The organism is Streptomyces sp. NPDC042002 (genome assembly GCF_055588305.1).
Window position 1 is genome coordinate 1 of record NZ_JBVJCT010000017.1, and the last position, 88,844, is coordinate 88,844.

Below are 88,844 nucleotides of genomic sequence, written 5' to 3' on the forward strand. Positions count from 1 at the left end.
GGCTTCGACAGCGAGCGGTACAAGAAGCGCAACACAGTCGAACGAGCCATCAACCGCCTGAAAGGCTTCCGCTCAGTCGCCACACGCTACGAGAAACGCGCCTACATCTACCTAGGCACCGTCACCCTCGCAGCCCTCCTCATCTGGCTCCGCACATGATCCGAGAAACAGTGCCTAGGAAATGGGCGGAGACGGCGTGGAGAGGCACCACGAAATGGACCGAGGCGGAGCGGGGGACACCGGGCCCGCACGCGTGTCAGCGCACCGCCGCCATCAACGCCTCGCGCTCAAGGCCCAGTTCACGGGCGAGGGCCTCGTCCGCCCACTCCTGGGTCCGCGCCCGTGACACGGCTCCCGAGTACGCCGTCATCTGGACGGCCAGTCCGTCCAGCAGCGCCGTGAGCCTGAGGGCGGCACTCGTGGGGTCCGGGCACTGGAACTCACCCGCCGCCACGCCCTCCGCGATCACCTCGGTCATCGCGGCCTTCCACTGGCGGTCGAGATCGCGGGTGACCTCGCGCAGCGCGGGCTCGCGCAGGGCGACCGCCCAGCCCTCGATCCACAGGCGCCAGCCCTTGGCCTGCCCCGTCGGGGCGTACCAGCGCACGGCGGTCCGCAGGCGTCGCAGTGCCGTCGTACGGCGGCCGAGCAGCTTGCGCAGATGGGCGAGGTCGTCCTCGGCCGCGTAGGTGAACGCGGCGGCGACCAGCTTCTCCTTCGTCGAGAAGTGGTACAGCACCAGCGCGTTGCTCACGCCGAGGGACGAGGCCACGTCGGCGATCCGTACCGCCGCCACGCCCCGCGCCTCGATCTGTTCGACGGCGGCCCGCAGCAACTCCTCACGCCGCTCCGCCACGCTCAACCGCACTCTCGCCACGCGGCAACCCTACACACAGGCACTTCGGCGGAGCCCCGGCAGGAGTTGACGCCTCCGGCCGGGCCCTTCTCGCAGCCTTGCCCGGAGCCCGGCTGTTCGATCGGCTCAGGCCGGCCCGATCACCACCGGCCGGCTCCCGTGGACCGCGGCCCCGGGGCCCGGTCAGCGCGTTGCCGGCGCGGGCGTTCGGGTGTGCGCGGGGCGGCGGGACCGCCGCCGGCCCGACGAGTTCGCGGTGGACGGCGGTCAGCGGCTCCGCGTCCTCACCGGTACCACCCGTACCGCTCCGCGATCACCGGCAGCCGGTCGGTGACGATGGCGTGGGCGGCGGCCCGCGGCGTGGTGCCGTCGGCCTCCGCGCGCGCGAGGGTGCGGTCGATCAGGGCGCGCATGGAGCGCCGGGTGTGGGCGAACGCCTCGTCCGCGTCGGCGCCGATGTCGCCGAACAGCGTCCACCACCACCAGGCGTTCGTACCGGAGTTGACCACGACGTCCGGCAGGACGGTGACCCCGCGCGCGGCGAGCAGCAGCTCCGCGTCCGCGAGGACGGGCATGTTGGCCGCCTCGACGATCCAACGGGCCCTGATCCCTCGCTGGTTCGCGGTGTCGATCGCGTACGAGACAGCGGCGGGCACCAGCACCTCGACGTCGGCGGACAGCCAGGCGTCACCGGGCAGTTCACGGTCGGTGTGGCGCAGCACCGCGCGGTCGACCGTCCCGTACGTGTCCCGTGCCGCGAGCAGTGCCTCCACGTCGAGGCCGTCCGGGTTCGCGATGGTTCCCTTGACATCGGCGACGGCCACGATCCTGAGCCCCGCGCGCGCGAGGAAGCGCGCCGTGGCCCCGCCCATGGTGCCGAGTCCCTGTAGCGCGACGCGCGTTCCCGCGTACCGCACCCCGGCCCGGTCCAGGGCGGCGAGCACGGACTCGGCGACGCCGCAGCCGCCGACCAGTTCGTCGAGGCCGATGCCGTCCACCTCGACCGCGAAGGCGTCCGCGAGCCGCTTCCGGGCCGCCGTCTCGTCGTCGAGCAGCGGGTACACGGCCTGGATGGACGAGACGAGCCCGGCCTCCTCGGCGGCCCGGTCGACCAGGTCCTGGCTGAGCCCGAGGTCCTCGCCGGTGGTCCAGAAGGCCTCGATGTACGGGCGCATGGCGCGCAGGTAGCGCACGAGCAGGCCGTACGCGGCCGGGTCCTGGGGATCGCAGTCGATACCGCCCTTGGCGCCGCCCAGCGGAATGTAGCGGCCCTCGGGGTTGTAGTGCAGGGCCTCCTTCATGGTCATGCCACGGGCCAGCCCGGCGACCTCCTCCAGCGTGCAGCCGGGCCGCATCCGCAGTCCGCCGCTGGAGACACCGCGCACGAGCCGGTCGACGACGAGGTATCCCGGGCGGCCGGTGACATGGTCCGTCCAGGTGAGCGTCATCAGGGGGGCGGTCATGGGGTCTCCTCGGGGATGGCGATCAGGGTGGGGCCGGGGGTGCGCAGTGCCACGGTGAGCGCGGCGGTCAGCTCGTCCGGGCCGTACGCGCGCGTGCCCTGTCCTCCGTAGGCGCGGGCCAGGGCGGGCAGGTCCACCGGTGCGAGGTCGACGGCCGTGGGGGTGTCGCCCCGGGCGGCCATCTCGTCGCGGATCTCCCCGTAGCCGCCGTTGTCGAACACCACGACGGGCAGCGGGAGGCCGAGCTGTGCCGCGGTCGCCAGCTCCTGCACGGTGAACTGGAGGCCGCCGTCCCCGCTGAGCGCCACCACCTGGCGGTCGGGGAACGCCGTCCTGGCGCCGATCGCCGCGGGCAGCGCGTAGCCGAGCGTGCCGAAGCCGGTCGGGTGAAGATAGCGGCCCTCGGGTCCGAGCGGGAGGTGGGGGAGTGCTCCGTAGTAGCAGCACTGGGCGCTGTCCGAGGTGATCACGGCGTCGTCGGCGAGGACGGAACGGACGGCCCGCAGGTACGGGATCCAGCGGGCGTCCCGCCCGGCGGTCTCGGCGTCCCGCGCGGCCCGCAGGGCTCCGGCCCGCCGGACGGGGTCCTCGTCAGGCACGCGCGCGTGACGGCGTACACCGCCGGATGTCCCGACCGCGGCGAGCAGGGCCGTCAGGGAGAGCCGCGCGTCGCCGACGACGGCGATGTCCGCGGGGAGGCCCGCGTACATCTGGTCCGGGTCCAGGTCCACGCGGATCAGCGTGCCGTTCAGGGCGGGCCGCGCGGACCACAGGTCGGACTCGGCGAGTTCGGTGCCGACGGCGAGTACGGCGTCGCGTTCCGTGAGCCAGTTCTGGACCGAGGGGCTGTGGAGCGACACGCCGAGGGACAGCGGATGGGTCTCGGGGACGATCCCCTTGCCGTTGGCCGTGGTGAGGACGGGAGCGCCCAGCTTCTCGGCGAGCGCGAGGGCGATGCCAGGGACGGCCGCGCCGCGCGCTCCGCCGCCGAGCACGAGCGCCGGACGGCGCGCCCCGCGCAGGGCCTCGGCGGCCCGCTCCACGGCTGCCGCGGCGGGGGCGAGGGGGAGGGCAGGAGGGGTGAGGCGGACGGGACCGGTCTCCTCGGCGGCCTCCAGCAGATCGAGGGGTATCTCGATGTGCGCGGGGCGCGGCCGACGGGTGCGGAACAGGGTGAAGGCGCGCGCCACCGCCGCGTCGATCTCCGCGACCGAGGAGACGCGATGGCTGAACGCGGCCACGCCCCGCAGGGCCTCCGTCTGGCTGAGCGTCTCGTGCAGCAGACCGGTGGCGAGGCGTGGATGGCGCAGCGGCATGCCGGGGGAGACGACGAGCAGCGGCACGCTGTCCGAGTACGCCTGGCCGACGGCGGCCGCCGCGTTGAGCAGGGCGGGGCCGGTCGTCGTGATCACGACACCCGGGCGCTGGGTCACGCGCGCGTAGCCGTCGGCGGCGTATCCGGCGCCCTGTTCGTGGCGCGTCAGGACGTGCCGGACGCCGTACGCGGACAGGTGGCGGTAGATCTCCAGGTTGTGCGTGCCGGGGATACCGAAGACCTGGGTCACGGCGTGGCCGCACAGGGCGCGGACGAGGGCCTCGCCGCCGGTGAGTGTCTCGCCCATCACAGGCTCCGCGCGACGACGCGCCGCATGAGGCACGGGGCGCCCTCGGTCGTCGCCGGTTCGGCGGCCAGGTCGGACACGGTGTCTCCAGGGAGGTGGACGGGCCGGCGCGGCCCTGGGGCCACCGGGACGATGACCGGTCTACTGAATACTGAGTCAGTATCGGAATGAGCGCCGGGTCGTGTCAACGCACTGGACGGATCGTCGGGGAAGGCGTCGCGGGCACCAGAGTGGGACGGTCCGGGGCGGTGTCGGGTCCGCTCGGTGAACCCGTGCCGTACTTGGACGGAGTCCTGCGGTGACGGGCCACCGGCGGCCCACTGGCGGTCATCCGACGGTCGTCCGGGGGCGCGGTGGCGCCCAGAACGTCTCCCTCGGGCGGAAGAAGCGCGGGCGCGCCGGGGTTGAGCACATACAGACCCAGGGTCACGGACATCGCTTTGTGACCGGGGCGACCCGGCGCTGTCAGAGGCGACGACCATAATGAAAGCCTGACCGACTCCATCTGGAGGTATCCGTGACCGGTTTCCGTACCTTGAGCTCCGGGCTCCGCGCGCTGCGGCCCGCCGCCTTCGGCGCGGATCCGGCTGGTGCGCGCATGCGGCGCATCCGCAACTCACCGAACTTCGCGGACGGTGTCTTCCAGAACCCGGAGACCGCCCGCACCCGCCCCGACGGCTCGATGCTGGAGTTCGCGAAGGTCTACTTCCGCAGCGAGGAGCGCGCCCACCGCTCCCCGACCGGGACGGTGCCGGTGCACGCGACGACGCTCGCCGACCTGGCCAGGCCCGCCGCGACCGGCCTGCGGCTCACCTGGATGGGGCACTCCAGCGTCCTCGCCGAGATCGACGGCCACCGTGTGCTGTTCGACCCGGTCTGGGGCGAGCGCTGCTCCCCCTTCGCCTTCGCCGGTCCCAAGCGGCTGCACCCGGTGCCCCTGCCGCTGGCCGCGCTGGGCCCGGTCGACGTCGTGGTGATCTCGCACGACCACTACGACCACCTCGACATGCCCACGATCAAGGCGCTGGCCGGCACGGACACGGTGTTCGCGGTGCCGCTCGGCGTCGGAGCGCATCTGGAGCACTGGGGCGTCTCGGCGGACCGGATCCGCGAGCTGGACTGGCAGGAGTCGACCAAGGTCGGCGGGATCACCCTGACGGCGACACCGGCGCGCCATTTCTGCGGCCGGGGCCTGCGCAACACCCAGCACACCCTCTGGGCCTCCTGGGTCGCCGAGGGCGATGCGCACCGGATCTACCACAGCGGCGACACCGGCTACTTCCAGGGCTTCAAGGACATCGGCGCGGCCCACGGTCCCTTCGACGCCACGATGATCCAGATCGGCGCGTACAGCGACTTCTGGCCCGACATCCACATGACGCCCCAGGAGGGCATGCGCTCCCACCTCGACCTCCAGGGCGGGGAGCCCTCCGGAGTGATGCTGCCGATCCACTGGGGGACGTTCAATCTCTCCACCCACGCCTGGTCCGACCCGGGCGAGGGCGCGCTGGCCGCCGCCCGCGCGGTCGGAGCGCGCGTGGCGCTGCCCCGCCCCGGCGAGCCCTTCGAGCCCACGGCCGACACCGTCCCCTCCGAGCCGTGGTGGCGTGGCGTGGCCCGTACGCCGAAGGAGGGCTGGCCGGCCATCGAGGAGAGCGTCGCCGCCGACACGCCGGGTGACACCACCGGCCGCTCGACGGAGGGCACCGGAGAGCCCGAAACGGTGTCCGCGGGCTGATCGACCGATCCAGGGCGAGGGCCGGGGAGCGCAATGCTCCCCGGCCCTCGCCTTTTGCTTGCGACCGCTTCTGACCAGCTCTGATCGGGTCCGGGGTTCGATGCGAACGTGCGTCCGACAGGGTTATCGGTCAGCCGTACGACGCCTCATACCAGGGCGGGACGCTACCTGGGGGAGTTTGTCAACAGCCCACCGCACATGATGCGTTGGCGACTACTGTCAGTTGCCGACGGGCGACGCAGGGCCGTTTTTTTCGGCTCTCTCGACCGGCACCGCGATGGCACACGCCCGAGTCGCGCAGACCCGCGGGAGCTCCGTGCCCCCGACGCATCCAGTACGAGGACGCCGATGTCTCACCTTCGCGCACCGGCCGCACGCGCAGACCGCCGTGAGGGCGGGCGGCACGGACGACCGGCCGCCCGTGCCACCCCTCCGCCGCCCGAGACGCACCTGCGGCCCCAGCTGCTGCGCCTCGCGGTCCTGCCGCCGACCGCCGTGGCCCTCAGCGCGTGCGCCGCCGTACTGTTCACCGTCCGCTCCACCGGCGCCCGCCCCGGCCCGATCCTGTGGGCCGTCCTCGCCGGAGCGGTGGGCGTGGCCCTGGCCGGCATCGTGATCGCCGCCGTGGCCGCCGATCGCGCCGCCACGTCCGTACGGGAACGCATAGGAGCCCTGCGCCGCACCAGCGCCCGCACCGAGACCGATCTGCGCGCCGTCGTCGAGGGTCTGCGCCGCGGCGAGGAGCCGCCCGCGCGCAGGACGCGCCGCCGTCCTCCCGCGGACGCCGACGACTTCGAACTGCTCGCCGCCGACATCTCCCGTGCCCACGACGGCGCCGTCGTGGCCGTCGTGCAGGCCTCGCAGCTCTCCAGCCACGCGGGCAGCGAGCAGAAGGTCGAGGTCTTCGTCAATCTGGCCCGGCGCCTGCAGTCCCTCGTGCACCGCGAGATCTCGATCCTCGACGAGCTGGAGAACGAGATCGAGGACCCGGACCTCCTCAAGGGGCTCTTCCACGTCGACCACCTGGCCACCCGCATCAGACGGCACGCCGAGAACCTGGCGGTGCTCGGCGGCGCCGTCTCGCGCCGGCAGTGGAGCAACCCCGTCTCCACGACCGAGGTGCTGCGCTCCGCGATCGCCGAGGTCGAGCAGTACTCGCGGGTCAAACTCGTGCCCCCGATCGAGGGCAACCTGCGCGGCCACGCGGTCGCCGACGTCATCCACCTGCTCGCCGAACTCGTCGAGAACGCCACGGTGTTCTCCGCCCCGCACACCCAGGTGCTGCTGCGCGTCAACCTCGTCACCTCCGGACTGGCCATCGAGGTCGAGGACCGCGGGCTCGGCATGCAGGCGGCCGAACAGGACAAGATGAACGCCCTGCTCGCCGACCCCGACCAGGTCAATGTCGCCGGCCTCCTCCAGGACGGGCGCATCGGTCTGTTCGTGGTCTCGCAGCTCGCCCGCCGGCACGGCATCCACGTACGGCTCCAGAGCAACATCTACGGCGGCGTCCAGGCCGTACTCGTGGTCCCGCAGGGCCTGTTGGGCTCAAAGCCGGGCGCCGTCGAGGACGCGGGCGTGACGCAGGCGCCGCCGCACGAGACGAACGGTGGGCACCACCGGCCCGCCATCGGAGCCGGGCCCACGCACTCGGCACCGGCGCAGGTTCCGGTCCTTCCCGGGGGCCGCCTGGTCGCCCCCGTGCCCCGGCAGTCGCCCCGGCAGCCCGCCCGGGAACCGGTACGAGCGGAGCAGGCACTTCCGCGTGTCCCGCCGGTCGCGGGTCGCGGCGGTTCCGCACCGCTCCCCGTACGCGGCGCCCGCGCGGAGCGGCCCAATCCGGCCGAGGCCGTACCCGGCATCCGCCCCGAGGACCGGCTCGCCGCCGCCGAGAGCGCGGCCATGCCGCCCACACCGCGCGCCGGCGTCGTGCGCGGCACCATGGGCAAGCCCCACCTGCCCAAGCGGCGCGCTCAGGAGCACATCGTTCCGCAACTGCGCGAAGGGCCCGCCCCCCGTCAGGACAACGAGTACCTCGTCGGGCACGACCCGGGGCTCATGGCGGCGTTCCAGCGCGGGATCGGGCTCGCGGAGGCAGCCGACGCGGATCGGGCGGGCGGGGAGCAGCCGGAGTTTTCCCAGGGAGTGTCGCCGACGGCCGAGCCGGCCGCCCCGGCGTCGTTCCCGGACCGGGCGCGCCTGGAGGCACCGCGCGGGGACGGTGCGGTCCAGGCCCAAGGGGAGCTGCCCACGGGCACCCTCGCCGGCGGCGGCGACCCCCTGGACGCAGCCCTGGAGGACGGCCCACCGGCGGCCCACCCGAGTCAGGCGCACACGCCGCACGCACCGGCGCCGCACGGGACCCGCGACACCCCGTCCGGACACGACCGCCCCACCCGGCACGACGGGAGCGCACCGGCCGGATGACCACCCTCACACCCACCCCCACCGCTCCCGCGGACCTTCGTACCTCAAGGAGTCGATCCCCCATGGCGAGCGATGCGCCGACCGGCCACGTATCCGACCTCGACTGGCTGATGAGCGGCCTCGTCCAGCGTGTACCGCACACCACGAGCGCGGTGCTGCTCTCCTGCGACGGGCTCGTGAAGTCGGTCCACGGCCTCGACCCGGACAGCGCCGACCACATGGCGGCGCTGGCCTCCGGCCTCTACTCCCTCGGACGCAGCGCGGGCGTGCGCTTCGGGGACGGCGGTGAGGTGCGCCAGGTCGTGGTCGAGCTCGACTCGACCCTGCTGTTCGTCTCCACGGCCGGCTCCGGCACCTGCCTCGCCGTGCTCGCGGGCCGCGAGGCCGACGCGGCCGTGCTCGGCTACGAGATGGCGATGCTGGTCAAGAGCGTCCGGCCCTATCTGGTCACCGCACCCCGGCAGCACGCCGTCGCACCCACGGCGATGAGGTCTTGAACGCGGCCGCGGCCGGCGACGGGCCCTGGCTCGATGACGCGGCGGGACGCCTGGTGCGCCCCTACACCGTCAGCAACGGCCGGACCAGGCCGACGACCGCGCTCGACCTCCTCTCCCAGGTCATGGCCACCGGAGCCACCCCCCTCGGCTACCTCGGCCCCGAGCACAGCCAGGCGCTCGAACGCTGCCGGGTACCCGTCTCGGTCGCGGAGGTCGCCGCCCATCTGAAGCTGCCGGCTGCGGTCACCAAGGTGCTGCTGTCCGACCTCGTCGACTGCGGGGCGCTCACCACGAAGCCCCCGGAGTTCCACCACAACCCCACTGACCGGTCACTTCTGGAGGCAGTGCTCGATGGATTACGACGACAGCTCTGACCCCTTCCCCACCGCACTGAAGATCTTGGTGGCGGGCGGGTTCGGGGTCGGCAAGACGACGTTCGTCGGCGCGGTGAGCGAGATCGCGCCGCTCAGTACGGAGGAGTTGCTCACCACGGTCAGCGCCTCGACCGACAGGCTCGACGGGATCGAGAACAAGGTCGAGACGACGGTCGCGATGGACTTCGGCCGCATAACCCTGGACCCGGAACATGTGCTCTATCTCTTCGGCACACCCGGGCAGGAGCGGTTCTGGTTCATGTGGGACGAGCTCTCCGAGGGCGCGCTCGGCGCGGTGATCCTCGCCGACACCCGACGCCTGGAGGACTGCTTCGCGGCCGTCGACTTCTTCGAGCAACGCGGTCTCGCGTTCATCGTCGCGGTCAACGAGTTCGACGGCTCGTACCGCTACGACCCGGCCGAGGTGCGCGCGGCCATCGACCTCGACCCCGAGATCCCCGTCGTGTGCTGCGACGCCCGGATCTCCAGCTCGGGGGTGCAGACCCTGCTCTCCCTGGTCCGTCACCTCCTCGCCCACGCGCCGGCCCACTCCCCGACCCACGGAGCCCGTACATGAGCTACGACCCGCCGCGGCCGGCCGGCCGTCTGCTGCTCACGCCGGAGGACAGGGACGCTCCCGCCCGGGTGCGGCGGCTGCGCCGGCTGGGTCTCGGGGAGCGCTCCGAGCCCGCCTTCGACGCCTTCGCGGACCGTCTCGCGCGGGTCGCCGCGGCGCCCTACTCGATGGTCAACTTCATCGGCGAGGAGCAGCAGTTCTTCGCGGGTCTGCACACCCCGGACGGCGCCAAGGGCACCGATCTCGTGGCGGCCGCGGACGGGAGCGAGCTCGAAGTGGGCCGCTACATGGCCCGGGACCATGGCTTCTGCCCTCATGTGGTGGTGCGCCGCAAGGCCCTCGTCCTGGAGGACGTCTGCGACTACCCGCGCTTCGCCGGAAATCCGGTCGTCGACGAGTTCGGCGTCCGCTCCTACCTCGGTGCCCCGCTGATCGACCGCAGCGGCATCGCTCTCGGCACGATCTGTGTCGTGGACGTCGAACCGCGTCCGTGGGGAAGGGCGGGCCTGGAGACCATCAAGTCGATGGCGGCCGAGCTGGTCGAGCGGCTCGAACGGCGGGAGGGGATCCAGGGGTTCTGACGACGTGCCGGGACGCGGGAGCCTGACTTGCCGGCCGCCCGGGGCCCGCCCTTGACGTAGGTGATGAGCCCCCATGGGACGGGGGTCATGCATGTCCACGTAGTCACCCCCCCCCCGCCACCGCCGTCCCCCTCTTGGGCCACTCCGGCGGCCCGACCTCCGGACCCGGGCAGCGCTAGGGAGAACTGGGGTGTGAAGCAAAGCTGCGGCCGAGCTTAAGAAATCCTCGATGGACCAAGGGCACCGTCGTACGGCAGATTCCTGGGTGAATTCACCCTCTCCCCGGCGCGGGCCTGCTTCGGCGTGCCCTTTCCCGGGATCTCACGCACAGGAGCCGTCGAGTGAAGGCGCTGGTCAAGGAGAAGGCGGAGCCCGGACTCTGGCTCACGGACGTTCCGGAGCCGCAGGCCGGCCCCGGTGAGGTACTGATCAAGGTCCTCAGGACCGGGATCTGCGGCACCGATCTGCACATCCGCAACTGGGACGGCTGGGCGCAGCAGGCCATCACCACGCCCCTCGTGCTCGGCCACGAGTTCGTCGGCGAGGTCGTCGAGACCGGCCGCGACGTCGCCGACATCAACATCGGCGACCGCGTCAGCGGCGAGGGCCATCTGGTCTGCGGCAAGTGCCGCAACTGCCTCGCCGGGCGGCGCCACCTCTGCCGTGCCACCGTCGGCCTCGGCGTCGGCCGCGACGGCGCGTTCGCCGAGTACGTCGTGCTGCCCGCCCAGAACGTGTGGGTGCACCGGGTCCCGGTCGACCTCGATGTCGCCGCGATCTTCGACCCGTTCGGCAACGCCGTGCACACCGCGCTGTCCTTCCCGCTGGTCGGCGAGGACGTCCTGATCACCGGCGCCGGTCCGATCGGCCTGATGGCCGCCGCGGTGGCCCGCCACGCGGGCGCCCGCAACGTCGTCATCACCGACGTCAGCGAGGAGCGCCTGGAGCTGGCCCGCAAGATCGGCGTCAGCCTCGCCCTCAACGTCGGGGGCTCGACGATCGCCGACGGGCAGCGCACGCTCGGCCTGCGCGAGGGCTTCGACATCGGCCTGGAGATGTCCGGCCGCCCCGAGGCCATGCGCGAGATGATCGCCAACATGACCCACGGCGGCCGGATCGCGATGCTGGGCCTGCCGTCCGAGGAGTTCCCGGTCGACTGGTCCCGGATCGTCACCTCCATGATCACGATCAAGGGCATCTACGGCCGCGAGATGTTCGAGACCTGGTACGCGATGTCGGTCCTCCTGGAGAGCGGCCTCGACCTCTCGCCCGTGATCACCGGCCGCTACGGATTCCGGGACTACGAGGAAGCGTTCGACGACGCGGCAGGCGGCCGCGGCGGCAAGGTCATTCTCGACTGGACCCTCTGAGGACTCTAAGGAACTGATGATGTTCGACTCCGTGCGCGACGACCTCCGCACCACCCTCGAAGAGATCCGCGCCGCCGGACTGCACAAGCCCGAGCGGGTCATCGGCAGCCCGCAGTCCGCGACCGTGAGCGTCACCTCGGGCGGCCGCCCCGGTGAGGTCCTCAACTTCTGCGCGAACAACTACCTCGGTCTGGCCGACCACCCCGAGGTCGTCGCCGCCGCCCACGCGGCGCTCGACCGCTGGGGTTACGGCATGGCCTCCGTGCGCTTCATCTGCGGTACGCAGGAGGTGCACAAGGAGCTGGAGGCGCGGCTGTCCGCGTTCCTCGGCCAGGAGGACACGATCCTCTACTCCTCCTGCTTCGACGCCAACGGCGGCGTCTTCGAGACCCTCCTCGGCGCCGAGGACGCGGTCATCTCCGACGCCCTCAACCACGCCTCGATCATCGACGGCATCCGCCTCTCCAAGGCGCGCCGCTTCCGGTACGCCAACCGCGACATGGCCGACCTGGAGGCCCAGCTCAAGGACGCCTCCGACGCGCGCCGCCGCCTGATCGTCACCGACGGCGTCTTCTCGATGGACGGTTATGTCGCTCCCCTGAAGGAGATCTGCGACCTCGCCGACCGCTACGACGCGATGGTCATGGTCGACGACTCGCACGCCGTCGGCTTCGTCGGCCCCGGCGGCCGCGGCACCCCCGAGCTGCACGGGGTCATGGACCGCGTCGACATCATCACCGGCACGCTCGGCAAGGCCCTCGGCGGCGCCTCCGGCGGCTATGTCGCGGCCCGCGCCGAGATCGTCGCGCTGCTGCGCCAGCGGTCCCGCCCGTACCTCTTCTCGAACACGCTCGCGCCGGTGATCGCCGCGGCCTCGCTGAAGGTCCTCGACCTGCTGGAGTCCGCCGACGACCTGCGGATCCGGCTCGCCGGGAACACCGCGCTGTTCCGCTCCCGGATGACCGCGGAGGGCTTCGACATCCTCCCCGGCGACCACGCGATCGCCCCCGTGATGATCGGTGACGCGTCCGTCGCCGGCCGGATGGCGGAGCTGCTCCTGGAGCGCGGCGTGTACGTGATCGGCTTCTCCTACCCGGTCGTCCCGCAGGGGAAGGCCCGTATCCGCGTACAGCTCTCCGCGGGGCACTCGACCGAGGACGTGAACCGGGCCGTGGACGCCTTCGTGGCGGCGCGGGCGGAACTCGACGCCTGACGCCGGGTGCGCCCTCGCGCCCGGGGCGCACACCGGTCTGATGGCCGGAAAAGGCGCGTGACCTGAGAGAATCGGTCACATGATCGAAGCGCGGCGGCTCCACATCCTTCGTGCGGTGGCCGACCACCGCACGGTGACGGCGGCGGCCGCCGCGCTCTATCTCACGCCCTCGGCGGTCTCGCAGCAATTGACCGCCCTGGAGCAGGAGACGGGCCACCGGCTCGTCGAGCGCGGCGCCAAGGGCGTACGGCTGACGCCCGCGGGCGAGATCCTGCTCGGCCACACCAACGCCGTCCTGGCTCAACTGGAGCGCGCGGAGGCAGAGTTGGCCGCGTACAGCTCGGGCTCCGCCGGTACGGTCACCGTGGCCTCCTTCGCGACGGGCATCGGCCTGGTCGTGGCCCCCGCGCTGGCGCGCCTCGCCGTCACGTCGCCCGGCATCCTCGTCCGCGTCCAGGACGCCGAGGGCGACGCCAGCCTGCCGATGGTGCTCGACCGGCAGGTCGACATCGCGGTGGCCGTCGAGTACCGGGGCGCCCCGGACGCGGACGACCCGCGGCTGACGCACGTCCCGCTCTACGCCGAGCCCTTCGACGCGGTCGTCCCCGTCACGCACCGCCTGGCCGAGGCCGAGGAGGTGCCGCTCGCCGAGCTGGCCAAGGACCCGTGGATCGGCCCGTACCCCGGCAACCCCTGCCATGACGTAGTCGTCCTGGCCTGCGAGAACGCCGGATTCCAGCCGCGCCTCGAACACTCCTCGGACGACTTCCGCGCCGTCGTCGCCCTCGCCTCCGCCGACGCGGGCGTGGCTCTGGTGCCCCGCTCGGCGCTGCGCGGCATGGAGCTGACGGGTGTGGTCGTCCGTCCCGTCGACGGCACCGCGCCCACCCGCCGCGTCTTCGCCGCCGTACGCCGTGGCGCGGAGGACCATCCGCTGATCCGGCCCGTCCTGGAGGCCCTGACGCAAGCGGCGACGGTCGACTGAGCGGGTCGGCCCTCTCCCGCGCCGAGCGCGCCGGGATCAGCCCCAGCCTCCCTCCTGAACCGTCTCTGCCATGGGTACGGGCGGACGATGTCGCACCCGCCTCAGCGAGGTGGAGGGGCAAACGCCTGGTGGCGTGGGCGCGCGGCCGGGGTCCCGGCCGGCCACCGCGCGGTCTGGGGCGCCGACGCCGACGACCACGCCGACGACCGACTGCTCGGCACCGTCGCCCGCGCCGTCCCGGGCAAGCCCAACAGCCGCCACCGTGCCGAACTCGTCAAGCTGATGGTTCGCCGGGACGGCCGCGGTCGGCGCCCCCCGGCCCACCGTCGACGTCGTGCTTCGCCGCATCAATGTCAGTGCCGTTGGCTACCGTGCGTCTCATGCCGGATGCCGAAGACGTACGCCGTATCGCCCTCTCCCTGCCGGACACGACGGAGAAGACCGCCTGGAGCATGCCCACCTTCCGGGTCGCGGGAAAGATGTTCGTCACGCTGCCCGAGGCGGAGACCTCCATCGCCGTGCGCTGCCCGAAGGAGGAGCGCGACGAACTGGTCCTGGCCGAGCCGGGGAAGTTCTGGATCGCCGGCCACGAGGCCGGTTTCGCCTGGGTCCGGGCCCGGCTCGCCGAGTTGGAGGACGACGACGAACTCCGCGACATCCTGGCCGACTCCTGGCGTCAGGCGGCCCCGCCCCGACTGATCGACGCCCACCCCGAGCTGGGGCTCCCGTCCGCCGACTGAAACGGCCGCTGCGTTGTCGGTGCCCCGTGGCATGATCCGAAGGGGGAGTGATCCGGAAGCACGGATGAAGAGCGGGACGGGCGGCTTCGTGGGGGAGCCGTGGGGCAGGGGGAGGGGCGCGAGCGGGATGACCATGACGTCATCGGGCGAGGAGCCACCGCACGAAGAGCAGTCGGGTCGCGCGGCGGACGACGGTTCAGCGGGGGCCCGAGCGGCGGACGACGGCCGCGGTGAACGCGGTTCGGCGGCGGACGCCTCGGGAGCGGGGGGCTGCCCGGCAGCAGGTGGCTCGGTGTCTGACCGCTCGGCAGGGAGCGGCTCGGCGGGGGGAAGCTTGAGGGGCGGCGCCTCGGCGGGTGGCGGCTCGGCCGAGCGGGGGAGCGGCGCGTCCGGGGTGTCGGGTCCGGGTCGCGCCCGCGCCGACGTTCTCGCCGACCGGCCGCCCCGGCCCGTCTGGTCGCGGGACTTCGCCCTGTTCTTCGTGGCGCGTGCCCTCGCCCGGCTCGGCGACACCATGCTGCCGGTGGCCCTCGCCGCGGGACTGCTGGAGTACGGCTACGGGGTGGGCGCCGTCGGCCTCGCCATGGCCGCTTCGGCCGCACCCTTCGCCGGACTGGTGATCTTCGGCGGAGTGATCGCCGACCGGTTCAGCACCCGCAAACTGATGATCGGCGCCGACCTCGTGCGGCTGGTTGCCCAGTCGATCGCCGCCGCCCTCTTCTTCGCCGGCCACGTGGTCCTCTGGCAGATCTGCGTGATCGGCGCGGTCAACGGCGTGGCGGGCGCGGTCTTCCAGCCCGGCGTCGCCAGCACCGTGCCGCGCCTCGCCACCGACATCCAGGGAGCCAACGGCGCCATCCGGATCGCCGAGTCCGCCGCCCAGCTCGCCGGGCCCGCCCTGGCGGGTCTGCTGGTGGCGTTCGCCTCCGCCGGAGGGGTCTTCGTGGCCCACGCCGGCACGTTCGCGCTGAGCGCCCTGTGCCTGCTGCTGCTCCGGCTGCCACCGGCCGCCCCCGGAAGCCGGGCGCACAGCGGCGGCTTCAAGGCCGATCTCGCCGAAGGATGGCGGGAGTTCAGATCCCGTACGTGGCTGTGGGCCGTCATCGTGATCTGGTGCGTCTACATGATCTCCACCTGGGGCCCGACCGTTCCCCTGGTGGCGACCGAGGTGGTGCAGCGGCACGGAGCCCGCGCCTACGGTCTGATCAACTCCGCCCTCGGCGCCGGAACCGTCATCGGCGGACTCGTCGCGCTGCGACTGCGCCCGCGCCGCATGCTGCGTACCGGTTCCGTCGCCCTCTTCGCCTTCGCCTGCTTTCCCGCGTCCGTCGGTGCGGGGCTCGGCGTGGCCGCCATGTCGGCGGGAGCGGTGATCGCTGGTGCGGGCATGTCGCTCTGGGGTGTGATGTGGGCGACCAGCGTGCAGACGCAGGTGGCACCCGACGTCCTCAACCGTATCCACGCCTACGACGTCGCGGGCTCCCTGGCGATGCTGCCCGTCGGCCAGGCACTCGCGGGGCCCGCCGCCGCGGCCCTCGGCGCCGACCGCGTCCTGCTCATAGCCGCCGTCATGACCCTCGTCGTCTCCACGGCGCTGCTCTCGGTGCCCGCGATTCGCGACCTGGTGCGCGTCGACGGTCCCGTGCCCCGGCGGCGGACCACCACCGCCACACCGCTCGAACCGGCGCGACGGGACAACAGCCGAGCCGTGTGAAGCGGGAACCGGTCATCCTCCGGACCGCTCATCCGCCCGGACCCGGCCCGTAGGACCCGGGCGGGCGGCAACCGGCCCGGCGAAAACGGGTGCGCGACCACCGGCACGAGTGCGGTATTGTTTCCGTGCACGTCCAGCCAGGGGAAACCCCAGGTCAGACGGGCATCGGGACGTGGCGCAGCTTGGTAGCGCACTTGACTGGGGGTCAAGGGGTCGCAGGTTCAAATCCTGTCGTCCCGACTTTTTGAGTCGTGGTTCAGAGGCCGTTTCCTCAGCACTGAGGAAACGGCCTCTGTCGTACCCGGTCACCCGTCGTCCCCGGTAGTCCGCCACTCGCTCCGGACCAGGTCGTACAGCTGTCCGGGGCGGCCCGATGGCCGAGAAAAACGCTTGGACCGTGTGGCCGCCGTCACGGGACACTGCAACTCCTGGCCTGCCCATATGCGTACGTACATCGGCGTCTTCGTGAACCGCGCGAGGCGTGGCGGGCCGCCGTACGACGACACAGGGTTGGGATGGCATCTCCTGAAGCACGTCCTGAATCGCGCAAGGCCTTACCGCGCAGGGGCTCGGTGCTCCTCGCGCTTCGTTACTACGGAAGGGAGTTGCGCAGACTCCGGCGGCTGACGGTGCCCGCCATGCTGATGCCGGCCCTGGGCAACATCGGCATCAGCTACATCGCGCCGCTCATCGTCGCGAAGCTCGTCGGCCGTATCGCGGGCGCCGGCAGCGGTGTCTCCCTCGGCGCCGCGCTGCCCTACGTCCTCGCTTTCGGAGGCGTCCTGCTGCTCGCGGAGGCGTTCTGGCGCCTCGGTCTGCACTGCCTGAACCGCCTCGACGCCCTCGGCATCGAGCGGCTGTACGTGATCGGCATGGACGAACTGTTCGCCAAGGACGCCTCGTTCTTCCACGACAACTTCGCCGGCTCGCTGACGAAGCGGGTGCTGAGCTTCGCCTCCCGCTTCGAGGAATTCGTCGACACGATGACGTTCCAGGTCGTGGGCAGCCTCGTACCGCTCCTGTTCGGGTCGGTGGTGCTGTGGCGCTACGAACCGCTGCTCGTCGTCGGACTCCTGGTGATGATCGCCGTGACGGGGGTGTGCGTGGTGCCGCTCATCCGGCGCCGCCAGGCACTCGTCGACCAGCGCGAGGAGGCCATCGCCCGGGTCTCGGGCCATGTCGCCGACAGCCTGATGAACATGGACACCGTCCGGGCCTTCGCCGCGGAGGAGCGCGAGGCGGCCGAGCACCGCTCCCGTGTCGCGGCCTCGCGGCGGCTCACCCTGCGGTCGTGGGACTACGGCAACCTGCGCATCGACACGTTCGTCGCGCCGATGTCCGTCCTGACCAACGCGCTCGGCCTGCTGCTCGCGATCACGCTCGGCGGCGGCGAGCACGGCGTCGAGGCGGTCGTGGTCGCCTTCACGTACTACGCCAACGCGACCCGGATCATGTTCGAGTTCAACCAGATCTACCGTCGGCTGGAAAGCTCGATGACGGAGGCCGCCCAGTTCACCGAACTGCTGATGACGCCACCGACCGTGCTCGACCCGGTCGCTCCGGAGCCGTTGCGGTCCCGCGCCGCCGACGTCCGCTTCGAACAGGTGACCTTCACCCACGGCGGGGCGAAGCCGCTGTTCACCGGGCTCGAACTGGCCGTGCCCAGCGGCTCGAAGATCGGTCTGGTCGGCCGGTCCGGCGGAGGCAAGACCACGCTCACCCGGCTGCTGCTGCGGATGACGGACATCGACGACGGCCGCATCCTGATCGGCGGTCAGGACATCAGCAAGCTGCGCCAGGCCGACCTGCGCGGCCTGATCGCCTACGTGCCGCAGGACCCGGCGATGTTCCACCGCACCCTGCGGGACAACATCGCCTTCGCCCGTCCGGACGCCACCGAGGCGGAGATCCGCCGCGCGGCAGAGGCGGCGCACGTCACGGAGTTCGCCGACGCGCTGCCGGACGGTTTCGCCACCATGGTCGGAGAACGCGGCATCAAGCTGTCCGGCGGCCAGCGCCAGCGGGTCGCCCTGGCCCGCGCGATCCTGCGCGACGCCCCGATCCTGCTGCTCGACGAGGCGACCAGCGCCCTCGACTCCGAGAGCGAGATCCTTGTCCAGGAGGCGCTGTGGCGGCTCATGGAGAGGCGCACGGCGCTCGTGGTGGCACACCGGCTGAGCACGGTCGCCACCATGGACCGGCTCGTCGTCCTCGACCGCGGGAAGATCGTCGAACAGGGCACGCACCAGGAACTGCTGGCGTCGGAGGGCGCCTACGCGAAGCTGTGGCGTCACCAGTCGGGCGGCTTCATCGACGACAGTCCAGCCCCGGCCGACCAGCACTGAACGCGAGCCAGGGCCCCTGACCCGGGCCGTGCGCGGGTCGGCGTCCCGGCCGTGGTGGCGGTACGGCGCGGAGGCGGGTGCCGAGGCGCTCCGGCCGGGTGACGGCAGGGGGAGGCGCCGTGGGTCAGGCCGGGTCGTCGTGGTGCAGCGGTACCGTCCACTCCAGGACGGTGCCGCTCGGCTCGCCGGCCGTCAGGGCGAAGCCGCCGCCGAGGTGGTCGGCGCGGGTGCCGATGTTGCCGAGACCACTGCGGCGGGTGACCTCGGGGCCGATGCCGCGGCCGTTGTCCGCCACCCGCAGCCGCAGGGTGGTGGCGGTGGCCTCGGCCGTGACCTCCACGGCGGTGGCGTGGGCGTGCCGGGCCACGTTCGACAGGGCCTCGCGCAGGACCGCGACCACGTGTTCCCGCTGCTCGTCGGACACGTCGGTGTCCAGCAGGCCGCCCATGCGCAGGGAGGGCGTGAAGCCGAGTGTCTCGGCCGCTCGGCCCACCTCGGTGACGAGCCGGGCGCGCAGACCGGTGGCTCCCGCCCGGTCGCTCTCCCGCAGGGCGTAGATCGTGGAGCGTACGACCTTGATCGTGTCGTCGAGGTCGTCCACCACCCGCTGGACACGTTCGGCCACGTCGGGCCGGTCCGAGAGACGGTTGAGCACCGACTGCAGGCTCAGTCCGCTGGCGAAGAGTCGCTGGATGGCCAGGTCGTGCAGGTCGCGCGCGATGCGGTCACGGTCGTTGAGCACGAGCAACTGCTCCGCGTCGCGGCGGTGTTCGGCGATCTCCAGGGCCAGCGCGGCATGACCGGCGAACCCGGCGATCATGTCGATGGTGGCGTCCGGGAACACGGTGCCGCCCTGCCGGTTCGCGACCTGGAGAACGCCGCGCACCCGCTCCGGGGTGCCCAGCGGAATCACGAACGCCGGACCGAGCTCCAGGACCGACGCGCTGCCCGTCCCGGTGCGCGGGTCCTCGCTGAGCGACGGACTGACGATCCGCTCACCGGAGGCGAACACCTTGGCCGCCAGACTCGTTCCGTCGGGCAGGGCCAGCCCCCGCACCTGGTCGGCGTCGCGTCCTTCGGCGGACTCGATGACCAGGTCCGTGGTGCCGGTCACCGGCAGCGCCAGGGTCACCAGATCCGCCTCGGACAGTTCCCGGACCGTCGCCGTGAACGCGTGCAGGACGTCGACCGGATCGGCGCCCGACAGCAGGGTGCGGGTCAGGTCGCTGCTCGCGGCCAGCCAGCGCTCGCGGCGCCGGGCGTCGTCGTACAGCCGGGCGTTGTCGATGGCCACACCGGCCGCCGCGCCGAGCGTGCGCAGTACCGCCTCGTCCTCGGCGTCGAACTCGGCCCCGCCGTGTTTCTCCGTGAGGTAGAGGTTGCCGAAGATCTTGTCGCGGACCTGCACGGGGGTGCCGAGGAACGTGGTCATCGGGGGGTGGCCTGACGGGAAGCCGACGGAGTCCGCGTGGTCGCTCAGGACGGGAAGCCGCAGCGCGTGCGGCTCGCGGATGAGCAGGCCGAGGATGCCCTCTCCCCGGGGATAGTTCCCGATGCGGGCGATGGTCTCCTTGTCGATCCCGACCGTGATGAACTGCTTGATGCCGCCCTCGTCGCCGAGGACGCCGAGTGCTCCGTAACGGCAGTCGACGAGCTGTACCGCGGACTCCACGATCTGCCGCAGGACCACGTCCAGGTCCAGGTCGCTGCCGATCGCGAGAACGGCTTCGAGAAGGGTGTGCACCCGGTTCTGGGTGCCGCGCACACGCTGCACCTGCTCCTGCAGGTCCTCCAGCAGCGCGTCCAGCCGGAACTGCGGTGCTGACGGCTCCTCCGGAAGATGCGCGCTCCGGTCCATTCGTGTACCCCTCACTCGCCGCCCGACGAAGCCATGATGCCCGACCGGCCGCGCCCGCGGTCGAGCACATGTGCGGAACGCGGCGGACGGCTTCGCCGATCTTCGCCCGCGGGTGGACCAGCGCGTACACCAGGGTGGTGCGCGAGTGGTCCGGAAGACGGCGGAGCACGCTTCCCGCCCCCGCCGCCACTCACCAGCACCCCCGCCACCTCTCACCGGCGGGCGGAGTGACCGGCCTCGGCTAGCGCTTGAAGCCGACCCCGCCGTACAAGGACACCGGCTCGTCGCCGATCGGGGTCTCGCCCTCCGCGAGCTCGGGACGCCAGTCCTTCACGGAGACGACGCCCGGCTCGACCAGGTCAAGTCCCTTGAAGAAGCGGCTCACTTCGGCGCGCGAACGGCCCACCAGAGTGACACCGCCGCGCGCGTACGCCTCGATGCCCCGGCGTACGTCCTCCGGCTCGAAGTCGGCGGTCATCGCGGACAGCGACAGGAAACTGCCCGGCGCCAGCGCGTCGACCAGGGTCTCCACGAGCTCGTACGCCCCACTGTCGTCGGCGATGAAGTGCATCAGCGCGATCAGTGACAGGGCCACGGGACGGTCGAGGTCGAGCACGCGCGCGGCCTCGTCGAGGATCTTCCGCGGCTCGCGCACGTCGGCCTGGACGTACTCGGTCAGGCCCTCCGGGGTACCGCGCAGCAGCGCCTCGGCGTGGGCGAGGACGATCGGGTCGTTGTCGACGTACACCACCCGGGCGTCCGGAGCGGTGCTCTGCGCGATCTGGTGGAGGTTGGGCTCGGTGGGAATGCCGGTGCCTATGTCGAGGAACTGGCGGATTCCCGCCGTGCGGACCAGGTGGCGGGTGGCCCGCTGCATGAACCAGCGGTTGCTGCGCGCGGCCCGTTTGGCGCCGGGATCGCGCGCGGTGATCTGCTGCCCGAGCCGCTCGTCGACCGGGTAGTTGTCCTTGCCGCCCAGGTACCAGTCGTACACCCGTGCCGGATGTGGCCTGCCGGTGTCGATCCGGTCCCCAGGGGACTCCGTTCCCGTCATACGACAACTCCCTGCTCCGCTGGGCCCGTTCACCCCGTCGACCCGTGTTCGGCGGGGTGCGCGAGCAGTGTGCCATCCACGCGGAGTGCGGGGCGCGCGGAGCCGTCGATCCTCGGCCACCCGACGGTCACCGCGGCCGGGAGCGGCTGTCACCGGCGCGCGGCTTCGGGGGATGGTGGCCCCGGTCCGCTCCGGGGCGCGGCGCGGTGCCCCGCGGGCTCCGGGGCCCGGGACGGATGGGCCGATACCGGCCGCGGGGGATCTTCCCAAGGGCCCGCGACGGGGTTATAGTCCAAAACTAGCAGTGCTAATTAATGGTCGTGCTCATTACATGTCCGGTGCCCGTCTCCGGTGTCCGTCAGGAGTCCTGTCGTGCGTCCCGTCCACTTCGCGGCCGCCCGCCGCACGCCCATCGGCAAGCTGCGCGGGGCCCTGTCCTCCGTACGGCCCGACGACCTCGCCGCGAGCGTGATCCGCGCTCTGGTCGCCGAGGTGCCCACGCTCGACCCGGCCCGCATCGACGACGTCTACTGGGGCGCCGCCAACCAGGCAGGCGAGGACAACCGCAATGTCGCCCGGATGGCCGCGCTGCTCGCCGGACTGCCCCACAGCGTGCCCGGCGCCACCGTCAACCGGCTCTGCGCCTCGGGCCTCGAAGCCGTCACGACGGCGGCCCGCGCCATCGCCTCAGGCGAGGCCGACATCGTGCTCGCCGGCGGCTCCGAGTCGATGAGCCGGGCCCCGTTCGTGCTGCCCCGCCCGGACGAGGCGCTGCCGCACCGCATCGAGACCGTCGACACCCGGCTCGGCTGGCGGCTGGTCAACCCGGCGATGAAGGACCTGCACGGCGTCCTGTCCATGGGGGAGACCGCGGAGGAGGTCGCCGAGCGGTACGGCGTCTCGCGCGAGCGGCAGGACGCGTTCGCGCTCCGCAGCCACCAGCGTGCGGCGGACGCCCGTAAGAACGGGTGCTTCGACGCCGAACTGCTCCCCGTGGAGCGTCCCGACGGTGTGATCGTCGACAGCGACGAATGCGTACGGGAGGACACCTCGCTCGACAAGCTGGCCCGCCTCAAGCCCGTGTTCCGCGCCGGCGGCACGGTCACCGCGGGCAACGCCTCGCCGATGAACGACGGTGCCGCGGGCCTCCTGCTGGTCAGCGAGGAAGCCCTGAACGAACTCGGGCTCGAATCGCTCGGACGGTATGTCGCGGGAGCCTCGGCCGGCGTCGATCCCGACGTCATGGGCATCGGGCCCGTGCCCGCCACCCGCAAGGCGCTCGGACGCGTCGGCTGGACCGTCGCCGACGTCCAGGAGGCCGAGTTCAACGAGGCGTTCGCCGCCCAGGCCCTCGCCTGCGTGGACCGTCTCGGCATCGACCCGGACCTCGTCAACCCGACCGGCGGCGCCATCGCGCTGGGCCACCCGCTCGGCGCCTCGGGCGCCCGCATCCTCACCACCCTGCTGCACCGCATGCGCCGCACGGGCGCCGAGCGCGGCCTGGCCACGATGTGCGTCGGCGTCGGGCAGGGCAGCGCGGTCCTGGTCGAGCGCCACTGACGTCCGGACCCTCCTCACCCGGGCGAGGTGCGTGGGCATAGCATCGGCCTCCGCATGAACATGATGACGCTCTGGCACATATCCATGGGGGAGTTCGCCGCTCTCGCCGCCGCGGCGCTGCTCGTCGGCTTCTCCAAGACCGCCGTCAGCGGCGCCAACACGGTCAGTCTGGCGGTCTTCGCCGCCGTACTGCCCGCGCGCGCCTCGACCGGTGTCCTGCTGCCCCTCCTGATCGTCGGCGATGTGCTCGCCGTCGCCACCTACCGCCGCCACGCCCACTGGCCCACGCTGTGGCGCCTGTTCCCGGCGGTCGCCGCCGGTGTCGTCCTCGGCACGGTGTTCCTGGTGTGGGCCGACGACGGGGTCGTACGGACCTCGATCGGCGCGACCCTGCTGGTGATGACCGGGATCACCGTGTGGCGCCGGCGGGCCGCCGTCCAGGACGAGGAACCCGACTCCGTCGTGACCCGCGCGGGCCGCGTCAGGGCTCGTTCCTACGGTGTGCTCGGCGGGTTCACGACCATGGTCGCCAACGCGGGCGGCCCGGTCATGTCGATGTATCTCCTCTCGACGGGCTTCCGCAAGCTCGGCTTCCTCGGCACCTCCGCCTTCTTCTTCCTCATCGTCAACGTCTCCAAGCTGCCCTTCAGCGCGAGCCTCGGCCTGATCAACGGCCGTTCGCTGCTCCTTGACGCGGCCCTGGCCGTCTTCGTCGTGCCGGGGGCGTTCCTCGGGAAGTGGGCGGTGAAGCGCATCAACCAGCTGCTCTTCGAACGCCTGGTGATCGCGGCGACGGTGGTCGGCGGAGTACAGCTGCTGCTCCGCTGACTCCGCCCCCCCCCGGGCGCCCCGGTCCGGTCGCCAGCCTTCCCCTTCTCCCGTACCCCGTACGCTCGGTCCATGTCCCCGCACGTCCTCGTCCTCGGCGGCACCACCGAGGCCCGCGAACTCGCCGCCGAGCTGGCCGCGTGCCCCGGCGTGCGCGTGACGACATCCTTGGCGGGCCGGGTGTCCCGGCCGGGAGCGCTCGAAGGGGACGTACGTACCGGGGGGTTCGGCGGGGCGGACGGACTCGCGCGCTGGCTGCGCGAGCACGGGGTGGACGCCGTGGCCGACGCGACGCACCCTTTCGCGTCCGGTATCACCGCGAACGCGGCACGGGCCGCGGCGGCGACCGGGATTCCCGCCGTGGTGCTGCGCCGCCCCGGCTGGCGCCCCGGACCCGGTGACCGCTGGCACCCGGCGGACTCCCTCGCCGAATCGGCCGCGCTGCTGCCCGGGTTGGGCCGCCGCGTCTTCCTCACCACGGGCCGCCTCGGTCTCGCGGCCTTCGCGGGTCTCGGCCGGCTCCACTTTCTCGTACGTTCGGTGGAGGCCCCCGAACCGCCGCTGCCGTCGGACACCGAAGTGCTGCTCGCGCGCGGTCCCTTCACCGTCGACGACGAGAAGAGCCTGCTGCTCGGGCATCGCATCGATGTCCTGGTGACCAAGGACAGCGGCGGAGCCGCGACGGCGGCGAAACTGACCGCCGCCCGCGACCTCGGCCTCCCCGTGGTCGTCGTACGCCGTCCGCCCCTCCCGCAGGACGTGCGCGCGGTACCGGACGTCGCGTCGGCGCTGGCCCTGCTGGACCTCGGCCCGGGGTGACCGACCGACGGAGCCGCGGCACGGCGCGTGACATCCCGTCCCGGCTCCCGGCGCCAACTACGCCCCCGCGCACCGCTGTTCGCGGCCGACCGGGCGCCGGGCCGGGCGCGGGGTCCGTCAACTCGTCGTGGCCGACGTCAGTTCCGGGGTCCGGTCGGGCAGGCCCTGGGTCAGGTCCTCGACCAGCAGACGCTTGGCGATGGTGTCGACGGCGGCGCGCAGTTCCGCGCCGGACGGGCGCCCGACATCCTGCTCCACGCGCCCGGCGAGCCAGCGCCCCCACGCCTCGCTGATCACCCGTGCCTCACGCTCGCCCGCCGCGGTGTGCGAGAACAGCGAGCCGTGCCGGGTCAGATAGCCCTCCTCGACCATGCGGTCGAACACCGGGACGAGCACCTCGGGAGGCAGTTGGCGCCGGGCCGCGATCAGCGCGAGGTTGGCGTGTCCGACCATGCGGGTGAACAGCTCCACCTGCATCACGGCCCAGGCGCCCGCCACATCCAGCCGGGTGTCGGAGTCGGAGACGATCCGGCGCGCGGTGTTCACCTCCGTGGTGCCGATGATTTTCGCGACCGAGAACTCCAGCAGCCGCTGGGAGTCCGCGGTGGACGGCGACGCGAAGCCCTCGCCCATGTCCGTCGACCCCATGCGCGCGCTGTCGCGCAGCTCCACCTGCTTGAGGAAGAGCGCCACGAAGAAGCCGAGGACCGCGACCGGAACCGTCCACAGGAACACCGTGTGAATGGTGTCGGCGTACGCGTCGATGATGGGTCCGGCCGCCTGGGGCGGCAGCCGGTGCAGCCCTTCCGGACTCTGCGCGGCCTTGGCGATGACGACGGGCCCGGCCGCACCTGTCTCTGCGGCGGCCCTGACCCCGTCGGCCAGGTTGGGCTTCAGCGCGTTGGTGTAGATCGTGCCGAAGACGGCCGTACCGAACGAACTGCCCAGCGTACGGAAGAAGGTGACCCCGGACGTCGCGGTGCCGAGGTCGGTGTACTCGACGGTGTTCTGCACGGTGATCGTCAGCACCTGCATGCACAGCCCGATCCCGGTGCCGAACACGAACATGTACAGGGACTCCAGCCAGGCCCCGGTGCCCGGTCCCATGCGCGACATCAGATAGAGCCCGACCGCCATCACCAGGGAGCCGACGATGGGGAAGATCCGGTACTGCCCGGTCTTGCTGACCACGTTGCCGCTGAAGACCGACGCGATGAGCAGCCCCAGGACCATGGGCAGCGTGCGCACGCCGGAGAGGGTGGCCGAGTTCCCGTCCACGTACTGCAGATACGTCGGCAGATAGGTCATCGCGCCGAGCATCGCGAACCCCACGATGAAGCTGAGGATCGAGCAGACCGTGAAGACCGGGTTGGAGAACAGCCGCATCGGCAGCATCGGTTCGGCCGCGCGCGTCTCCACCCAGCAGAACAGGCCGAGTGCGAGCAGACCGCCCACGAAGAGGCCGATGATGGCCGGCGATCCCCAGGCGTACTCGTTGCCTCCCCAACTCGTCGCCAGGATCAGCGCGCTGGCCCCGACCGCGACCAGCGCGATGCCCAGATAGTCGATGACCGGCCGGGTCACCGACTTCACCACGGGGATGGTGCGGGCCGCCGCGATCACCACGACGATCGCGAGGGGCACGTTGACGTAGAACGCCCACCGCCACGACAGATGATCCGTGAACAGCCCGCCGAGCAGCGGCCCGATGACCGTGGCCACACCGAAGACGGCACCGATCGCGCCCTGGTACTTGCCCCGCTCGCGCAGCGGGATGACGTCCGCGATCAGCGCCATGGCGGTCACCATCAGACCGCCCGCGCCGACGCCCTGCAACGCCCGCCAGGCGATCAGCAGGGTCATGTTCGTGGCGAGCCCGCACAGGAACGAACCCGTGATGAAGATGATCGCCGACGCCTGGAAGACCACCTTGCGGCCGAACAGGTCGCCGAACTTGCCGACCAGCACCGTCGCCACGGTCTCGGCCAGCAGGTACGCGGTCACCACCCACGACATGTGCGCGGCGCCGCCCAGGTCCGACACGATCGTCGGCAGCGCGGTGCCCACGATCGTCTGGTCGAGCGCGGCGAGCAGCATGCCCAGCACGATCGTCGCGAAGACGATGTTGCGGCGGCGGCTGTCCAGCACCGGCGGCCCGGGCGCCCCCGCCGCGGGTGGCGCCGTATCCTCCGTGATCGTCACAATCGCCACCCTCACACCGGAGGGCTCCCCGTGCATGCGGGGCGACCCGCCCGGCGTACGGCGGAACGGGGCGCTCCCTAGCTTCCCGGATTCCTGCGCAGCAGATAGGTGTCCATGATCCAGCCCTTGCGCTCCCGGGCCTCGGCGCGCAACCGCTCGATACGGGGGGCCGCTTCGGCCAGCGGACCGGAGGCGAGGATCTCGTCGGGGGTGCCGATGTAGGCGCCCCAGTAGATGTCGATGTCCTCGTCCGCGTACTGCCGGAACGTCTGATGGGCGTCGAGCATCACGACCACGTCGTCCACCCCGTCGGGGAAGCCCTCCGCGAGACGCCGACCGGTGGTGATCTGCACGGGCCGGGCAACCCGGTTCAGTCCCGTGCGGTGCCGGGCGACGAGCGCCGAGACGCTGCTGATGCCGGGCACCACGTCGTACGAGAACGCCACCGCCCCCCGGTCCAGGATCTCCTCCAGGATGCCGAGCGTGCTGTCGTACAGGGCGGGATCGCCCCACACCAGGAACGCGCCGCTCTCGTCCTCGCCCAACTCCTCGGTGATCAGCCGCTCGTAGACGGCCGCGCGGGCGCTGCGCCAGTCCCCGACGGCCGGCGAGTACGCGGAGCCTCCCGCGGTGCGGTCCCGGTCCGGGTCGCGGGCCTCGACCAGGCGGTACGCCCCCTCCGGTATGTGCGCGTGGAGGATGTCGCGCCGGAGCTGGACGAGGTCCGACTTCACCTCGCCCTTGTCCAGGATGAAGAACACGTCCGTGCTCCTCAGCGCCTTGACCGCCTGCAGCGTGAGCTGATCGGGGTCGCCCGCTCCGATGCCGATGACATGAATCTTTCGCACACCCAGAGTCTGCCGCACGCCACTGACAGTGGACGCACCGCATCCGGCAACGCCCTGCCGGGCATCCGACTCGTACGTGGTCGGGCATCGACCCCGTGTCCGGTCGGGTGCCCAAGGCGTGCCCTCGTCAGGCGTCCCGGCCGCGCAGGCGTGGCGACGCCGCCGCCGCGTCGACCCGCCCGCCGTCGCGCTCCACGGCGGTCGCCAACTCCCGGGCCCAGAGGGTGAGTTCCGTGAGGTGCAGGTCGTACGGCCGCGGCAGGCCGGTCCCCGACGTCCACTCCTCGACCGCCCCGGCGCCGCGGCGCAGCAGCCGTACGCCGCCCGTCGCGTTTCCCCGGGCCGCGTGGGTGAGCCCGACGGCGAGCTGCGCCAGTCCCCGCCAGAGCCCGCGCTCCTCCCGCGGACCGGACTTCCACGCGTCCTCGAAGACCTCGTGCGCGTGGAAGGGCCTGCCCGCGTCCAGCAGCGCCTGGGCCTCGGTGACCGTCGCCTCGGGGCCCCGCACGACGCCCTCAGGCTGCCGTTCCACCCCGTCCGCCCCGTACGGCAGCGGGCGCCCCAGTCCGTCGCGGGGCCGGGCGTTCCGCGCCCGGCCCTCGGTGTCCCGATCCCGCCCGCCGGCCTGCCGCGTCTCAGATGTCCCGGTCATACGCCGATTGTCGCGCGCCACGCCCCGTCCGCGGAGCATCCCCCGACGTGGGGTAAAGTTCTGTTCGCACGATCACGCGGGTCACCGCGGGTGAAGGCATCGGGACGTGGCGCAGCTTGGTAGCGCACTTGACTGGGGGTCAAGGGGTCGCAGGTTCAAATCCTGTCGTCCCGACTTTTCGAAGTCGCAGGTGAGGGGCCGTTTCGGAGAAATCCGAAGCGGCCCCTCAGCTGTTCTCGGGGTGGTCCGGCGCCGGAGTGCCAGGGCTCGCGGGCCGAGGAGCTCGCCCTCTGCGGCGAGAGGGAGAGCTCCGAGCGGGCCGGGCGTTGGCGGCGGGCCGCCGGCGCTCAGCCGTTGACCGTGGTCCGCGGGTTCCGGAGGCGCCGCCTCACCCCTTCGGTCTGCAGTCGTAGAGGGAGAGGGTGCCGTCGGTGCGGCGGCCGTAGTCGGTGGGCCGGACGCGGGTGCAGTGGGACTTCACCCAGGTGGTGGCGGCAGTGGCGGGACGCTTCGTGGTGAGCAGCGTGTAGCGCAGCTGGTGGGTGGTGACGAGCGTCCCGAGCTGCCGGGCGCTCGGGTAGGGGGTGATGCCGGTGAAGCCGCCCATGACGAGCATCGGCTCGGACTTCGCGCGCAGCAGGGGCTCGGCGGCGTAGGCGGCCTGGGTGGCGAGCAGGAATTTCTCGCCGTGGCGGTGCGCGGTGAGGTAGTGGAGCAGGGCGGTGTCACGGGCGCTCGGCCGGCCGAGCCCCACCCTGGAGACGGTGCGGTGGTGCTGGAGGGCCTCGTAGTACGCGATGCCGACCGGACCGGCCATCGGTGAGGTGGAGGCGCCCGCGTACAGCGGGTCGAGACAGGAGAAGGCCCAGCCGGCCGGGACGACCAGCATGGCCGCGATCCCGGCGGCGAGGGCGCTGCGGACCATCCGCGGGGAGGTGCGGGGCCCGCGGATCCACAGGCCCGCCGCACCGCACACCGCGAGCATCGCGGCGACCGGCAGCAGCCAGGACACGAAGCGGGTCGGCCAGTCGAGCACCAGCGCCCACACCGCCGTCAGCACGATCGCCGCCGGCAGCGCCACGCGCCGCCGGCCGCCCTCCTCGTACTCCGAGCGGAAGAGCTCGATGCCGCCGCCGGCCAGCGCGGCGAGTGCCGGGGCGATGACAGCGGTGTAGTAGGCGTGGTTGCCGTTGGAGGCGCTGAACACCAGCGTGTGCACGACCAGCCAGCCGCCCCAGAGCAGAAATCCCGCGCGCAGCGGGTCGGTCCGCGGCTGCTGGGCGCGCCAGACGACGCCGAGCACCGCGGCGAGCACGGCGAGCGGCAGGAACCAGGCGACCTGGGGACCGACCGTGTGGTTGACCAGCATCGTCCAGCCGGTGTTGCCGGTCGTGCGGCTGGCGGCGGTTCCCGCGACGGCACCGAACGCGGTGGCGTCGCCGCTGAAGCGGCTCAGGCCGTTGTAGCCGAAGACCAGGGCGAACGGACTGTTGTTGGACGTTCCGTCGAGGTACGGGCGGTGGGCGGCCGGTGTCGCCCAGGCGAGCAGCACCCAGGAACAGGAGACCGCCAGGGCGACCGCACCGGCCGACAAGGACCGCAGGGCCCTCTTCAACGGCGTTCCGGGCGCGGCGAGTTGATAGACCAGGGCGAAGACCGGCAGCACCAGCCACGCCTGCATCATCTTGGCCTGGAAAGCCAGCCCGACCCAGATCCCGCACATGATCAGCGGCAGCAGCCGCTCGGTGCGCACCGCCTTCTGCAGTGCGCCGGCGGCCGCCACCAGCAGCAGAGTGAGCGCGGTGTCCGGGATGGTGGCCCGGGTGAGGGCCACGGTGACCGGGGTGAGCGTGAGCGCCAGCGCGGCGATCAGCGCGGCGAAAGGCCCGGCCCAGGCCCGTACGATCCGGTGCAGCAGCCATACGGTGAGCACGCCCTCGACGACCTGCGGAAGCGCGGCCGCCCACGTGTGCGGGCCGAAGAGCCAGACGGAGGCGGCCTCCGGCCAGAACGCGCCGGGGAGCTTGTCGACGGTGACCGAACCGCCGACGTCGAGCCCGCCGAAGAGGAAGGCGCGCCAGCTGCCTGCCATCGACCGTGTCGCCGCGCCGTAGAAGGGGTGGAGCGCGGCGTGCCCGATGCCCCAGGAGTACAGCACCAGGGCGGTGACCAGCACCGCGGCGAGCGCCGGGTGCTCCCAGCGATGGACGGCTTCCGCCGGTCGGTCGGAGCGACGGTCTTTCGCCCGTCGGCTTCGGCGCGCGCCGGTGGGCTGGGCGGCGGGGATGGTGGCCATGACAGTGGTCCTCGGATCAGCGGACGGGTGAGGCGGCGGGTTCACAGGCGGCGGGCCGCCCTGAACCCGCGGGCGTAGAAGTCGGTGCCGTCCAGCAGCGAGCGGCCCGACAGGTCGCCCATGGTCGGGCCGTTGGCGGCGGAGCGGCTGGAGTAGAAGCGGTGCCGGCCCTGGTCGTCGAGGCCCAGGTACATGCCGCAGTGGTCGATGAAGCCCGGCCGGTTCTTGATGATGGCGAAGAAGACCAGGTCCCCGGGCTGCAGGACGCCCAGGTCGGTGGGCTGACTGTCGGTGTGCGGGATCACCAGGCGGCCGGGACCGTAGGCGGCGATGGCGAAGGCGCGGCGCGGCATGCCGACGCCCTTGGTGTTGGTGTTGTGCAGGGGCAGACCCATGCGGTAGCCCCACACCAGGCGCTGGAAGCCGGAGCAGTCGACGTCGCCGTAGCGGGCCTGCTCCGGCTGCGCGCGCGTGCCGTCCGAGAAGGTCCAGGGGGTGCCGAGATAGTCGTAGAAGTCGGACTGCTCGTCGTGGTAGGCGAAGTCCAGGGGGCTGTTGACCTCCTGGTTGCGCGGGCCGAAGTGCGCGGTGCCCGCGTAGCGCACGCCGGCGCCGTTGTGCTTGTCGGGCGCCCCGGCGCTGCTGTACTCGAACGCCGCCGCGAAGACGTCCGGACCGGTGTCGCCGAGCGCCTTGCCGAACCAGCCCTTGAACCAGGCGGACTTCTCCATGCCCTGCTGCCACGTGTGCGGCAGCACCCGCACCCAGGCGTTCGTGGTCACCGTTGCGCTGGTGGTCCGCGCTTCGCTGAAGCTGCGGCTCGGCCCGGCGAGCACGGCGGTACGGGCACCGTCGGTGAAGGTGGCGAGCGTGCCGCCGTCGGAGCCGCGGACGACGGTGCGGCCGGGGTCGGACAGCCGCTCGAAGCTCTGGCTCCCGGGCCGGGTGCTCACGCCGTTCGCGCTGTCACCGCTGCCGCCGCTTACGCTGCCGCTGCCGTGCTGGTTGCGGTCCCAGACGTAACCACCGACCACCCCGGCGGCCGCCACGCCCGCGACCGTGCCGAGCACGGCGCGGCGAGTCGGACGGTTGCGCCTGCCGCTGTGTTCAGAGTGCATGGCCGGTGCTCCTTGAGAGAGTGGGGTGCGGGGCGGTGGACGGGTCAGGCGGTGGGCAGGGCGCCGAGCAGCAGCCCGACGACGAGGACCACATAGGTGGCCAGCGTCACCGCCGTGGTCGAGATGAGCGTGGCCCCCAGCGGCTGGCGGACCATCTGGTAGGAAACCAGGCCGGGGACGATGAAGCCGAGCGTCTGTGACGTGTACAGCAGTGGGAACTCGTGGTTGAGGGCGAGCATCACGGTGGTCTGCATGAGCACAGCGCACAGCACCACGGCGGCGAACAGCCGCTTGCCGTAGAGGATCACCGTGCGCTGGAGCAGTTTCGTCATGAAGTAGGTCAGCGCCGAGACACCGACCATCAGCGCCGCCATCTGCACGTCGGTGACGAGCGTGAGGGCGATCCAGCCAGGGGTGATCATCCCCCCGGGCGAGAGGTTGGTGGTCAGGTAGCAGACGAGCGAGAAGACCAGCCCGAGGGCGATCCCGAGTGCGGCGGTCTGTGCGGTGAGGTTGGCGGGGATCACTAACGGTTCCTCGGAGACTGGTGGGGATCGTAGGCGTGGTACAGGTCGTCTTCGGTTCGCTCGTCGTCGGGCCGGTCGTGGCGGGCGGCGAACCGGCGGGCGAGCTCGCGCTGCCCCGGGACGTGGAAGGAGTGTGTCGTCTCCAGCGGCGCCACCCAGCTGTACGGCTCGGGGGCGGGGGGCCGGGACATCGCCATCTGCCGGGGCAGCGCGAACTGCATGGTCTCCTGGTCCAGGCCGTCGCCGGCGGGAACGGCGGCGAGCTCGTCCTCGGAGGCGTCCAGCGGCAGTTCGGCGAGGCATTCCAGGAACAGCTCGCCCTGGCCGTGGATGTTGCCGATCGCGACCAGCGAGGAGGAGGGGCCGAGTTCCGCGAGGATCGCCGCGGTCATCTCCTCGGGCTCCCGGCGGTCGCCGCCGAGGTCCACCACCCGCCCGGTGAAGCCGGCCGGAATGGCGTCCCGGGCGCTCTTGGTCGGGTGGCCGATCAGGAAGACCGTCTCGGGGGCGAGGCCGGGGATGATCGCGCCCATCTGGCCGTTGCGCTCCACCCGGTCCGGACGGCAGTTGATGATCACGTTGAGCGGCTGCCTGATCGCGCCCAGGTCCTTCAGCTGCTTGACGTTCATCAGCGTCGACTCGGGGTCGTTGGCCGCGAAGACGTTGGCGAAGCGCAGCCGCTTGCCCTCGGGCGTGACGTAGCGCTCCACCGACAGCACGCCCGGGTCGGGTGGCGCGTCCCACATGCCCTGCAGCGCGGTCTGCCGTTCCACGCCGAGCAGTTCGGCGACGGCGAGCGCGATCGCCACGTTCTCCTTGAAGGTGAACCAGCTGAAGCCGCGCAGTTCGGCGTCGCTCACCGACTCCGGATCGACGGAGACCAGACGGCAGTCCCGCTTGTCGGCCTCCTGCTGGAGGATGTGCAGACGGTCCTTCTCCGCCGTCACACACACCCCGCCGACCGGCATCGAGCGGGAGAGCGAGCGGGCGACGTCGTCCAACGTCGGCCCCATCTCCTCCAGGTGGTCCTCACGGACGTTGCACAGGACGCCGATCGTGGAGCGGATCAGCTTCTCCTGGTTGATCTCCTGCAATGCGGGCATCACCGCCATGCACTCGATCACCAGCGCGTGCGGGCGGTAGGTCGCCGCCCGCCGTACGATGCCGATCTGCTCGACGATGTTGGACAGCCCGAACTTGCGGTAGATCGGCTCCTCGGTGGCGTCCGGATGGATGAACCGGGCCGCGGTGCCGGTGGTCTTGGCCACCGTGACCAGTCCGCCGCCGCGCAACGCGCCCGCGCACAGCCGGGTGATGGAGCTCTTGCCGCGGATGCCGTTGACCAGCACCCGGGTCGGTATCTGGTTCAGCGAGTCGAAATGCCGCCTCTGTTCCACGATTCCGGCGACCCACAGTGCGGCGCAGCACAGCAGGACTATGACATATAGGAAGAGCACGCCGAATCCGTTCTTCTACCGCTGGAGTGTGTTCTCGGGCCACGACTGGAAGGGGTCCGCGGTCTGTCCGGACCTGTCCGCCCGGCCGCGTTCCGCGAGGGCCTGGCGGATCAGCTCCAGGCTGCGGGTGACCGAGCCGACCTCGTCGTGGTTGACCGGGTGCAGCACGGTACGGCGGTCCCCGCCCGCGAGCTTCTCGATGAGCACGGCGACCGCTCGCAGCGGCCGGAACACCACGACGTGCAGCCAGCCCAGGCAGGCCGCGCCGAACGCGAGGCCCAGGATCCCGGCGAGCATGGTGCGCTGCTGGGCCTGCACCGCGGGGAGCTGGAGCGCCGCCGCGGGCTCCGCGGTCACCACGCGCCAGCCGAGGTGTGCTGTCGGGCCGTTCTGCGCCAGCGGCGCGGCGGCGTCGACCGAGGGACCGGAGGACGAGGAGAGCACCGTCGAGGTCGCGGTGCCCGCGGTGCCCGGGGCGCTCTGGGCGGCGCGGGCGAGGCGGGTCAGGCCGGCCTCGGGCAGCGCCTGGAAGGCGCGGTAGCCCACGCTCGCCGCCAGCACCTTGCAGTCGGCGTCCGTCACCCAGACGCTGCCCAGATTGGGCCTCGCCAGGGTGGAGTTGAGCGTTTTCACGTCGATCTCGCCGAAGAGGACCACCCCGGCCGCCGGGGCCTTGCCCTTGACCGCCTGGACCTGGGCGTAGGAGGCGATGGCCGGTATCCGGCCCGAGGTGTTGACGGTGGTGACCCCGCCGCCGTCGGGTACGTGGACGAGGGTGCGCAGTGGTGATTCCCCGACCCGCAGGGTGACGGCGCCTGAGCGGTCCAGGAGGTACAGCGAGCGGTACTGCTTGTGTCTGGCGAGAGCGTGCCGCAGGTCCTCGGCCTGGGCGGCCCGGCTCAGGCCCGGCAGGCTTACGGCCACCTCGCTCAGGTCGACGTACGACTGGTCGAGCGACTGGCGGACACGGTTCGCCGCGAGCTCTGCGCGCGCCTGCTGGTTGGCGATGACCGGTGCCGGAACCGAGGTCGCGGTGTCCGCCCGGTTCAGCACGAAGATCATCGGCACCGCCCAGCCGGCCACCAGCACCAGGACGAGCGCTGCCAGCGCCCGGTAGCCCGGTCCGCGGCGTGCCGGGAACTCCTGCGGGCCGCTCTCGCCGAGCAGTTGCAGGCGCAGCGACTCCAACGCCCGCCCGATCCGGGCCAGTTCCCCGAAGCCGTGCACCGGGACGGGCCGATCGAGCTCCGCCGCCTCGGCCGGACCGTCCTCGGTCGCGCCCCGGGCCAGGCGGCCGGCGGACAGGTACAGCCGCAGCAGCGGGCGCTGCACGAGGAAGTTCAGCATCAGCCCGAGCAGCAGCGCGATAACGGCCAGTGCCCCCGCGGCCTTGAGCGCGAAGCCCGAGTAGTCGGCGGCGGAGGTCGTGGCGGGCACCACGCGGGAGGTGAGCACCACCAGGCCGAGGTCGTCGGTGTCGCCCGGACCGGTCGCCGAGGCGACCTGGGCCCAGCCGGCCACCGTGGGATGAGGGCCAGTGGCGGCGGCCAACAGGCTTCCGGAGGCGTCGGTGTCCCGCCCCGACGCGCTCACCGCGCGCGACGCCGACGCGGGCAGACCGCTGTCGGCCGCGGCCGGCGACGCCACGCCGCGGGACGTGGTGACGAGCGCCTTGCCGCTTGCGTCCAGCACCTTGGCGGTGCGCCCGTCGCCGTACGTCGTGAGGGAGGGGAGCGCCTCGGAGACCACCAGCAGCCACTGCCGCTCGGTCTGGTCCTGGTCCTGGTTCTGGTCCTGGTTGGCGTCCACCTGCTCCGCGGGCAGCGTGACCCTGGCGAAGTACAGCAGCCGCCGCGTCCCGTCCGAGGTCACCAGCCGGGGCGTGATCGGGTCGTGCTCGGACGTCTTCCTGGCGTCGTCCACCCCGGCCAGCGCCACCGACCCGCCACCGGACGCGAGCAGTTTGCCGGTGTGCGCGTCGAGCAGGGCGCTGCCGAGGTCCGCCTTGTTCACGGCGGTCAGTGCTTTGAGCGTGCTCGCGGGTGTCGATGCGCTCGTCGCAGGGTAGGCGTCGGTCGTACGGCGGATCGTGCTCGCCTCGGCATCGATCGCGGTACGCACCGACAGTGCGGTGTCCGAGGCGATCTGCTGCTCCGAGTTCAGCGCGGCCGGCGGCACACGCTCGGAATGGACATCGCCGAGGCCGGTGACGGTCAGGGCGGCGACCACGAGGAGGAGCAGGACGAGCAGGACGATCGGCGGGCGCACTCCGCCGAGCAGCGGCATGTCGGCGCGGCGGCGGACTCGGTGTCGGCGCGGCGCCCGGGACTCGGTGGGCAGGGCAGCGGTTCCTCTCTCAATGGGCGCCTAGCGCAAAAAAGTTCGATAGGTCGAACTAGCACTCTAGTGTCACGCGATCACATCACCATCACATATTCGTACCGCCGTTGTGCGAATGGGGTGTCTTCTCGGCCACATCGAAGGGCGGACCCCGCACAGCGGAGCCCGCCCTTGGAACGCCCGGTCAGCGGACGAAGGAGATCTCCGAGTACTTCTTGTCGGGTCCGTCGAGCAGGGTGCTGTGCTGCTTGCGCAGCGTCTGGTCGAAGAACGCGGCGAGGTAGGTGCGCTGGATCGCGATCGCGCGGTTCGGGTCGATGGTGCCGTACTGCTGCTGGAGCTGGGCCTGCGAGAGCCCGAGCAGTCCCGCCTCCTGGTGGACCATCGCCTCGTTGTCGCTGAACGAGAGGTGCGCCGCGCCGTGGAGCTGGATGTCGACCCGGTAGCCCTTGAGGTGCGACCACAGGGTGCGCCAGGAGCTGTCGGTGTTGCGGTTGTGGGTGCCGGAGCTGAAGAGCATGAACGGGCGGTCCAGGTCCTTGCTCGGCGCCGTGCCGAAGAACTGTCCGTCCAGGTTGGCGCCGGCGGCGATGCGTTTGTCGAGCTGCATGGCGGTGTCGACCGCGGCACCGCCCAGCGACCAGCCGAACATGCCGATACGGGACATGTCCACGGCCTTCGTCAGACCGGTGGGGAGTGTGGCCTTTCCGGCGTCCGGGTTGCCGCCCTTGCTGAGCGTGCCGAGCTGGTCGATGACGTACTTGATGTCGGCCGCGCGCACCTTGAGCGTGTCGGAGGAGTGCGTGCCGGCCGGCATCCTGTTGGTCTCGACCCGGTTCCCGGGGAACTGCACCTCGTTGGCGTCGTGGGTGTGGTCGACGGTGACGACGAGGTAGCCGCGGCTGGCGAGGTCCTGGACGAGCGCGGTGCCCATCGCGCGGTCGGAGTGCAGCCCGGTCGAGAACAGCAGGACGGGCAGCTTGCCGAGATTGGTGTCCACCGGGGCGAGGACGTGGCCCGCGGTCGTCGGCAGGGTCACCCGCTGCGGCGACAGGCCGCGCGAGGCGAGGAAGTCGGCACCCGAGAGCGACGGCATCCACGGCGCCTGGTAGTGCCCGGAGGGGGAGGAGGTCGGGTACCAGAGCGAGACCATCAGCTCGCGCTTCGTGCCGGCCACGTACGGGTCCGTGCGCGACTTGTCGACCAGGTGCAGGCCGACCATGCCCACGCTGTGGCTTCCGGACGGCGCGGGAAGGGTGAGCTTGAGCGGGGACGAGTTCAGGGTGTTGGCCGAGAAGGTGGTGGGGCCGACGGCCTTGTACTGCCTTGGAGCCTCGTCGTTCTCGGGCGCCCAGGGCGCCTTCGGGTCGGGCGTGGCCTTGGGGGTCTCGGGCTTGCCGTGTGTCGTCTCGGCGGCCATCGCCGGCGTCGTCATCCCCGCACCCAAGGCGACGGCGATCGCACTGGCCGTGCTGACCGCGCTGGCGATCACTTTTCCTCGTTGCCGGGGGCGGCGGTGTTTCATGGAACCCCTCGTGGGTCAGTGATCGCGGAACAGGCGATCGACTGCCGCACACCGTACCGTCGTTGACGGGCCGACGAACCGGCGCACCCTTGTTTACGGCGCACTCGATCGAGCGGACGGCAGGTCCCGCTCTTCGTCTGCAAACACGGGACGGGAGCCTGGCCGGCCGACCGGAAACGCACCTCCCGCAACGATCCCCGCTGCCCGAGGTGCGCTCTGCCCGGTGGCCGTACCCAGGAATTTTGCGAACGCGACGTCACGACAGGCCCTGCGAACAGCGTTGCACGGCGTACGGAGCGGGATCGAATTCCTGCCGGGGCCGCTCGTCGTCGTGGGCCGTCCTCGGTCTCGCCGCGCCGAGGACCGGCCCGTTTGTTCGCCGGCGGTCTGATCCGGTGTTCGAGGCCTGGAGCAGCCGCCCCAACTCGTCCGGTATCAGCCGCTCGACGATCCCCGCCGCAACCGACACCCGACCGGCCACGTGAGTTGGCCGTCGGTGCGGGTGGGCAGGCCGGTGTTGCCTGATCGCGTCGACTGCGGAGTGCGCGGGGTACCGCCGTGCGACATGTGGCCGTCGCCGATGCCGAGCGCGGCCGGAGGCCGCTTCCGTGTTCGCGGGGAAGCGGCCTCCGGCATGTTGCGGGGTCCGTGTCCGGGCGCGGTGAGGCACGCCCGGCACCACCGGGGCGACCGGCCGACCCCCATCACGCCAGGGCGCGGCAGGCCGGTCCTCCGAGTGCCGCGGCGACACCACGGCCACCGCCGCGGCACTGGTCCCGCCCGACCGGGTGGACGGCCGGTGCCGAGTCGAACCAGGTCGGCGGGCGGCGGCCCGGTGCCGGAGCCTGGCACCCCGGTCGGGCCGGGTGTCCACCTCGCGAGATTGCACACAATCACCCGTGTCCATTCGTTGAGGTAGGGGCTATGGTGCCTGAACAGAGGCAATGAGGCCTCGATCGGCGATCCGAAGTTGTGTACAAGTCGGCGACGGTTGCTCGATGTGCGCGATGTGGGCGAGAGGTGGACATCCCATGGCTGACGACCAGCAGAGTGGCTCCCGGCATACGGCGGCGGCTGCCCAGGGGCCATTGGCGGGGGTACGGGTCGTAGAGACGGGCTCGCTCATCGCGGGGCCGTTCTGCGGACAGCTCCTCGGCGACTTCGGGGCCGAAGTGATCAAGGCCGAGGACCCCGGCAACGGTGACCCGATGCGGCAGTGGGGGAGCAACCTCCCGCAGGGTCTCTCCCTGACCTGGCCGATCATCGCCCGCAACAAGAAGTCGATCACGTGCGACCTGCGCAGGCCCGAGGGGCAGCGGCTGCTCCGGGACCTGCTCGCCACGGCCGACGTGTTCATCGAGAACTTCCGCCCGGGCACCCTGGAGCGATGGGGGCTCGGACCCGCCGAGCTCGCCGAGCTGAACCCCCGGCTCGTGGTCACCCGGGTCACCGGCTACGGCCAGGACGGGCCCTACTCCCGGCGTGCCGGATTCGGCTCCATCGGCGAGGCGATGGGCGGCCTGCGGTACATCACCGGGGAGCCCGACCGCGCGCCCAGCCGCACCGGCATCTCGATCGGCGACTCGCTGGCCGGCACGTTCGCCGCGCTCGGCACCGTGATGGCCCTGTTCTCCCGTGAGCACACCGGCCGGGGCCAGGTCGTCGACTCCGCGATCTACGAAGCCGTCCTCGCGATGATGGAGTCGATCCTGCCGGAATGGGAGCTGAGCGGCTCGCGGCGCGAGCGCACCGGGTCGATCCTGCCGGGCGTCTCGCCCAGCAACGTGTATCCGACCCGCGACGGCTCGTCCGTCCTCATCGCCGCCAACCGGGACACCGTGTTCAACCGGCTGGCCGAGCTGATGGACAGGCCGGAGTGGCAGACCGACGAGCGGTTCGGGACGCACGCGGCCCGCGGTGAGCACCAGGCCGAGCTCGACAAACTGGTGTCCGAGTGGACCCAGGAGCAGGACTCCGAAGCGCTGCTCGACCTGCTGCACGAGGCCGGGGTACCGGCCGGACTGACCTACACCGCGCAGGACATGTTCGCGGACCCGCACTTCGAGGCCAGGCGGACGATCGTCCGGCTGATGCACGACAAGCTCGGTTCGTTCCCGATGCAGAACGTCGCCCCCAGGCTGTCCGGGACCCCCGGCGCGGTGCAGACGCTCGGCCCGGAACTGGGACAGCACAACGACGAGGTGTACGGCGGAATCCTCGGCCTCGACGCCGCGGCCCGCGCCCTCCTGCACGAGCAGGGCGTCATCTAGTCAGCCGGCCGAAGTCCCGGGGCAAGGAAGAGGAGACACCCCGTGAGCGTCAGAATCTGTGAAGTGGGTCCGCGTGACGGACTCCAGAACGAGCCCGAACACCTGAGCCCACGGCAGCGAGCGGACTTCGTCGACCGGCTGTCCGCCACCGGCGTCGACCGCATAGAGATCGCCAGCTTCGTGAACCCCGCCCGGGTGCCGCAGATGGCCGGGGCGGAAGAGGTCTGCGCCGCGGTGGAACCCGCCGAGGGCGTCAGCCTCGCGGCACTCGTCCTCAACCGGCGCGGCTACACCCGGCTCGCGGAGACCCGGTGCGTGGAGGCCCGTATGGCCTTCTGCGTCACCGAGACCTTCAACGAGCGCAACCAGGGCCGCAGCGTCGAGCAGTCGATCGCGGAGGCGGCCGACATCGTCGCGGCGGCCCACGCGGACGGCCGCCGGGCCAGTGTCACGCTGGCCGCGTCGTTCGGCTGCCCCTTCGAGGGGACGGTCGACCCGGGCCGCGTACTGGCCATCGCCGAGCGGGTCGCCGCCACCGGCGCCGACGAACTCGTCTTCGCCGACACCATCGGCGTCGGGGTGCCCCACCAGGTGACCCGGCTGCTCACCGGTGCGGCAGGTCTTGGCATCCCGCTCGGCCTGCATCTGCACAACACGCGCAACACCGGCTACGCCAACGCCTACGCGGGGGTGGAAGCCGGCGTGTCGGTCCTGGACAGCTCCGTCGCGGGCATCGGCGGCTGCCCGTTCGCTCCGAAGGCGACCGGTAACATCGCCACCGAGGACCTCGTCTACCTGCTCGAAGGGCAGGGCGTGGACACCGGCATCGATCTCGACGCGCTGTTGTCCACCGCAGCGTGGATCACGGAGGTTCTCGGCAGGCCGCTGCCGGGGCAGTTGCTGCGTGCCGGACGGTTCCCCGCGCCCGCGCGATGACCCGCGGGGACGGTCGCGCGGCGGTAGCGGGTCGCGCCCTGATCATGGTGCCGTACCGGGAGCAGAAACGATGACGAAGCCGTCGGTGAGGGTCTACGAGGACCTCCGCAGGAGCATCCTGACCGGAGCCCACCCGTCCGGCGCGTGGCTGCGCGAGGAGAACATCGCGACCACCTACGAGGTGAGCCGCACTCCCGTACGCGACGCGCTGCGCCGGTTGCAGGCCGACGGGCTCATCACCCTGCACCCCAACCGCGGCGCGCAGGTGACCGGATTCGACGCCGCCGATCTCGACGACATCTTCAGTCTGCGGGCGCTGCTTGAGGGCTACGCAGCGCGCCGCGCCGCCGAGCGCGACGGTTCGGAGGCCGAGCGCGAGGAACTGCGGGCGCTGTGCGACGCCATGGACGAGGCGGCGCGCGCCGGTGGCGACGACGCCGACGACCGCATCACCGAACTCAACATGCGGTTCCATCGCGCGCTGCACCGGGCGGCAGGGAACGCGCTGCTCCCCGGGATCCTGTCCGGGGTCATCGAGATCTCCCTCGTACGGCACACGTTCCACAACTACTCCCCGGAGGAGATGGCGCGCAGCCTGCGCCAGCACCGGGAACTGGTCGACGCGCTCACCGCCCGCGACGGGACGTGGGCGCAGTCGGTCATGACGGCGCACGTGCTGTCCGCGCGGGCGTCCCTGAGCCGGTACAGGGCCGACCAGCAGTCCGGGGAATGACCGGGTAGGCCCGGTCCCTCCGCGGACGGACCGGGAGCGTCCGCCGGGCGCGCTCGCGGGGTGAGGCCGCCGGGTGAGGCCGTCGGGCGGGACTGTCGGACGGCCCGCGGCAGGTCCCGGGTCCCGTTCCGGTCACCCCTTGCCCGGCAGGGTCGAGGGGTGGGTCCGGCACGCCGTTTTGAGGGCGGTGCCGGCGCTCGTACGAGCCGTGGACCAGCGGATTTCACCACCACGGCCGGCGCCGCGCGACGTCGTGCAGGACCGCCTCGATCAGTCCCGCGGCGGTCCCGCGGCAGAAGTGATTCAGGTCTGTACGAACCGGAGGGCGCTGTGCTTTCATGCCTGTACCGACCGGACGGTACAACGAGGTACGACGACTGGAGGTGGACATGAGCGGGCCTCTCGACGGGGTGCGGGTGGTGGAGATCGCCGGGGTCGGCCCGGCTCCGTTCGCCGCGATGCTGCTGGCGGACATGGGCGCCGAGGTGGTCCGGGTGGACCGGGTGGCCGCGATCGAGCAGTCGCCCGGGATGGACGCCCCCCGGTTCCGGATCCCCGAGCGCAGCCGCCGCTCCGTGGCCGTGGACCTGAAGTCCCCCGAGGGCGCGGAGATCGTGCTCCGGCTGGCCGGGACCGCCGACGCCGTGATCGAGGGCTTCCGCCCGGGTGTCGCCGAACGTCTCGGCATCGGACCGGACGAGTGCCGCGCCCGCAACCCGCGCCTGGTGTACGGCCGGATGACGGGCTGGGGGCAGCGGGGCCCACTCTCGGACCGTGCCGGTCACGACATCAACTTCATCTCCGTCGCGGGAGCGCTGCATCCCATCGGACTCGCCGGGCAGCCGCCGGTACCGCCGGTGAACCTGGTCGGCGAGGGCGGCGGCGGGATGCTGCTGGCCTTCGGGATCGTCTGCGCGCTGCTGGAGGCCCGGCAGTCCGGAACCGGGCAGGTCGTGGACGCGGGCATCGTCGACGGAGCCGCTCTGCTGCTGTCGTCGGTGCTCGGGATGCGCGCCGCCGGCACCTGGAACACGGAACGCGGCACCAACACCCTCGACTCGGGCTCGCCCTTCTACGGCACCTACCGCTGCGCCGACGGCGAGTACGTGGCCGTCGGCGCGGCCGAGCGGTACTTCTTCGACCGTCTCCTGGGCGCGCTCGGCGTCGCCGACGACCCGAGGGCGGCCGGGGACCGGCTGGACCGCGGGCGCTGGGATGCGATGAAGGAGTGCATCGCCGAGGCGTTCGCCGCCAGGTCGCGTGCCGAATGGATGGCGGTGTTCGACGATGTCGACGCCTGCGTCACCCCGGTCCTCTCGCTCGACGAGGTCGCGGGCCACCCGCACAACCGTGCGCGCGGCACGTTCCTCGACATCGAAGGGGTGGTGCACCCCGCCGCCGCCCCCCGCTTCAGCCGTACCCGGCCCGCGGCACCGAGACCGCCCGGCGCGCCGGGCCGGGACTCCGCCGACGTGCTGCGCGCGGCGGGCTACAGCCACCAGCAGATCACCGGATTCGTCGAGAGGCGCGTGGTCGCGTTCCCGGACCGCACCGCCACCTCGGTCATCGACCGCACAGGAGGAAGAACGCCATGCTGATCAGTGACGTGCTGCGTCGCAACGCGATGCGGACACCGGAAAAGAACGCGCTTGTCATGGCGGACGGTTCGGGCTCCCGCACCTATGCCGAGCTGTACGAGAGGGCGATGCGCCTCGCGAACGCGCTCCTCGGCATCGCCTCGCGGGGCGACCGGATCGCGATCCTGTCCGAGAACAACCCCGAGTACGTCGAGGCGTACTACGGCGTCCCCGCCGTGGGCATGGCGCTGACCATGCTCAACTACCGCCTGCACCCGAAGGAATGGGTGTGGATCCTCAACAACTCCGGTGCCAGGGTCGTCCTGGTCCAGGAGCAGTATCTGGAGGCGCTCACCGAACACCGCGCCGATCTGGAGACGGTCGAGCACATCGTCGTCATCGGTGAGTCCCGGCCCGGCGTGCGCGGCTACGAGGACCTCGTGGCCGAGGGCCGGCCGACCGAGCCCGAGGTGCGGGTCACCGACGACGAGGTCGCCTGGCTGCTCTACACCAGCGGCACCACCGGATTCCCCAAGGGCGCCCAGCTCACCCACCGCAACATCAACACCGCGCTGGTCCAGTCGGTGCTCGCCTACGAGCCGACGGCGGAGACCAGCTTCCTCAACGCGATGCCGCTGTGCCACGTCGCCGGGTACCTCACGCCGATGCACCAGTTCAACGGCGGTTCGGTGCTGATGATGTCCGGCTGGGACCCGGAGCAGTGGATGCGGCTGGTCCAGGACCACCGGGTCACCAGCGGCGGTTTCGCCCCGACGATGATGACGATGCTCCTCGCCCACCCGAAGATCGACGAGTACGACCTGAGCAGCCTGGAGTGGATGGGCTACGGCGCCTCCAAGATCCCCGTCGACGTGCTGCGCCGCACGATCGAGCGGTTCGGACCGATCGTGTACGCGGGTATGGGCATGACCGAGCTGGGCGGGAACATGCTGACCCTCGACAAGGCGGCCCACATCCGGGCCGTGAACGGCGAGGAGCACCTGCTCGACGCGGTCGGCAAGCCGATGGCCCTGGTGGACGTGCGCGTGGTGCGGCCCGACGGCGAGGACTGCGAGATCGGCGAGATCGGCGAGATCGTCGTCCAGGGCGACCAGGTCACCGTCGGGTACCACGGCAATCCGCGGGCGACCGAAGAAGCCTGGTCCGGGGGCTGGTTCCACACCGGTGACCTCGCCCGCAAGGACGAGGAGGGCTTCCTCTACATCGTCGACCGGGCCAAGGACATGATCATCTCCGGTGGCGAGAACGTCTACTCCAGCGAGGTCGAGAACGCCCTCTACGAGCACCCCGCGGTCGCCGAGGCGGCGGTCATCGGCCTGCCGGACCCGGTGTGGGGCGAGAAGGTGGCCGCCGTGGTGGTCCGCAGGGAGGGCCAGGAGGTCTCGGAGGACGACATCGTGGCGCAGTGCAGGAGCCGGCTCGCCTCGTACAAGCAGCCGCGCGCGGTGTTCTTCGCGGACGCCCTGCCGAAGACGGTCAGCGGCAAGATCCGCAAGAACGACCTGCGGGACCGGTTCGGCACCGGGGAGTGACGTCCGTGGCGGGGGAGTCGCCCCACGAGGGGTGATCCTCGCTCCGGCGGCGGCCCGAGGGCACGGGCCCCGGGCCGGACGGCGAAACCAGCAACGCGTTCACCAGGAACTGCACCGAAAGGACGGTTGGCCATGGAAAGAACCGAGGAGCCCGCACAGGCCGGTCAGGACATACCGCCGCCGCGCAGGGCCCTCTCGCGCCGGTCGCTGATCGGACGGATGACCGCGGTGACCGCGGGTGCCTCGGGCGCCGCGGTGCTCGGCCCGGTCGGCGCGGCCACCGCCGCGGACGGCAGGGGAGGCGGGCCGGGCGGGAGCCGGAAGCCGAAGGCGACCGTCGTGGCCACCGGGCTGAAGTTCCCCGAGGGGCCCCTCGCGCTCCCGAACGGTGACGTGCTCGTCGTCGAGGTGCTGCGCGGGACGCTGACGCGGATCACCCCGGACGGCACCGTGTCGGTGGTGGCCGAGCTGGGCGGCGGCCCCAACGGCGCGGCCCTGGGCCCCGACGGCCGGGTCTACGTCACCGACAACGGCGGCCTGAACGGTTTCGACGTGGGCGGGTTCACCTTCGCCGGCGGCACCCCCGCCGGCTACGTCACCGGCAGCATCCAGGCGGTCGACCTCGCCGACGGGTCGGTGGAGACGCTCTACACCGAGGCCGGCGGGCAGCCGTTGCGCGGTCCTGACGACCTGGTCTTCGACGCCCACGGCGGCTTCTACTTCACCGACTACGGCAAGACCGGCGCGACCTCCGTCGACCGGGGGCGGCTGTTCTACGCCACCGCCGACGGCACCTCGATCCGGAAGGTGGCCGACGGGATGGACGGCCCCAACGGCATCGGGCTCTCGCCGGACGGCAAGCGGCTGTACGTCAGCGAGACGTACACCGCGCGGGTCTGGTGGTGGGAGGTCACGGCCCCCGGAGTGATCAAGGGCGGTCTCTCGCTGGGCGGTTCGGGCGGCGGCAACTTCCTGTACACCGCGCCCGACTACACGAACTTCGACTCGCTCGCCGTCGAGGCCGGAGGCAACGTCTGCGTGGCGTCGATGATCCACGCCGGCATCTCGGTGGTGAGCCCGAAGGGCCACCTCGTGGAGTTCGTCGACATCAATGTCGGCGGCGACCCGGGCATATCCAACATCTGCTTTGGAGGAAAACACCTGACCACCGCGTACATCACCGCCTCCAGCACCGGAAAGCTGCTGAAGGTGGAGTGGCCGCGGCGGGGCCTGGCACTGAACTGAAGGCCCGTCGGAACAAACGTAAAAAGTCAGCTGCAAAGAACATCCCGGGAAGGGAAAGCAAATGAATGTCACCACTCTTGCCACCGGACTGAAGTTCCCCGAGGGGCCGGTCGCGCTCCCGAACGGTGACGTGCTCGTCGTCGAGGTCCTGGGCGGGAAGCTGACGCGGATCACTCCGGACGGCACCGTGTCGGTGGTGGCCGAGCTGGGCGGCGGTCCCAACGGCGCGGCCCTCGGCCCCGACGGCCGGGTCTACGTCACCAACAACGGCGGCATGATGGGCTTCGAGGTCGCCGGCTTCACCTGGGCCGTCGGCATCGCGCCCGACTACGTCACCGGCAGCATCCAGGCGGTCGACCTCACGGACGGTTCCGTGGAGACCCTCTACACCGAGTGCGACGGGCAGCAACTGCGCAGCGCCAGCGACCTGGTCTTCGACGCCCACGGCGGGATGTACTTCACCGACTACGGCAAGAGCGACGGGGTCACCGGCGACAAGGGCCGGCTCTTCTACGCGACCGCCGACGGGACCTCGATCAAGCTGCTCACCGGTGGGATGGACGGCCCCAACGGTATCGGCCTCTCGCCCGACGGCACGCGGCTGTACGTCAACGAGACCTTCACCGCGCGCGTGTGGTGGTGGGAGGTCACCGCGCCGGGCGAGATCAAGGGCGGCCTGTCCATGGGCGGCTCCGGCGGCGGCAACTTCCTGTACACCGCCCCCGACTACACGAACTTCGACGGGCTCGGCATCGAGGCCGACGGCAACCTCTGCGTGGCGTCGATGGTCCACACCGGCATCTCCGTGGTCAGCCCGGAGGGCGAACTGGTGGAGTTCGTCGACATCCACGTCGACAACGACCCGGGCCTGACCAACATCTGCTGGGGCGGCGAGGGCCTGCGGACCGCCTACATGACCATGGCCAGCACCGGACAGCTCATCAAGGTGGACTGGCCGCGCCCCGGTCTGGCCCTCAACTACGGCCCCACCGGCGAGCCGGAGGGTGAGCGGGCATGAGCGCGGGCGTCTCCGCGCTCGCCGACCGGTTCTTCGCAGCGGTCTCCCATGGGGACCTCGCGGAACTGGAGGCGCTGTACAGCCCGGACGTGACCGTCTGGCACAACTACGACGACGTCGACCAGACGCGCGTGGAAAGCCTGCGGCTGCTCTCCTGGCTCGCCGCGAAGGCCGGCCCGCTGCGTTATGCGGACGTGCGGCGGACGGTCCTGGACGACGGGTTCGTACAGCAGCACGTCGTCGAACTCGGCGGGCGGTGCGAAGGAATCCGTATGCCCGCCATGCTCAGGGTCTTCTGCGACGACCGGCACATCCGCCGGATCGAGGAATACGTGGACCCGAGCCCGCTGAACATACGGCTGGCGGCGACGGCGGCACCTTGACCGGAACGCCGACCGTGGTGTGCCGAACGGCACGGTCGGCCCTGACAGCCCACCATTGACGGGAACACCTGGCCAGATTACTGTACCGATCAGTCGGTACGGTGATTCGGTGCCGGGGCGCCGGATGCCAGAACATCCGGCGCCCCGGACGAAGACGGGAGCGGTAAGTGGAGTCATTCACCCACCTGCGGAAAGGCACGACGCCCCGCAGGATCCACGCGGACCTCGAAGGTCTCAAGGACGACGAGCTCGGCCGTGGCGGGTTCGAGGGCCGCACGGCGCACCTCTACCGACGTCACGACCCCACCCAGTACCGCAGCGAGGGTCCGCTGACCGGCGTCGACATCGCCGCGAGCGCGCTGACCCCCACGGACAGGGACGACCCGAGCGGCGCGCCGCTGCTGATGTTCAGCAACGCCGACTGCCGGATCTCGCTGAGCATGCGCAACGCCCCCGCGCCGTTCTACGTGCGCAACGTCGACGGCGACGAGCTGCACTTCGTGCACCAGGGCACCGGAACCTTCGTCACCGAGTTCGGCTCGCTGGCCTACCGCCCCGGTGACTACGTCTACCTTCCCAAGGCGACGACCTACCGCCAGGTCCCCGACGAGGGCGGAAGCTGCGTCCTGGTCGTCGAGGCGGTGGACGAGTTCCGCGTCCCGCCGGCGGGCGTCCTCGGCCGGCACTTCCCGTTCGACAGCGCGCTCGTCGTGGTCCCCGAGGCCGCCGTGGTCGAGGACGACGGCCGCGACGAGTACGAGGTCCGGCTGTACCACTCCGGTCGGCACACCTCGATCTTCTACCCGCACGACCCGTGCGACGCCGAAGGCTGGCGGGGCGACAACTTCCCCTTCACCTTCAACATCGACGACTACAACGTGATCACCTCGGAGAGCGTGCACCTGCCGCCCACCGTGCACCTGTTCATGCAGGCCACCGGCGTGTACGTGATGAACTTCCTGCCCAGGGTCGCCGAGGGCGTGCCCGGGACCGAGCGCTACCCGTGGTACCACCGCAACGTCGACTTCGACGAGATCGCCTTCTTCCACGGAGGCAACGTCTTCGGGATCGACCTGCCGCCGGGCATCGTCTCGCACGCCCCCCAGGGCACGCACCACGGAGCCCCGGAGAAGGCCCGCGAACGCTCCCGGCGCCGCTTCGACCGGGACACCCGGGTCGAATGGAAGATCATCGCCGTCGACACCCGGCGGCGGCTGGTGCCCAGCGAGGCGGTCCTCACCGCGGCGGCCGAAGCCGGCGCCGCAGACCCGGAGATCCAGATATGAGCACGGAAGCCAAGAAGCACGCGTACGACCGCATCCCCTACCTGGTGATGTTCGAGGACACCTCGGCCTACCGCGACACGTACGGCGGGCCGAGCGCGATGGTCGCCCTGGAGAGCTACCTCCTCAAGCCCAAGGAGGTGGAGTCCGACACCGTCATCGTGTTCATGCACCCGATCGGCGGCGGCGCCTACCTGCCGATGATGAACGCCCTGGCCAGGGCCGGCCACCACGTCATCTACTGCGGCAGCCGCTACCGGGGCGTCGACAACGCCCTGATCATGGAGAAGGTGGTCCAGGACCTCGGGGCCTGCGTCCGCGACGCCCGCGACCGGCTCGGCTACGCCAAGGTCGTGCTGGCCGGCTGGAGCGGCGGCGGCTCGCTGTCGCTGTACTACCAGCAGCAGGCGCAGAACCCGACGGTCACGGCCACCCCGGCCGGCGACGCCCCGGACCTCACCCGCTGCGACCTGCCTCCGGCCGACGGCATCATGCTGCTCGCCGCGCACGTCAGCCGGCACGGCACCATGACCGAGTGGCTGGACGCCTCGATCCTGGACGAGACCGACCCGGACGTCCGCGACCGCGAACTCGACCTGTACGACCCGGAGAACCCGAACCAGCCGCCGTACACAGCGGAGTTCATCGAGCGCTACCGGGCCGCGCAGATCGCCCGCAACCGCAGGATCACCGCCTGGGTGAAGACGCAGCTCGCCGAACTGCGCGAGTCCGGACGCGAGTTGGAGGAGCGCGGCTTCGTGGTGCACGGCACGATGGCCGACCCGCGCTGGCTCGACCCCGCCGTCGACCCCAGCGACCGCGCCCCGGGCTGCTACCTGGGCGACCCCAAGGTCGTCAACAACGGCCCTGTAGGCCTGGCCCGGTTCAACACACTGCGCGGCTGGCTCTCCCAGTGGAGCTACGACGACGCCAACGGAGACGGCGTGAAGTGCGCCGCCGACCTGAAGGTCCCCGCGCTGGTGATCGGCAACAGCGCCGACGACGCCTGCACCCCGAGCCACACCCAGCGCCTCTTCGACGCGGTCGGCCACCCGGACAAGACCCTGCACGTGGTCAAGGGCGCCACGCACTACTACGCGGGACCCGACCAGCGCCCCCAGCTGGCCGAAGCCATCGGCGTCATCACCGGCTGGATGGCCGAGCGCGGCTTCGCCCCGTCCGCCTGACCGCCGCAGCCGTCAGCCCCGTACCCGACCGACGTACCCCACCGACCGCGCACCCCTCGTGTCCCGGTCGTCCCCGAGAAGGTTTCCCATGCCCGAAGCAGTAATCGTCGAAGCGGTCCGTACCGCCTCCGGCAAGCGTCACGGCTCCCTGTCCGGCTGGCACCCCGCCGAGCTCGCGGCCCGGACGCTGATCGCGCTCCAGGAGCGCTCCGGCATCGACCCCGCCATCATCGATGACGTGATCATGGGCTGCGTGACCCAGAACGGTCCCCAGAGCACCAACGTCGGCCGGACGGCCGTCCTGGCCGCGGGCTGGCCCGAGACCGTGCCCGCCACGACCATCGACCGGCAGTGCGGCTCCTCCCAGCAGGCCGTCCACTTCGCCGCACAGGCGATCATGGCCGGGACCTGCGACGTGGTCGTCGCGGCCGGTCTGGAGTGCATGTCGACCGTGCCGATGTTCTCCAACGCTCCCGGCGGCGACATCCGCGCCGTGTACGGCGAGGCGGCGCACCAGCGCTACGCCGACCGCGAGGCGTACGGAGCCAGCGGTCTCGTCCCGCAGGGCATCTCCGCCGAACTGGTCGTCGACCGGTGGAAGCTCACCCGCGAGGAACTGGACGCCTACGGCCTGCGGAGCCACCAGCGCGCCGCCGCCGCCCGGGACGAGGGACGCTTCGACCGGGAGATCGTCCCCGTGCCCCGCAAGGTGCGCGACCGCGAGACCGGCGAGGTCACCGAGCCCGGCGACACCCTGCTCGCCGACGAGTGCATCCGCGACACGTCCCCCGAAGCACTGGCCGGCCTCAAGCCGTCCTTCATCCCCGAGGGCCGGGTGACCGCCGGAAACTCCTCGCAGATCGTCGACGGTGCCGCCGCCGTCCTGATCATGAGCGCGGACAAGGCACGCGAGCTGGGCCTGCGCCCCCGCGCGGTCATCCGCCACATGGCCGTGACCGGCTCGGACCCGGTGGAGATGCTGACCGGCCCGATCCCGGCGACCCAGCGGGTCCTCGCGCGGTCCGGCATGAGCCTCGACGACATCGACCTCTTCGAGGTCAACGAGGCCTTCGCCTCGGTCGTCCTCGCCTGGCAGCGCGAACTGGGCGCCGACCCGGCCAAGGTCAACGTCAACGGCGGCGGCATCTCGCTGGGCCACCCGCTCGGCGCCTCGGGCGCCAAGCTGATGGTCACCCTGCTGCACGAACTGGAGCGCACCGGCGGCCGGTTCGGCCTCCAGACCATGTGCGAGGGCGGCGGCATGGCCAACGCCACGGTCATCGAGAGGCTGTCGTGACCCCGGGGGCCCACGTCATCGACCTGAGCGGCAAGGTCGCCGTGGTGACCGGGGCCTCCAGCGGACTCGGGCGCCGGTTCGCCCTGACGCTGGCCGCGGCCGGTGCCACCGTGGTCGCGGGGGCCCGCCGCACCGACCTCCTGGAGTCACTGGCCGCCGAGCACGACGGCATCGTGGCCCACCGGTGCGACATCACCGACGAGGACGACTGCGCGGCCCTGATCGCCCGCGCCGAACAGCTCGGCGGCGTGGACATCCTGGTCAACAACGCCGGCTGGGCCGACGCCCTGCCCGCCGTGGATCAGCCGCTCGCCTCGTTCCGCAAGACCCTCGACATCGACGTGACCGCGCTGTTCCAGCTCAGCGTGCTCGCCGCGAAGTCCATGACGGAGCGCGGTGGCGGGGCGATCGTCAACATCGCCTCCGTCCTCGGGCTCGTCGCCTCGGCCCCCGTCCCCCAGTCGGCCTACGGCGCCGCGAAGGGCGCGGTCATCAGCCTCACCCGGCACCTGGCCGCCGAATGGGCCCCTTCCGGGGTACGCGTCAACGCCATCGCGCCGGGCTGGTTCCCCAGCGAACTGACCGCCGAGATGCTGGCCGACGAGTCCGCGAGCCGCTGGATCGCACGCAACACCCCCATGGGCCGGCCGGGCCGGCCCGAAGAACTCGACGGAGCCCTGCTGCTGCTGGCCGGACCCGGCGGCAGCTTCATCACCGGACAGACCCTCGCGGTCGACGGCGGATGGACCGCACGATGAGAGAGGAGGCACGCGATGGCTGTGCACCGTGATCTGTTCGACGAGACCCACGACGACTTCCGCAGCAGTTTCCGGGCCTTCGTCCAGGCCGAGATCGTCCCGAACCACGAGAAGTGGGAGGCGGCGGGCCGGGTCGACAAGTCCATGTTCCTGGCCGCCGGAGCCCAGGGCTTCCTGGGCATGGCCGTCCCGGAGGAGTACGGCGGCCTCGGCGTCGACGACTTCCGCTACAACGTGATCATCTCCGAGGAGCTTCAGCGGGCCAACGTCATCGGCTCGGGCATGTGCATCACGCTCCACAACGACATCGTGCTGCCCTATCTGCTCAGCGCCACCAACGAGGAGCAGCGGGCCCGCTGGCTGCCGGGCTTCGTCACCGGCGAGATCATGGGCGCGATCTCGATGACCGAGCCCGGCGCCGGATCGGACCTGGCCTCCGTCCGTACGACCGCGATCCGCGACGGTGACCACTACGTCGTCAACGGCTCCAAGACGTTCGTCACCAACGGCCTCAACTGCGACCTGGTCGTCGTGGCCGCCAAGACCGACCCCGAGGAGCGCCACCGCGGCCTCAGCCTGATCGTCGTGGAGGACGCCACCCCCGGCTTCAGCCGCGGACGCCACCTGCGCAAGATCGGGCTGAAGAGCCAGGACACCGCGGAGCTGTTCTTCGACGAGGCCCGGGTGCCGGCCGCGAACCTGCTCGGCGAGCCGGGGACGGGCTTCGCCACCTTGATGGCGAACCTGGCCCAGGAGCGCCTGGCGCTGTCGGTCTCGGCGATCACCGGTGCCCGTGCCGTCCTGGACTGGACGATGGACTACTGCCGGGAGCGCGAGGCCTTCGGACAGCGGCTGTCCTCCTTCCAGAACACCAAGTTCGAGCTGGCCGAGATGCTCACCGCCACCGAGGTCGCCCAGGTCTACGTGGACTACCTCGTCCGCCGTCACCTGGCCGGCGAACTGGACGCCGAGGACGCGGCCAAGGCCAAGTGGTGGACGACCGATCTCCAGCAGGACGTCGTCAACCGCTGCCTCCAACTGCACGGCGGCTACGGCTTCATGGAGGAGTACCCGGTCGCCAGGGCCTTCCTGGACGCACGGGTGCAGACCATCTACGCCGGGACCAACGAGATCATGAAGGAGATCATCGGCCGGTCCATCGACGCACCCGACAAGCGGGCCCGCCGATGAGCGTCGACTGCGAGACACGGGACGGCGTCGCCACCATCACCCTGAACCGGCCCGGCAAGCTCAACGCCATGACCGACACGATGTGGAGCGCGCTGGAGGCCCTGCTCGCCGGGCTGACGGCCGACCCCGCCACCCGCGCGGTGGTGGTCACCGGAGCCGACGGGGCGTTCTGCGGCGGCTCGGACGTCGAGGGACTGCTCGACGACCTCGACGCGCTGCCCGACCGGATCAGGGTCTCCAACCGCTGTGTCCTCGCCCTGCACGAGGCACCGTTCCCGACCATCGCGATGGTCGACGGGATCGCCGCGGGCGCGGGCGTCAACCTCGCGCTGGCCTGCGACTTCGTGATGGCCAGCGACCGGTCCCGCTTCCTTCAGCTGTTCATCCGGCGCGGACTGTCCCTGGACAGCGGCGGCAGCTGGCTGCTGCCCCGACTGGTGGGGGAGCGCAGGGCGCGTCAACTGGCCTTCCTCGGCGACTCGTTGGACGCCGCCACCGCGCTGGACTGGGGAATGATCACCTCCGTGGCGCCGCCGGAGGAACTGGCCGCCGAGGTGGACGCCCTCACCGGCCGCCTTCGCAAGCTCTCGCCCTCGGCGCTGGCCGGCACCAAGTCGCTGCTCAACAACGCCTGGCAGACCTCGCTCGCCGAGGCACTCGAAGCCGAGATCGACAACCAGGTCGCGGTGATCGCCTCCCCCGAAGCACAGGCGGCCATCGCCGCCTTCGTCCGCAAACGCTGACCGGACACCGGCCGGGCACGAGCCCGCCCGCACCCCGCACCGCACACGAACCAAGGAGTCAACGATGGAACTGGCAGGCAGCTCGGCGATCGTCACCGGCGGAGGCTCCGGCCTTGGAGAGGCCACCAGCCGCCTCCTCGCCGCCAAGGGACTCAAGGTGACCGTCCTCGACCTCGACGAGGTCGGCGGCAAGCGGGTCGCCAAGGACATCGGCGGCCGGTTCATCGCCGCGAACGTCACCGACCCCGACCAGGTCATCGCCGCCGTCGACGCCGCCGTGTCCGACGCCCCGCTGCGCGTCGTCGTCAACTGCGCGGGCATCCCGAGCCTCGCCCGCACCGTCGGCAAGGACGGCTCGTACGGCTCGGCCCACGACCTCGACGCGTTCCGCAAGGTCGTCGAGGTCAACCTGATCGGCACCTTCAACGTCGTCCGCCTCGCCGCGACCGCGATGTCCCACAACGAGCCCGACGCCGACGGCGCGCGCGGCGCGATCGTCAACACGACGTCGGTGGCGGCCTTCGACGGACAGATCGGCCAGGTCGCCTACAGCGCCTCCAAGGGCGGCGTCGTCGGACTCACCCTGCCGCTGGCCCGTGACCTCGGGGTCGTAGGCGTCCGCGTGAACACCATCGCGCCCGGACTGATCGAGACGCCGATCTACGACACGGTCCCGAACCCGGCCGAGTTCAAGGCCAAGCTCGCCAAGGACGTCGTCTTCCCGCGCCGGCTCGGCCAGGCCGAGGAGTTCGCCAGCCTCGCGTGGGAGCTGCTGTCCAACAGCTACATGAACGGTGAGGTGATCCGGATCGACGGGGGCGTCCGCCTTCCCCCCAAGTGAACGACGCACCGCCCTGCCCGTCCGCTGCTGTCAGGAATGAAGCCCATGAGCAATTCAGGATCACAACTCCGCGCCGCCATGCGGGAGTTCGTCGACGGTGAGGTCATCCCCGCCGAACGAGCCCTGGACGCGGGCGGCGACACCGCCGCCGTCGCGCTGGGGCGCCTGCAGGCGAGCGCCAAGGAAAAGGGCCTGTGGGCGCTGGGCCACCCCGCCGAGATCGGCGGCGGCGGTCTGCCGTTCTACGAGTTCGCGCTGGTCAACGAGATCATCGGCCGCTCCAAGTACGGACAGCTCGCGGCGGGCACGCTGTCGATGCAGGACGCGATCATGCTCCACCGCTTCGCCAGTGAGGAGCAGAAGCAGCGCTGGCTGCTTCCGCTGGTGGCGGGGGACATCACCCCGAGCACCGGGATGACCGAGCCGGAGGTCGCCGGATCGGACCCGACGCTCATCCAGGCCACCGCCCGGCTCGACGGCGACGAGTGGGTCATCGACGCCCACAAGTGGTTCACCACCGGCGGCTCCAACGCGGCGTTCACCACGGTCTACGCCCGCACCGAGCCGGACGACGTCAAGGCCCACCAGGCCCTGTCCGCCATCGTCGTGCCCGCCGGCACCCCCGGCTTCGAGGTCGTCCGCGTCCTGAAGACCATGGGCTCCACCGGCGGGGACCACTGCGAGATCCGCCTCACCGGGGTCCGCGTCCCCTACGAGAACCTGCTCGGCGAGCGCGGCGGCGGATTCGCCGTCGGCCAGATCCGCCTCGGCCCCGGCCGGATCTTCCACGCCATGCGCTGGCTCGGCCAGGCCCAGCGCGCCTTCGAGCTGATGGTCGAACGCGCCAACACCCGCTACGCCCACGGCTCGCTGCTCTCCCAGAAGGGCGAGATCCAGCGCTACGTCGCGGAGTCCGCCGCCGAGATCCACGCGGCACGGCTGATGGTCCTGGACGCGGCGAAGCAGTTCGACCGCGACGGACAGGCCCGCATCCAGATCAGCATCGTCAAGTTCTGGGCCGCGCAGATGCTCCACAACGTCATCGACCGCGCGATCCAGGTCCACGGCGCCCTCGGCGTCACCGACGACACGCCCCTCGAAGGGATGTACCGCGAGGCGCGTTTCGCCCGCATCTACGACGGCCCGGACGAGGTCCACCGGATGGTCGTCGCGCGACGACTGCTGGCCGACCCCTCCCGCGCCCCCTGGCTCCAGGACGGTCTCGATGACTGACCAGGAGGAGATCGAGACGCGCCTGACCGCCGCCTGGGGCGCCCCGGTGACGGCCACCGTCCCCAGCGCCCTGCCCGGCGGAGCCAGCCGGCAGACCATGCGCTTCACCGCCGAGGTCGCGGGCCGCTCCCGCGACCTGGTGCTGCGACGCGACCTGTCGGGCCCGGCCGGTGCCGCGACCATGGACCTGGAGGCCAAGGTCATGGCCGCCGCCGCCGCGGCCGGGGTGCCGGTCCCGGAGCTGGTGGACAGCGGGGCGTCGCTCGGCGGCAACCCCTACATCGTGATGAGCCATGTGGCGGGCGAGGTGATCCCCCGCCGCCTGCTGCGCGAGGACGCCTACGCCACGGCACGGGAGACCCTCGCGGCACAGTTCGGCGCCATCGCCGCGCGGATCCACACGATGTCCCCCGACACCCTCGGCGGGCTCGACCGGCAGGCCCCGATCGCGGCGCTGCGCGCCCTGGCCGAACGCTGGGACTCGCCCCGCCCTTCGGTCGAACTCGGCATCCGCTGGCTGGAGGACCACCCCGTTCCCGCCGTCACCGACACCGTCGTCCACGGAGACCTGCGCAACGGCAACGCCATCGTCGGTCCCGAGGGCATCCGCGCGGTCCTGGACTGGGAACTGGTCCACCGCGGGGACCCCGTCGAGGACCTCGGATGGCTCTGCGTGAAGGCATGGCGCTTCGGTTCGGCCCTGCCGGTCGGCGGGTTCGGCACCCGCGCACAGCTCCTCGACGGATACGAGCAGGTGGCCGGCTGGCGCCCGACCGACGCGCAACTGCGCTGGTGGGAGGTCTACAGCACGATCCGCTGGGTGCTGATCTGCCGTCAGCAGGCCGCCGTACACCTGGAGGGCGAACAGGACTCGCTCGAACACGCGGTGATCGGCCGCCGGGTGTGCGAAGCGGAGTTCGACCTGCTGCTCGCACTCGGGCTGACCCGGCCGGAGAAGGCCGAGGACAGGCTGGCAGCCGTCGACGCCGCGGAGTCCGAGACGGTCGGCACGGGCGCCGCGCCCCACGACGCACCGGACGCCGACCACCTGCTCGCCGTGGTCGAGCGCACCCTCGCCCGCGGTGAGCTCGGTTCGCAGGGCGGCGGCAGCTACCTCGCCAGGGTCGCGGCCAACGCCCTGCGGATCGTACGGCGGGAGCTCCTGCTCTCGGCCGAGGTCACCGAGCGGCATCGCGAGCGGCTGGACGGCCTCGGGTTCGCGACGGAGCGGGACCTCGCCGAAGCCCTGCGCTCCGGCGCCGTGACACCTGTGAACCCCCGCGTGGTTCAAGCCGTCGTCGGGACGGTGCGGGACAAGCTGCTCGTGGCCAACCCGGCGTATCTCGGCCGGCCCGACGCCCCGGAAGAGGGCTGACAGCGAGGGCACCGGCGCCCGCGAGTGGGCGCGACGACCCTCGGTAGTCTCTACCTCCCCCGGCAACCTTCTCGAGAACGGCAGGTCAATGGCCCCCAAGTCACCTCAGAAAGCTCGGATTCTGCGTGCGGCGGCGGAGTTGTTCGCCGAGCACGGCTACCACGGCACCGGGATGGCCCAACTCGAGGCGGCTGTAGGGCTCCAGAGAGGCGCGCTATACCACCACATCGGGAACAAGGAAGCACTGCTCTTCGAGATCAGCGCCTCCCAGTTGCGCGTCATGGTCGAGATCGCGCTCGACATCGAGAAGCGCGTGGAGGATCCCGAGGAACGGTTCAGAGAACTGGCCCGGACGCTGATGGAGAACATCGCCGACCACGTTCTCGAATGGACCGTCCACTACCGGGACTTCACCGCGCTCACGGGACCGCTCATGGAAACCGTGCTCGATCTGCGCAAGCAGTACGAGCAGGTGTGGCGGCGCGCGCTCGACGCGGGAATCGACGCCGGGGACTTCAAACCGCTGCCCGAGGCCGTGGCGTTGAAGGGAATCCTCGGAATGTTCAACTACTCGTACGTCTGGTTGAAGAAGGACGCCGGACTTCCGCCGCGCGAGATCGCGGACGTCTTCTGCGACACCTTCCTCGCGGGCATCCTGCGATCCGCGCCGTCGAACGGCTGAAGAAGGCCAGCGCCGTCGAACGGCCGAAGAACACGTCGTCCGAGCACCTGAGCCGGAACGACCGCACCACAAGGAGAACGAACGACATGTCGGACGAAGTCCTGGTCGAACGCCGCGACGGCGTGCAGATCATCACCATCAACCGGCCGCAGGCGAAGAACGCCCTGAACCTGGCAGTCGCCCGCGGTATCGCGGACGCCGTCGACGAGCTGGACGCGTCCGACGACCTCCGGGTCGGCGTCCTGACCGGCGCCGGCGGAACGTTCTCCGCCGGGATGGACCTCAAGGCCTTCCTCAGGGGCGAGAGCCCCGCGATCGAGGGCCGTGGCCTGGCCGGCATCACGATCACCCCGCCGAAGAAGCCGCTGATCGGCGCGGCCGAGGGCTGGGCGCTGGCCGGCGGGTTCGAGCTGCTGCTCGCCTGCGACCTGGTGGTCGCGGGCGAGACGGCCAGGTTCGGGGTTCCGGAGGTCACCCGCTCCCTGGTGGCCGCCGCCGGTGGCGCACTGCTGCTGCCGCGCCGCATCCCGTACGCCATCGCCATGGAGATGCTCCTCACCGGCGATCCGATCACCGCGCAGCGTGGCGCGGAGGTGGGCCTGGTCAACCGGCTGGTGCCCGAGGGGAAGGCGCTGGAAGGCGCGCTGGAACTGGCCGCGCGGGTGGCGTCGGCCGGCCCGCTCGCGGTCGCCGCGACCAAGCGGATCGCGCGCTCCAGCGCGGACTGGACGCTGGCCGAGGGCTGGGAGGAGCAGGAGCGGATCATCGCGCCGGTCTTCGTCTCCGAGGACGCGCGCGAGGGCGCCGCCGCCTTCGCGGAGAAGCGCGGCCCGGTGTGGAGCGGCCGGTAGGACGGGGTGGTGACGGTCCGTAGGTCCGCACCCACGGACCGTCGTCCCAGCCCGTCGGGCGGCGCCGGGCACGGTCCTGGCCCGCCGCCGGACGGTGTCCGGGGTGTCCGTCGGCTCTCCCGCTCTCCGCGTCAGGCGATACGTCCGACGTACGCCAGCGCCTGCCTGAGCAGTACGCCGTGACCGCCCGGCATGTCGTCCGTGACCACCGGTGACGCGGCCTCCTCCGGACTGAACCACACCAGGTCGAGGGCGTCCTGCCGGGGGCGGCAGTCGCCCGTCACCGGCACGATGTACGCCAGGGACACGGCGTGCTGGCGCGGGTCGTGGAACGGCGTCACGCCCAGCGTCGGGAAGTACTCGGCGACGGTGAAGGGATGCAGGGAGGCCGGGATCCGGGGGAGCGCCACCGGGCCGAGGTCCTTCTCCAGATGGCGCAGCAGGGCGTCGCGGACCTTCTCGTGGTGCAGCACCCGGCCGGAGACGAGGGTACGGCTGACCGTCCCGTCCGGACCGATACGGAGCAGGAGCCCGATGTGGGTGACTTCGCCGTTGTCGTCGACGCGCACCGGTACGGCCTCGACGTACAGGATCGGCATACGGGCGCGGGCCGATTCCAGTTCGTCACGGGACAGCCAGCCGGGCGTGGTTTCGGTCAAGTCAGACATTGCTTGATCATACTTTCCGTGCGTCCGGTGCGGGCGTGATGCTCCAGGTCAACGATGCCCCACGGAAAGGGGTATCGCGCGTCCTTCGGCGTCGGCCACACTGTTTCGGCCCAGTGGGCCGGACGCGGCGGAGAGGTTCGTCAGCTTTGAACGGTGTGCCCCGGCGGCCTCGTAGCCTGGTGTCCGCCCGGCAGGACGACCGGCGGGACCACGGGAGCGGCATGGCCAAGGAACTCACCACGGACATCACCGACGCTGTCGTCGACAGCTTCGCGGGCACGGCCGACCCGAGGCTGCGTGAGCTGCTCGGCGCGCTCACCCGCCATCTGCACGCCTTCGTCCGCGAGACAAGGCCGACGACGGGGGAGTGGGAGAGCGCCATAGCGTTCCTGACGGAGACCGGGCGGACGTGCACGGACACCCGCCAGGAGTTCATCCTCCTGTCCGACGTGCTCGGCGTCTCCATGCTGGTGGAGAACCTGAACGGCCACCGTGACCCGGGCGCGACGGAGTCGACGGTCCTCGGCCCGTTCCACATGACGGAGTCGCCCGCGCGGGACCTCGGCGCGACCATCGACCTGGTCGGCACCGGCGAGCCGTGCGTGGTCAGCGGCCGGGTGCTGTCCCGGGACGGCACCGCGCTGCCCGGCGCGGTCCTCGACGTGTGGCAGGCCGACGGCGAGGGCTTCTACGACGTGCAGCGGCCGGACGTCCAGCCGCCCGGCAACGGACGCGGGCTCTTCACCGCGGACGCCGAGGGCCGCTTCCGGTTCCGTACCTGCGTTCCGAGCCCGTACCCGATCCCCACCGACGGCCCGGTCGGCGCCCTGCTCGCGGCCACCGGCCGGCACCCCTGGCGCCCCGCCCACATCCACTTCATCGCCTCGGCCGAGGGCCACGCCCCGGTCACCACGCACATCTTCGTGGCGGGCAGCCCCTATCTGGACTCCGACGCCGTCTTCGCCGTCAAGCGGAGCCTCGTCCAGGACTTCGCCGAGACCGACGACCCCGCGTCGGCACGGGAGTTCGGCGTCGCGAACCCCTTCCGGCACGCCCGCGTCGACCTCGTACTGGAGCCGGTATGACCACCCCGCCGAGCACCCCGCTCGACTTCTCCTACGAGACCCGGCCCGCCCGGGTCGTCTTCCGGGCCGGCGCCTCGGTGACCGCGACACCGGGGGAGGCCGCGCGGCTCGGGCTGCACCGGGTGCTCGTGGTGTGCGGCAGCCGGGGCGCGGAGGTCGCCCGGTCGGTGGCGGACGCGCTCGGTGAAAGCTGCGTGGGGGTGCACTCGGGAGCCCGGATGCACGTCCCCGTGGAGGTCGCCGACGAGGCGGTCGAGGTGGCGCGCGCGACGGGCGCCGACGGGTGCGTCGCCGTGGGCGGCGGCTCCGCGATCGGCCTCGGCAAGGCGATCGCGCTGCGCACCGGCCTGCCGCTGATCGCCGTGCCCTCCACCTACTCCGGTTCCGAGATGACGTCCGTGTGGGGCCTGACCGAGCACGGGGCCAAACGCACCGGACGCGCCTCCTCCGTGCAGCCCCGCTGCGTCGTCTACGACCCCGAACTCACCCTCGGACTCCCGGTCCCGCTCTCGGTGACCAGCGGCGTCAACGCCCTCGCGCACGCGGTCGAGGCGCTGTACGCCCCCGACGTCTCCCCGCTGGTCTCCCTGATGGCCGCGGAGGGCGTACGGGCGATGACGGGCGCCCTTCCCGACGTGGTGGCGGCCCCCGGCGATCCCGAGGCGCGCGCCCGCGCCCTGTACGGCGCCTGGCTCTGCGGTGCCTGCCTCGGCGCTACGACCATGGGTCTGCACCACAAGCTGTGCCATGTCCTCGGCGGCACCTTCGGTCTGCCGCACGCCGAGACCCACACCGTGGTTCTCCCGTACGCCCTCGCCTACAACGCGCCCGCCGCTCCGCGGGCGATCGCCGTTCTGTCGCGGGCCATGGACACCGACGACGTCCCGCGCGCCCTGCGGGAACTCGCGGGAGGCCTCGGCGCTCCCCGCACTCTCGCCGAACTCGGCCTGAGAGAGGCCGACTTGGCCCGCGCGGCGACCTTGGCCGCCGCGGAGTCGTACCCCAACCCCCGTGAGGTGACCGCGCACGGCGTCCTGGGGCTGCTGACGGCCGCCTACGAGGGCTGGGAGCCGCGGAGCGAGGACTCCTAGGGTTTCCTTGCCTGACGGCAACTTGCCTTACAGCAACTCGGCTGTCAGGCAAGGGAGTTGTGTCCAGAATCGGTCCGGTGACTCCCGACAGGCCGCCCCACCCTCCCCATTGGCGCATCCGTCATCGCTCTGACACCCGCCGCCTCTGGTGTTTTCCGCGCCCGCCCGGAAGGCTGACCTGGGCATGCCAAGATGACCGCCTGGTCTGCCCTGCCCCCATGCCGCGGTCGATCTGGAGGAAGCAGTGACAAGAAGCTCGCGGACCCGCAAGGTCTCGCTCGTCCTCGGCAGCGCCGTCGCGCTGGTCGTCGCCTTCCCGGGCAGCGCCCTCGCCGATCCGCCCACGGCCTTGCCCGGGAACGCGGACGCACTGGAGTCGACGTTCCAGCCGGCCTTCGACTACGACACCGACGGCTGTTACCCGACACCCGCCATCGGCCCCGACGGCACGATCAACCCCGGTCTCAACCCCTCCGGGGCCCTGAACGGCCACTGTCACGACTCCTGGGACCTCGACAACACCAACGGGTACTCCCGCGAGAAGTGCAACAACGGCTGGTGCGCCATCATCTACGGCCTCTTCATGGAGAAGGACCAGGCCGTCGTCGGCAGCGGCCTGGGCGGGCACCGCAACGACTGGGAGCACGTCGTGGTGTGGGTCCAGGACAACGAGGCCAAGTACGTGTCCACGTCGGCCCACGGCAACTTCAAGATCTACACCCGGGACCAGATCCGCTGGGACGGAACGCACCCCAAGGTCGTCTACCACAAGGACGGCATCGGCACCCACTGCTTCCGGCCCGCGAACACCAACGACGAGCCGCCGGAGAACGCCTACCACACCTGGCAGTTCCCGACGCTGGTCGGCTGGAACGGCTACCCCGCCGGACTCCGCGACAAGTTGAGCGCGTACGACTTCGGCAGCGCCGTCTTCGGCCTCAAGGACGGCAACTTCAACTCCCACCTGACGAAGGCCAAGCCCGCCGGTATCACGTTCGACCCCAACGCCTGACCGGCCCTCCGGCGGCGGGTGACGTGCCCCGCGCCACCCGTTGACGAACCGGTCTGACGACCCCCGCCGTGCCCGGACGGCGACCCCTGCTGCGCTGCGACGATGACCGTGTGTGCGCGGCCGTCCACCGACGTGCGGTAGGGTTCGGGTGCGCGAACACGCGGGTCACCGCGCGTGAGACGCATCGGGACGTGGCGCAGCTTGGTAGCGCACTTGACTGGGGGTCAAGGGGTCGCAGGTTCAAATCCTGTCGTCCCGACTGGAGACAGTCGCAGATCAAGGGCCGGTTTCGGAGGTATCCGAAACCGGCCCTTGATCATTTTTGGGGACCGGTCGGGGACCGGCGTACTTGACCGGGGTCAGCGGGTCACGACGATCGGGCTCGGCAGCGAGCGTGGCGCGCGCAGCACACTGAAGTGCGCGGAGAGCGCCGCCCCGGCGGCCGTGATCTTGTGTACGTCGGGGTGCAGGTATCGCTGGGTCGTGGTCAGCGATCCGTGGCCGGCGATGCGTCGCAGGACGTGGACCTGCACGCCCGCGTCGGCGAACCAGGTCGGTCCGGTGTGCCGGAGGTCGTGGCGGCGCAGGTGCTCGTAGCCGAGCTTGGTGACCACGTCGTCCCAGTGTGTGGTGTCGCGCAGGACGGCGGTGGAGATGCGTCCGCCGCGCGGACCGGTGAACAGGCGGGCATCGGGATGGGGACCGGCGGACAGGATGCGCTGGGCGACGAGGGGGCGGATCTCCTCGACGATGGGAACCTTGGGGGCCCGCTTGCCCTGGTGCCCTTGTCGGTCAGGCCGCCGGGCGCGGGCGTGGTCTGACGCCGCACGGTCCAGATCCACTGGGCGGTGTCGAAGTCCCCGACACGGCAGCCTGACACCTCGCCGATCCGTGCGGCGGTGCACGCGGTGAAGACGACCACGTCGCCCCAGCCGCGGTACTGGTCGTGGGAAGCGGCAACGAGCGCGTTGGCCAGATCATCGCCCCGATCCGTGAGGAGTTCCTGGGGCTGCTGCCTGCCCGAGGGGAACACGCGCCCCGGAGAGCATGGACGTAATGCCTGCGGCCCCGGCACACCGCCCCACCCCGCACCGGCAGTCGAATCTGCTCACGACGCTGCGTCTTCTTCCCTGGGGACCGTGCCCGGCCGGCGGCAGGCTGCTGGGAAACACGGCTGGGAGGCTCACAGTGACAACAGGACCGGCCCCCGAGGGGGCACCGCACGACGTGGACACCCGCACGGCATCCTTCGCGCAGCGCCGGCTGTGGTTTCTGGACCAGCTGGCGGGCTCCTCCACCGGATCGATGCTCCCGCTGGTCCTGCGGTTGCGGGGGGTCCTGGACGCCGGACGGCTGGAGCGGGCGCTGGGCGGGATCGTGGTCAGGCACGAGGTTCTGCGCACCCGGTTCACCGCCGTCGACGGGGAGCCGGTGCCCGTGGTCGACGCCCCCGGGGGCTTCACGCTGCGGCGGATCACGGCCGACGGGCCCGCTGATCTGTTCGCCCGGTGCCTGGGGCGTCCCGTCGACCTGTCCGCCGGGCATCCGGTCCGTGCCACTCTCGCCCGCGTCACCGAGGACGAGCACCTGCTGCTGATCGAGGTCCATCACATCGCGGTGGACGGGTGGTCCTGGGGCGTGCTGCTGGAGGAACTGGCCGCGGGCTACCGTTGCGAGCCCGTCGACCCGCTCGCCGTGCGGTACGCCGACCTCGCCCGCGCGCAGGCGGAACGCCTCCGCGGGGAGCGGCTGGAGCGGCTGCTCGGGCACTGGCGGGACCGGCTGGCCGGGCTCACCCCGCTCGACCTGCCCACCGACCGGCCGCGGCCCCGCGTCTGGGACGGCTCCGGTGATGTCGTCCGCTTCGGCCTGCCCGCCGAACTGGTCGCCGCCGTGGACGCCCTGGCCCGCTCCCGACGTGCCACCCGCTACATGGTCCTGCTCACCGCCTACCAGGCGCTCCTGGGTCACTGGTCGGGCCGCACGGACGTCGCCGTGTGCAGCACGCTCGCCGACCGTGCCCAGCGCGGCGCCGCCGCGCTGATCGGCCCACTGGTGAACACCGTCGTGCTGCGCACCGACCTGTCCGGCCGACCCGGCTTCCACACGCTGCTGGACCGGGTGCGAAGCCGCGTACCCGGTGACCTCTCGCACGCCGAGGCCCCCTTCGACCTGGTGGTCGGCGTGCTGGGCGGCTCCCGCGACCTGTCCCGGCATCCGCTCGCCCAGGCGTCGTTCACCCTGCTCAACACCCCCATCCGGCCCGTGCGGATGCCGGGCCTGGACGTGTCCCTCGTCGAGCCGCCGCTGACCGAGACGCCGCTGGACGTCTTCCTGGACCTGACCCTGCGCGCGGACGGCAGCATCGCCGCGATCCTCCAGTACGCCACCGCGCTCTTCGACGCCGCCACGATGAGTGCGTTCGCCCGGGCGTACGTGGCACTGCTGCAGGCAGTCGTCGCCGACCCCGCAACGCCCGTCCAGGACCTGGCCCGTGCACTGCCCGCCGGGCCCGGCGCACCCGCCCGCCCCCGCCCCGAGTGGCACCACGCCCCCGACCGTCCCGCGGGCCCGCCGGAGGCGATCGCGTTCTCCGGCCGGGCCGACGCGGCCGCGCTGCTGTGCGGCGACGACAGCGCCACCTACGGCGAACTCGACAGCATGTCCGGCGGACTCGCCGCCGCGCTCCAGGCAGTCGGCGTCACCCCGGGCGACCCCGTGGGCGTCCTGCTGCGCCGCGGTTTGTGGTCGGTCGCCGCCATCGAGGGAATCTGGCGGGCCGGCGGCGCGTACGTGCCCCTCGATCCCGAACTGCCCACCGAGCGACTGACGTTCATGGCCGAGGAGGTCGGTCTGGCCTGTGTTGTCACCGATCCGGTGACGGCCGCCACCGCCGGCCCGCTCGCGCCCGCCACGGTCGATGTCACGGCCGTCCCCCCGGACCCCGACGGCCCCCGCCACCGGCCTCATCCCCGGCAACTCGCCCATGTCGTCTTCACGTCCGGGTCCACCGGCCGGCCCAAGGCGGTGGGCGTCGAACACGCCGCGCTCGCCTCGCACGTGGCCGCCGCCCGCCGGCGCTTCGGCATCACCGCCGCCGACCGGGTGCTCGCCTTCGCCTCCTTCTCCTTCGACGCCTCCCTGGACCAGGTGCTGCCCGCTCTCACCTCGGGCGCCACCGTCGTCATGCGCCCCGAGGAGCCCTGGCTGCCGAGTCAGGTACCGGAGATCGTCCAGCGGCACGCCCTGACCGTCGTCAACGTGCCGCCCACCTACTGGGCGGAGCTGACGCTCTGCCTCGACCGGCGGCTGGCCGCGGCCCTCGCACCGCTGCGCCTGCTGGTCCTTGGCGGGGAAGCCGTCCCGGCCGACACCCTGGCCGCCTGGCGGTCCGCCGTTCCGTGGGTGCGGGTGTGCAACGCCTACGGGCCCACCGAGACCACGGTCACCGCCACCACCCACGACGCCGAGGACCCGCCCCCCGACAGCGTGCCCATCGGCCGGCCGCTCGGCGACCGGCGCGTCTACGTGGTGGACGCCGACGACGCGCAGGTGCCGGTCGGCGTCTCGGGCGAACTCCTCATCGGCGGCACCGAGGTGGCCCGCGGCTACCTCAACCGCCCTGCCCCGACCGCGCGGAGCTTCGTACCCGATCCGTACGGTCCGCCCGGCAGCCGCCTGTACCGCACCGGCGACATCGTCCGCTGGACGCCCGCGGGAGAGCTGGAGTTCGTCGGCCGCCGCGACGACCAGGTCAAGATCCGGGGCTTCCGCGTCGAACTCGGCGAGGTGGAGACCGTGCTGCGCGCGTCTCCGTTGGTCGCCACGGCCGCCGTCCGCCCCGACCGCGCCACCGGACGCACACTGACCGGCTACGTCGTCCCCGCCCCGGACGCGCCCTCGGCGCCCGGCCGGGCGGAACTGCGCGCCTGGTGCGCACGCTATCTGCCGCACTACGCCGTCCCCTCCGACTTCGTCGTCCTGGACACCCTCCCGGTCGGCGTCTCCGGCAAGCTCGACCGCTCCGCACTGCCCGATCCGTCCCGGACCCGGGCGGGCGACGACCGCGCGCACACCCCGCCGCGCGACGAGACCGAACGCGTCGTCGCCGAGGTGTGGGCCGACGTGCTGGGCCTGGACGAAATCGGCATCGACGACAGCTTCTTCGACCTCGGCGGACACTCCCTGCTCGCCACCATGGCGGTCTCCAGGATCGCCCAACGGCTCGGGCGGGACATCGAGTTGCGCACCGTCTTCGAGCACCCGACGGTGCGCGGCTTCGCCCCGCGCGTGGCCGGCGCCCGCACCTCCGGCACGGCCGAGGTGGTCCCCGTCGACCGCACCCGGCCGCTCCCGCTGTCCTTCGCGCAGGAACGGCTGTGGTTCCTGGACCGCACCTCGGACCGCGGCGACTCCTACCTGCTGTGGTACTCCTGGCGGGTGCGCGGCGGACTGGACCGTACCGCCTGGCAGCAGGCCCTGGACGACCTGGTGGCACGGCACGAGGTGCTTCGCACGGCGCTGATCGAGAGCGACGGCCGCCCCGTGCAGCAGGTGTGCGACCCGGTGAGCGTCCCGCTCCAGTGGGAGGCCGCGCCCGAGGCACCGGACCTGGACGCGTGCCTGGACGCCGTACGACGGCGGGCCGAGGCGCTCGCCACGCGCCGCTTCGACCTCGCCCGGCCGCCCCTGCTGCGGGCCGGGGTGTGGGAGCTGGCCGGTGACGACCACGTGGTCCTGCTGGCCCTGCACCACGCCGTCACCGACGGGTGGTCCAAGGGCGTCCTGCTCGACGAACTCGCCCAGCACTACGCGGCCCGCCTGGCGGGCCGGGAGGCGGCGCCGGCACCGCTGCCCGTCCAGTACGGCGACTTCGCCGTGTGGCAGCGCGAGCGCACCGACAGCGGTGCCCTGGAGCCGCAACTCGCCTACTGGCAGCGGACGCTGGAGGCCGCGCCCGCCCTCGAAGTGCCCACCGACCGGCCCCGGCCGACCGCGTTCACCGGCCGCGGCGGCGCCGTCGAGGTCGACCTGCCCGCCCCGCTCGTGGAGCGCGTGGACGCCTTCGCCCGCGAGCGCGGCGCGAGCCGGTTCATGGTGCTGCTGGCCGCCGCCCAGGCCGTCCTCGCCCGCTGGTCCGGTCAGACCGACGTATCGGTGGGCACCCCCGTCGCCGGCCGCGGCCGGGTCGAACTGGAGCCGCTGGTGGGCTTCTTCGTCAACACCGTCGTCCTGCGCACGGACCTGTCAGGGCGCCCCGACTTCGCCGGACTCGTGGACCGGGTACGGGACGTCGTCCTGGGCGCCTTCGACCACCAGGAGGTTCCCTTCGAACGGGTCGTGGAGCGGCTACGCCCCGAGCGCGACTTGTCCCGCAACCCCCTGTTCCAGGTCATGGTGGACGTCCAGGACGCCTCCACGGGCGGCTCCGGACTTCCGGGCCTGGACACCACCGACTTCCCGCTGCCGTGGAGTTCGGCCAAGTTCGACCTCACGGCCACCTTCGTGGTCCGCCCCGGACGGTTCGCCCTCAACGTCGAGTACGCCGCCGACCTGTTCGAACCGGCCACCGTCACCCGTTTCGCCCGCCATGTCGGCAGGCTGCTGGAAGCCGTCGTCGCCGACCCCGGCACCCGGGCCGACGAGGCACCGCTGCTCACCGCGGGAGAACGGGACCGCCTGGTGGCGTCGGCGGGGCGGGACGCCGCGCCCGCGCCGAGGTTCCGGGTGGCCGGCCGGCCGGACGACCCGGCCGTCGTGTGCGAGGGGACGACCCTCGAACACGCCCGACTGGACGCCCTGACCGGCGGGTTGGCCGCCGCCCTGACCGACGGGGGAGTGGCCCCCGGCGACGCCGTCGGCGTGTGCGTCGGCCGGGGTGTGTGGTCCGTGGCCGCGATGCTCGCCGTCTGGCGGGCGGGTGGTGTCTACGTCCCGCTCGACACCCTGCTGCCCGAGGAGCGGCTGCGGTACATGCTCCAGGAGGCCGGGGTCCGGCATGTCGTCTCCGACGCGCGCACCCGCGAGAAGGTCACCGCGCTCGGCATGGCGGTGGTCGACGCCGACGAGGTCCGGCCGCAGCCCGACGGCCCCTGGCACACCCCCGACCCCGGCGACCTGGCGTATGTCATCTTCACCTCCGGCTCCACCGGCCGCCCCAAGGCGGTCGGGGTCGAGCACCACGCCCTGGACGCCCATGTGGCCGCCGCACGCGAGAAGTTCGCGCTGACGGCGCACGACCGGGTGCTCACCTTCGCCTCGACCTCCTTCGACGCCTCCCTGGAGCAGATCCTGCCCGCGCTGACCGTCGGCGCCGCGGTGATCGTGCGCCCGGACGAGATCTGGGCCGTGGAGGAACTCGCCGACCGGGTCGCGGCCGAGCGGGTGACCGTCATGGAACTCACCCCCTCCTACTGGGCGGAGCTGGTGTCCCGGCTCGACCTGCTGGCCCCGCGCCTGGCGTCCCTGCGACTGCTGGTGACCGGGGGAGAGGCGCTGCCCGCCGATCCGCTGGAGCGGTGGTTCGCGTACCTTCCCGGGGTGCCTGTGCTCAACACCTACGGGCCCACGGAAGCGGTGATCTCCGCCACCGCGCACAGCGTCGCCGCCGTCCCACCCGGCGGGGTTCCCATCGGCCGGCCCCTGGGCGGTCGCCGCGCCTACGTGGTCGACCCCTTGGGCGAACTCGTCCCCGAGGGCGTACCCGGGGAACTCCTGCTCGGAGGGGCCGAGTTGGCCCGGGGCTACCTGGCGCGGCCGGCCCTGACCGCCGAGCGGTTCGTGCCCGACCCCTTCGGCACGCCCGGCGGCCGGCTCTACCGCACCGGTGACGTCGTACGCCGACTGCCCGAAGGCGAGCTGGAGTTCCTCGGCCGCAACGACGACCAGGTCAAGATCCGCGGGTTCCGTGTCGAGCCGAAGGAGGCCGAGGCGGTGCTGCGCCGGCACCCCGGAGTGCGGGGCGCGGCGGTCGTCGTCCGCACCCTGCACGGCGAGAAGGCGCTGGTGGGCTACGCGGTCGGCAGCGGCCTGTCGGAGGAGTCCCTGGAGACGCAACTCCGGTCCCAACTGCCGCACTACCTGGTGCCCTCGGCGATCGTCCTGCTCGACGCGCTGCCCCTGACGGTCCAGGGGAAGCTGGACACCGCCGCCCTGCCGGAGCCCGCGGCACGCGAGCGGCACGCTTTCACGGCGCCGCGCACCCCGGCCGAGACGGTCGTCGCGCAGGTCTGGTGCGAGGTGCTGGACCTGCCCCGGGTCGGCGTCCACGACGACTTCTTCGTCCTGGGTGGCCACTCGCTGCGCGCGGTGGCGGTCGCCTCCCGGCTGCGCACCGCGTTCGACTGCCCGTTGCAGGTCCGGGACCTGTTCGAACACCCCACGGTGGCGGGGCTCGCCGCCGAGGTGGAGCGCCGGCTGCTGGAGCTGATCTCGCAGATGAGCGACGACGAGATCGACCTCTCCCTCACCGACTTCTGAGCGCCCGCCGCGCCCGCCCTGCCCCAGGAATTCTTCCCGAGTTCGAGATCGGAGTGACCCGATGACCACATCCGACATGCGCCCCGGCCCCCTCGCCCCGGCCGATGGGCCGTCCCCGTCCGGCGGCCTGTCCCCGGCCGCCCGGCGGCTGCTGGAGCAGCGGCTGCGCGGCCGGACCGCCGGACGGGACGACGGTCTCGTACGGACCCGTCCCCGCCCCGACCGGACCCCGCTGTCCCCCGCCCAGCAGCGCCTGTACTTCCTGGACCGCCTCGACCCCGGCGCCGCCACCTATCTGATGCCCGCCGCCTGGCGGTTCACCGGCCCGCTGGACCCGGCCGCCCTGGGCGCGGCCGTCGCGGACCTGACGGTCCGGCACGAGCAGCTGCGGACGGTCTTCCCCGAGCACGAGGGCATTCCGTACCAGCGGCTCCTGCCCGCCGACCCCGACTGCCTGGAGGTCGTGGAGACGGGCGGCCCGTCCGGCGCGGACCGCGAGCGGCGGGTTGCCGCCGCCGTGCACGCGGCCGCGGTGCGCCCCTTCGACCTCGCCCGGGAACCCGCCTTCCGGGCCACCCTCGTCCGCGCCGCCGACGACGACCACGTGCTGGTCCTCGGCATGCACCACATCGTCGCCGACGGCTGGTCGCTCGGCCTGATCGTCCGCGACCTCACCGAGCTGTACCTGGCCAGGACGCGGCAACGCCCCGCCCTGCTCCCCGAACTCCCTCTGGAATACGCCGACTACGCGATATGGCAGCGGCAGGGCGACCCGTCCGCCGCCCTCGACCACTGGCGCTCCCGGCTGGCCGGCCTCACCCCGCTGGACCTGCCCACCGACCACCCGCACCCCGACGCCCCCGGCAGCGGCGGCGCCGTCCACACCGTCACCCTGCCCACCGCGCAGGCCGACGCCCTCACCGAGCTGAGCCGGCGCGCAGGCACCACGCCGTACATGACGGTGCTGGCCGCCTTCCAGGCCGCGCTGGCCTTCCACAGCGGGCAGCAGGACATCGCCGTCGGCACCGTCGTCGCCAACCGTGAGCGGGCCGAGACCGAACAGCTCGTCGGGTTCTTCGTCAACACCCTTGTCATGCGCGGCGACCTCTCCGACGACCCGACCCCGGCCGCGCTGCTCGCCCGAACCCGGGGACGCGTCCTGGAGGCGTTCTCGCACCAGTCGGTGCCGTTCGAACAGGTCGTCGACGCGCTCAGCCCGGAGCGCGACCTCGCCCGCAACCCCCTCGTCCAGGTCCTCTACACGCACACGGACACCACGACCTCCCGGTTCGACCTCGCTGCGGCCACCGGGGCGCCGTACCGGATCGACCTCACCACCGCCAAGTTCGACCTCACACTCGACCTGCGCGACGGCGACGGCCGCACCGACCTGGCGTTCGTCTACCGGACCGACCTGTTCGAGGAGGCGTCCGTCGCCGCGCTCGCCCGGCACACCGTGAACCTGCTTCAGGCGTTCCACGCCACCCCCGACACCCCGCTCAGCGCCATCGACCCGCTGACCTCCGCCGAACGCGCCCACCTGCTCGGCCCGGACGGACCCGCCAACGCCGGTCACGAGCCCCTGACCGTCCCGCGCACCGCCGCCGACCGCGTCGCCGGATACATCGCCCGTACCCCGCACGCGGTCGCCGTCAGCGGAGCGCACTCCCTGACCTACGCCCGGCTCGACGCCCGCGCGTCCCGCCTCGCGCAGCGGCTGCGCGCGGCCGGGGTCACCCGCGGCTCGCTGGTCGGCGTCTGCCTCGACCGCACCCCCGACCTGGCCGTCGCCCTCCTCGCCGTCTGGCGCGCCGGTGCCGCCTACCTGCCGCTCGACCCCTCCCACCCCAAGGCCCGCCGCGAGTTCACCGTCCAGGACTCGGGCATCGACTGGATCGTCACCGACACCGGCACCCGCGCCGCCGTCGACGCACTGCCCGTCCGGGTGATCGCGCTGGACGAGGACGGCGCGCCGCAGTCCCTGAGGAGCGAGGACGGTGCGCCGGAGCCGGTGCGGACCGAGGGCGGTGTGCCGGAGCCCGCGTGGACCGACGACGTCCGCCCGGCACCCGACGACCTCGCCTACGTCATCTACACCTCCGGCTCCACCGGCCGCCCCAAGGGAGTCGAGGTCACCCACGGCAACCTGGCCTGGCTGCTGGACGCCGCCGACCGGCACTTCGACTTCGGCCCGGACGACGTGTGGACGCTGATGCACTCGCCCGCGTTCGACTTCTCCGTGTGGGAGCTGTGGGCGCCGCTGGCGAGCGGCGGACGCGTCGTCGTCCTGACGGCGGACGAGGTGCGCGATCCGGTGGCCGTGCACCGGGTGCTGCGCGAGGAGGGCGTCACCGTCCTCAACCAGACCCCGGCCGCCTTCAAGGGCCTGCGCGCCCACCTGAAGGACGCTGGTGGCGGCTTCTCCGAACTCGCCCTGCGCACCGTGGTCTTCGGCGGTGATGCCTTCGACGTCCGTGACTACCGCGGCTGGTTCACCGCCCCGGGACACCGGCCCACCCTGGTGAACATGTACGGGATCACCGAGACCACGGTGCACGTCACGATCCGCACCATCACCGAGCAGGACGTCGTCGCCGGCGTCCGCTCTCCCATCGGCCGCCCGCTGTCCGGACAGCACGGCTACGTCCTCGACGCCCGGGGCCGGCTCGTGCCGCCCGGCAGCACCGGCGAGCTGTACGTCTCCGGCGGCGGCGTGGCCCGCGGCTACCGCAACCGGCCCGAGCTGACCGCCGAACGCTTCCTCGACGACCCCTTCGCCGCGCCCGGCGCCCGCATGTACCGCACCGGCGACCTGGTCCGGGTGCTGCCCGACGGCCAGCTGGCGTACGTCGGCCGCGCGGACCACCAGGTGAAGATCCGCGGCTACCGCATCGAGCCCGGCGAGATCGAGACCGCCCTGCGCGCCCTGCCCGGCGTCGCCGACGTGGCCGTGGTGGCCCGCCGCGACGGCGGCACGGCCCGCCTGGCCGCCCATGTCGTCACCCCGGAGGCCCGCCCGCTCGACACCGACGCCCTGCGCGAGGGGCTGCGGCTGACCCTGCCCGACTACATGGTCCCCGCGCTGTTCGTCCGCCACGAACGCCTCCCGCTGACCGCCAACGGCAAGGTGGACCGGGCCGCGCTGACCGCCGTCGTCCCCGCCTCGACCGCGCAGCACACGCAGGTGCCGCCCGAGGGGCAGGTGGAACAGGCCCTGGCCGGAGTGTGGAGCCAGGTGCTCGGCGCCGGACACGTCGGCCGCGGCGACAACTTCTTCGACCTGGGCGGCGACTCCATCCTCGCGCTGCGACTGGTCGGCCTCGGACGCACGGCCGGGCTCGCCTTCACCGTCGCCGACGTCTTCCGCGCCCGCACCCTGGCCGACCTCGCCGCCCTCGTCACCGAAGCCGTCGAAGCCCCGGCCCCCGTCGCCCCGTTCTCCCAGCTCGACCCCGCCGACGCCGGCCGCCTGCCCGACGGGCTCGACGACGCCTATCCGCTCACCATGCTCCAGGCCGGCATGCTGCACGAGATGCTCGCCGACCCCCGGCGCGGCGCCTACCACAACGTCACCGACCTGAAGATCACCGTGCCGGAGGGCTTCGACCTGGGCGCGTTCCAAGCGGCCGTGGACGCGGTGGTCGCCGGGCACCCGATCCTGCGCAGCTCCGTCGACCTCGTCTCGTACCGCGAACCCCTCCAGCTCGTCCACCGCGCCGCCCGTCTCCGGGTCGGCTACACGGACCTGCGTGGCCTGCCGCGCGAGGAACAGAGGGCGCGGCTGCGCCAGTTCGTCAGCGAGGAGTTCGAGTACCGCTTCGGCCTCGCCACCGCGCCCCTGGTCCGCATCCACCTTCACCACATCACCGACCACGACCTGCGGCTCGTCCTCACCGACTGCCATGTCGTGCTGGACGGCTGGAGCCTGACCTCGCTCGTCGCCGACCTGCTCGCCCTGCACCGGGACGCCGTCGCCCACGGCACCGCCCCACGGCCGCCGCAGGCCCCGCCCTTCGCCGAGTACGTGGCGCTGGAGCGGGCCGCCCTGGACAGTGAGGAGTCACTGACGTACTGGCGTGAACGCCTCGCCGACCTGCGGCCGGTGACCCTCCGGCGGCGTGCGGCGGGCGCAGGTGCGGACCGGCAGCCGGTGCACGAGGTACGGCGCTCCTACGCCCACCTCGCCGAACGCATCGGCCGGCTGGCCAAGGATGCCGGGGTACCCCGCCGTACCGTGCTGCTCACCGCCTTCCACCACACCATGAGCCTGTTCGCCGACCGCGACGAGAGCGCGCTCGGCCACAGCATCGGCCTGGTCACCAACGGACGGCCCGAGCTGCCCGGCGCGGACCGGATGCGCGGACTGTTCCTGAACACCGTGCCGTTCGGCGTCGCCCGCCCGCGCGCCGACTGGCGTTCCTACCTGCGGGACGTCTTCGCGGCCGAGCAGGACATGCTGCCGCACCGCAGGGTGCCCCTCGTACGCATCGCCCGGCTGCGTCCCACCGAGCCGAACCTGACCGACACGGTCTTCAACTACGTCAACTTCCACCGGCTCTCGCACGACTCCTGGGACGAGTCCCTGGAGATCGCCCGGACCATGTTCCCGCTGCTGGTGAACGCCAGCGTGAACGCCTTCACCCTCGACGTGGACCCCGAGTTCGTCGACCCCGTCACGGCCGAGCAACTGGCCGACGTGTACTGCGCCCAGCTGGAGGCCATGGTCGAGGGTCCGGACGCCCGCGTCACCCGCCCCGCGCTCACCGGCGCGGCCCGCGCCACCGCCCTGGACGTCTGGGCCCGCGGCCCCGAGATCCCCTCCTCCCCGCTGCTCTTCCACGAGCACATCGCAGCCCACGCCGCCCGCACCCCGCGCGCGGTCGCCGTCGAGTACCGCGGACAGCGGCTGACGTACGGCGAACTCGACGAGCAGGCAGAGCAGTTGGCCCGACGGTTGCGCCGGCTGGGGGTCGGCCCGGAGACCGTGGTCGGCATCTGCGTCGAACGCGGCCCCGACCTGGTGCGCGCCGCCGTCGGCGTACTGCGCTCGGGCGGCGCCTTCCTGCCGCTGGATCCGCAACACCCCACCGAGCGGCTGGCGTTCATGGCCGAGGACAGCGGCATGCGGGTGCTGCTGACCCAGCGGGCGCTCGACGGGACGGTGCCCTTCCAGGGGCCCGTGATCCAACTGGACGCCCCCGCCGGATACATGGACCCCGTCCCGGGCCGCCGGCCCGACGCCGACACGCTCGCCTACATCATCTACACCTCCGGCTCCACCGGCACCCCCAAGGGGGTCGCCATCCCGCACCGCGGCCTGTCCAACATGATCGAAGGCCAGCGCGACCTGGTGCGCCCCCGCTCCAGGGACCGGGTCCTGCAGTTCGCGTCCTTCGGATTCGACGCCTCGATCCTGGAACTCACCTGGTCCCTCGCCAACGGCGGCCGCCTGATCACCGCGCCCAAGGAGGACCTGCGCCCCGGCCCCGACCTCGCCCGCACCCTGCGCAGGGCACGGGTCACCGGCGCCATGCTGCCGCCCAGCGCCCTAGCCGTGCTCGGCGAGGACGACTTCCCCCGGCTGCGGGTGCTCCAGGTCGCCGGCGAGGCGTGCCCGGCCGAACTCGCCGACGCCTGGTCACGCGGCCGCCGCTTCCAGAACGTCTACGGCCTCACCGAGACCTCCGTGTGGACCCTCTCCGCCGAACTGAGCCCCGGCCAGGGCCACCCGCCCATCGGCACCCCGGCCCGCAACACCCGCGTCCACGTCCTGGACGACGACCTCCAGCCGGTCCCGGTCGGCGTGCCCGGCGAGATCTACCTCGGCGGACAGGGCGTGGGCCGCGGTTATCTCGGCCGTTCCTCGCTCACCGCCTCCACCTACGTCCCCGACCCCTACGGCGCGCCCGGCGAACGGCTGTGCCGCACCGGCGACCTGGGCACCCACCGACCCGACGGCTCCGTGGAGTGGCTCGGCCGCCGCGACGCGCAGGTGAAGCTGCGCGGCTTCCGCATCGAACTCGGCGAGATCGAGCACGCGCTGCGGCGGCTGCCCGAGGTCGGCCAAGCCGTGGTCCTGCACCGCACCGATCTGCCCGGCGAACCGGCCCTCGTCGCCTACCTCGTCCTCCGCGGCCCCGGGCGCCCCGGCCCCGGTGAACTGCGCCGCGCCCTGCGCGCCTCGCTGCCCGCGTACATGGTGCCCGCCAGGTTCGTCCTCCTCGACGAGCTGCCGGTCAACCGCAGCGGCAAGATCGACAAGCGGGCGCTGCCGCTGCCGCCGGCCGAACTGGCCCAGCGCGACACCGAGTACGTGGCCCCCGCCACCCCGGCCGAGAAGATCCTCGCCGAGATCTGGCGCGAGGTGCTGGGCCTTGCCCGCGTCGGCGTCCACGACGACTTCTTCCGCCTCGGCGGCAGCTCCCTGTCCACCGTCCGCGTCTCCCTGACGGCCGCCGGACGCGGACTGCCGGTCTCCGTCGGCGACCTGATCGAGCACCCGACGATCGCCCAGCTCGCCGAGCACGCCACCCGGGCCGCGGGCGACGGCCTGCCCACCGCCGTCACCTCCGAGGTACGGCTGCGCGAGGGCGCGGGGGAGCCGCTGTGGTGCGTGCACCCCACGGGCGGCAGCGCCGCCTGGTTCGTCCCGCTCGCCCGGGCCCTGCCGCCCGGCCGGCCTGTGCACGCCTTCCAGGCCCGGGGACTGCTCGGCGGGGTCGACCCGAGCACCGTGACCGGGATCGCCGCCAACTACGTCGCCGAGATCACCGACCGGGGCGACAAGGGCCCGCACGCCCTGCTCGGCTGGTCCATGGGCGCCAACATCGCCCTGGAGATGGCCACTCAGCTGGACAGCGCCGGTCACCCGGTGGCGCCGCTGGTCCTGATCGAGCCGTATCTGCCCAACCTTGCCGCGCGCGACCGGTTGAACGGCGTCACCGAGGACCTCCGTACGGCACTGCGCCAGCGGAACGGGCTGCGCGGCATGCCGCCCTCCGCGGAGCGCGACCGGGCCACGGCCGAACTCACCGCCACCCTGCTGGGCGCGGGTATGAGCCCGGCCGAGGCGGCACTCGTCGAGGACGCGCCCATCGAGGTGTGGCACTCGCTGCTCGCCGCCCTCGCCGGTTACGAGGTCCGCCCGTACCCCGGACATGTGCACCTCGTGGTCGGCAGCGAGGCCGCCGGCCTGCCCCGGGGGCGCACCATGCCGGGCCTGGACGTCGACTACGACACCTACGTCGCACGCTGGCGCGAACTGGCCGGCGGCGGACTCACCCTGCACGTCAGCGAGGGCGACCACATGTCGATGATGGCCGAGCCGAGGGTCGACGGCATCGCCGACATCCTCGTCGCGACCGAGGCGGGAGAGGCCCGATGACCACCGCTGCTCCGATGACCACCGCTGCGTCGATGACCGTCGCGGCCGTCGAGACAACGGCGGCCGTCGAGATCTCCGCCTCCCCGGTGGCCGTCGCAACCGCCGCTGCACCCGCGGCCGTTGCGACCACGGCCTGCCCGGCGGCCACCGTCCTTGCCGGTGCTCCGGGCGCCGCCGCACCCGCCTTCACCGAGCGGTACCTGCTCTCCCCGGAGATGGTCGCCGATCCCTACGGCCGGCTCGACGCCCTGCGGGAGCATGCTCCCGTCTACTACAGCCCGATGCACCACGCCTGGCTCGTCACCGGGTACGACCCGCTGATGCGCTGCCTGCGCGACCCCGCCGTCTCCGCCGACCGGGTACGGCCCCTGATGGACGCTGTGCCGCAGGGCGCCCGCGAGGATGCCGAGCGGGCCTTCGGGATCCTGTCCCGCTGGATGGTCTTCAACGACCCGCCGCAGCACCGCAGGCTGCGCCGGGTCTTCCAGGAGGCGTTCGCCGCCCGGGCGGTGGCCCGCTACCAGGCATTCACCGAGAAGGCGACCCGCGCCGTCCTCGCCCGCAAGGCCGTGCCGGGCCGCACCGGCGACCTCGTGGCCGACGTCGCCAAGCCGCTGCCGGCGCTGGTGTTCGCCCGCTGGCTCGGCATCCCCCGCACCGACGCACCCGCCTTCTGGTACTGGAACGCCCGCGTCGCCGACCTCGTCCTCGGCACCGCCCAGGAGGAGAGCGAGTACCGGGCGTCCCTGCAGGCGCTGGTGAGCCTGGAGGACTATCTCGCCGACCTCGTCGCCCGCCGCCGCGCCGAACCCGCCGACGACCTGATCAGCCAGGTGCTGCGGGAAGGCCGGGTGGGCGAGTCGGTCACCGAGGAGGAGTTCGTCGGGATGCTCACCCAGATGGCGTTCGCCGGCGGGGAGACCACCAGCAACCTCATCGCGAACGCCGTCCTCGCCCTGCACACCCGGCCCGACCAACTGGCCGCCGTCCGCGAGGACCCCGGCCTGGTGCGGGGAGCCGTGGAGGAGACCCTGCGCCTGGACGGACCCTCCAAGATGTCGATCCGCACCGCCGTCCGCGACCTGGAGCTGGACGGCCGCACCCTGCGGGCGGGCGACCGGATCTTCCTGGTGACCGCCGCCGCCAACCGCGACCCGGCCCGCTTCCCCGACCCCGGCCGGTTCGAGGTCCGCCGCACCGGCGCCACCCACCTCGGCTTCGGCTTCGGCGCCCACTTCTGCATCGGCGCCGCACTGGCCCGGCTGGTGGCCGTGGCCGCCGTGGGCACCCTGGTCCGCGACCACCCGGGCCTGACCCTGGGCGACCCCGGCGCGCTGAACTGGCAGCCCTCCCTGCTCAACCGCAGCCTCACCGCCCTGCCCGTCAGCTACTGACCGGACCTCCGCAAACGTCCGCATGACGAAAGGCACAGCATGACCACCACCCTCGCCGGCGCCGGTCCGCGGCTGTGGGCACCCGCCCGGCACCGGCCGTTCCGGCTCCTGTGGCTGGGACAGTCGCTGTCTCTGCTCGGCGACGGCTTCAGCGTCGTCGCCTTCTCCTGGATCACCCTCGGACTGACCGGCTCCACCCTCACCCTCGGCTACGTCCTCGCCTTCCAGGCCGTACCCCGCGCCCTGCTGACCCTGGTCGGCGGCACCCTCGGCGACTCCTGGTCCACGCGCACCCTGATGATCGCCTCCAGCTGGGCCCGCGCCGCATTGATGACGGTCGTCGGACTTACCGGTCTCACCGGGCATCTGACGGTGTGGACGCTGTGCGCGGCGGCCGCGCTCTTCGGCGCCGTCGACGCCTTCTTCCAGCCGGCGCGGGTGTCGATCCTGCCCTCCGTGGTGGACGAGAGCCTGCTCACTCCGGCCAACGCGCTGCTGGGCGCCGGCTCGCGGACCGCCGCCGTCGTCGGCCCGGCCGTCGGGGGCCTGGTCATCGCCCTGACCCGCGCACCGGTCGCGTTCCTGGTCGACGCCGTCTGCTTCGTGCTGTGCGGCTGGTGCGTGTCGCGCATAGGCCCCCGGGCGCGAACGGAGGGCGCGGTGGCGAGGACGACGGAGGCGGCGGCCGGGAAGGCCGAGCCTGCGGCCGATACCGTGGCCGAACGGCCGCCATCGCTGGGCGCCCGTATCCGAGAGGGCGTCGTCTTCACCCTGCGCGACCCCCGGCTGCGTACGATCGTCGCCCTCGATACGGCCGTCAACTTCTGCTACGCCGGGCCCTTCACGGTCGGTTTCGCCACGCTCGCCGACCAGGTGCTGCGGGGCGGCTCGGCCACGCTGGGCGTGCTCAACGGGTCCCTGGCCGCAGGCGCGATGCTCGGCACGCTGGTGGGCGGCGCGGTCGGCGGCAGGCCCCGGGTCGGACTGCTGGTGGCGGCCCTGGCCGGCTGGCTGGGCGCGGGGATGGCCGTCCTGGGGTTGGTGCATAGCACCGCGGGGGTCGTCGCGACCGTGCTCGCCATGGGATTCGCCATCGGCTTCCAGGGGGTGTTCGGGCTGAGCTGGATCCAGCGGAACATCCCCAAGGACGTGCTCGGCCGCGTCATCGCGGTCGACATGGTCCTTGGGTACGCGGCCGCCCCGCTGTCGCTGATCGCGTGCGGCGCGCTGGCCCGTGTCGACACGCTCGCCCTGTTCGGGGCGGTCGCCGCGGTGCTCGCCCTCACGGGTCTCGCGGTACTCGGGTCCCGGGAGGTGCGCCGGATGCGATAGGCGCGTCCGGCGGATCAAGTCGCAGGGAAGGAACGGTGCCCTGTCGGTGCAGATGTGCGTGCCAGACCCCGCGTCTGAGGCGTGATCCGCCGGACGGGCCCTAGCCGGAGCGCAGGGCGGCCGACCGAGCGCACAGGTCCGCGCGGTTGGTCGCCCCGGTCTTGGTGACCAGGCTCGCGATGTGCTTCTCCGCCGTACGGGGCGATATGAACAGCCGGTCGGCGACGTCCTTGTTGGACAGCCGCTCCGCGAGCAGCCGGAACACCTCGAACTCGCGCACGGTGACGCCCTGCGCGCGCAGTTGGTCGGGGATGCCGCTGGTGCCGGTGCGGTGCTGGTGCACGGGGGCGCCGAGCCGGCGCAGCCCCGCCCGGCAGGCGCCGGTGACGGCCGGGACGTCCCGCTCGTGGAAGTAGTGCTCGGCCCGGCGTAGCCAGCCCACCGGGTCGCCCCAGCCGTCCTGGTGTGCCGCGTCCGCGATCAGCCGCAGTCCGAGATGCTGCGCCAGCGGATAGGGCTCGGCCACCGTCAGTGCCGACTCGACTGTCTGCGCAGCCCGGGCCGCCTCGCCCTCGCGGCCCAGCAGCACGGCCTCCGTGAGCAGCACGAACTGCCGGTTCCAGCGCATGCGCGCCATGGCGGTGGCGCTGATCTCCTCGTGCCGGGTCCGGTCCGCCCGTCCGGCCAGCATGTCCAGCAGCAGCATCAGGCCGTGGGTGCCGCTGAGATGGTAGGTGGAGGGGTTGTCCGCCTCCAGCGCCAACACCGTACCCAGCTCGGCCCGGGCCTGCTCGCGGTCCTCCTCCAGCAGCGCGCAGAAGGCACGGGCCAGGCCATGGCTGAGCGGCTCCTCCTGGGAACCGGCGCCGTCCCACTCGGCGAACGCGGCCAGCACCGCCTCCATCCCCGTACGGTTCCCGTGATGCGCCTCCAGGACGGCCTGCGCCATCAGGACGTACCGCGTGGCGGGCGCGAGCCGCAGCCGGCGTACGACGGCCAGGCACTCGGCGGCGGAGGACCGGGCGGTGTCGTAGTGGCCGCGCAGCACCGCGTCGAGGACGAGGATGCCGTCGACCGTGTGCACGATGTTGACCGAGCCGAGCCGCAGCGCCTCCTCGCGGGCCGCCAGCAGGCCGGAGGCGTCCCCCTTGGCGAGCCAGGCGTTGCCGCCCAGCCGGGTGGCCGCGTACATGCGCTGGAGCGGCAGGCGATGGCGTTCCGCCGTGGCGAGGGCCTGCCCCAGCATCGCCTCGGACTCCTGCGGGTCCCGTTCGCGGGCCACGGTCGCGAGCAACTCCTGGGCCTGGCAGGCGACGACCGGCAGTCCGTGGCGTTCGGCGGTGTCGGCGGCCGAACGAGCCAGCTTCTCCGCGTGCTGGGTGCGGTCCGGACCCGGGGTGTCCAGGGCCAGATAGGCGGCCGTGACGTCGACAGCGGCGGCGGTCACCTCGTCCGGCGCCGCCGCCAGCACCTCGCGGGCCCGGTCGATCTGCCGGTTGCCGTCGCTCCACCGCCCCGCGGTGTGGGCGACCTTGGCCAGCCGGGCGTGCAGCGTGGCCAGCCGGGCCGGACCCAGCCCGGAGCCGCCCAGCGCATGCAGGTCCTCGGTCAGATCGAAGGCGCGGGCGAAGTCACCGGCCTCGGCGAGCGCCGGCAGCAGGTTCTCCAGCACCGCGGCGCGCGCCTGGGGATCGTCGGCGTCGGCGAGCAGGCTCTCGGCACGCCCCAGCAGGGTCACCGTGGAACCGAGCGCGCCGGCCGCCAGGGCACGGCCGCCCGCGTCCGCGAAGAGCAGGCCGGCCTCGACCCGGTCCCCGGCCTCGCAGCGCAGCCCGGCCGCCAGCGCGCACCAGTCGCCGTGCAGATCGGGGTGCAGTTCCTCCACCGCCTGCGCGGCCCGCCGCGCCAGGTCCGCTCGCTGACCCGGCGTCATCTGCGTGAACAGGGCCTCCACGGTGAGGGAGTGCCGGAAGGAGTACCAGTCGGGGGCCGGTTCGTCGGGGATCACCAGCCGCGCCGCCAGGCCGGCGTGCAGATGGCTGAGCAGCGAGCGGTCGTCGACGCCGGTCATGCGCTGGAGAACGGTCAGGGAGAAACGCCGGCCCAGCACGGCCGCGGCCGACAGCAGGGTCAGGCCCTGAGCGCCCAGCAGGTCGATGCGGCGCAGTATGCCGCGCGCCAGCGTCGACGAAACGTCACTGCGCAGATCCCCGACGGCCCGCCAGCCGTCCGGCCCCTGCACCAGCGTGCCGGCTCCGATCATGGACTGCAGGAGTTCCTCGACCAGGTACGGGCTGCCCGCGCTGGCCTCCCACAGCCGCCGCAGGACCGCCTCGGGCACGTCCTGCGGTTCGTCGACGCCCAACTGGGCCGCGATCATCCCGTGCGCCTGCGGCCGGGTCAGCGGCGGCAGTTCGAGCAGGGTGGCGGCGCCCCGGCGGCGCGCGGACTGCGCGAGGTCCAGGGCGTCGCTCAAGTCCGTGCGCACGGTGGCCAGCAGCAGTACGGGCGTGTACTCGAGGTTGTCCACCAGGTACTCGAGGACGCCCAGCGTCTCGGGGTCGGCGTCGTGCAGGTCCTCCAGCAGCAGGAGCTGGCCCTGCCCGCGCCCGGCGGCGCTGAGCAGGCGCAGCACCGCCTCGCCCAGGATGACCATGGAACTGCTGTCCCGCTCGCCGGTGTCCCAGTCGGGAATCAGCCGTCCGAGCACCGGCTGGTAGGGGCCGAGGGCCAGGTCGTCCATGGGGACGCCGCCACGGAACAGCGACATCAGGGCCTCGGTCAGTGGCCGGAACGGTACGGCCGGGCCCGTGGTGCTGCTACGGCCCCGCAGCACCCGCATACCGGTGTCCAGCGCGTCGCCCACGGCCTCCGCGGCGAGCCGCGACTTGCCGACCCCCGCCTCCCCGACCAGGAACACCACACCGCCGCGTCCCTGTCGAGCGTCGGTCAGGGCGCTTTCGAGCACTGCGAGTTGGGAGTCCCGCCCGACCAGGGAAGGCGTATGGGAACGCATGAACGCTGATGATAATCGGAATGTCGGGACCTGGGGCAGGTCGCCCGGAACCGGCGCGGGCCGCGTACGGCCCCCCTGCGCACGCGGCGGCGCGGGCCCGCCCGGCGGACCCGCGCCATCACGCGGTGTCAGGACCGGCGCCCGGTCACTTCGGTGCGGAGACCGAGGTGTCGAGCGTGCTCAGCGTGATGACGATGCCGCTGGTCAGGACCATTCCGGCCAGCACGCGGGCGCGGGCGCAGGCGCGGTTGCGGCCCTTGAGCGTGATCCCGCCCGCCGCGTCCTGCTCGGCGCCGGTCTCGGTGATGTCGGCGGCGGCGGTGGCGGCGAGATGCTTGTCCATGACGGTGATCCCCTTCTGATGTCCCGTGCGCGGCGCACGGGGTGGAGGTGGAGAAGTGCTGTGGTGCTGACGGGCAGAGGAGCGTGGTGGGTCAGTGGCCGGGGTGCCCGAGGAGCAGGGCGGACGGCACGGTGTCGGGGTGAGCCAGGCGGAGCAGTCCGTAGCCGATGCCGGACAGGCCGGTCAGCAGTCCGGGGGAGGGAACGTGGTCGGGGGTGGCACACCGGTGGCCCTGGGCTTCGACGAGCGCCAGCACCTGGCCGGTGCGCCGGGTCAGTGTCTCGGCGGCCGGGGCGTCACCCTGGCCGGCGAGCACGGCCAGGGCCTCCAGCGTTCCGAGCGAGCCCTGACCGAGGCTGAGGTCGGGACGCACCTCGGCATTCCGCAGCCGGGCCGAGAGCGTGGCGGCCGACGGCAGTGAGGCGGCAGCAGCCACGCCGGCCAGCCCGCGGGCCCAGGACGGGTCCGTACCGGTGGCCTCCGCGTGCCGGACCGCGGCGTCGAGCAGTTCCCGGGCGGTGGCCGCGTGCGCTGCGGAGCGCTCCGGTCGCCGGGCGGCGTAACGCAACAGCGCCCAGCCGATCCCGGCGGTGCCGTCCGCGAACCCGGGGTCCGTGCCGAGGGCCGGCGTCGCCGCCAGCAGCCGGTCCGCGAGCGCGTCCGCCAGCCTCAGCGCCTCCGGCTCGCCGGTCGTCTCGTGTACGGCGACGGCGGCGGCCAGTGCCCCGGCCGTGCCGCCGGCCAGCCCCGGGTCCGGGCAGGCCGCCGCGGCGTTGCCGAGCGCGGTGAGCGCGTCGGGCAGACAGTCGAACGGTTTCCCGCCGAGCAGTGCCGGCAGCCGGACCAGGGCGTAGAGGACGCCGCCGAGACCGTCGTAGGCACCTGGACCGGCCGCCGCGCTCAGTTCGGGGTCGGCGGCCAGGGCCTTCAGCAGGGCGGGCAGCGGCCGGACCGCCTCGCGGGCCAGCGCGGCGTACCGGTGGGCCCCGGTCAGCGCGCTTGTGTGGGCCAGGAAGAGCGCGACCCCGCAGTAGCCCTGCGCGAGTCCGGCGCCCATGGGCAGCACCGCCCAGTGCGGACCGGAAACGCGCTCCAGCCCGAGCCAGTTGGAGCGGCCGCCGTCCCGTACCGCGCGGGCGGCGATCTCGTCGGCGATCCCGCACGCGGCGGCCAGCAACCGTGACGCGTCGGGCACGACAGCGGGCACGGGTGCCACGGCGAGCGCGGACCGCGGCCGGTTCGGCGCGGCACAGACACCCCGCGCAGCCAGGGAGGCCGAGACGATCCACTCCTGGTCGTGGCAGTCGACCTCGTCCATCCTCGCGATCTTCTTCTGCACGGCGGTCAGGCTCGCCTCCGGCAGTACGTCCGGCAGCCAGGTCCCCTCGGCCGTCCGGACCCCCGTGCCGGACGGCCGGTGGACGAACAGGGGGACGTCGCCGCGCCACAGGTCCGCCGTCTCGTGCTCGACGAGCCTCCCGCGCGCCTCGTCGAGCGCCGACTCGGTCCACAGCACGGCGAACACACCTTCCCGGGCGAGCGCGTCACCGAGCAGCAGCGGATGGGTGGACTCCTCCAGCAGCGTCGCGTACAGGCGGGTGGAGCGGGCTATGAGCCGCGCCGGGCTGTCGGCATGGACCGTCAACAAGCCTCCCTCGCAGGTCAGTTCGTTGCCGTGGGCGACGATGGCCGCGTAGGCCGTGCGGAACCCGTCGAGTAGGGCCGCCCGGTGGTCCGCACCGTCCAGGGGGTGTCCGTGGGGCAGCGGCTGGTTCTGCCCGGCCGGGCTGAGCAGAGGTGCCCGCACGGCCCGCATCGTCTCCAGGCCGCTGTCCTCCCAGTGCAGCCCGTCGCTGGGGTAGGTGCCGTCGGTGGAGCGGCCGAGCGCGGAGATGTCGAGCGACCCGCGCTCGCCGATCAGCAGGTGGGGCAGCAGACAGGTGCGGTGCACCGAGGAGTGCAGGGCGTCAGCGGCGGGGTCGGCGCCGGCCGTCATGGGCTGCGGGAACCCGGTGTGCAACAGCGTCTCGGCGTCCACCAGGACCGGCTGGTCGCCGCAGGCGATGACGTTCTCGTAGTGCATGTCGGCTCCGTCCACCGCGTAGAGCAGTGCCAGCAGCGAGCCCTGTCGGCGGTAGAAGGCGTCGGCCTCGGTGACCGTCCGGCACCAGCGGTGTGCCACGAACTCCAGCCAGCCGTGGCGTTCCCGGCGCACAGTGCGCGGGGTGCGCAGCGCCAGCCCCGGTACCTTGGTCTGGAGCCAGGCCGTCAGTTCGTCCAGCAGGGCGTGCTGGCCGAGCGGGCGCGGCTTGTACACCACCCGGTCACCGTCCGCGAAGTGCAGGATCGCGACCGCCCGGTTGCCTTGGTGAGCATCGCCGAGCCCCAGCTCGACCCGGGCGAGCGCACCGGGGTCGCGTCCGTCCAGGAGACCGGTCACCAGGTCGTCCCGGTCGGCCCGGAAACGCGCCACCAGCTCGGCCGTCGCGTCCACGGCGTCCAGCGCGCTCTGCCCGAGCATCCGGGCCAGCACCGGGTAGGTGGCGAACAGGCCGCAGAGGCCGTCCCGGGTGCCGGTGTCCGCGACGAAGGAGGCGAACCGCTCGCGCGGACCCGCTCCGCGCAGCCGTCCGGCGCGCCGGGCCCCGTCGAGCTCCCGCACCAGGGTGCGGGCGGCCGGCCGGACCAGTTCACGGGTCAGCCATCGCTCGAACTCGCCGCACCACAGGCCCCGTTCGGTGGCGGTGACCTCCGGCAGCAGGGCGGCGAGCCGGGAGGCGGACGCTGCGACGAGCGGTCGTACGACGTGTGCGAAGACCTCGGGCCCGGTGCCGTCAGTGGCCGGCTGCTCCGGCTCCTGCGGGTTCTCGGGGGCGGCTTCCAGAGCCGCTTCGACGTACTGCGCCCAGCCGGGCTTCTCGGCCCGGGCGCAGAGCCGCTCGGCAGACTCCGCGGCGAGGGCCGTCGCCGAGGCACCGCCCACGCCGAGATGCGCCAGCCGCAGCGCGAAGCCCTCCGCGTCACCGACGGCCCAGGGGGCGTAGCCGGTGGCGGCGGAATCGGTGGGCGCGGCCGGGAGTCCGGGGGCGGCGAGCCGCTCCGCGAGGGACAGCGCCGGGGCCCACCAGGCGAGCGGCAGGCCGGCGCTCCGGGGAGCCGGGAGGCTGGCGGTTTCAGTCACGTCAACGAAGGTCGCAGACGCCGCCGACCCCCACATGGGGAAGTGACCCCCATATTCTGCGCGGCCCCTCCCCACGGGCGGGGAAAAGTGGGGGAGGCAGCGCCCGGACACGGTGAAACCGCAGGTCGGCACGGGACTACCCAGGTTCCCCAGGAGGGCGGCCGAACGACCGTCCTCGACCCTTCCCCACGGCCCTCGCACCGTGCCGTCGCCGGGAACACCCCCATTCCCGCGCTGTCCGACCCCCATGCGCCCCCTCCGCCGTGCCCGCGGGGTACGACCTCGCACCGTGCGAGGCCCGGCAGCGGGCGTCGACACCCCGGACACCCCGGACACCCCGGACACCCCGGACACCCCGGACGTTCCCCCGTACCGGGCCCACCCGCGCGGCTGGGCCGGCACGGAAAGGTGGGGACCGACTACGGATGCCCGCGACCGGCCGGTGGCGGCACGGTGGAGCGCAGTACCCCTCAGACCGCCCGCAGTCTTCCGACCGGGCGGACGACCTTCCAAGGAGCAGCAGATGGGAGTTCCCGTCCCTGTCGGTGTGGTCGCCCTCGACCCGGTCCTGGAGTCCGGCACGCGCAGTGTCCTGCAGGCCTGCCCGGAGCTGGACCTGTGCGAGCCCGGTGACGCCCGCGTCGCCGTCCTCACCATGGACCGGCTGGGCCCGGCCGAATTCGACATGGTGCGCAGCACCCGCGCCGGGCGGCAACGCCCAGCCGTCGTCCTGGTGAGCGGAGTTCTCGCCTCCGGCGATGCTCTGCACGCCCTGGCCGCCGGCGCCCGGGGCCTGTTGCTGCGCCGCGAGGCCGACGCGTCCCGGCTGTCCCACGCGGTGCTGGCCGCCGCCCGGGACGACTGCACCGTACCGATGGATCTGCTGGAACAGGTCCTGGACCAGCCTGCCGAGACCCGACATGGCGACGGCTGGGCCGGCGGCGCGCTGTCCGACCGCGAACGATCGGTGCTGCGACTGCTCGCCGACGGGCACGAGACGGCCGAGATCGCCCAGCGCCTCGCCTACTCGCCGCGCACCGTGACCACCGTGGTGCACGACATCACCCAGCGGTTCCGGCTGCGCAACCGCGCACACGCCGTCGCCTACGCACTCCGGGCGGGCCTGCTGTGACGGCCACGCTGACCGCCGCCCCCGGCGCGCCCACGGCGGTGCGCATCCTGCCGTCGCGGCACGCGGACCGGGTCGGCGCCCTCGCCCGCCGCGCCGGACTGGACTGCGCGCCCGGCCGCGCGGAGCCCGGAACGGTCACCGTCGTCGTCGCCGACGACGTCGAACGGGCTCTGCGCGGACCGCGGGAGCCCGGCCCCCTGCTGCTCGTGTGCGACACGGTCGGCCGGTCCGGGCTGCTGCTGGCCCTGCGCGTCGGGGCGGTCGTACTCAGGACCGCGGATCTCACCGAGGAGAGCCTGGCGGCGGCTGTCCGCCGTGCCGGACAGCCGCACCCGAGCATCCCGTACCCGGAGCTGTCCCACCTGTTGACGGCCGATTCGCAGCCCGGTCGGCCGGGGACGAACGAGGCCGGGCCGACTTCCCTGACGGGCCGTCAGGCATCCGTGCTGCGCCTCATGGCCGAGGGGCACCAGAACGCGGACATCGCCCGGTCGCTGGACTGTTCCGAGCACACCGTGAAGAACGTCATCTACGAGATCATGGCGCGACTGCAGGCCCGCAACCGTGCCCACGCGGTCGCGCGGGCCGTGCGCCACGGCCTGATCTGACATGCGGCCGTCATCGCGCGGCGGGACGGGAGACGGGTACGGCGGGCATCGCCCGCCCGTCACCCCGCCCGGCCGTGACCGGCGCCCGGCCTCAGAAGCCGGGCGTCGGCAGCAACCGGGGCGTCAGGCGCTCCTCCACCGTCCGCTCGCCGTCCCGGCGCACCATGTACTGCCCTGCGGAGGTGGCGAGGATGGTGGGTTCCGGAGCGGTCACGCGGCGATCGTAGCGCGGGGGTCCTGCTCTGGACGCGGGGGAGTCGTGAGGGCGGAGCGCGGCCGACGGGGGCCGACAACGCGGCGGGGGGGGGGGGGGGGGGGGGGGTCCTCCCCCCCCCCCCCCCCCCCCCCCTTTTTTGTTCTTTTTTTTGGGTTTTTTT

Annotated in this window: 62 protein-coding genes, 3 tRNA genes and 3 pseudogenes; 48 read left to right on the forward strand and 20 right to left on the reverse strand. The window is 72.3% G+C overall.

Going from position 1 to position 88,844, the window contains the following annotated elements; translation table 11 throughout:
• Positions 1 to 159, forward strand: a pseudogene (locus tag ACZ6KY_RS24125) (IS5/IS1182 family transposase); the annotation flags it as partial.
• A gap of 97 nt (positions 160 to 256) precedes the next feature.
• Here the strand turns inward: ACZ6KY_RS24125 and ACZ6KY_RS24130 are convergent.
• From ACZ6KY_RS24130 to ACZ6KY_RS24140, 3 genes are all read right to left on the reverse strand, one after another.
• Positions 257 to 877 (reverse strand): TetR/AcrR family transcriptional regulator, encoded by a 621-nt coding sequence (locus tag ACZ6KY_RS24130; RefSeq protein WP_469312353.1) that lies wholly within the window; start codon positions 875 to 877, stop codon positions 257 to 259.
• A 263-nt stretch (positions 878 to 1,140) separates the two neighbouring features.
• On the reverse strand, positions 1,141 to 2,319 hold the full coding sequence (locus tag ACZ6KY_RS24135) for a Glu/Leu/Phe/Val dehydrogenase dimerization domain-containing protein (RefSeq protein ID WP_469312354.1): 1,179 nt from the start codon (positions 2,317 to 2,319) through the stop codon (positions 1,141 to 1,143).
• Entirely contained in the window at positions 2,316 to 3,941 is a 1,626-nt protein-coding gene (locus ACZ6KY_RS24140) for a thiamine pyrophosphate-binding protein (protein WP_469312355.1), read from the reverse strand. Before ACZ6KY_RS24140 ends, ACZ6KY_RS24135 begins: the two co-directional genes overlap by 4 nt.
• Before the next feature lie 517 nt (positions 3,942 to 4,458).
• Between ACZ6KY_RS24140 and ACZ6KY_RS24145 the strand changes: the two genes are divergently transcribed.
• From ACZ6KY_RS24145 to ACZ6KY_RS24210, 14 genes and pseudogenes are all read left to right on the forward strand, one after another.
• Positions 4,459 to 5,679 (forward strand): MBL fold metallo-hydrolase, encoded by a 1,221-nt coding sequence (locus ACZ6KY_RS24145; RefSeq protein ID WP_469312356.1) that lies wholly within the window; start codon positions 4,459 to 4,461, stop codon positions 5,677 to 5,679.
• 348 nt (positions 5,680 to 6,027) lie between these two features.
• Positions 6,028 to 8,106 carry a sensor histidine kinase gene (locus ACZ6KY_RS24150; protein WP_469312357.1) on the forward strand — a complete coding sequence of 693 codons (2,079 nt, stop codon included), beginning with the start codon at positions 6,028 to 6,030 and terminating at the stop codon, positions 8,104 to 8,106.
• Positions 8,107 to 8,168: 62 nt separating this feature from the next.
• Positions 8,169 to 8,603, forward strand: coding sequence for a roadblock/LC7 domain-containing protein (locus ACZ6KY_RS24155; RefSeq protein ID WP_469312358.1), 435 nt, complete (start codon positions 8,169 to 8,171; stop codon positions 8,601 to 8,603).
• Positions 8,600 to 8,977 (forward strand): DUF742 domain-containing protein, encoded by a 378-nt coding sequence (locus tag ACZ6KY_RS24160; protein WP_469312359.1) that lies wholly within the window; start codon positions 8,600 to 8,602, stop codon positions 8,975 to 8,977. Before ACZ6KY_RS24155 ends, ACZ6KY_RS24160 begins: the two co-directional genes overlap by 4 nt.
• Positions 8,955 to 9,554: a GTP-binding protein gene (locus ACZ6KY_RS24165; RefSeq protein ID WP_469312360.1), complete on the forward strand. Its 600-nt coding sequence runs from the start codon at positions 8,955 to 8,957 to the stop codon at positions 9,552 to 9,554. Before ACZ6KY_RS24160 ends, ACZ6KY_RS24165 begins: the two co-directional genes overlap by 23 nt.
• Positions 9,551 to 10,135, forward strand: coding sequence for a GAF domain-containing protein (locus ACZ6KY_RS24170; protein WP_469312361.1), 585 nt, complete (start codon positions 9,551 to 9,553; stop codon positions 10,133 to 10,135). Before ACZ6KY_RS24165 ends, ACZ6KY_RS24170 begins: the two co-directional genes overlap by 4 nt.
• A gap of 341 nt (positions 10,136 to 10,476) precedes the next feature.
• The gene (tdh, locus tag ACZ6KY_RS24175; protein ID WP_469312362.1) at positions 10,477 to 11,505 is read left to right on the forward strand and encodes an L-threonine 3-dehydrogenase; all 1,029 of its coding nucleotides are present in this window, start codon (positions 10,477 to 10,479) and stop codon (positions 11,503 to 11,505) included.
• 19 nt (positions 11,506 to 11,524) lie between these two features.
• Positions 11,525 to 12,718 (forward strand): glycine C-acetyltransferase, encoded by a 1,194-nt coding sequence (locus tag ACZ6KY_RS24180; RefSeq protein WP_469312469.1) that lies wholly within the window; start codon positions 11,525 to 11,527, stop codon positions 12,716 to 12,718.
• A 79-nt stretch (positions 12,719 to 12,797) separates the two neighbouring features.
• A complete protein-coding gene (locus ACZ6KY_RS24185) occupies positions 12,798 to 13,703 on the forward strand; it encodes a LysR family transcriptional regulator (protein WP_469312363.1) in 906 nt (301 codons plus the stop codon).
• A gap of 117 nt (positions 13,704 to 13,820) precedes the next feature.
• Positions 13,821 to 14,012 (forward strand): annotated as a pseudogene (locus ACZ6KY_RS24190) (GNAT family N-acetyltransferase); the annotation flags it as partial.
• Positions 14,013 to 14,083: 71 nt separating this feature from the next.
• Positions 14,084 to 14,443 (forward strand): MmcQ/YjbR family DNA-binding protein, encoded by a 360-nt coding sequence (locus ACZ6KY_RS24195; RefSeq protein WP_469312364.1) that lies wholly within the window; start codon positions 14,084 to 14,086, stop codon positions 14,441 to 14,443.
• A gap of 394 nt (positions 14,444 to 14,837) precedes the next feature.
• On the forward strand, positions 14,838 to 16,157 hold the full coding sequence (locus ACZ6KY_RS24200) for an MFS transporter (protein WP_469312365.1): 1,320 nt from the start codon (positions 14,838 to 14,840) through the stop codon (positions 16,155 to 16,157).
• A gap of 166 nt (positions 16,158 to 16,323) precedes the next feature.
• Positions 16,324 to 16,397: transfer RNA gene (locus tag ACZ6KY_RS24205), tRNA-Pro, on the forward strand.
• A gap of 275 nt (positions 16,398 to 16,672) precedes the next feature.
• On the forward strand, positions 16,673 to 18,502 hold the full coding sequence (locus ACZ6KY_RS24210) for an ABC transporter ATP-binding protein (protein WP_469312366.1): 1,830 nt from the start codon (positions 16,673 to 16,675) through the stop codon (positions 18,500 to 18,502).
• 124 nt (positions 18,503 to 18,626) lie between these two features.
• Here ACZ6KY_RS24210 and ACZ6KY_RS24215 read toward each other — a convergent pair whose 3' ends face one another.
• Together ACZ6KY_RS24215 and ACZ6KY_RS24220 are read right to left on the reverse strand one after the other, a co-directional pair.
• Positions 18,627 to 20,360 (reverse strand): GAF domain-containing sensor histidine kinase, encoded by a 1,734-nt coding sequence (locus tag ACZ6KY_RS24215; protein WP_469312367.1) that lies wholly within the window; start codon positions 20,358 to 20,360, stop codon positions 18,627 to 18,629.
• Between the two features lie 241 nt (positions 20,361 to 20,601).
• Positions 20,602 to 21,414: an SAM-dependent methyltransferase gene (locus tag ACZ6KY_RS24220; RefSeq protein ID WP_469312368.1), complete on the reverse strand. Its 813-nt coding sequence runs from the start codon at positions 21,412 to 21,414 to the stop codon at positions 20,602 to 20,604.
• 372 nt (positions 21,415 to 21,786) lie between these two features.
• Here ACZ6KY_RS24220 and ACZ6KY_RS24225 point away from each other — a divergent pair, with 372 nt between their 5' ends.
• The 3 genes from ACZ6KY_RS24225 (at position 21,787) to ACZ6KY_RS24235 (ending at position 24,621) form a co-directional block, all read left to right on the forward strand.
• Positions 21,787 to 22,974: a thiolase family protein gene (locus tag ACZ6KY_RS24225; RefSeq protein WP_469312369.1), complete on the forward strand. Its 1,188-nt coding sequence runs from the start codon at positions 21,787 to 21,789 to the stop codon at positions 22,972 to 22,974.
• A 54-nt stretch (positions 22,975 to 23,028) separates the two neighbouring features.
• Positions 23,029 to 23,802: a sulfite exporter TauE/SafE family protein gene (locus tag ACZ6KY_RS24230; RefSeq protein ID WP_469312370.1), complete on the forward strand. Its 774-nt coding sequence runs from the start codon at positions 23,029 to 23,031 to the stop codon at positions 23,800 to 23,802.
• Positions 23,803 to 23,874: 72 nt separating this feature from the next.
• Positions 23,875 to 24,621, forward strand: a complete 747-nt coding sequence (locus ACZ6KY_RS24235) for a cobalt-precorrin-6A reductase (RefSeq protein WP_469312371.1) — start codon at positions 23,875 to 23,877, stop codon at positions 24,619 to 24,621.
• A gap of 117 nt (positions 24,622 to 24,738) precedes the next feature.
• Here ACZ6KY_RS24235 and ACZ6KY_RS24240 read toward each other — a convergent pair whose 3' ends face one another.
• The 3 genes from ACZ6KY_RS24240 to ACZ6KY_RS24250 form a co-directional block, all read right to left on the reverse strand.
• Positions 24,739 to 26,823, reverse strand: coding sequence for an MDR family MFS transporter (locus tag ACZ6KY_RS24240; RefSeq protein ID WP_469312372.1), 2,085 nt, complete (start codon positions 26,821 to 26,823; stop codon positions 24,739 to 24,741).
• 77 nt (positions 26,824 to 26,900) lie between these two features.
• Positions 26,901 to 27,671: a precorrin-6A synthase (deacetylating) gene (gene cobF / locus ACZ6KY_RS24245; RefSeq protein ID WP_469312373.1), complete on the reverse strand. Its 771-nt coding sequence runs from the start codon at positions 27,669 to 27,671 to the stop codon at positions 26,901 to 26,903.
• Positions 27,672 to 27,798: 127 nt separating this feature from the next.
• A complete protein-coding gene (locus ACZ6KY_RS24250) occupies positions 27,799 to 28,323 on the reverse strand; it encodes a DUF309 domain-containing protein (protein ID WP_469312374.1) in 525 nt (174 codons plus the stop codon).
• 100 nt (positions 28,324 to 28,423) lie between these two features.
• On the opposite strand from ACZ6KY_RS24250, the gene ACZ6KY_RS24255 reads away from it, so the two are divergent.
• Positions 28,424 to 28,497, forward strand: a tRNA-Pro gene (locus tag ACZ6KY_RS24255).
• A gap of 214 nt (positions 28,498 to 28,711) precedes the next feature.
• Here the strand turns inward: ACZ6KY_RS24255 and ACZ6KY_RS24260 are convergent.
• The 6 genes from ACZ6KY_RS24260 to ACZ6KY_RS24285 all read right to left on the reverse strand — a co-directional run bounded on the left by ACZ6KY_RS24260 (position 28,712) and on the right by ACZ6KY_RS24285 (position 37,553).
• Positions 28,712 to 30,619 (reverse strand): ArnT family glycosyltransferase, encoded by a 1,908-nt coding sequence (locus ACZ6KY_RS24260; protein ID WP_469312375.1) that lies wholly within the window; start codon positions 30,617 to 30,619, stop codon positions 28,712 to 28,714.
• A 41-nt stretch (positions 30,620 to 30,660) separates the two neighbouring features.
• Positions 30,661 to 31,737, reverse strand: a complete 1,077-nt coding sequence (locus ACZ6KY_RS24265) for an NlpC/P60 family protein (RefSeq protein WP_469312376.1) — start codon at positions 31,735 to 31,737, stop codon at positions 30,661 to 30,663.
• Positions 31,738 to 31,781: 44 nt separating this feature from the next.
• Positions 31,782 to 32,264, reverse strand: coding sequence for a poly-gamma-glutamate biosynthesis protein PgsC/CapC (locus ACZ6KY_RS24270; protein ID WP_469312377.1), 483 nt, complete (start codon positions 32,262 to 32,264; stop codon positions 31,782 to 31,784).
• Complete coding sequence (gene pgsB, locus ACZ6KY_RS24275) at positions 32,264 to 33,721, reverse strand: poly-gamma-glutamate synthase PgsB (protein ID WP_469312378.1); 1,458 nt, start codon at positions 33,719 to 33,721, stop codon at positions 32,264 to 32,266. The genes ACZ6KY_RS24270 and pgsB overlap by 1 nt, the downstream gene beginning before the upstream one ends.
• Before the next feature lie 15 nt (positions 33,722 to 33,736).
• Positions 33,737 to 36,007 (reverse strand): HAMP domain-containing protein, encoded by a 2,271-nt coding sequence (locus ACZ6KY_RS24280; protein ID WP_469312379.1) that lies wholly within the window; start codon positions 36,005 to 36,007, stop codon positions 33,737 to 33,739.
• Positions 36,008 to 36,245: 238 nt separating this feature from the next.
• Positions 36,246 to 37,553 carry an alpha/beta hydrolase family protein gene (locus ACZ6KY_RS24285; RefSeq protein ID WP_469312380.1) on the reverse strand — a complete coding sequence of 436 codons (1,308 nt, stop codon included), beginning with the start codon at positions 37,551 to 37,553 and terminating at the stop codon, positions 36,246 to 36,248.
• Between the two features lie 1,064 nt (positions 37,554 to 38,617).
• Here ACZ6KY_RS24285 and ACZ6KY_RS24290 point away from each other — a divergent pair.
• The 19 genes from ACZ6KY_RS24290 (at position 38,618) to ACZ6KY_RS24380 (ending at position 58,742) form a co-directional block, all read left to right on the forward strand.
• Positions 38,618 to 39,856, forward strand: coding sequence for a CaiB/BaiF CoA transferase family protein (locus tag ACZ6KY_RS24290; RefSeq protein ID WP_469312381.1), 1,239 nt, complete (start codon positions 38,618 to 38,620; stop codon positions 39,854 to 39,856).
• Positions 39,857 to 39,898: 42 nt separating this feature from the next.
• The gene (locus ACZ6KY_RS24295; RefSeq protein WP_469312382.1) at positions 39,899 to 40,792 is read left to right on the forward strand and encodes a hydroxymethylglutaryl-CoA lyase; all 894 of its coding nucleotides are present in this window, start codon (positions 39,899 to 39,901) and stop codon (positions 40,790 to 40,792) included.
• A gap of 70 nt (positions 40,793 to 40,862) precedes the next feature.
• Positions 40,863 to 41,525, forward strand: coding sequence for a GntR family transcriptional regulator (locus tag ACZ6KY_RS24300; RefSeq protein ID WP_469312383.1), 663 nt, complete (start codon positions 40,863 to 40,865; stop codon positions 41,523 to 41,525).
• Between the two features lie 338 nt (positions 41,526 to 41,863).
• Positions 41,864 to 43,123, forward strand: coding sequence for a CaiB/BaiF CoA transferase family protein (locus ACZ6KY_RS24305; protein WP_469312384.1), 1,260 nt, complete (start codon positions 41,864 to 41,866; stop codon positions 43,121 to 43,123).
• A complete protein-coding gene (locus tag ACZ6KY_RS24310; protein WP_469312385.1) occupies positions 43,117 to 44,655 on the forward strand; it encodes a class I adenylate-forming enzyme family protein in 1,539 nt (512 codons plus the stop codon). Before ACZ6KY_RS24305 ends, ACZ6KY_RS24310 begins: the two co-directional genes overlap by 7 nt.
• Positions 44,656 to 44,787: 132 nt before the next feature.
• Complete coding sequence (locus ACZ6KY_RS24315) at positions 44,788 to 45,900, forward strand: SMP-30/gluconolactonase/LRE family protein (protein WP_469312386.1); 1,113 nt, start codon at positions 44,788 to 44,790, stop codon at positions 45,898 to 45,900.
• A 61-nt stretch (positions 45,901 to 45,961) separates the two neighbouring features.
• Entirely contained in the window at positions 45,962 to 46,918 is a 957-nt protein-coding gene (locus tag ACZ6KY_RS24320) for an SMP-30/gluconolactonase/LRE family protein (protein WP_469312387.1), read from the forward strand.
• Positions 46,915 to 47,301: a nuclear transport factor 2 family protein gene (locus tag ACZ6KY_RS24325; RefSeq protein WP_469312388.1), complete on the forward strand. Its 387-nt coding sequence runs from the start codon at positions 46,915 to 46,917 to the stop codon at positions 47,299 to 47,301. The genes ACZ6KY_RS24320 and ACZ6KY_RS24325 overlap by 4 nt, the downstream gene beginning before the upstream one ends.
• A gap of 167 nt (positions 47,302 to 47,468) precedes the next feature.
• On the forward strand, positions 47,469 to 48,587 hold the full coding sequence (locus ACZ6KY_RS24330; RefSeq protein ID WP_469312389.1) for a homogentisate 1,2-dioxygenase: 1,119 nt from the start codon (positions 47,469 to 47,471) through the stop codon (positions 48,585 to 48,587).
• Positions 48,584 to 49,771: an alpha/beta hydrolase family protein gene (locus ACZ6KY_RS24335; RefSeq protein WP_469312390.1), complete on the forward strand. Its 1,188-nt coding sequence runs from the start codon at positions 48,584 to 48,586 to the stop codon at positions 49,769 to 49,771. Before ACZ6KY_RS24330 ends, ACZ6KY_RS24335 begins: the two co-directional genes overlap by 4 nt.
• 88 nt (positions 49,772 to 49,859) lie before the next feature.
• The gene (locus ACZ6KY_RS24340; RefSeq protein WP_469312391.1) at positions 49,860 to 51,068 is read left to right on the forward strand and encodes a thiolase family protein; all 1,209 of its coding nucleotides are present in this window, start codon (positions 49,860 to 49,862) and stop codon (positions 51,066 to 51,068) included.
• Complete coding sequence (locus tag ACZ6KY_RS24345) at positions 51,065 to 51,826, forward strand: SDR family NAD(P)-dependent oxidoreductase (protein ID WP_469312392.1); 762 nt, start codon at positions 51,065 to 51,067, stop codon at positions 51,824 to 51,826. Before ACZ6KY_RS24340 ends, ACZ6KY_RS24345 begins: the two co-directional genes overlap by 4 nt.
• A 21-nt stretch (positions 51,827 to 51,847) precedes the next feature.
• A complete protein-coding gene (locus ACZ6KY_RS24350) occupies positions 51,848 to 53,017 on the forward strand; it encodes an acyl-CoA dehydrogenase family protein (RefSeq protein WP_469312470.1) in 1,170 nt (389 codons plus the stop codon).
• Positions 53,014 to 53,760: an enoyl-CoA hydratase/isomerase family protein gene (locus tag ACZ6KY_RS24355; protein WP_469312393.1), complete on the forward strand. Its 747-nt coding sequence runs from the start codon at positions 53,014 to 53,016 to the stop codon at positions 53,758 to 53,760. The genes ACZ6KY_RS24350 and ACZ6KY_RS24355 overlap by 4 nt, the downstream gene beginning before the upstream one ends.
• A 64-nt stretch (positions 53,761 to 53,824) precedes the next feature.
• Positions 53,825 to 54,601, forward strand: a complete 777-nt coding sequence (locus ACZ6KY_RS24360; RefSeq protein ID WP_469312394.1) for an SDR family oxidoreductase — start codon at positions 53,825 to 53,827, stop codon at positions 54,599 to 54,601.
• Positions 54,602 to 54,646: 45 nt separating this feature from the next.
• Complete coding sequence (locus tag ACZ6KY_RS24365) at positions 54,647 to 55,834, forward strand: acyl-CoA dehydrogenase family protein (RefSeq protein ID WP_469312395.1); 1,188 nt, start codon at positions 54,647 to 54,649, stop codon at positions 55,832 to 55,834.
• On the forward strand, positions 55,827 to 57,209 hold the full coding sequence (locus tag ACZ6KY_RS24370; protein WP_469312396.1) for a phosphotransferase family protein: 1,383 nt from the start codon (positions 55,827 to 55,829) through the stop codon (positions 57,207 to 57,209). Before ACZ6KY_RS24365 ends, ACZ6KY_RS24370 begins: the two co-directional genes overlap by 8 nt.
• An 88-nt stretch (positions 57,210 to 57,297) precedes the next feature.
• Positions 57,298 to 57,891: a TetR/AcrR family transcriptional regulator gene (locus ACZ6KY_RS24375; RefSeq protein ID WP_469312397.1), complete on the forward strand. Its 594-nt coding sequence runs from the start codon at positions 57,298 to 57,300 to the stop codon at positions 57,889 to 57,891.
• A gap of 86 nt (positions 57,892 to 57,977) precedes the next feature.
• Entirely contained in the window at positions 57,978 to 58,742 is a 765-nt protein-coding gene (locus tag ACZ6KY_RS24380) for a crotonase/enoyl-CoA hydratase family protein (protein ID WP_469312398.1), read from the forward strand.
• A gap of 131 nt (positions 58,743 to 58,873) precedes the next feature.
• Here ACZ6KY_RS24380 and ACZ6KY_RS24385 read toward each other — a convergent pair whose 3' ends face one another.
• Positions 58,874 to 59,410 (reverse strand): NUDIX hydrolase family protein, encoded by a 537-nt coding sequence (locus ACZ6KY_RS24385; RefSeq protein ID WP_355857722.1) that lies wholly within the window; start codon positions 59,408 to 59,410, stop codon positions 58,874 to 58,876.
• A gap of 221 nt (positions 59,411 to 59,631) precedes the next feature.
• Between ACZ6KY_RS24385 and ACZ6KY_RS24390 the strand changes: the two genes are divergently transcribed.
• The 4 genes from ACZ6KY_RS24390 to ACZ6KY_RS24405 all read left to right on the forward strand — a co-directional run bounded on the left by ACZ6KY_RS24390 (position 59,632) and on the right by ACZ6KY_RS24405 (position 62,857).
• On the forward strand, positions 59,632 to 60,495 hold the full coding sequence (locus tag ACZ6KY_RS24390; RefSeq protein ID WP_469312471.1) for a dioxygenase family protein: 864 nt from the start codon (positions 59,632 to 59,634) through the stop codon (positions 60,493 to 60,495).
• Positions 60,492 to 61,586: a maleylacetate reductase gene (locus ACZ6KY_RS24395; RefSeq protein ID WP_469312399.1), complete on the forward strand. Its 1,095-nt coding sequence runs from the start codon at positions 60,492 to 60,494 to the stop codon at positions 61,584 to 61,586. Before ACZ6KY_RS24390 ends, ACZ6KY_RS24395 begins: the two co-directional genes overlap by 4 nt.
• Before the next feature lie 244 nt (positions 61,587 to 61,830).
• A complete protein-coding gene (locus ACZ6KY_RS24400; protein WP_469312400.1) occupies positions 61,831 to 62,598 on the forward strand; it encodes an NPP1 family protein in 768 nt (255 codons plus the stop codon).
• Between the two features lie 185 nt (positions 62,599 to 62,783).
• Positions 62,784 to 62,857: transfer RNA gene (locus ACZ6KY_RS24405), tRNA-Pro, on the forward strand.
• Between the two features lie 100 nt (positions 62,858 to 62,957).
• Here the strand turns inward: ACZ6KY_RS24405 and ACZ6KY_RS24410 are convergent.
• Positions 62,958 to 63,574 (reverse strand): annotated as a pseudogene (locus tag ACZ6KY_RS24410) (tyrosine-type recombinase/integrase); the annotation flags it as partial.
• 212 nt (positions 63,575 to 63,786) lie between these two features.
• Between ACZ6KY_RS24410 and ACZ6KY_RS24415 the strand changes: the two are divergent.
• The 4 genes from ACZ6KY_RS24415 (at position 63,787) to ACZ6KY_RS24430 (ending at position 80,187) form a co-directional block, all read left to right on the forward strand.
• Positions 63,787 to 70,077 carry an amino acid adenylation domain-containing protein gene (locus ACZ6KY_RS24415; RefSeq protein ID WP_469312401.1) on the forward strand — a complete coding sequence of 2,097 codons (6,291 nt, stop codon included), beginning with the start codon at positions 63,787 to 63,789 and terminating at the stop codon, positions 70,075 to 70,077.
• Between the two features lie 61 nt (positions 70,078 to 70,138).
• Positions 70,139 to 77,461 (forward strand): amino acid adenylation domain-containing protein, encoded by a 7,323-nt coding sequence (locus tag ACZ6KY_RS24420; RefSeq protein ID WP_469312402.1) that lies wholly within the window; start codon positions 70,139 to 70,141, stop codon positions 77,459 to 77,461.
• Complete coding sequence (locus tag ACZ6KY_RS24425) at positions 77,458 to 78,855, forward strand: cytochrome P450 (protein WP_469312403.1); 1,398 nt, start codon at positions 77,458 to 77,460, stop codon at positions 78,853 to 78,855. The genes ACZ6KY_RS24420 and ACZ6KY_RS24425 overlap by 4 nt, the downstream gene beginning before the upstream one ends.
• A gap of 39 nt (positions 78,856 to 78,894) precedes the next feature.
• Entirely contained in the window at positions 78,895 to 80,187 is a 1,293-nt protein-coding gene (locus tag ACZ6KY_RS24430; protein WP_469312404.1) for an MFS transporter, read from the forward strand.
• 100 nt (positions 80,188 to 80,287) lie between these two features.
• Here ACZ6KY_RS24430 and ACZ6KY_RS24435 read toward each other — a convergent pair whose 3' ends face one another.
• From ACZ6KY_RS24435 to ACZ6KY_RS24445, 3 genes are all read right to left on the reverse strand, one after another.
• Positions 80,288 to 83,203 (reverse strand): helix-turn-helix transcriptional regulator, encoded by a 2,916-nt coding sequence (locus ACZ6KY_RS24435; protein WP_469312405.1) that lies wholly within the window; start codon positions 83,201 to 83,203, stop codon positions 80,288 to 80,290.
• A gap of 145 nt (positions 83,204 to 83,348) precedes the next feature.
• Positions 83,349 to 83,546 (reverse strand): hypothetical protein, encoded by a 198-nt coding sequence (locus ACZ6KY_RS24440; RefSeq protein WP_469312406.1) that lies wholly within the window; start codon positions 83,544 to 83,546, stop codon positions 83,349 to 83,351.
• Positions 83,547 to 83,637: 91 nt separating this feature from the next.
• Positions 83,638 to 86,727 (reverse strand): type 2 lanthipeptide synthetase LanM family protein, encoded by a 3,090-nt coding sequence (locus ACZ6KY_RS24445; RefSeq protein ID WP_469312407.1) that lies wholly within the window; start codon positions 86,725 to 86,727, stop codon positions 83,638 to 83,640.
• Between the two features lie 523 nt (positions 86,728 to 87,250).
• Here ACZ6KY_RS24445 and ACZ6KY_RS24450 point away from each other — a divergent pair.
• Positions 87,251 to 87,859 carry a helix-turn-helix transcriptional regulator gene (locus ACZ6KY_RS24450; protein ID WP_469312408.1) on the forward strand — a complete coding sequence of 203 codons (609 nt, stop codon included), beginning with the start codon at positions 87,251 to 87,253 and terminating at the stop codon, positions 87,857 to 87,859.
• Entirely contained in the window at positions 87,856 to 88,467 is a 612-nt protein-coding gene (locus ACZ6KY_RS24455; protein ID WP_469312409.1) for a response regulator transcription factor, read from the forward strand. Before ACZ6KY_RS24450 ends, ACZ6KY_RS24455 begins: the two co-directional genes overlap by 4 nt.
• Positions 88,468 to 88,558: 91 nt before the next feature.
• Here the strand turns inward: ACZ6KY_RS24455 and ACZ6KY_RS24460 are convergent, their stop codons facing one another.
• A complete protein-coding gene (locus tag ACZ6KY_RS24460) occupies positions 88,559 to 88,681 on the reverse strand; it encodes a hypothetical protein (protein ID WP_469312410.1) in 123 nt (40 codons plus the stop codon).
• Positions 88,682 to 88,844: the final 163 nt, after the last annotated feature.

Coding starts and splice junctions, on each gene's coding strand:
- ACZ6KY_RS24325 (WP_469312388.1), top strand. CDS start 46,915: ATGAGCGCGGGCGTCTCCGCGCTCGCCGACCGGTTCTTCGCAGCGGTC.
- ACZ6KY_RS24385 (WP_355857722.1), bottom strand. CDS start 59,410: ATGTCTGACTTGACCGAAACCACGCCCGGCTGGCTGTCCCGTGACGAA.
- ACZ6KY_RS24260 (WP_469312375.1), bottom strand. CDS start 30,619: ATGGCCACCATCCCCGCCGCCCAGCCCACCGGCGCGCGCCGAAGCCGA.
- ACZ6KY_RS24360 (WP_469312394.1), top strand. CDS start 53,825: ATGGAACTGGCAGGCAGCTCGGCGATCGTCACCGGCGGAGGCTCCGGC.
- ACZ6KY_RS24165 (WP_469312360.1), top strand. CDS start 8,955: ATGGATTACGACGACAGCTCTGACCCCTTCCCCACCGCACTGAAGATC.
- ACZ6KY_RS24375 (WP_469312397.1), top strand. CDS start 57,298: ATGGCCCCCAAGTCACCTCAGAAAGCTCGGATTCTGCGTGCGGCGGCG.
- ACZ6KY_RS24365 (WP_469312395.1), top strand. CDS start 54,647: ATGAGCAATTCAGGATCACAACTCCGCGCCGCCATGCGGGAGTTCGTC.
- ACZ6KY_RS24335 (WP_469312390.1), top strand. CDS start 48,584: ATGAGCACGGAAGCCAAGAAGCACGCGTACGACCGCATCCCCTACCTG.
- ACZ6KY_RS24290 (WP_469312381.1), top strand. CDS start 38,618: ATGGCTGACGACCAGCAGAGTGGCTCCCGGCATACGGCGGCGGCTGCC.
- ACZ6KY_RS24300 (WP_469312383.1), top strand. CDS start 40,863: ATGACGAAGCCGTCGGTGAGGGTCTACGAGGACCTCCGCAGGAGCATC.
- ACZ6KY_RS24340 (WP_469312391.1), top strand. CDS start 49,860: ATGCCCGAAGCAGTAATCGTCGAAGCGGTCCGTACCGCCTCCGGCAAG.
- ACZ6KY_RS24215 (WP_469312367.1), bottom strand. CDS start 20,360: ATGGACCGGAGCGCGCATCTTCCGGAGGAGCCGTCAGCACCGCAGTTC.
- ACZ6KY_RS24250 (WP_469312374.1), bottom strand. CDS start 28,323: ATGACCGGGACATCTGAGACGCGGCAGGCCGGCGGGCGGGATCGGGAC.
- ACZ6KY_RS24395 (WP_469312399.1), top strand. CDS start 60,492: ATGACCACCCCGCCGAGCACCCCGCTCGACTTCTCCTACGAGACCCGG.
- ACZ6KY_RS24370 (WP_469312396.1), top strand. CDS start 55,827: ATGACTGACCAGGAGGAGATCGAGACGCGCCTGACCGCCGCCTGGGGC.
- ACZ6KY_RS24180 (WP_469312469.1), top strand. CDS start 11,525: ATGTTCGACTCCGTGCGCGACGACCTCCGCACCACCCTCGAAGAGATC.
- ACZ6KY_RS24195 (WP_469312364.1), top strand. CDS start 14,084: ATGCCGGATGCCGAAGACGTACGCCGTATCGCCCTCTCCCTGCCGGAC.
- ACZ6KY_RS24420 (WP_469312402.1), top strand. CDS start 70,139: ATGACCACATCCGACATGCGCCCCGGCCCCCTCGCCCCGGCCGATGGG.
- ACZ6KY_RS24425 (WP_469312403.1), top strand. CDS start 77,458: ATGACCACCGCTGCTCCGATGACCACCGCTGCGTCGATGACCGTCGCG.
- ACZ6KY_RS24355 (WP_469312393.1), top strand. CDS start 53,014: ATGAGCGTCGACTGCGAGACACGGGACGGCGTCGCCACCATCACCCTG.
- ACZ6KY_RS24315 (WP_469312386.1), top strand. CDS start 44,788: ATGGAAAGAACCGAGGAGCCCGCACAGGCCGGTCAGGACATACCGCCG.
- ACZ6KY_RS24185 (WP_469312363.1), top strand. CDS start 12,798: ATGATCGAAGCGCGGCGGCTCCACATCCTTCGTGCGGTGGCCGACCAC.
- ACZ6KY_RS24380 (WP_469312398.1), top strand. CDS start 57,978: ATGTCGGACGAAGTCCTGGTCGAACGCCGCGACGGCGTGCAGATCATC.
- ACZ6KY_RS24310 (WP_469312385.1), top strand. CDS start 43,117: ATGCTGATCAGTGACGTGCTGCGTCGCAACGCGATGCGGACACCGGAA.
- ACZ6KY_RS24210 (WP_469312366.1), top strand. CDS start 16,673: ATGGCATCTCCTGAAGCACGTCCTGAATCGCGCAAGGCCTTACCGCGC.
- ACZ6KY_RS24435 (WP_469312405.1), bottom strand. CDS start 83,203: ATGCGTTCCCATACGCCTTCCCTGGTCGGGCGGGACTCCCAACTCGCA.
- ACZ6KY_RS24235 (WP_469312371.1), top strand. CDS start 23,875: ATGTCCCCGCACGTCCTCGTCCTCGGCGGCACCACCGAGGCCCGCGAA.
- ACZ6KY_RS24450 (WP_469312408.1), top strand. CDS start 87,251: ATGGGAGTTCCCGTCCCTGTCGGTGTGGTCGCCCTCGACCCGGTCCTG.
- ACZ6KY_RS24430 (WP_469312404.1), top strand. CDS start 78,895: ATGACCACCACCCTCGCCGGCGCCGGTCCGCGGCTGTGGGCACCCGCC.
- ACZ6KY_RS24390 (WP_469312471.1), top strand. CDS start 59,632: ATGGCCAAGGAACTCACCACGGACATCACCGACGCTGTCGTCGACAGC.
- ACZ6KY_RS24140 (WP_469312355.1), bottom strand. CDS start 3,941: ATGGGCGAGACACTCACCGGCGGCGAGGCCCTCGTCCGCGCCCTGTGC.
- ACZ6KY_RS24155 (WP_469312358.1), top strand. CDS start 8,169: ATGGCGAGCGATGCGCCGACCGGCCACGTATCCGACCTCGACTGGCTG.
- ACZ6KY_RS24135 (WP_469312354.1), bottom strand. CDS start 2,319: ATGACCGCCCCCCTGATGACGCTCACCTGGACGGACCATGTCACCGGC.
- ACZ6KY_RS24440 (WP_469312406.1), bottom strand. CDS start 83,546: ATGGACAAGCATCTCGCCGCCACCGCCGCCGCCGACATCACCGAGACC.
- ACZ6KY_RS24305 (WP_469312384.1), top strand. CDS start 41,864: ATGCCTGTACCGACCGGACGGTACAACGAGGTACGACGACTGGAGGTG.
- ACZ6KY_RS24150 (WP_469312357.1), top strand. CDS start 6,028: ATGTCTCACCTTCGCGCACCGGCCGCACGCGCAGACCGCCGTGAGGGC.
- ACZ6KY_RS24220 (WP_469312368.1), bottom strand. CDS start 21,414: ATGACGGGAACGGAGTCCCCTGGGGACCGGATCGACACCGGCAGGCCA.
- ACZ6KY_RS24230 (WP_469312370.1), top strand. CDS start 23,029: ATGAACATGATGACGCTCTGGCACATATCCATGGGGGAGTTCGCCGCT.
- ACZ6KY_RS24265 (WP_469312376.1), bottom strand. CDS start 31,737: ATGCACTCTGAACACAGCGGCAGGCGCAACCGTCCGACTCGCCGCGCC.
- ACZ6KY_RS24320 (WP_469312387.1), top strand. CDS start 45,962: ATGAATGTCACCACTCTTGCCACCGGACTGAAGTTCCCCGAGGGGCCG.
- ACZ6KY_RS24170 (WP_469312361.1), top strand. CDS start 9,551: ATGAGCTACGACCCGCCGCGGCCGGCCGGCCGTCTGCTGCTCACGCCG.
- ACZ6KY_RS24280 (WP_469312379.1), bottom strand. CDS start 36,007: ATGCCGCTGCTCGGCGGAGTGCGCCCGCCGATCGTCCTGCTCGTCCTG.